Here is a 115,343-nt window from a genome sequence, read left to right as displayed (position 1 = left end):
CTACACCTCCGGCGAGGGCGCCGGCGCGTACTCCCCTGAATCGGATGCCAACCACGGCAAGCCCAACTGGGACGCATGCCGCCGCAGCAACGACGCCTGGGCCCGCAAACTCACCCTCCCCGGCCAGTCCGCCCCCCTCGGCACCCAGGCGGACACCTTCAGCCCCTCCGCGGAACTCGGATTCGTAGCCTGCTCCGGAGCAATGACCGACAACGTCAGGAGCGGAAACTACAAACCGGGAACCCAGAAGTTCGAAGAGGGACAGTTCCGAGAGATCAACCAAGTTGACTCAGGTGTGCTGTCGAGTGATACGACCCTGGTCATGCTGACGCTCGGAGGGAACGACGGCGGCGGGTTCGCGAACGCCATGCTGGACTGCTCGAGCCCGGGGAAGGACTGCAACGACGACCCGAATTTCTTGCCGTATTACAAAGGCATCGCCGACACCATGATCGTGCATCTGGAGGAGACACTGCAGGACATCAGGAGCAAGGCCCCCGGGGCGAAGATCGTACTCATGGGTTACCCCGAATTGCTCAGCAAGACGGTGAAGTGCTCCGGGTCGCTCTACTTCTACCTGCCCGAGGCCCGGGCCATCGCCGAACTGGTCAACTACCTCGACGGCAAGCAGAACGACCTCGTCAACCAGAAAGCCACCACCGGGTGGAACATCGCCTACGCCAACCCGGTACAGGCGTTCACCGGGCACGGCGGCTGCGACGACCCCGAGTGGATCAACAAGATCGTCGTCGGACCCAACGGGGACGGCGACTTCCACCAGAAGGATCCCGTCACCCAGGCTGGCGGCTGCCTCTACGCGGGGATACCCGTCGACGCCTGCATGAGCCGGGAATCGTTCCACCCCAAATCGGCCGGAACCACCGGATACGCGGCCGTCATGGCCAAGCGGCTCCAGGAGATCGGCTATACAGGCTCGTGATGCGCAGGGCAGGCTCGTCTACGTGACTCCCTTAGACGCACCTGGCTCTCGGCGCCCCCCGTCCGCACGCCGCACGGCGATGCGGGCGGGGGGCGCCGTCCTGCTGCTGCTGGCGGTTCTTGCGTTGGCCGTGGTCGGAATCCTGATCTGGTGGCTGGAAGTATCCCTCCCCAATGTCGCTGCCACGCGCATGCAATGGCAACTCGAGACAGATACCAGGTTGACCAGTCAGGCAATCCAACGCGGGGCGCAGGATGGGGCTCTGACGGATGAGGAGCTCAAAGCCATCTCACCGCAGCCATGGAGCATTCGGCGCACTGATCACGAGATCCGCGTCGCCCGGTTGTTCCCGGGCCCAAAGACGAAGTACCAGTGCTGGTCCTTCACCCTCAAGACGCCCTTGGGACCTGGGACGACCGTGACCACCCAGCGAGACGAGACGGCATGCGACGCGCCTTCGGTCTCGACGCCGTCGCCATCCGGGCACTCTGTGCATGAGTAGCGAGACCGCGTAGCCCGTGTTCTGCTCGCTGGCAACGCCTGCTGATTTCAACTGGCTGACAGATCCCGCGACCACCTTGCACGCGCATGGCTGGTAGGGAACGAACAGCGACACAGCCACGTTGCTGCTGATCCCGAGCCTGGCGGCCCAGGACCAGTACGGCAGACTGACACGGGAATGCGCCCGCCACTCGGGGTGGGGGCGATCATCGCGTCACCCGATCAAGAAGGATGTCTTGGGGAGCGTGGGGCGGGCCCCCGTCCTCCTTGCGCTGCCGAACGCTTCACCCGTTAACGTGAGGCGGATCACATGCAACAGGGTGGGATGTGCGGACACTACTCAGTGTGGACCACCAACTGTTCGCAGAGTTCTACGAAACGCACGCCCGGGCGGTGTACGCGCACGCCGTGCGCATGACCGCAGACTTAGCGGGCGCTGAGGACATCGTCTCCCTCACCTTCCTTGAAGCGTGGCGGCTCCGCGACGCGCTCGACGATGTCAACAGCCAGCGGGCATGGCTCTTCGGTGTCGCGACGAACGTCATGCGCAACAGTCGAAGGGCGGCGCGCCGTCACAGCCACGCTATGACCCGCCTTCCGCCGCCCGACCTCGTACCCGACCCAGCGGACGCTGTCGTGTCCCGGATCACCGACACGGCCCAGGCCGCAGCTGCCTTTGCTGCGCTGGAGAAGCTCAGAAGTACGGACCGCGAGATTCTCCTTCTGTGCGTATGGTCCGGCCTCAGCCAGGAGGAGGTGGCGCAGGTGTGCGATCTGCCTGTGGGGACCGTGCGCTCCCGGCTCTCGCGCGCCCGGGCCCGCCTGCGCAAGCTCGCAGCCGCTCCCCTCACGGAGCCTCAGGCCTCAAGACGCACCACCACCGGGTCCCGAACAGCACGGGAGGGGAAGTTGTGAACGCCGCCGATGACCCGCGATTTGACCCAATCGAGTCCATTGACTTGATCCGGCGTCTGCCCGGCATTTCGGATGCGGATCTGCCGTTCCATGGAAAACACCGGATCAAGGAGCACCTGATGCGCGAAACGGCTTGGGAGGCGTACCCCGCCCCAGCGCGGTCCCGCCGTCGATTGATCCTGCTCGCTGCTGTCGGCGCCGCGACCTGTGCGGCGATTCTGGCCGTCACCCTCGGCGTGAGCGGCTCCAACGAGCACCTCGCCGTCGCACAGACTGAACCGGCGGCCGTTCAATTGCTGGATCGCGCAGCGCTGGCGGCGCAGGCGGCCCCCGCTCCGACCGTCCGCGACGGGCAGTTCCTCTACACGAAGACAGCCGGACACTCCACGTCCCTGTCCGAGACCGCGAATGGCGGAATGGCAGCCGCCGCTACAGATGAATCGGCGGAGCGCTGGGTATCCGTCGACGGATCAGACGGCACCGTCACGCGCACCGCCCGGGGAACCTCGACGGACCCGGCAGGAGGCAAGGGCAAGGCAAATATCAACGGTCCCACCTACCGCTTCCTCGAGGGCCTCTCAACCGACCCCGACAGGCTGCTGGAGACGATCTACGCCGACGCCCGACTCAACCACGGCGAGGGCTCCGGATCGACCACCGGCCCCGATCAGGAAGCCTTCGTCGCCATCGGCGACCTGCTGCGGACGGTGGAGGCCCCGCCCGGCGTAAGCGCTGCCCTCTACCGTGCTGCCGCCCGGATTCCCGGCGTTGTACTGGTTCCTCAGGCAACGGACGCGATCGGGCGGCCGGGAGTTGCAGTTGCTCGGGTTCACAACGGTGAGCGGACCGAGTGGATTTTCGACACGGTGAGCATGCGTCTCTTGGGTGAGCGCACCGTGCTGCTCAAGGACAGCGCGTGGGGGAAGGCCGGGGCGCCTGTGACCTCTGTAGCCATCGTCGCCCGGGGCGTCGTGGACAAGGCCGGTCAAGTGCCAGGCCAGTAGCGTCTGGGTTCAGGCCAAAGAAGTCGAATGGGTGTCCGACTCGCCGCAGGGGATGCGATTGAGTGATCTCGGTCACATCCTAACGGTCTTCTCTTGGCTAGCTTTCTGGCGGCGCGCAGCTAGAGGATCAGCTGTCGGCGCCTCCAAGAGGGCTGAGCTGCCACCAGGGCGGTTCACAGGGGAGGGGTCCCATGCGTTCTGTAACACGAATAGGCTTAACCATGGCTGCCATCGTCGGCGCCACGCTTTCCACTGTGCAGGTCGCGGGGGCGGCCGCAGCACCGTCGCCAACGCCTCCTGCCACCGGGACTCTCGGTCCTGCCGCCGAGCAGCGCATGCGCGCAGAGATCGCTGACTCGAAGCCTGTCATCGCGAGCTACAAGGGCAAGCAGATCGACCTCTCGCGCGGCTGGCAGGGAGCGCAAATATGTGCCGAGGTGTCCGCGGAGTCGGTCAAGTGCTTTGACAGTCAGAGTGAAGCCGACTCGGCGCTCGCGGACGTCAACGCAGCGGTTGCCAAGCGGGAGAGCGTGGCCCGAAAGGCGATGGGCCTGGACACGGCACGTCAGGCGCCGACAGGAACGTTCTCCATCGATGACTGCCCCCTCGGTTGGATCTGTGTGTGGCAGGACTCCAACTACACGGGTCGCCGCCTCCAGTGGAACACCAGGGGAACCAAGAACCTCAGCGACTGGGGTTTCAGGGACCAGGCCAGCTCCGGCTGCGTCAATCGCTATCAGTCCGGCGCGAGCCTCGTCGACTTCCGGGACTTCCAGCCGGACCCGGAAATGCTGATGGGTGCCGGGTCCTGCTACGACTTCACCAAGGCGAGTTACGTCTGGGGGGGAACCTGGAACGACAGGGCTGATGCCGTAGTCGTCAACTAAGGCTCTTCAGTCGTTCACACCCTGATTCGGATGGCCACAGCTGCGGATGCGACTGTGGCCATCCTGGTTGTGTGGTCTGGAACCTCAGACTGGGTGCGGGTCCGTGACCGGTGGGCGTGAGCGCCGTCTTGACGATGGCCACCGCTTCGACCCGGCCGACTACCGTGAGCGCCATGCGGTCGAGTGCGGGATCAACCGCCTCAGGAGGAACCGCGCCGTCGCCACCAGATACGACAAGCTCGCGGTGCGATACGAGGCCACCGTCTTGGTAGCAGCCATCAACAAGTGCTTGTGACTTGCCGTTTCGCCTGGGCGGGGTGGGGTTGGCGAGTAGTTCCCGCAGGAGTTTCGCAATGAGATCGGACTGTCCCGCGAACGGGGAGCTGCCTGTCTGCCATTCGCGCACGTCGGTGTAGCGCGAGGCCATCCTCCGCTGGAGGCCGGGGTCCCGGTCCTGTGCACATACGACGTAGGTGGAGGGCGTCTTCTTGCAACTGTGGCGTTGCGGGACTCCTCGTCCGCAGCCTGGGGCTTGCGTACGGGGTAGGCCAACCACTCAGGCGGCGAGGGGTTCGGGACAGTCGCCGGAGAGAGTGTCGATAGCCCGGTCGGGGTGCAGGTTGGTTGAGCCGTCGGGCTCAGGGATGATCGCGTCCTGGAGCTGCGGGGATGTACCGTCCAGACTGGCCGCGCTCTCGCCGGACATGGCCCACCCGCTGCGCCCACGCCCGGAGCAGCTCTACAGGGCCTTCTTTGGATCGAATCGCAGCTCGTGGGCGGCCTGCTCTGCGTGGACTCCGGTCCGTCCTGGGAACTGCCGGTCCAGGATGGTGCGGGCCTTGTTGAGATCCCCGTCTATCCCAACCTCGATCTTTCCGTCCCCGGTGATCCGGGTCGAGCTGACCATGAACCCGTCGCCCTTGGTGTGGTTCACCCAGTACTGCAGCACAAGCTCCTGCGGGGTGTGCACCCCACCGTCATCCGGACTGTAGGCGACCGGCACCGTCTTACCGGGGAAGCGGGAATCCAAGACCGCGTGAGCCTTGGTCACGTCTCCACACACCGTCACGTCGTACAGGCCGGGCTTGCGAGGACCGATCCCGCAGATGGTGAAACCCTCGCCGGTGACGGACATGATCTGTCCTTCGGTGTCACCGGGCGACGGCGTCGGCATCACGAGAGGGGAACCACCGTGGCCGGTGCCGCACCCGCTGACGAGTACCGCGGCCAGAGCGATGGCGGCGGTGCGGGCGGTGGTCCGTATCACGAAGCTCCCCTGTCAGGTCAGGTGTTGAGGTTGAATCCCATCTTGTTCACAATGGCAGACATGCCGATGAAGGCGACACCCTCGTAGCATGTGGTCCCACTGTTTGCGACACTTCCAGCCGGGCACGTTACGGTGCTGCCCCAGCCGGCGCTGATCAGGCCTCGGGCCTGCATGTTGTCGTTGCTGTAGGTGCCGTCCGGGCTGGTGACAACCGGGCCACCGCTGTCACCCCCTGCCACCGCCATGCTGGTGTCGGTCCGTATCGCCTTGACGACGTTCTGCCGGTCGATGCCGCCGATGTTCATTGTTATCCCGGCGTACTGCACCAGGATGTTGCAATGGATGCCGGACATGGAACCCGAGGTGCACACATAGTCGCCGGCCTTGTTGAGACCCCAGCTCGCGACGTGCTTGTGATACCCGGTCGAGTCGTTCCACGCCCCGTCGTAGAACTGCTTCCCAGACTCGCCGATCACGTTCACGAACGTCGTGTCATAGTCGGTGTTGGAGATCCCAGCGTATCCCTCCTTGACACCCTGGGGCGTGGTGAACTCCCCGGATGTCGCGCAGTGTGACGCGGTCAGGATGATCTTGCTGCCCGTGCCCGTATACGTACCGCCGAAGCCGGAGGAGCACCAGGAGCCGTCAGGGTTGGTCAACTGCGCACCGGCCCAGAACGGTGAGACGTCGGAGACCCGAGTGCTGGTGTCCTCCATCTCCGGGGCGGATGCTGCCTGCACCGGAACACCGGCCAGCGTCTGCGCACGGGCGGCAACATCCACCGCAGACGTGCTGGTGATCCGCTGGGCCGAGATCGGATGAGTCGTACTCTTCGCGGACTTCGCGGACTTCGCGGATGGAGCGGGCTGCGACGTCGGCGAGTTGTAGGTGACAGACAGGCCGCTGCCGTCAGGAAGGACCGCGATGGAATTCCACGCTGCGACCGGCTCCGTGGCCGCGTCCTTGCCCTTGACGGCCTTCTTCAAGCTGTCGCGGGCCGCCTCCAACTCCTGTGCAGAGTACGCGGCCGGGGAGACGGTCACCTTCAGACCCTTGGCGGCGGCACTCGCCTGGACATCCTTGACGTTCTGCGGAACATCCCCCTTCCAATACACGGAAAGCTCACCCGTCTTCGGGTGCACCACAACTCCGCCGTAACCACCGACGTGTTCAGCCTCCGTGCCACTGGTGCCAGTGATCTGATCGGCGAGGGCATCCAACTGGGCCTGCCGCTTGAGGGTCGCCTTGTCCACTGTGGCGAGAGTGGAGGAGGTCGGGGACGCGGCAATCACCGGAGTGTTCTTCGGCGATGACGAAGCCCCGGCAAACGGGGCAACGGCGAGAGTGGCGGCGATCATGGCCGCCGTCATGGCGGCTGTGGTCAACTTGCGGGGCAAAACTGCTCCTTCGAGGATGAAGATCAGGTCATGCACCCGTCAATCTGCCATATGTTCGAATCTTCGTCAGGCGACTTTCCCCACGGCTGAGGTGAGGTCTGACCGCCGCACAGAAGGAGTCGAACAGGCTTGTCGGCCACGAACGAGCAGCGAGCGAGCACGGCTTCGCCGCCCTGAAGGACTGGCGGATCCTCACCAAGCTCTGAATGAACGCCCGCCATGCGACGATCCCCCTACGCGCGCTGCTCGTACTGACGAACGCCGAGGTTTCCAGCAGACAGACGATCACCTTCTCGCGATCACGCCCGGGAGCCGCCCGAGGTGTCCACTGCCGTCCCACGCAAGCCCCCGTGACCTGCGACTTCAGGTTGGAGAACCCTCAGTGGGTCCTCGACCGACCGCACTATTACCTCTGCTGCGGACTTCGCTGCCCCACACCATGTCCGCATCTCCTACACGGTCCCGCCAGACCGCCTCGCCGCGTTCGTAGAGCGTCTCGGGAACAGGCCGGCATAGGCCCGACTCATGGCCACGGAGTGTCCTCGACCTCACCTGCGATGCCGTGCATTCTCGACAGGTTCTGATGCGTTCCTCGATAGCCCAGCGACTCAAGAACCAGCAGTGACAGGTAGTGCCTGGCAAGCAGCCACACTTCCGTGACGAGGCCCGGAATCCGGTAGAGCTCCTTCTGATCCTCTTCGGGGTGAACCATGTGGTTGCGGACCTTGGTCACCACGGCGGGGCCATCCCAGGCCTGCCCAGTACGCCGACGCATCTCATCGACGAAGGAAGCCATCGCTGGCAGACGGCCGCGGTCTATGGAGACCTCGACGTTGATCTCCCGGAGGGCCTTCCGCAACTTTTCGTGGGCAGGCCACAAGCGGGTGTTCTTGTACTCCGCGCGAGTGAGGACGCCGCGAAGGCAGAGCCTCTGCCACATAGCGTGCTCCAGTCCGGCAGCCCCGATCATCACCCGCTGCTCCACGAAACCCTGGTCGCGGATGGCCGTGATCGCATAGCTGATCTGCAGTCGCAGTGCTTCTCCGCTCACGGGATCTGCCATCGCGGGTACGAGTCCGTCCAGAAGCCTGCCGAGGGTGTCGAGTTCCCAGAGATCCCACCAGCCGGAAGAGTGCTTCCGGGCCGGATCACAGTGCAGGGTGCCCCACTGCCCCTCCGGACTCAGCGCTTCGAACCATTCGATGCCCTGTGACATCGGGCGCAGCCCTTGGGCGAGTTCGTTGAGTATGACGTCGAGTTCGGTCATGACTGCCTCCGGTTGGAAAAGGCAGCACTCCGCCGCGGTGATCAGGATTCCGAGCAGCGCTGCCAGATCGGCTGGCAGGATGACGGGCCAGGACTTGACTGGGGGCACGCCCGAACGCGATCACGCTCGGGGGTGCACCCAATCACTCGATCAGATGCTGGAGGATCGCCTCGACGAACGCTGTTCGCTTGGCTGGATCGACTACCTCCTTGGACCACACCGAGGCGATGTCTTCCCAGACCCGTCCGACGCGAACTCGCGGGCCAAGCCGTTCTGCCACCTTGCGGGCCCACGCATGGTGATTGACGATCTGGCGTGCGTCGTCGACGGCTTCGAGCAGATCAGCAACTCGTACATCGAGACGGTTAGCAACCTTCTCCCATGCCGTTTCATCAAGGGCGCTAAAGACTTCTTTCTCGGGCGCTTGTGCACCTGGGAGAAGAATGCAGCCTTCACTTTCATCCTGATCTCCATCGAGAATTCCGAGGGACCGATTGGGGAGCTTATCTTTCGATGCTAGCTCCCCGAGGGTTTTCACTGTGGAAGCAGCGCCCACTGGTATCACTGCCACTCGATTCCTGATTTCAGGCATCTCCTGGGAGATCAATGCGTCAACCAGGGTCTGCGCCTGCTCGTCCTCGCAATATAGTGTGAGCTCTGGATGATCAACATCATCCATGAGTGACATGGCGAACTCCGGAGTCACTCCATAGATAATGTTTCGTGGCCCCTTGCGCTGAGCCTGAATGTAGACGCGAGCCTCAGTCGGCAGTTGTTCAAGAATGGTGGCCGAGTGGGTGGAAAGGATGAATTGAATCTTCCTTTCCTTTGAGATGGCGAACAGTTCTGTCATCAGGCGTCGCTGGGCCCTCGGATGGAGAGAGGCCTCTACCTCATCAATGATGACGAGAGACTGCACGGGGGCGGACCGGAGCAATGCCACCAGGTCTGTGGTGGCGTCCTCGCCAGCACCTTGATGAAAATTGGAGTACTCTCCCGCGTCAGTGGTCAGGACTCCGACCTGTTTGTTTTCGTACTTCGCCATGCCGCTCGCAGTGTACGACTTGTTCATGATCCGGGACAGCAGCGCCCGGTCAGACTCACTGAATAGCGTGATATCGCCGGGGAAGTTCAGCTCCTTAGCGATCTTTCCATAGCCGACTAGAGTGTTGATGGGCTGCGTGCGGCTGATGTCGAGAAAGAATACGGGGCGCCGAAATCTGTCGGGCATTCCACGCCATCGCTTGGTAGGCTTCCTCAAGGTCAGATTGCTAACGGAATTTCCGCGCCTGATCTGGTAACCCAAGGCAACGCCTTCGACGATTTCCCATGGCGTATTAGGAAAGAAGTCATCCGGGTAGAAAGTCAATCCGTCCTCTTGGTTTACCACATAGGCGGCAGCTGCGACTTTGAGAATAGTGCTCTTTCCGGCCCCGTTTTCGCCAGCAACCGCAACGACCGGGAATCGGAATTCGACGGTCTCACCGTTCCATCCCCGAAGTCCGTCAACATGCACAGCTTCCAGGAACTGCGGCCACCCTTTCGCTGTGTTCCGCGCCGTGTTCCACTCGTGCGTAAGTGGTGACAGTGTGGGGGGTGTTTTGCGCGGAGTGCTCACTCAGTGTTCTCCCTCTGCCCCGACTCACGCGGCGGCCGGAAAGTTCGATGGTTCCTTCTTTCAGACATCATGTTGCCCCGCCGTGGTTCTCGGCGCGGATCATTTTCCGCAGACTGCCGCGGGCCGCGGCTAGGTCGTCCTGAGCCTCGGTGAGTTGTGCTTCGAGCTCGGCCGTCGCGTGCTTGGCGGCAGCGAGGCCGTCAGAGAGCCGCTGGTTCTGAGTGGTGAGCTCGTTCACGCGGGTCACGAGATCGCCGACGGCGACTTGGTCGAGCTGGCACAGCGGCCTCGGCGCCCCGGTCTGGTGCACGAGCTGACGCAACGCCACCACGATCGTCGGGCCGCTCCTGGGGCTGCAGGACTTCCCCTACCTAGATCTGCCCCGCCCGCAGATCACTACGACCCATCCCGACGGCTATCTCTGGAAGCGCGACCACGTAGACGCGTGGCTCGGCAGAGCACCAGTCGTCTGGATCGACGACGACTCCACCGCCCTCGACTACGCCTGGGCCACCGAACGCACCGCGCGCGGCCACCCCACTCTCCTCGTTCAGCCCGATCCGTACGTGGAATCCGGTCGCAGCACGTCACAGCTGCCACGAGTTGGACGCCATGCAGTGTTGCCGGAGGTGGGTGAATCCGCGAACTCAAGCGTAGTGATGGGGCGATGATGGTGGTCTTATAAATCTGACGCCGCGTCTGCGGTAGCCTCCTTATAAGTTCTTCCGTCGCTCACCGGAGGCTCCATGGCCATGCCCCTCGTCGCCCCCGTTCCCAACGACATCCGAGCCAAGCTGGCGGCTCTCGGAACGAGGTGGGAGTACCTGCACCCGGCGCTGTATGCCGGCGAAGCGGCGCGACGGACGGCCACTCCCAACCACCCGGCGAACACGGCCGGGACCCGGGCCTACCAGGAGCACGTACGTCTCCTTCGGGAGGAGCACATCCGCCACGAGGGCTGGAAGCGGCTCTTGCACGACCACCTCGAAACCGTCTGCAACCCGCAGAAGACCCTCGCGATCGCCACGATGGTCGGGGACTCGGCCACGGGCATACAGGCCCTTCATCCCACCAACCTCCATAAGCGGGGTGCCGCTACCGAGCGGGCGGCCGAGGCGAACTTGCAGCCTGCCCTCTTCCCCACCCCCGTCGGGCCGCATGAGGCAGTCCTCGACGAGGATGAGGCGCGGGCGCTGAAGACCTGGTTCCTTGTCTCCTACCGGGTGGAGATCGAGGATGCGGTGCGGATCCACAGCGAGCTGTCGCTGCCCGTCCAGGTCGAGCGCGGATTCGTGGCGGAGTGGGCCCTGCGGATCCCGCTGCCCGTCATCAAGATGGACGGAATCGAACGACCTGACGAAGATGGACCCGACGAGATCGACATCCCCGTCGAGTTTCGCTGAGGCCCGTCCTGTGGGATGGCCGCGATACTGGCCGCCCCACCCGCACCACCCAGATCCTGAGGCAGTCCCACCATGGTCACCCCGTCCCGTATCACGCTGGCCCGCAAGCGCCGGGGCCTGACACTCGCGGAACTCTCCGAGCTCGCGGGAGTCTCCCTGCAGAGCCTGTCTAACTATGAAACGGGCCGAACTACGCCGCGCCGCACCACCGTGGGACGCCTCGCCGAGGCCCTCGACTTCCCCGAGCTCTTCTTCGAAGGGCCGGAGGTCGACGAACTCCCGATGGAAGGGATCTCGTGGAGGGCCCGGAGCAAGACCTCGGCCCGCACACTGGACGCCGCCCGCGCCGCCGGCACGCTCGCAGCGCTGCTGTACGACTGGATCGACGAGCGCTTCCGGCTGCCGGCGGCCGACATCCCCTCCCTGGGGAAGCCCGATCCGGAGACCGCAGCTGAGATGGTCCGCACCCGCTGGGGCCTGGGCAGCGCGCCGGCGCCCAACATGGTCCATCTTCTGGAAGCACACGGTGTCCGCGTGTTCTCCCTCGCGCCGGAGTACGCCGAAGTCGACGCCTTCGCGCTCTGGCGGGGGCCAACCCCCTTCGTCTTCCTGAACACGATGAAGTCCGTTGAGCGCGGCCGCTTCGACGCGGCGCACGAGCTCGGCCACCTCGTCATGCACGGCAGCGACCGGGAGTGCTCCGGACCCGAGGCGGAGCGGCAGGCGAACGACTTCGCCAGCGCCTTCCTCATGCCCGCAGCCAGCGTGATCGGCCACATGCCGGCCGGAGCCCATGTCGACCAGATCCTCAAGGGAAAGAGGATCTGGAAGGTCTCCGCGATGGCGCTGACCTACCGGATGCACGATCTCGGACTGCTCACCGACTGGCAATACCGTTCCGCTTGCACAGAGCTCAGCAAGCGGGGTTACCGCAGAGACGAGCCCGAGGGCATGAAGAAGCGGGAGACCTCCCAGGTCCTGACCAAGGTCTTCCGCGGGCTGAGGTCCACCGGAGTGAAGCCGGCCGTCGTGGCCGCAGAGCTGGGCCTGACCTCGGAGGAGATGAACAAGATGCTTTTCGGGCTGACCATCACTATGGTCGACGGCGGCGGCCAGCACTCCGCAACTGAGCCCCGGCGGGCCCTGTCGCTGGTTCCCTGATCAGCCATCGGGCCGGGAGAGCAGCCGGAGCCCCGCTCGCGGCCGCTGACCTGCAGTAATGGGCCGACTGTTCCGCCCATGGCCGGCAGGAGTTTCGGGGGCCTGTCACAGTCGCCCGTGACCTGCAGATTCAGGAGTTGCCTCAAGGCTCCTCGCCGTCGCCCCCCCGGGGCCGGAAAGTCCTGACTGCACAGCCAGGGCAGCCTGCCGTCCTAAGCGAGGAGTACCCGGCTGCCGTCCCCGCACCGGGAACAACGGGAACGCGGCCCCACCCATGAAAAGCGTGGGTAGCGCGATGCCCAGCGTGATCCGTGATCGACCCCGGGTTTTGCCAGTGCTCCACCCGTGCGGTTGGAGGAAACGCGTCGAGACTTGCTTGTCCTATGCACGGCCGGCGGCGCAGCTGTTAACCGTCGTGCCGGTCGCTCGTGGGTGACGACTGAACGCTGGGCAATGCGGGGCGGCCAGCCCCGAAGCTGATCTGTCCGTCGACCCACCACGTTCGTCCACGCTGGAACACGGCGCCCGTGACCGCCACCGGCCTACGCTCACGGTGCGCTGCCACAGCCCGGTAATACTCCTCCTCGGTGATCGCGACTCGTACTTCAGCAGGTTCTCCCTGCTCTTCTCGCCCTATGACGAGGTAACCGCTGGCACCGCCGGACACGGATGCCCGGTTGTCCAAGGTCACTGCGAGGACCGGTCCACTGAATTCCTCAAGCGGACGAGATTCGTAGGGCATGGAGCGTGGGACCGGACTGGTCGAGATGGCTGAAGTGGAGGCCCGGGGCGGAGTATCCAGCTGGGTTGACCGCGAAGAACGACCGAATGCCACTTGAGTAGCAGTGCCGTGGGCTGTGCGGATGGTTTCGGGTGTGAAGAGCGTACTGGTGTCCATGTCGAGGCGCGGGCCGGGATGACCTGAGGCCCACTGCAGGGAGAGGTCGACCGACTTCAGGCCCGGAAACTTCGAGAGCGGCAGCAGAGCGTTGGCCAGCATCGCGGCGAGTCTTTGTGCGCCACCGGTGTTGTGGTCCTGCTCGATGTCGAGAGGATCACCACCGAGCAGGCTGAGTCCTGTCGCGAGGTTCTCCATTACGGCGCGCGCGAACGCCTTCGGAGAATCCCCGCGGCCGTCGAGCAGGGAGTAGACGGGGAAGATGAAGCTCCCGTGCTGTGTGTGTCCCAGGGTGACCCGCTCACGCATGTAGGACATGACCGTGTGACTCCGGCGTCCACCGAAGGAGGTGTGCGGGTCGTGGGTGTAGCGCGCGGATACGTCCAAAAGGCGGTAGATCGCCCCGAGAGTGTCCTTTGCTTCGGCGAGGCCGATGGTGTCGGAGTCAGGATCGGCGTGCACAAGGCGAACCGTCAGGCAATCCCAGCTACGCGATGAGATCAGTCGCTGCAGACCTGGGGAGTCGCACGCGTAGTGCTCTGCCAGAACGGACATGAGCTCGGCGAACCGCCGGTCGAAGTCCGCATACTCGCGGTTCAGCGGCAGGAGATACAGGACCCGAGGGTAATGCTCGGGGTCGAAGCCGGGCGGGGCCCAGCGTTCGAAGGCGCCTTCACGGACATCGACGAGTGTCCAGTGCCGTGAGGAGAGGAACCCCGAAACCTGAGAAGGGGAAACAGAAGTGGTCAGAGGATAGAAGTCCGCAATCTCCAGGCTGCTCATCCCACACCCCCGTCGCCGAGCCTCTTCATCTCGCTTCTTACATACTCCTCGGTGAACTCGTCCTCACGCCTGAAAAGGACTGTCCCAGACTTCCGACCCGGCGCGAGTGGATCCCAGCTGCGAGGGTCTGACTGGAGCATGATGCCATCGAGGATGAGCTTGTCCCCTGCACAGATCAGGCGGGGAACCTCCACCCCCGTCGGGAGCAGCAGCAAAACAAGCTTGACCGGAGTGAGACGCGGGCGCCGCAGTTCCCCGTGGCTTCTTGCGTCCAACTGCATCGAGAAGTCGCCGTTGGCGCGCCGCCGGACGCGCAGCTTGCTGCTGCTGGCCTTGAGCTGAACGTCGAAGCGCGGTAGCGCGTACGGATGGGGTTCGGCGGAGACGACAGTTGCGTCCACGCAGTTGTAGTCGATGCGAGGATCACTCAGAAAGCAGCCCGCGGCGTTCACGATCAGTTCCAGTACGGCTCTGCTCGCGACTTCCTTCTGGGAGGACGATGGTGCGCCTGTACGGCGGATCGTCTGCTCACCCATCCCGCAGTCCCCGCCTTCACGCGCACTGTCCGCCGTCTGGGGTACCCGGCTCAGCCCCTGCGGTCGCGCCAGCCTAGCCCGCAACAGGTACTCCGGACGGCGGAATCAGCGCCCCGGGTCGCCTCTTCGAGGGATTTGGTAGGGCTTTGCCGCCGATGCACCGCCGTCGATGGTCACAGGTCACGGACGGTGGGTGACCGAGCTGGAGAGGACGAAAGCAGCTCTTCGGGGCTGGCGGGTAGGGGTTGCCGACGCACCTCTGCTGGGCAAGGAGCGCCCCCCACACTCGCCCTGGCCCAAGCGCTACGAGGGCGATGGGCCCACGGCTCGCTCCCGGTTCTCCTTGAGCGTGCGACCGGCACTGTCCTTCCACGTCACAGGTCCGCTCCGGTCGCTCCCCGACAGCATCGATATCGCGCTCGAAGGGCCGTCGAACATGTGCGATGGACCAGCTCCGCGATCCTGGCCGATGTCCACCGCTGGTCATCGCCCCAGCCGTCGGCGGTAGGTCCTGCCTCTACCTCCTCCAGTTGCGCTACGTGTAACCGGTCTTCCGCCGGTCGACCGGCGGAAGACCGGCAGAAAACACCACCTGATCTACGACTGGCACGGCACCCCGCTCAAGGCCGTCACCACCGCGGCGAATGCGAACGACGTCACCGAGCCCCTTGCCCTTGTCCCCCTCGTCTGCAGCCTCATGTGCTGGCGACGCCTCAACAAACCCGACTCATGACCCTTTCACGAGCTGTGAGGTTCAAAGGCCGGGGTGGCAGCCCTGGGGGTTTCAACCCAACCCGGTTTCGATGACGAAGCTGTCGAGGACGTTCGCGCGGAGCTTCAGGTGCTTCTGATGCTCTGGACCTTCTCCACTGGACCTGCTCCAGGAGCGCCGCGGAGCCGTGGGTGCGTCGAACCAGCGGGTGCGGGTGGCGACGTGGCTGACCTGCGAAGGAGCCTCATGCGTTCCCAAAATGGGGGAGAGGCGTTCCTGAGGCTTTACGGGTCAGGGCCCTGAGCTGCGGTTTTGTAGTTTTCCGCAAGGCCCACGAAGGCGGGGGTCAGGGGTCGCCTGACCGCTGACAGCCTAGCGGATGGTGCTGGGGGTGGGCGCATGGATTGCTGTGGCGCCGGGGGTGGGGCGGGGGGAGGCGTTGGCTGGGCGGAGGCCATTCCCTCGTGGGGGTGGCGCTGCGATAATCGGCCATCGGGGGCCGGATATCGGTGTTCCAGGAGCGATGCGAAGGACTTGCCAGCATGACGATGCCCGTGATCGAGATCAAGCCCTCTTCGACGCCGCGGTCCGCCGCGGAGCGCGAGGCGATCCTGGCCGATCCGGGGTACGGGCGGCACTTCACCGATCACATGGTGCAGATCAGGTGGACCGAGGGGCGCGGCTGGCACGATGCCGAGCTGGTTCCCTATGGGCCGCTGTCGATCGACCCGGCGAACATGACCCTGCACTACGCGCAGACGATCTTCGAGGGGCTCAAGGCGTACGAGCAGCCCGACGGCTCCGTCGCCACCTTCCGCCCGCGCGCCAACGCCGAGCGGTTCCAGGCTTCCGCCCGCCGCATGGCCATGCCCGAGCTGCCCGCCGACCTGTTCGTCGCGGCGTGCGACGCGCTGGTCGAGCAGGACCGCGCCTGGGTGCCGGACTCCGGTGAATCCTCCCTGTACCTGCGGCCGTTCATGTTCGCGACCGAGGTCGGCCTGGGCGTGCGCCCGGCCAGCGAGTTCCTGTTCATGGTGATCGCCTTCCCCGCCGCCGCGTACTTCGCGGGCGGGGTCAAGCCCGTCTCGGTGTGGCTGTCCGAGGAGTACGTGCGGGCCGTCAAGGGCGGTACGGGTTCGGCCAAGACCGGCGGCAACTACGCGGGTTCGCTGGCCGCGCAGGCCGAGGCGGCCGTGCACGGCTGCGACCAGGTGGTCTGGCTCGACGCGATCGAGCGCCGCTGGGTCGAGGAGATGGGCGGCATGAACCTGTACTTCGTGTACCGCGACCACATCGTCACCCCGGAGCTGACCGGATCCCTGCTGCCCGGCATCACCCGCGACTCGCTGCTGACGATCGCCCGCGACCTCGGTTACACGGTGGAGGAGGGGCGGATCTCCACCGAGGACTGGCAGAAGGACGTGGAGAACGGCACCCTGACCGAGGTGTTCGCGTGCGGCACGGCCGCCGTCATCACCCCGGTCGGCTCCGTCAAGTCGGCCCGCGCCGAGTGGGTCCACGGCGACGGACAGCCGGGCGAGGTCACCATGCGGCTGCGCAAGGCCCTCCTCGACCTCCAGACCGGCCGTACCCCCGACACCCACGGCTGGATGCACCGGATCCAGATCGGGTAGGCGGCGGGCGGGGCGGCTTTCCTCAGTCGTGCAGTTCCAGCGTGCAGCACTTCGCGCTGCCGCCCGCCTTCAGCAGCTCGTCCATCCGGATGCCGATCGGCTCGAAGCCCCGCGCGGAGAGCCGCTTGGCGAGCCCCGTCGCGGCCTCGGGCAGGATGACGTGGCGGCCGTCCGACATCGCGTTCAGCCCGAACACGGCGGCGTCCTCGGCGGTCGCCAGGATCGCGTCCGGGAACATCCGGCGCAGGACCGCCTGGCTGCCCTCAGAGAAGGCGGCGGGGTAGTACATGACCTCGTCGTCCGAGAGCACGGCCAGCGCGGTGTCCAGGTGGTAGTACGAGGGATCGACGAGCCGGAGCCCGGTGACCGGCATGCCGAAGAACTCCTGCGCCTCGGCGTGGGACCGGGGGTCGGTCCGGAAGCCCGTGCCGGCGAGCAGGCGGCCGCCGACCGTCAGGTAGTCGCCCTCGCCCTCGTTGACGAACTCCGGCCACAGGACGTCCTCGTACCCCTGGGAGCGGAACCACGCGAGGTACGCCGGACCCTCGGCGGTGCGCTCCGCGTGCCGGAACCGCGCCCCGAGCACCTTGCCGCCGGCCACGGTGGCCCCGTTGGCCGCGAAGACCATGTCGGGGAGGCCGGGAACCGGCGGCACCTCCAGGACCTCGTGCCCCAGGTCCTGGTAGAGGGACCGCAGGCCGTGCCACTGCCGCATGGCCGCGCCGGTGTCCACGGGCTGCGCCGGGTCCATCCACGGGTTGATGGAGTAGGACACGTCGAAGTACGTCGGCGGGCACATGACCAGTCGGCGCCGGGTCGCGGAACGGAGCCGGAGCGGGGCGGGCAGGGACTCGGGCGCGGACTCGGGCTCGGGCATGCGTTCTTGTCCAATCGGCTTGCTTGATCGGCTTGCTGGGGTGGGGTGTTGCGCCAGGCCCTAGGACAGGGCGGCGAGCGCGGTGAGGAGGCGGTCCGTGTCCGAGCGGCTGGTGTAGTGGTAGATGCCGACGCGGACGGCGGATCCCTGGTCACGGATGCCGAGTGCGGCGGTGGCCTCCCAGCAGTATGAGTGGCCGTACCACACGTTGATCTTCCGGGTGGCGAGGTACTCGGCCACCTCCTGCGGCGTGTGACCGTCCACCGTGAAGTACACGGTGGCGGTGGACCGGGCCGGTGCGCCGATCCGCCGGACCGCGGGCAGCGCCGCGAATCCCGCCAGGAGGTGCGCCAGTTCGCCCTGTTCGTAGGCCCGTACCGCCGCCATCGAGACCAGGAGCCGTTCGCGGCGGGTGCCCGTGGCCCGCGGGTCGAGCCCCGCCAGGTAGTCCACGGCGGCGCGCACGCCCGCGAGGTCCGCGAGCGGCAGCGTGCCGGTTTCGAACCGCTCGGGTCCGGTCGCCGGGGAGGGGACGAGCTTGTCCGGCTCCAGTTCCGCCAGCAGCGCCGGGGCGGCCACGATCGCGCCGACGTGCGGGGCGTTCCACTTGTAGGCGCTGATGGCCCAGAAGTCGGCGCCCAGCGCCACCATGTCCACCGGCATGTGCGGGGTGGCGTGCACGCCGTCGACGAACAGGAGGGCGCCCGCCGCGTGGGTGATCTCCGCGATGCGCGGCAGATCGGGCATGGTGCCGAGGATGTTGCTGGCCGCGGTGACCGCGACGAGCCGGGTACGGGGGCCCACCAGCTGCCGGTACTGCTCGGCGGGCAATTCCCCCGAGGGAACCTCCATTTCGGCGTACCGGACGGTCGCGCCGACCGCCTCGGCGGCCTGCGCCCACGGCCGCAGGTTCGCGTCGTGGTCGAGCGTCGAGAGGACGATCTCGTCGCCCGGGCCCCAGGTCTTGGCCAGGGTGGCGGCGAACCGGTAGGTCAGCGTGGTCATGTTCGGGCCGAAGACGACGCCGTCCGGCGCGCCGCCGACCAGGTCGGCGACCGCCTGCCGGGCCTCGGCCACGATCGCGTCGGACCGGGCGCTGGCGGGGAACGCGCCGTGGAGGTTGCCGATCCCCGCCTCGTAGGCGCCCGAGATGGCGTCGATGACGCTCTGCGGCATCTGGGTGCCGGCCGGGGCGTCCAGCCAGACCACGCCGTCGGAGGATGCAGCGTCGGAGAAGGCCGGGTACCGGGTCCGTATGCCCGCGACGTCGAGGTTCATGGTGCTTCCTTCTGTTGTCATGTGGTCAGTTGGGTGGCCCGGTCCAGCGCCTGGGCGGCGTGGGCCTGCCACTCCTGCCCGTCTTCGAGCCGGGCGGCGTTCTCCACGGCCCGCCGGGCCGCGGCCAAGGCCTGCTCTCCCCGGCCCAGGTCGGCCAGCCGCCCGGACAGGCCGACGAGCGTCTTGGTGAGTCCCCGCAGGCCGTTCTGCGTCTTCGCGCGCAGCTCGTACGCGTCCACCAGGCTTTCCGCCAGCAGCACGGGGAACTCGCCGAAGACCGTGACCCCGGCGGGTACGGCGTCCAGCAGGTCGGCCGGGAGGGCGGGGTGCTTCTCGGCGAGGGCGGTCAGCGCCTCGGCGAGCGGGGCCGCGTAGCCGCTGCTGAGCGCCACCTCGATGGCCATGGGGGAGACCCCCGGCAGCAGGGACACCAGCTCGGCCAGGCGGGCCCGGACTCCGGGGCGGGTCTCGGCGGCGCGCGCCAGCACGGTCAGTGCCCTGCGGTCCTGCTCCTCGGTGGTTTCCATCATCGTGCTCATGAGGAACCGGGGGGTGACGAGGACGGCGAGGAGGTCCTCGGTCGGCGTGTCCGGGAGCGCCTCGTTCCAGTAGGACGGCGAGGACTCCGGGGCCGGCGAGGACTCAGCGGACTCAGGGGCCGGCGGGAACTCCGTGCGCAGCCACTGCGCGGTCCGCAGTCGCAGGGCCGGGTCCTCCAGGGCCTGGATGTGCCCGAGCGCCCCCAGGGCCGCCTCCTCGTCCGCCGCCCCGCACAGCGCGGCGGTGGCCACGGCGCTCTCCAGCACCTGGGGGGCCAGGAGAAGTCCGTACGCCTCCGCGGAGCCCCGCAGGCGGTCCATCTCCCGCAGGACCAGCGGCTCTTGCGTGCCCCCGGACCGGCCCCGGGCCGCCTCCGGTCCCGGTGACCCGGCCGCGGAGGCGGCGGCCGCCGCGCGCAGCTGGGCCACGATGCGGGGCAGGGCCTCGCCGAGAGGGTCGCGGATGAGGTCGGTGGCGATGGCGTCGTAGGGGGTCGGGTCCCAGTTGACGATGACCAGGGTCGCCCCGGCGTGGACCGCGGCCGCGCAGAGGGAGCCCGCCGGTTCGACGGTCAGCGTCGTCCCGGTGGCGAGGATCAGGTCGCAGGAGGTGACGGCCTCCTGCGCCCGGGAGAACACCTCGGGCGACATGGTCTGCCCGAACATGGTGCTGGCGGTCTTCTGGATCCCGCCGCACTCCGGGCAGGACGGCGTCGCCTCGCCCGCCGCGATCCTGGTCAGCACGTCCGTGGTGGGCCCGCGGTACCCGCAGGCCACGCACAGGGTGGTGCGCATGGTGCCGTGCAGCTCGACCACCCGGTCGGCCGGGGTGCCGGCGAGCTGGTGCAGGCCGTCCGTGTTCTGGGTGACCACCGTGGTGTCGATGTCCGAGTCCGCCAGCGTGGCCACCGCGCGGTGGCCCGCGTTGGGTTCGGCTTCCCAGACGGTGTGCTCGTAGCGCGTCTTCCAATAGCTCACGCGGAGATCGGGGTCCGTCATGAACGCCTGGTAGGTGTGCTTGGTCTGCTGGCCCGGGCTCAGGGTCCAGACGCCGGAAGGGCCGCGGAAGTCCTGGATGCCGGAGTCGGTGGACAGTCCCGCACCGCTGAACACCACGAGGCGGCGGACGCCGTACGCCCAGTCGGGAAGGGGAGCGTCGGAAGGGTCGGAAAGGGGGGAAAGAGACGTCATCGGGACCTCCAGGAGAAATGGGTGCGGCCGACCGTATGCGATCGACTCGTCATCAGCGCGCGACTTTCGCACCGGTGAAGCGGTGGAGCGCGTGCACGCCCTCGCGCAGGGCGACCACCAGCCGTTCGGCCAGGTCGTCCGTGTTCTCCTTCATCAGCAGGCTCCGGTGATCGCCCGGGGTTTCGAGCACCACCAGCGGACCCGCGACCTTGGCGCCCCAGCCCAGATCGGGCCGGGTGTGCGGGGCTTCCTCGCCCCGGATGACGACGGCGCTGCCGCGGTACGGGACGTGGTCCTGGTCGCGGTAGTCCAGCAGTGCCTTGGCGTGGCGCTGGTAGAGCTGCACCAGACGGCGCAGGTCGTCGACGCTGCCCACGTCGGGGCGGGCCAGGTGTCCCTCGGCGAGCGACAGGGCGTGCTGGAGGCGTCGTTCGGACGGGATCCGCTGGAGTTCGGCCAGCGTGATCGGCAGCTTGTCGGCGAAGGCGCCGAGGATCGCCGCGGCGTCGTCGTCCACCCACGCGGGCGGGACCGGATCGGCGATGCTGGAGTCGATGAGGGCCAGTGCCTCCACCTCGCCGCCTTCCCGCTCCACCTGGCGGGCCATGGCGTAGGCGACGGCGCCGCCCATGCACCAGCCGCCGAACCGGTACGGCCCTTCGGGCTGTACGGCGCGCACCACGCGCATGTAGTGCTCGGCTATGTCCTCGATGGTCGCGGGGCGCGGGCCGTCGGGGCCGAGGTGGTCGTAGGCCTGGATGCCGAAGGTCGGCAGGTCCGCGGGCAGGGAGTCGCTGAGCGACCCGTAGCAGAACACCGTCCCGCCCAGCGGGTGGATGAGGAACAGGGGCCGCTCGTCCGAGGCGGGGGACCCGTTCAGCGGGACCAGGACGGAGGCCTGTTCCTCGGTGCCGCTGTCGATGGCCGCCGCGATGGTGGCGACCGTCGCGCCGGTGAGCAGGCTGGCCAGCGGGACCTCGTGGCCGGTGGCCTCCTTGACCCGCAGGACGACCCGGAGTGCGGCGATGGAGTATCCGCCGAGGTCCCGGAAGGTGTCGTCGGCGCCGATCCGGTCCACGCCGAGTTCCTCCGCCCACAGCTTGGCGACCAGTCGCTGTGTGTCGGTGGAGAGTTCGACGATCTCTCCGGCGGCGGTGGCGCCGCGGTCGGGGTCCGGGAGGGCCGCCCGGTCGATCTTCCCGTTCGGAGTGAGCGGGTAGGCGTCGAGCCACATGTACGCCGACGGCACCATGTAGTCGGGGACGTGGGCGGCCACATGGGCGCGGAGTTCCTGTGGAGTGGCGGCCCCGGTCTCGGCCCCGGTCCCGGCCGCGCCCACGAGGTGGGCGACGAGCTGGTGACCGCCGAGGCCGTCGGGGCGCGGCACGACCACGACCTGGCCGACGGACGGGTGGGTGCGGAGCACCGACTCGATCTCGCCGAGTTCGATCCGGAACCCGCGGATCTTGACCTGGTAGTCGGAGCGGCCGATGAAGTCGATCCGGCCGTCCGGACGGCGGCGCACGGTGTCGCCGGTGCGGAACAGCCGGCCGCCGGTACGGCCGAAGGGGTCGGCCACGAAGCGCGCCGCCGTCAGGTCGGTCCGGTCGCGGTAGCCGCGGGCCACGCCGTCACCGCCGATGTACAGCTCGCCGGGCACACCGATCGGGACCGGGCGCAGGGTCTCGTCCAGGACGTACACCTGGGTGTTGGCCAGCGGCGTGCCGATGGTCACCGCCTCGCCGGGGCGTACGGGCTGCAGGCAGGACCAGATGGTGGTCTCGGTCGGCCCGTAGGCGTTCCACACCGAGCCCATGCGTACGGCGAGCTGTTCCGCGAGGTCGGCGGGCAGGGCCTCGCCTCCGCACACGGCCCGGATCCCGGGCTCCTCACCGAGCCCGGCGTCGACGAGCATCCGCCAGGCCGAGGGGGTGGCCTGGGCGATGGTGGCCCGCCTGACCTCGCTGACGAGCGCGGTCGCGTGCGCGGCGTCGTCCGCGAGCACGCGGAGTTCGGCGCCCACCAGCAGCGGGGCGAAGACCTCCAGACCCGCGATGTCGAAGGACAGGGAGGTGACGGCCAGCCAGCGGTCCGCGTGGGTGAGGCCCGTCTCGCGGATCATGGACCGGAGCAGGTTCACCAGCGCGCGGTGCGGGATCTGCACGCCCTTGGGCCGGCCCGTCGAACCGGAGGTGTAGATCACGTAGGCGAGGTTGTCCGCCCGCAGGCCGGAGGAGAACACGCCGCCCAGGCCGTCCGCCGCGCTGTCCGGGGTGATCGTCAGCACCGTGGCCCCGGAGGCGGGAAGCTCCGATCCGGGGTCGGCGAGCACCAGCGCGGCCTTCGAGTCGGCCAGCATGTACGCCAGCCGGTCGGCCGGGTAGTCCGGGTCCAGCGGCAGGTACGCGCCTCCGGCCCAGAGCACCGCGAGCACGGCGGTGATCAGGTCCACCGACCGCCGCATGGACACGCCCACGACCACGTCCGGGCCGACACCGCGCTCGCGCAGCTGCCAGGCCAGCCGGTTCACCCGCTGGTACAGCCCGGCATAGGTCACTTCCCGGTCCCCGCAGGTCAGGGCGACCTTGTCCGGGTACCGCTCGGCGGCCTCGGCCAGGAGGGACGGCAGGGGACGGTCCAGCGGGAACTCCGCGGCCGTGTCGTTCCACTCCTTGAGCTGCCGGGTGGTCTCGGCCGTGCTCAGCAGCGGCGCAGCGGACACCGGGGCGGCCGGGTCGTCGACCATGGCCTCCAGCGCCGCGGCGTAGTAGCCGCCGATGGCCTCGATCTGCTCCGCCGGGAACTCGGCCTCGTCGTAGTTGATGCCGAGACCGATCTCACCGGTGTTCGGGTCGGCGCCGAAGTTCGCGGTGAACGGGAAGTTGGTCTGCTCGAAGAAGTTCGTGTCCTCGATGGTCAGATGGGTCAGGGACAGGCCGCCGTAGCTGCGCATCGCCCGGTAGTCGACCAGGGTCTCGAACAGTGAGTCCCGGTTCAGGTCGCGCTGCATCTGGCCGAGGGGATAGCGCCGGTGGGCGAGCGCCTCGACCTCCGCGTGGTGCACCTGGCGGGCCAGGTCGCGCCAGCTGGTGCGGCCGGTGTCCAGGACCAGCGGAACGCTGTTGAGGAACAGGCCGATCATCCGGTCCGCGTCGGGGCTCTCCGGGCGGCAGTTGGCCACCCGCCCGGTGATCACGCGCTGCCGGCCCGACATCCGGGAGAGCACTCCGGCGTGCGCCGCGTACAGGGCGGCCTTCGTGGCCACCTTGGCGCCCGCGGCGAAACCCTTGAGCTGTTCGGTGAGTTCCGGACGGAACGCCACGCGGTGCACCCGCGCCGACCGCTCCGCGCCCTCCTCGATCGCAGGGGTGCGCCCGGTGTCGCCCCAGCGGGGCAGCTCCAGTACCTCCGTGTCCGCCAGCAGGTCGCGCCAGTAGTCGCGGGACGTCCCGTCGGCCAGCGCCTCGCGCTCCAGCCGGACGAGGTCGCGGAAGCGGGAGGCGAGCCGCGGCGGCCGGGGCGTGTGCCCGGCGAGCGAGCGGTCGTACTCCGTCAGGAGCCACGAGGTCAGCAGCGACAGGCTCCACCCGTCGAGGATCGCGTGGTGGAAGCTCAGGTTGAGCCAGAACGAGGTGTCGCCCACCAGCTGCGCGTGGACGCGCAGCAGCGGCGGCGTCGCCAGGTCGAACGGCCGGGCCTTCTCCGCGGCGCGCCACGAGGTGATGTGCGCGTCCTGGCCGACAGCGGTCAGACCGGTCAGGTCCTCGACGGTGAGCGGGGGTTCGACGTGGTCGTGCACGAGCTGCATGGGCTCGCTGAACCGGGTCAGCTCCACGCCGCTGCGCAGGATGTCGTGGCCCGCCAGGAGCGCGGCGAGCACGCTCCGGAGCCGGGACGCGTCGAAGGGCCCGGAGATCTTCAGGCTCGACAGGTCGTGATAGGTGGTTCCGGTGGTGTCGAGATGGCTGTGGTACAGCATCCCGGACTGCAGCCGCGTGAGCGGGTAAGCGTCGTTGATCGCCATGGTGTTCAGCTCCCGCCGGTCAGGCTTCGTACAGGCGGGCTCGGTCCTCTTCGGACATGAGGAAGAACTCGCCGAGGGCATCGGGCAATGGGGTGTTGTTCGTTGGGGCAGGGACGTCGGGGCCGTGGTGTACGGCCAGCGCCGCCACGGTGGGGGTACGGAACATCTCCTCGACCGTGAACGAGAAGCCGCTGCGCCGGGCGCGGCCCACGACGGCGATGGCGTGCATGGAGTCACCGCCGAGCTCGAAGAAGTCGGCGTCGGCTCCGATACCGCCGGTGCCGAGCACGTCCTCCCACAGGGCGGCCAGGATCCGCTCGGCCTCCGTCGCGGGTGCGCGCGAGGGCGTCTCCCGCTCGGCGGCCGGCGCGGGGAGGGCCTTGCGGTCCACCTTGCCGCTGGAAGTCACGGGGAACGCGTCGAGCAGCACCACGGACGAGGGCACCATGTACTTCGGCAGGTGCAGGGCCGCCAGTGCCAGCAGCTCGGCGGTCGGCGGCTCCGGTGTCCCGGGCCGCACCACCGCATAGGCCACGAGGCGACGGTCGCCGGGCCGGTCCTCCCGTACGAGCGCCAGCGCCTGCTCGACCGCGTCGTGCCGGGCGAGCACCTGCTCGATCTCGCCGAGTTCGATGCGGAACCCGCGGACCTTGACCTGGTGGTCCAGGCGGCCCAGGAACTCCAGCCGGCCGCCGGGCAGCCAGCGCGCGCGGTCACCCGTCCGGTAGAGCCGGGTGCCGGGCGGGCCGAAGGGGGCGGCGACGAACCGCTCCGCGGTCAGCGCGGGCCGCCCGTGGTAGCCGCGGGCCAGGCCTTCGCCGCCGAGGTACAGCTCACCGGCCACGCCGACGGGAACCGGGGCGAGACCCTCGTCCAGCACGTAGGTCCGGGTGTTGGCGATCGGCGTGCCGATCGGGACGCGTGGTGCCTGCCCGTCGGGCTCGCAGGTCCAGGACGTGACGTCCACGGACGCTTCCGTCGGCCCGTAGAGGTTCTCCAGCCGGGCGTCGAGCGTGCGTCGGCACAACTGCGCGACCTCGGTGGGCAGTTCCTCGCCGCTGCACACGATCAGCCGCAGCGCGTGCAGCCGCGCCGCCTCCGGGGTCTCCAGGAACGCCCGCAGCATCACCGGGACGAAGTGGCAGACGGTGACCCCCGTCGCGGCCATCAGTTCCGCCAGGTACTGCGGCTCGCGGTGCCGCCGCGGGGCGGCCAGGACCAGGCAGGACCCGGTCATCAGGGGCCAGAACAGCTCCCACACCGAGACGTCGAAGCTGATCGGCGTCTTGTGCAGCACGCGGTCACCGGGAGCCAGAGCGTATTCGTCCTGCATCCACAGCAACCGGTTGACGATGCCGCGGTGCGGGATCTGCACCCCCTTGGGAGTGCCCGTCGAACCCGAGGTGTAGATGACGTAGGCCAGGTTCCCGGAGTGCGCCGACAGGGGCGGCGCCGCCTCGTCGGTCTCCTCGCCCACCACGATCTCGGCGCAGCCGTCCGCGGCGAAGGTGCCCACGGACGCGCGGCCCGTGAGGACCACCGGTACCGCGCTGGCGCGGACCATCGTGCGCAGCCGCTCCAGCGGATGGCCGGGCTCCAGGGGGAGATAGGCGCCGCCCGCCTTCAGCACGGCGAGCAGAGCGACCATCAGCTCCACGGACCGGTCCAGGTGGACGCCGACGACGACGTCCGGCCCCACCCCCAGCTCGCGCAGTCGATGGGCCAGCCAGTTGGCGCGGCGGTCCAGCTCCCCGTAGGTGAGTTCCTCGTCCTCGAAGCGGACCGCGGGCGCCAGGGGTGTCCGGCGGGCCTGCTCCACGATGAACTCGGTGAGGGTGCGCTCCAGCGGGTGGGGTACCGCGGTGTCGTTCCAGCGTTCGAGCAGCAGCTCGCGTTCGGCCGGGCCGGTCAGGGTCAGGCGGCGCAGCGGCACACCCGGATCACCGGCCACCTGCGCCAGTACGTGGCCCAGGTGAGCGATCAGCCGGACCATCGTCGCCTCGTCGAAGAGGTCGAGGTCGTAGTCGATGACGCCGACCAGGCCGTGCTCGCCCTGGGTGAAGCGGAGGCTGATGTCGCATTGGGCGCGGGCCTCGGTGCTCAGCAGCGCCTCGACCTCCTGGCCGGGTACGCGCAGGGGCACCGTCGGCACGTTCTGGAGGGCGAACAGCACCTGGTAGAGCGGGTTGCGGCTGAGGTCGTGGTCGGGGGCGAGTTCGGCGACCAGCCGTTCGAAGGGGGCCTGCTGGTGGTCGAAGGCCGCCAGTGACATCTCCTTCACCCGGGCCAGCAGCTCGGTGAAGGTCGGCGCACCGGCGGTGTCCACCTTCATCAGGACGGTGTTGAGGAAGCAGCCGACGGAGTGTTCGAACTCCGATCGGGGGCGGAAGGCCACCGGTGTGCCGACCAGCACCTCGTCCTGGCCCGCGTGCCGGGAGAGGACCAGGCCGAAGGCGGACAGCAGGGTCATGAACATCGTGGTCCCCGCGGCGCGGCCCAGCGTCTCCAGCCCGGAGACCACCTCCGCCGGGACCGTGAACTGGGTCCGTGCTCCGCGGTGCGTCTGCACCGCGGGACGGACCCGGTCCGTCGGCAGCTCCAGCACCGTGGGCGCGCCGGCCAGCGTCTCCTTCCACCAGGCGACCAGCCGGTCCTGCTCGCCGCTGTCGAGGGCGGTGCGTTCCCAGGACACCAGGTCCGTGAACTGGGCCACCGGGGTGTCCGGGGCCGTGCCCTCCAGGGCGAGGGAGAGGTCCTCCAGGAAGACGCCCGCGGACCAGCCGTCGAAGACGATGTGGTGCACGGTGAAGACCACCAGCTGCTCGGCCTCGCCCGTGCGGACCAGGACGCAGCGCATCAGCGGCGCGGCCGACAGGTCGAACGGCCTGCGGGTCTCGGCGGCCGCGTAGGCCTGCCCGAGCTGCCCGGCGTCGGGCCGCTCCCGCAGGTCGACCGTCTTCACCAGGACGCGGGCGTCGGGGAGGACCTCCTGGACGGGGTCGCCGTCGCGGACCGGGAACCGGGTCCGCAGCGCTCCGTGCCGGGCCACCACCACGTCGAGCGCGGACTGCAGGCAGGACGCGTCGAGCGTGCCGCGCACCCGCAGCACCGCCGACATGTTGTACGAGACGTCGCCGGGCTGGACCTGGTCCACGAACCACAGGCGCCGCTGTACGAGCGACAGGCCATGGAGCCCGTCGCCGTCGGCGGTCGACGCGGCCATCGGCGGCTCCGCCACCGCCGGTTCCCGCACCCCGTCCGCGAGCTGCCGCAGGAAGCCGGAGACGGTCGGGTCCTGGAAGACCTCGCGCATGCTGAGGCGGACGCCGAAGCTCTCCGCCACGCGGGACAGCAGCCGGGTGAGGAGCAGCGAGTGCCCGCCGAGTGCGAAGAAGTCGTCCTCGACGCCGATCCCGGTGACCGCGAGCACGTCCTCCCACAGCCGGGCCATCTCCCGCTCGGCATCGGTGGCCGGCGGCCGGGAACCCTCGTCGCACTCCGTTTCGCCGCTCGGCGCGGGCAGCGCCGCCCGGTCCACCTTGCCGTTGTGGTTCAGGGGGAAGCCCGGCAGCACGATGAACGCCGAAGGCACCATCTGCTTGGGCAGCGCGGCACTCGTGCGCTTGCGCAGCGCGGCAGGGCTCGGCGGCTCGGCCCCGGGGACGGCCGTGACGTACGCGACGAGGCGACGGTCGCCGGGCCGGTCCTCCCGGACCAGGACCAGGGCCTGGCCCACGCCCTCGTGGCCGACCAGCACCCCCTCGATGTCGCCCGGCTCGATGCGGTGGCCGCGCAGTTTGATCTGGTGGTCCACCCGGCCGACGAACTCGGCGCAGCCCTCGCCCAGGTACCGGACCCGGTCACCGGTCCGGTAGATCCGGTCCTCCGGGTCTCCGGTCCACGGGCTCGTGGTGAACCCGCCGGCCTCGCCGCGGAGGTAGCTCGCGAGGTAGGGGGTGCGCACGACGAGTTCACCGATCTCGCCCTCGGCGCACAGCTCTCCCGCGGGGTTCACGCACAGGATCTGGATCCCGGTGATGCCGGGTCCGATCGGTGACTTCGAGGAGAAGGGCAGGATGCCGTCGGGGGAGTCCGGGTCGCGCAGCGACAGCGCCGAGATCACCTGCGGGGTCTCGGTCGCCCCGTAGATGTTGATCAGGATCGAGTCGGGCGCCATCGCGGCCCAGGCGACCGCCGTGCTGCGGCGCAGTACGTCGCCGTTGATGCCGACGAGGCGCATGTGCGGCAGCTTGCCGCCCGGGGGCATGGCCGCGGCCAGCTCGTTCGCGTACGGCGGGGTGAGGTGGACGACGCTCGCCGCGGACTCGCCGAGCCACCGGCTGGTGGCGGGGAAGTCCAGCCGGTCGTGCTCGGGGAAGACCGACATGGCGCCGACCCACATGGGCGTCAGGAGGTCGCGCATCAGGACCTCGTAGCCGAGGCCGGCGAGGACGGCGAACCGGTCCTCGGAGCACAGCTGTTGTGAGGTCTCGTACCAGTCGAGGAAGTGCATGACGGCGTCGTGCCTGGTCAGTACGCACTTGGGGGTGCCCGTGGAGCCGGAGGTGAACACCGCGTAGATGGTGTCGGCGGGGCCGAGTCCGGTGGTGATGCTCTCGCCGGGCAGGGACGTCCAGTCGGCCCCGGCGTCCATCCGGATGACCTCGGCCGACACCGCCGCGACCTCGGACACCTCGTCCGCGAGGTCCGTACAACCGCGGGTGATGACCAGGGCCTTCGGCGTGCTCACTTCCAGGCACTGGGCCAGGCGGGCCGCCGGCATGGTCGAATCCATGATGACGAACGGGGCGGCGCACTTCATCGCCGCGAGCATCGCCACCTGGGTGGACGGATCCCGGCTGATCAGGATGCCGACCAGGTCACCGCGCTGCACACCGGCCGCGCGCAGCCTCCGGGCGAGCTGGTTGGCGGCCCGGTCGAGCTGCCGGTAGGTCCAGTCGCCGTCCGCGGCGGACATCGCGATCCGGTCCGGATCCGTGTCCACGACCTTGGCCAGCCGGTCGAGGAGCGAACCGGGCCAGTGCGGGGTCAGGGGCTCGTAGGGATCGGGCAGTTTCGCGCTGCTCTCGCGGGAGAGCAGCGGGTAGCCGCCGACGGGCCGGTGCGGGTTGCGGCTGACCTGGGACAGCAGCTCCCCGGTCTGCTCCAGCAGCCAGCCGATCCGGGTGTCGGTGAAGAGGTCGGCGTCATAGACGAGGTCGAGGAGGAGCCGGCCCTCGGAGGACTTGACGTAGAGGGTGAGGTCGAACTTCGCCGAGACCGTCTCGTTCGGTACGTGCTCGACGGTGCAGCCGGGGAACACCGGCGGCTGCGGCTCCCCGTCGAAGTTGAGCAGGACCTGGACCAGCGGGTTGCGGCTGAGGTCGTGCTCGGGGGAGAGCGCGGCCACCAGCCGTTCGAAGGGGGCCTGCTGGTGGTCGTAGGCCGCCAGCGACATCTCCTTCACCCGGGCCAGCAGCTCCGAGAAGGTCGGCGCACCGGCCGTGTCCACCCGCATCGGCACGGTGTTGAGGAAGCAGCCGACCGAACGCTCGAACTCCGAGCGCGGACGGAATGCCACCGGCGCGCCCACCAGCACCTCGTCCTGGCCCGCGTGCCGGGAGAGGACCAGGCCGAAGGCGGACAGCAGGGTCATGAACATCGTCGCCCCGGCCGAGCGCCCCAGCGACTCCAGCCCGGAGACGACGTCCGCGGGCACCGTGAACCGCCGGGTCGCACCGCGGTGCGCCTGGACGGCGGGCCGCGCCCGGTCCGTCACCAGCTCCAGCACCGTGGGCGCGCCGGCCAGCTGCTCCTTCCACCAGGCGACCGTCTCGTCCTGCTCGCCGCTGTCGAGGGCGGCGCGTTCCCAGGCGACCATCTCCGTGAACTGGGCCACGGGGGTGTCCGGGGCCGTGCCCTCCAGGGCGCGGGAGAGGTCGTCGAAGAAGACGCCCGCGGACCAGCCGTCGAAGACGATGTGGTGCACGGTGAAGACCACCAGCTGCTCGGCCTCGCCCGTGCGGACCAGGGCGCACCGCATCAGCGGCGCGGCCGACAGGTCGAAGGGCCGTTGCGTCTCGCCGGACACATACGCGTGGGCGAGTTCCCCGGCGTCGGGACGGCCGCGCAGGTCGACCACGTCCACCGGGACGCGGGCGTCCGGCAGGACCTCCTGGACGGGGTCGCCGTCGCGGACCAGGAACCGGGTCCGCAGCGAACCGTGCCGCGCCACCACCGCGTCGAGCGCGGACTGCAGGGACGACTCGTCGAGCGTGCCGCGTACCCGCAGTACCACCGGCATGTTGTACGAGACGTCGCCCGGCTGGACCTGATCCACGAACCACATGCGCCGCTGGATCGAGGACAGCTCGACGAATTGGGCAGACACTGACTTCCCCTTACTGGACCTTACGGATGCTCACGGCGGCCGGTTCCCCCCTCGGGTGGGTTCCGGACCGCCGCCTTACTTCGACCGGTTTACTGAGGCCGACGCCTTGCTTGAGGGCGTCTTACTTGAGGGCGTCGAGGACCGACGTCAGGGCGCGCAGGACGGCCTCGCGGGACTCCTCCGTGGCCTCCATGAAGTCGAAGCCGTGGTGGCCGTTGGGTACGTCGATCACCTCGACGCCCACCCCCTGCTCCGCGGCCACCTCGATGAACCGAGCCTCGGTCTCCGCGATCAGCGCGTCCTCCAGGCCGACCGTGGTCAGCACGATGGGCGGCAGGGCGCCGGCCTCGGTCAGTGCCTGCGAGGGCTCGAACTCCGGCAGGAGTTCCTTGCCCGGCCGGGAGCCCAGCACCGGGTAGGTGGCGGCCAGGACGCGCAGCCACTCGGGTGCCTCGCGCAGCCAGGTGGAGATCAGCGGACCGCCTCCGCAGAAGAACCAGATGCCGATCCGGTCGGCGTCGATCCGGGGGTCGGCCCGGAGGGTCTCGACCGCCTGCGCGAGGGCCTCGGAGGCGCGCGGGAAGTCCGCGTACGAGTTCAGCGGGAGCTGCAGGGGCGCGGCGGCCGTGCCGTGCGCGGCCAGCAGGGAGCCGTAGCCGCGGTAGACCGGCCAGTCGCGCGGCCGGTTCCACGGCAGTTCGGCGGGCAGCGGACCGCCGCAGACGAAGATGACCGCCGGGACGGGACCGGTCGCGTCCTCGGGCAGGTAGAGGTCGATGATGCCGTTGCGCTCGGGCGCGACGGGCTCGACCGGGAGGATGAACGGGGCATCCACGAAGTCGGGGGTTTCGGACATGGCGGGGCCTTCTGTCAGCTCGTGGGAAGGAGGGGGAGGGAAGGGGGGATGCGCCGCTCAGGCGTTGTCGGCCTTGGCGTCTGCCTTCGCGTCGGCCTTGGCGACTTCGGCGTCGGCGACTTCGGCGTCGGCGTCGGCGTCGTCATCGCCGTTGTCGACCTTGGGCAGTTCCGTGCCGATCTTCGTCAGGGCCGTGGGCATCAGGAAGTACGGCACCGGGACCAGGCACATCACCAGCGCGATGGCGAACAGGGCGGGGCGCATGCCCACCTGGGTGGCGAGGAGGCCGCCGAAGAGCGAGCCGAAGGGGACCAGGCCCACGCCGAGGAAGCGCAGGGTCGCCATGACCCGGCCCAGGAAGCGGTCGGGGGTGATGGACTGGCGGATGGCCACCAGCGACACGGCGAAGGTCTGGCTGAGGCAGCCGTACATGAAGTTGAGGGAGACCAGCAGGGCGACGGTGAGCACACCGGACCCGTGCAGCATGGAGATCCCGAGCAGGAAGATGTTGCTCACGAAGGCGCAGGTGATGAGCACCCGGCCGTAGCCGAACCGCTTGGGCAACTCGGCGGAGAAGAGCGCGCCGACCAGCAGACCGGGGCCCATGGCGGCGAAGGCCAGGCCGATGGCGAAGCCGGAGAGGTGCAGCTCCTTGGGCAGGAAGACGATGTAGATCGCCGTGAAGGCCGCGTAGCAGAAGTTGAAGGACGCGGTGATGATCGTCACCGAGCGCAGCACCGCGTTGCCGAACACGAAGCGCATGCCGGCCGCGATCTGCGGGAAGGGGTTCCCGGTCCGCTGGCTCGTCTCCGGCGCCGGTTCGGGCTTCTGGATGCGCCAGATGGCCAGGGCCGAGAGCAGGAAGAAGCCGACTGCCGCGACCACGGCGGCCGGGGGCATGATGAGCGAGACCAGCAGACCACCGAGCGCCGGACCGCAGATCAGCGCCGTCGAACGGGCCGTCTCCAGCTCGCTGTTGCCCTTGGCGAGCTGCTCCCTTTCGATCACCCGGGGCAGGAACGCCTGGGCGCCGACGTCGAACAGCACCGTGCACGTGCCGACCAGGAACGCGACGATGTACAGCGTCGAGATCCCCAGCCCGTGGAAGGCGTAGGCCAGCGGGATCAGGGCCAGGGCCAGGGCCCGCCCCAGGTCCGCCGCGATCAGCACGTTGCGGCGGCGCCACCGGTCGACGAGTACGCCGACGAACAGGACCAGCAGCAGGTAGGGCAGCTGTCCGACCATGCGCATCAGGCCCACGTCGAACGCGGACGCGCCCACCGTCGTCACGGCCACCAGGGGCACCGCGACATCGCTGATCTGGTACCCGAAGTGGGAGGCGGTGTTGCCCACCATCAGGCGGCGGAAGTCCAGGTTGCGCCACGGACTGGCGCGCGGCCGCTCGGTCGCGGTCTCCGCCTTCTCCATCGAGTCGTTCGTTGTCACTTGACAGTCCTCACCTTGTTCCGTGTCAGCGATCACGCTGACGACGGCCTGCGCATGTGCGCGAAGTACTCGTACTGACTGGGCAGCGTGGCGACGAGGTCACGTGCCTCGTCGCGGATCTGCCGCATCTCCTTCTCGGCGGCCGTACCGTCCATCGACGCGAGGGCGGCGGAGGAGCGCAGCGGCACGCCCCCGAGGCCCAGCAGCATCGCCTGGTACGAATACGGCTCGAAGCCGTGGTAGGAGGGGTAGATGGACTCGGCGTCCGGCAGCTTGACCCGCCACTGCTCCAGGCGCTCGGCCAGACCCTCCGGCAGCGGCCGGGTCTTGGTGTCCTTCCAGTACTGGTTGTCCTCGCGGGCGGCCGCGTAGTAGTGGAGGACCAGGAACTCCCGTACGCCGTCGAGCATCCGGGCCATGTGGCCGTTGTAGGACGCGCGCGTCCCCTCGTTCCAGGTCTCGTCGGGGAAGTGCTTGACGAGCTGTTCGATGGCGTTCTGGATGAAGAAGATCCCGGTGGACTCCAGCGGCTCCACGAACCCGGCGGACAGGCCGATGCCGACGCAGTTGTTCACCCAGGCGTTGCGGGTGCGGCCGATCCGCATCTTGATGTGGTTGGCCTCCACCCCCTCGGCCTCGGGGCCGACGAAGTCGCGCAGCGTCTGCTCGGCCTCTTCCGGGGTGATGTAGTCGCTGGCGTAGACGTAGCCCGTGCCGATGCGGTCGAAGAGCGGGATCGTCCAGATCCAGCCCGCGTCCTGGGCGGTCGCGGTGGTGCAGGGACGCATGCCGCGCGTGGCGGCGTCCACCGGCACCCGCAGGGCCACGGCCCGGTCGTTGGGCAGGCTGTCCTGGTACGAGATGAAGGGCTCGCCCAGCGCCTGGTTGATGAGCATCCCGCGCCAGCCGGTGCAGTCGATGAACAGGTCGCCGTGCAGCTCGCCGTGCTCGGCCGTGTTCACGTGGCTGATCCAGCCGCGCTCGTCGAGCGCGACGTCGGTGACGTCGTCGAGGACGTGCTTGACCCCGCGCTCGGTGCCGTACTTGGTGAGGAACTTCGCCAGCAGCACCGTGTCGAAGTGGTAGGCGTACGGGAACTGGGTCTGCTGCTCGGTCAGCGTGCTGCGGCCCACGGCCTCCGAGCCGTTGCCGGCCCGGTCCTCGCGCTGCTCGAAGATGTTGCCGTCGAGGTGGCGCGGGGAGGAGAGCTGCTCGCACAGGGCCGGGATCACGAAGCAGTCGTCGTCGAAGCGGTCGGAGGGACGCTGGTTCAGCCACCAGTCGGTGATGGGGAAGCCGTCGACGACCCGGGTGCGCTCGAACGGGTGGTAGAAGTGGTGCCCCTGCTCGCGCCAGTTCTCGAAGCGGATGGCCAGCTTGTAGGTGGCGCTGCACTCCGGCATCCACTCGTGCTCCTGGAGCCCGAGGTACTGGAAGAAGTGCCGCACGGTGCTGAACGTGGCTTCGCCGACCCCGATGCTCGGGATGTTCTTCGACTCCACGACGGTCACCGAGACGTTCGAGCCGAAGGTCGCCTTGAGGTAACAGGCCGACATCCAGCCAGCGGTGCCCCCACCGACGATGACGATGTTCTTGATCATTCGGAGACCTGCCTTGAAAACGTGGGAATGTGTGCGCCGGGTCGTCAGAGCTGTGCTCTGACCGCCCACAGTTCGGGGAAGAATCGCTGTTCGGCCACGCGTCGCAGCCAGTTGGCGCCGGAGCTGCCGGCGGTGCCCGTCTTCGAGCCGAGGAGCCGCTCGACGGAGAGCAGATGGGTGGTGCGCCACCGGCACAGGTCGAAGGCCACGTCCACCAGGGCTTCCGCCAGCAGGTAGAGGTCCGCGTACTTGCCCTGGTCGGTGTAGACGGTTCGCCAGACCTCGACGATCTCCTCCCGGAGCGGGGGGACGGCCTCGCTCCAGTCCCGCTCGACACTGCTCTGCGGTACGGGCAGCCCGCGCCGCCACAGCAGCCGCAGGACCGCGTCGTAGAGGCTCATCTCGCCGAGCGAGCGGAGCAGTTCGCGGTAGGTGGGCTCATGGCCGCGGTGGCCCTCGGCCATCATCGCGACCTTGTGGCCCAGCAGGAATTCCATGTGACGGTACATGTACGACTGGAACCCGGAACCCTCGCCGAGCGCCTCGCGGAACTCGCCGTATTCGGTGGGCCCCAGTGAACAGAGCACGTCCCAGGAGCCGTTCAGCGCGGTGTAGACGTTGCGCAGCCGGCGCAGGGTGCGCAGGGCCCCCGCGACGTCGTCGTCCTCCAGCTGGTTCCTCGCCCGCACCGCTTCGGTGTGGGCGAGCTTGAACAGGAGCTCGTTCACCTGGGTGGTGATCAGGAACGAGGGCTCGGTTTCCGAGTCCGTCCGCAGGTTCTGCAGGGACAGCAGTACGTCGCTGCCCACATAGCGTGTGAACGGGTTGCCCCCGTCTCCGCTCTCCATCGTCAAGTCACTGGGATGTTCCATAACTAGCTCAAAAGTCCCGTTCAATCGGAAACCGGCGTTGTCCGGCGCGGCGCATTCCGATGGAAGCAGTGAGTGCGGGCAGCGTCAAGAACTTGGGTCTCCCATTGATGGGATGAATGGTTGGGGTAATTCATTGGGTGAGTGAATGTCGTGACGCGCGTCTCCGTGGGGGTGCGAAATCACCGAAGAAGAGCCTTCAGGGTCATGTTTGCGCAGGTCAGATGGGTGCTGCTGATGGCGTCAGCCGAGGCCGGGCCGTATGTGGGGGCTGGCCATATTGCAGTTCCTGTGATGTGATCCGTCGGGTGTTGAAGACTGGCAAAGAACATCTTGAGAGCCTGCGCGATGGCCGCCGCGTCTACGTCGGTCGGACGCTTGTCGAAGACGTAACCACGCATCCTGCATTCGCTCGTGCGGCGCAGACAATTTCACATCTCTACGATGTGAAAGCCGACCCGGCGAATCATGACGTGATGAGTTATCTGGAGGACGGGGAAAGGCACAGCTCGTATTTCATGCGGGCCCGGACCCGGGACGACCTCGCACAGCGGTCCGAGACCCACCGGCGGATCGCGGACCTGAGCCACGGCCTGCTGGGCCGGTCTCCGGACTACGTCGCGAGCTTCGTCACCGGCATGGCCGTTTCCCCCGAGGTCTTCGGAGACAGGTCCGACCACGTCACCGCGTACTGGCGCCACCTGCGGGACAACGACCTGTACGCCGCGCACGCGATCGTCGCCCCGCAAGCCGCGCGCGACCCCGCCTTCTACGAACGGGCCAACCTGCCGATCCCCACCCTGCGGGTGGTCGGCGAGGACGACAACGGCGTCATCGTGCACGGCATGAAGATGCTCGCCACCGGAGCCGTTCTGGCGAACGAGATCTGGATCGGGAACATCCTGCCGCTGGCCCCGGAGAACGAGGCCGAGTCGATCACGATGGCCGTTGCCTGCAATGCGCCCGGCGTCTCCCTCTGGTCCCGCAAACCCCTCGCCACCACCGCGGCCTCGGAGTTCGACGGCCCGCTGAGCTGGCGGTACGACGAGACCGACGCCATGGTCCTGTTCGACCGTGTCCACGTCCCGTGGGAACGCGTCTTCGTCCACAACGACGTGCCGCTCTCCCGGGAGCTGTACTTCCGCACCCCCGCACACGCCTACGGCAACCACCAGTCCAACGTGCGGTTCCAGTCCAAGCTGCAGCTCCTGGTGGGGGTCGCGAGCCGGATCGCCCAGTCGACCGGCGCCGAGAAGGTGCCCGCCGTACGCGAGAAGCTGGGCCGCCTCGCCTCGCAGGAGGCCCTGCTGGGCGGTCTCATCGACGGCCAGCTCTGGGGTGCGGAGCCGTGGGGCGACGGTCACGTCACCTACAACCGGCGCTCCATGTACGCGGCGATGAACTGGTGCGTGGAGCAGTACTCCGAGATCGTGGACGTCCTGCGCGAGCTGTGCGGGGGCGGCTCCCTGCAGTTCCCGGCCGACTGGTCCGTCCTCGCGGACGAGGAACTGAGCGGAATCTTCCGGAAGTTCTGGCACACGCCCCAGCTCGACGCCGTCGAGCGCATGAAGCTGCACCGCCTCGCGTGGGACCTCGTCGGAAGCGAGTTCGCGGGCCGGCACCAGCAGTACGAGAAGTTCTATGCCGGCGCCGGATTCATCGTGCGCGGCCACAACTTCCGCGAAGCCCCCTGGGAGAAGTTCCACGGCATCGTGGACGACCTGCTGGGCTCGTACACCCACCCCGCCGACCCCACCGGAGCGGCATCATGAGCCCCGCGACGACACGGGAAGTGGCACCGGCCGATTTCCGGGCCGGGATGAAGCAGCTGGCGAGCGCGGTGAGCGTCATCGCCACCGGCTCCGAGGCGGACCCGGCCGCCTGGCGGGGCATGACGGCCACCGCCGTCTGCTCCCTGTGCGCGGAGCCCCCGAGCCTCGTCGTCTGCCTCAACCAGCAGACGGGCACCTACCGGCAGCTGCGGGAGAACGGCCTCTTCTCCGTCAACGTGCTCGCCGACCGGGACGTGCATCTGGCACAGACCTTCGCCGGACAGCACGGCCTCGCCGGGGCCGACCGGTTCACCACCGGTGACTGGGCTCCCGGGCGACTGGGGGTCCCCGTCCTCGGCAGCGCCCTGGCCGCCTTCGAATGCCGGGTCGTACAGACCGTCGAGTACGGCACGCACTGCCTGCTCATCGGAAACATCGAGACCATCCACCAGCCGACCATCCACCAACTGACCGTCAACCCACCGGACGAGGACGGCCGCACCGAGCAGCCGCTCGTCTACCACAGCCAGGGATTCCACGGCCTCGGCAGCGAGATCGTGACCACGGGAGGGCCCCGCAGATGACGCAGCAGACTGACACGCGAGACGGCGAGCGGACCGGGATCGTCCCGGTCGACCAGCTCCGCGCGGCGGGTGCCGCGGCGTTCCCGGGCGCACTGGCGGCCAAGGCCCTCTACCCCGACTCGCAGTTCGAGGTCATCCTCGTGCGCGGCCCGAACAGCCGCAACGACTTCCACGTCAACCCGTACGACGAACTCTTCATCCAGCTCGAAGGCACCATCCGCGTCGACACCCGGGAACCCGGTGCGGGACCGCGCCGCAACCTGGTCCACGAGGGCGAGCTGTTCGTGGTCCCCGCGGGCGTGCCCCACTCCCCGCTGCGGCCGGCCGGCACCTGGGGCCTCGTGGTCGAGATCCGCCGCCAGCCGGGCGACACCGAGGACGTCGAGTGGTACTGCGACCACTGCGACGCGCTGATCGAGCGGGTCACCATGGAGTCCTCGGAGATGATCGGCTCCCTGATGCCGCTGCTCAGCGCCTTCCAGGCCAGCGTGGAGCGCCGCACCTGCGGTTCCTGCGGTGAAGTCCTCGCGCAGCCCGGCCCGTTCGTGCTGGACGGGACCGAGTGACACAGGGCACCGGCGCGGGGCTGGTCGACTGCCACACGCACACCCTGCCCCGGAACTGGCTCGACCTGGCCGAGCGCTACGGCGACGACCGCTGGCCGGTCCGCGGGCCGGTCGACCGGTGCAGCGCCGACCTGTTCGTCGGCGGCAAGCACTTCCGTACGGTGCCCCACACCTGCTGGGACCCGGCCGCCCGGATCGAGCAGATGGACGCCGACGGGGTCGCACAGCAGTGGCTGTCCGCCACCCCCGTGCTGTTCAGCTACTGGGCACCGCCGCGCCAGTGCGCCGAAATGGCACGGCACGTCAACGACGGCATCGCCGAGATGGTCCGGCACGCTCCGGACCGGTTCGTCGGCCTGGCCACCCTGCCGATGGGGGACACGGACCTCGCACTCGCCGAGCTGGAGCGCGCCACCGGCGAACTCGGCCTGCGCGGCGTCGAGATCGGTACGAACATCGCGGGCCGCGAACTCGACGACCCGTCCTTCCTGCCGGTTTTCCAGGAGATGGCCGACCGGGGCGTGCCCCTGCTGGTCCACCCCTGGGACATCCGCTCCGCCGACCGGCTCGCACGCTACAACGCGATGTACACCGTGGGCATGCCCACCGAGACCGCCTACGCGGCCCTCGCCCTGCTGCACGGCGGTGTCCTCGGCGCGGTTCCGGGGCTGCGGGTGCTCCTCGCCCACGGCGCGGGCGCGCTCGCATGGCTGCTGCCGCGCATCGACCGGGGCTGGGCGACCTGGCCGGACCGCCGCGGCGGCGCCGAGCAGCCGCCCGGCGTACTCGCCCGCCGCCTGTGGGCGGATTCGCTCGCGGGGGACGAGGCGAACATCCGGCTGGCCGGACACCGGCTGGGCTGGGACCGCATCGTGCTGGGCACCGATTACCCCTTCCCCTTCGGCGAGCAGAGCCCGGGCGACGTCGTCCTCGCGTCCTCGCTGGACCCCGGCACCAAGACGGCGATCCTCTCGGGGAACTCCGCCGCCCTGCTGACCGGACTCCCGACAGATCACACACACGGCCAACACGGCCAACACGGCCAACACAGCCAACACAGCCAAGAACAGAGGTAGAACACATGGGTACCGACACCACCACGGCCGTCTCCTCGGCGGAGGCCCGTTTCCAGGAGCTGGGACTGTCCTTCCCGGCCTCCCCGAAGCGGATGGGCAACTTCGTCAGCGCGGTCCGCGTCGGCGACCTGCTGTTCCTGTCCGGCCAGGGCAGCCACGACCACCTGGGCAAGGTGGGCGTGGACCTCGACATCGACACGGCGTACGAGGCCGCTCGCGAATGCGCGCTGCGGCTGCTCGGCCTGGTCAAGGACGAGCTGGGTTCCCTCGACCGGGTCAAGCGCGTCGTGAAGCTGCTCGGCTTCGTCAACTGCGAGGCCGGATTCGACCGCAGTCCCCTGATCATCAACGGGGCCTCCGACCTGCTCGTCGAGGTCTTCGGTGACTCAGGCCGGCACGCCCGCTCCGCCTTCGGCGCCATCGCGCTGCCGCACAACTTCGCGGTGGAGATCGAGATGATCGTGCAGATCGAGTCGTGACGTCCGACACCATCACGCCCGGCACCGTCACGCACTTCATCAACGGTGCGGCGACCGCCTCCGCCGACGGCGCGACGATGCCGAGCATCGACCCGGCCACCCGGACGGCGTGGACGCAGGTGTCGCGGGGATCCGCGCAGGACGTGGACCACGCGGTCGCGGCCGCCCGCGCCGCCTTCGACACCGGCCCCTGGCCGAGGATGACCCCGGCACAGCGGTCGGCGGTCCTGCACCGCCTCGCCGACCTCGTCCTGGCGCACGCCGACGAGCTGGCCCTCCTCGACACCCTGGACATGGGCCGTCCGCTGTCCCTGACGCGGGCCAACGATGTCGTACGCAGTGCGGCGAACCTGCGGTTCTTCGCCGATGACGCCGTCTCGGCGGCGGACGAGGCGCTCCCCGGGCATCCGGACCACCACATCTACACCCGGCACGAACCGGCCGGTGTGGTCGCCGCGATCTCCCCGTGGAACTTCCCGCTCATGCAGGCCACATGGAAGATCGCGCCCGCGCTCGCCCACGGCAACACCGTCGTGCTCAAGCCCGCGGAGCAGAGCCCCGCCTCGGCCACCCGGCTCGCCGAACTCGCCGTGCTGGCCGGCCTGCCGGCGGGCGTCCTCAACGTCGTCCAGGGCGTGGGCCCCGATGGCGCGGGCGCCGCTCTGGTCGCGCATCCGGGCGTCGACCTGATCACCTTCACCGGGGAGACCCGGACCGGCGAGTCGATCATGCGCGCCGCCGCCACCGGGGTCCGGGCCGTCAGCTTCGAGCTGGGCGGCAAGGGCGCGTCGGTGATCTTCGCGGACGCGGACATCGACCGCGCCGTGGCCGTGGCCGCCGACGCCGCCTTCTCCAACTCCGGTCAGATCTGCCTCGCCGGATCCCGGGTCTTCGTCCAACGGCCCGTCTACGAGCGGGTGGTCGAGGCGCTGGCCAAGACAGCGGCCGGGCTGCGGCTGGGGGATCCCCGCGATCCCGCCACCCAGGTGGGCCCGCTCTCCTCCGCGGAACACCACGCGAAGGTCACCGGCCACCTGCGCCGGGCCGCCGAGGAAGGTGCGACCCTCCTCGGCGGCGGGGCCCGCGACGGCTGGTGGGTGGCCCCGACCGTCGTCGTGGACGCCGCCCCGGACGCCGCCATCTGCCGGGACGAGGTCTTCGGACCGGTGCTCACCGTGCACCCCTTCGACACCGAAGAGGAAGCCGTCCAGGCCGCCAACGCGACGCCCTACGGCCTCTCCGCCATGGTGTTCACGAACCACCTGGCCCGCGCCCACCGGGTCGCCGGCCGGCTGCGCGCCGGGAACGTCTGGGTCAACTGCTTCTGGGTGAGGGACCTCAGGTCCCCCTTCGGCGGCTTCGGCCGGTCCGGCATCGGCCGCGAAGGCGGCCGGCACTCCCGGGAGTTCTTCACCGAGGCGAAGACCGTCGTCATCGACGTGGCCTGAGCCTTCACATCCTTGGCCTTCACATCCTTGGCCTTCACATCCCTTTTCACCATCTATGCAGGAGGTGTCCGTTCAATGGACCTGGGTATCCGTGGGCGCACGGCTGTCGTGTGCGCGTCGACGTCCGGTCTCGGTGAGGCGACCGCGCGTGCGCTCGCCGCCGAAGGCGTCCGGGTGGTCGTCTGCGGGCGCCGCGGGGACGTCGCCCGGGCGATCGCCGCCGAACTGCCCGAGGCGATCGGGCTGGAGATCGACCTCAACGAGCCGGACGCCCCCACGCGGCTGATCACCCAGGCGGAACGGGCCTTCGGCCCCATCGACATCCTGGTGCTGAACAGCCCGGGGCCGCCCCCGGGCGGTTCCGCGGACATCACCGTCTCCGACACGGTGTCCGCCATCGAGTCGCTCGTGCTGCCGGCCCAGCGGCTGGTCTCCCAGGTCCTGCCCGGCATGCGGGCCCGGGGCTGGGGCCGCATCGTCGCCCTGGCCTCGATCGGCGTCGAAACGCCGATTCCCAGCCTGGCGCTGTCGAACATCGGCCGGGCGGCGCTCGGCGGCTACCTCAAGACCCTGGCCACAGAGGTCGCGGGCGACGGGGTCACCGTCAACCTTCTGCTGCCGGGCCGCATCTCCACGGCCCGCACGATCGAGATGAACACCTACCGGGCCGCCCGCGAGGGAGTGAGCGTCGAGGAGTTCGCCGCCCGGGCCCAGGCGGCCATCCCCGCGGGCCGGTACGGCACCCCGGCCGAGCTGGGCGCCGCCGCGGCCTTCCTGTGCAGCGAGGCCGCTTCGTACGTCACCGGCACCGCGCTGCGGTGCGACGGCGGAGCGGTGCCCACCCTCTGATCCGCGCCGCCCCACCGTGAACCGGCCCGCAGCGCTGCTCCAAGACGCTGCGGGCCGGTCCCGTTCCTCACAGAAGGAGAAGAGAGAGACATGACCCAAGCCGACATAGTGCTGTTGTTCGCCGACCTCGCGCTGATCATCCTGGTCGCCCAGCTGGCGGGCCGCGCCGCCCGGGCGCTGGGCCAGCCGGCCGTACTCGGCGAGATCGTCGCCGGGATCCTGATGGGTCCCACGCTCTTCCACGGAGCGGTCGCGGCCACGCTGTTCCCGACCGGAGTCCGGCCGTATCTGACCACCCTGGCCGATGTCGGCCTGGTGCTCTTCATGTTCGTGATCGGCCTGGAATTCAACTACGAACGGCTGCGCGGCTTCGGCCGGGTGACCGGCACCACCGCCCTGAGCGCCGCCCTGCTGCCGTTCGCCCTGGGCTGCACGCTCGCCCTGTACCTCCTCGGCCACCACACGACCGGCAACCGGCTCGGCTTCGTGCTCTTCTTCGGCGTGGCCATGTCGATCACGGCCTTCCCGGTCCTGGCACGGATCCTCGTCGACCACCGGATGAACAAGACCCTGGTCGGTGCGATCGCGCTCTCCGCGGCCGCGGTGTGCGACCTCGCCGGGTGGTCGATGCTCGCGCTGGTCCAGGCCCTGGTGGGCGGCGGGAACAGCCGACACTGGCTGGTCCTCCTGATCGTTCCCTTCGGCGCCGTACTGGCCTTCGTCGTCCGGCCGCTGCTGAAGCGGCTGCTCACCGGCCCGGGAGCCGGCCGCGCGCTGACCGCGAGCCGGTTCTCCGTCGTGCTGGCCTGCCTGTTCGGCTCGGCCGCCGTGACCGAACTGCTCGGTCTGCACTTCGTCTTCGGAGCCTTCCTCTTCGGCCTGGTCATGCCCCGGAAGGCGACCGAGCGGGCCCGCACGGAGCTGCTGGAGCGCTCCAAGACGGCCACCGGCTTCCTGCTTCCGGTCTACTTCATCGTGGCCGGTCTGAACGTCGACCTCGGCGCCATGGGCTTCACCGGGCTGCTCGAACTGGGGCTGATCCTGGTCACGGCCGTCGTCGGAAAGATGGCGGGCACGTTCGTCACCGCCCGCGCCGAGGGAATGTCCACCCGCCGGTCGACGGTGCTGGCCACCCTGATGAACACGCGCGGGCTGACCGAACTCATCGTGCTGGGCATCGGACTGCGCATCGGGATGCTCGACCGCAGCCTGTACGCGCAGATGGTGGTCATGGCGGTCGTGACGACGGCCATGACCGGCATCCTGCTGCGCTGGCTGGTCGGCCGGGAGGACCGCAACCCGCCGGAGACGGCCGCGACCGCACTCCGCGAGGAGGAACCGGCCGGAGCGTTGAGCTGACGCCCGGTACGCGCCCGGTACGCCAAAGAGCCGGTGTCCCTGAGGATCCTCAGGGACACCGGCTCCTTCGCGTACGGGACGGGCGTCGACTATCCCGCCGTGCGACGGACGATGGGCGGCGCCGCAGGCCGGGCGGCGGCGACCGTCCCGTCCAGCGCCGAGACCGTCATGGCCTGGAAGACCGCCCGCGGGCGCAGCTCGACCGCCAGCTCACGCCGGATGCGGGAGACGATCTGGGTGGCGTGCAGGGAGTGCCCGCCCAGTTCGAAGAAGTTGTCGTCCAGGCCGACCCGCGCGACCCCGAGCACCGAGGCGACGATCCCGCACAGCACCTCCTGCCGGGGCGTCGCGGGCGCCCGGTAGGGGGTCCCGGTGTCGAAGAGGGGAGCGGGCAGGGCCCTGCGGTCCAGCTTGCCGTTGACCGTCAGCGGGAGCCCGTCCAGCGTCACGACGGCCGACGGCACCAGGTGGTCCGGAAGCCGCTCGGCGAGCCAGGCCCGTACGGACGTCCCGTCGACCCCGGCCGCACCCGGCCGCGGCACCACGTACCCCACCAGGCGCTTGTCCTCGGATTCCGCCCCGTGCACGGTCACCGCGCACTGCCCCACCGACGGGTGCGCGGCCAGCGCGGCCTCGACCTCGCCGAGTTCGACGCGGAAGCCCCGTACCTTCACCTGGCCGTCGGAACGCCCCAGGAACTCCAGCACGCCCCCGGCGGTCCACCGCACGGTGTCCCCGGTGCGGTACATCCGTGCGCCGGGACCCTCGGAACCGCTGAAGGGGTGGGCGACGAAACGCTCCGCGGTCAGCCCGGGCCGCCGGAAGTAGCCCCGGGCGAGGCCCGCCCCCGAGACGTACAGCTCACCCGCCGTACCCGGCGGGACCGGACGCAGAGCCGCGTCCAGGACGTACACCCGGGTATCGGCGACCGGGGTCCCGACCGGCACTCCGCCCGGGCCGGTGAGATCGTCGGCCAGGACGGTGCGCGTGGTCGTGAAGGTGGTGTTCTCGGTCGGGCCGTAGCCGTTGACGAGCCGGAGTCCCGGCAGCGCCTCCAGTACGGCCGCGCACCGCGGGACCGACAGGACGTCACCCCCGGCCAGCAGCTGACGCACCCCGCGCAGGGCCGTCACATCGGTGTCCACCACCTGGTGGAACAGACCGGCCGTCAGCCACATCACGCTCACCCCGTGGCGGGCCGTGAACTCGCCCAGTTCCGCGGTGGACAGGGCACCCGGTGCGGCGACCGCCAGCAGCGCGCCGTTGAGCAGTGCGCCCCACACCTCGAAGATCGCGGCGTCGAAGGAGACCGAGGACAGCTGGGCGACCACGTCGTGCGGCCCGATGCCGATGGAAGCGGTCCGGCACACCAGCCGGTCGATCGACCCGTGCGCGATGAGCACGCCCTTGGGGCGGCCGGTGGAGCCGGACGTGTAGATGGCGTAGGCGGGGTGGGCCGGGAGGAGCGCGCCGCGCTCCGCGGCGCCGAGGTCCGTGTCCGCTCTGCGTTCCAGGTCGGCGGTGGTGTCCGGGCTGTCCAGCAGGATGACCGGCACGCCGTCGCCGGTCCGTGCGTGCAGTGCGCCGGTGGTGATCAGGGCGGCGGGCCGGGCGTCGTCGAGGAGCTGGGCGATGCGTTCGGCGGGGTAGGACGGGTCGACGGGCAGGCAGGTGCCGCCCGCCTTCACGACGGCGAGCAGGGCCACCACCGTGTCGGCCGAACGCTCGACCGCGACGGCGGCGAGCCGCTCGGGACCCACGCCCCGGTCGGCCAGCAGCCGGGCCAGCCGGTTCGCGCGCGCGTTCAGCTCGCGGTACGAGAGACGGACCCGGTCGTCGGTGACGGCCAGGGCGTCCGGGGTACGGGCGACCTGGGCCTCGAAGATTTCCGGCAGCGTCGCGGCCGGCACGCCGCGGGCGGTGTCGTTCCACTCCACGAGCAGCCGTCGGCGTTCGGCCCCGTCGGTCGTCTCGACCTCACGGAGCGCGGTCCCGGGCCGGTCCACGAGCTGCTGGAGGACGTGGGTGAAGCGGCGGTCCATCGTCTCGACGGTGGCCCGCTCGAACAGGCCGGCGGGGAAGGTGAGCGCACCGACGAGATCCGCCGGTGCGTCACCGTCCTGCCGCGGCTCTGCCGGATCCGCCTGCTCCCAGCACAGCGCGAAGGGGGGACCGTCCGGCAGCGGGGCCTGCTCCTCAAGGGCGTCCCGCACGGCCGGACCGACCCGGCGCAGCACCTCGGTGAAGGGGGGATCGCCCGAAAGGTCGGCCCGTACGACGAGGGTCTTCCCCCGTGCGGCCACGGCGAACGGCAGGCTGCCGCCCGCTCCCAGCCGGTACAGCAGCGTGGCCACGGCGGCCTGGAGGACCGTGTGCTGCGTCACGCCCTCGACGGCCGCCAGCCGGGCCACCCCGGCGTGGAGTCCGGCCCCGACCCGCAGCTCGACGCGGCCGGTCCGGGAGTCGGCCGGGAGCGGCCGACGGTGATCGTGGGGCAGGGGGAGTCCTGACGCCGCCCCGGCCGGGGTCCGGTGCCCGTGGGCCAGCTGCGTGCTCACTCAGCCCGCCTTGCCCGCGTCCATGGCCAGGACCAGGCTGCGCGGCCGCATGTCGGTCCAGGTCTCTTCGATGCGGTCCAGGCACGCCTGGCGGCGGTCCGGACCGTGCACCACGGTCCAGCCGGCCGGGACGTCGGCGAAATCGGGCCAGAGCGAGAGCTGGTCCTCGTCGTTGCGCAGGACGAGGAAGGTCCCGTCCTCGTTGTCGAAGGGGTTGGTGGGGGTGCTCATGCTGTTCCTCCTGGAACGTGTGGAACGTGTCGGGTGATGTGTTCGGCGAGCGCGGCGGGAGCCGGGGTCAGGAAGAGCGTCCCGAGGGGGATCTCCACACCGAGCCGCGCGTGGATGAGGTTGATCAGCCGCAGCGCGAGGAGGGAGTGCCCGCCCAGGTCGAAGAACCCGTCGTCGGGGCTCACGGAATCGAGCCGCAGCACTTCGGCGAAGAGCGCGCACAGCGCTTCCTCGGCGGGCCCCGAGGGGGCGCGGCCGCGGCCGCGGGCCGTGGCCCGCGGTGCGGGCAGCGCCTGGGTGTCCACCTTGCCGTTCGGCGAGAGCGGCAGCCGGTCCAGTACGAGGAAACCGGACGGCACCATGTACTCCGGCAGCCGGGCCCGCCCGTACGCGCGCAGTTCCTCCGCCAGGAGAGAGGCGCGCGCGGCGCGCAGCGGATCGCTCGCCAGGGCGGCGGTCTGCCGCAGCGGGAGATCCGGCGTCAGATCCGGCGTCCGGTCCCCGGAGTCCGGCGCGGGGCCCGCCGTGATGACCACGTCGAGACGGCCGTCGCGGCGGATGAGTTCGGTCCCGGCGCACCGGGGCAGCCGGTCCGCCAGGGCGGTGAAGTAGTCCGGGCTGGCGGCCAGTTCGGCTGCCCCGCCCGTCCCGTCCGTCCCGCCCGCCCCGGGGTCCCGCGGGTGCTCCGGAACGTCGGTGACGACCAGGACGCCGCCGTCGCCGACGGCCCGCAGGGCCTGCGTGACGATCCGGTCCGCATGGGACAGCGAAGGACAGTGCCGGATCACGGAGTCGATCACGACCGCCCCGAACGAGCCGTCCCGGAAGCCGCGGAAGTCCGTCGCCTCGCGGTTGAGCAGGGTGATCCCCGCCCGGCCGGCCAGGTCCGGCGCGCTGCGCAGCATGTCCACGGCCGACGCGGAGAAGTCCGTGGCGACGTACTGGCCGCACACCGGCGCCAGGGCGCGTACGAGCGCACCGCCGCCGCAGCCGATCTCCAGGACCCGGTCCGGACGCAGCGCTCCCACGCGCTCCAGCGCGGTCGGGTTCGCGGGAGGGACGGACGTGCCGGAGCGGTGCGCCTCGTCGAAGAAGCGCTGCCGCTCCCGGAGGTGCTCCTCTCCCAGAGCGCCCGCATCGTCTCCGGCGCCGTCCTGCGCCCGCCCGGCGGGCACCACGTAGGCGTACATGCGGGGGTCGCCGTCCGGGTCCTCGCGGACCGCGACCGCGGCCTGCGCCACCCCGGGATGTCCGGCGAGGGCCGCCTCGACCTCCCCCAGCTCGACCCGGAAGCCGCGCAGCTTCACCTGGTCGTCCAGGCGGCCGAGGAACTCGATGTTCCCGTCGGCCAGGAAGCGGGCGAGGTCGCCCGTCCGGTACAGCCGCGCACCGGCCCCGCCGAACGGGTCGGCCACGAACCGGGCCGCGGTGAGCCCCGCCCGGCCGAGGTAGCCGCGGGCCACACCGATGCCGCCGATGTACACCTCTCCGGGGACACCGACCGGCAGCGGACGCAGCCACTGGTCCAGGACGTACAGCCGGGTGTTGTCCACCGGCCGGCCGATCGGCAGCGCGGAGGAGACCTCACCGGCGCAGCGGAAGAAGGAAGCGTTGACCGTGGCCTCGGTGGGGCCGAAGACATTGATCAGCTCCCGCCCGCGCGACCAGCGGTTCACCACCGCGGGCGCACCGGCCTCACCACCGATGAGGACGGTCTCCAGATGCGGCAGTCCGGCGTCCGGAAGGGTCGCGAGCACGGAGGGCACCAGCGCGACCTGCGTGATCGCGCGCTCGGCCAGCAGGGCGGACAGCTCGCCGCCGAGCAGGTGCGGGGGCGCGATCACCAGCTCGCCGCCGGTGATCCAGGTGATCCAGATCTCCGACACCGAGGCGTCGAAGCAGATCGACGCCACCTGGAGCACCCGGGAGTGCGGCCCGAGGCCGAACTCCCGGCTCTGGAAGGCGATCATGCTGGTCAGGCCGTGGTGCGGGACCTCGACGCCCTTGGGCAGGCCCGTGGAGCCCGAGGTGTAGATGACGTACGCGAGGCCGTCGGGCGCGGTGTCCACGCCCAGGTCGTGCGCGGGCCAGGCCGCGTCGGCGGCGCCGTCGAGGCGGATCACCTCGGCGTCCCCGGAGGCCATCGCGTCGAGACCGTCCTGGACGATGACGAACGGGCAGCGGGCGTCGCCCAGCATGTACGCGATCCGCTCGGCCGGATAGGCCGGGTCGAGGGGCAGGTAGGCGCCCCCCGCCTTGAGCACGGCCAGCATGGCGACCATGGTGTCGAGGCCGCGTCCGGCGCACAGGCCGACGACCACCTCGCTGCCGACCCCGAGCGAGCGCAGGCGGCGGGCGAAACGGTTCGCCCGCCGGTTCAGCTCCCGGTAGGTGAGCGCGTCGCCCCCGTACGAGAGCGCCACCGCGTCAGGGGTGCGGGCCGCCTGCGCCTCGAAGAGCCGGACCACGGTCCCGGCCGGGAACTCCCGGTCCGTGCCGTTCCATTCGACGAGCTGGCGGTGTGCCTCCTCGTCGGTGAGCAGCGACAGCCGCGACAGCCGGGTGTCCTGGCCCAGCCCGCTCACCTGGTCCAGGAGGTGGACGAAGTGCCGGGCGAACCGCTCCATGGTCGCCGCGTCGAACAGGTCGGCCGCGAAGACCAGCCGTCCGGAGAGCCCCTCGGGCGTCTCGTGACAGCACAGCTCGACATCCAGATGGATGGTGTCGCCGTGTCCTTCGAACGGGGTGACCACGAGGCCGGGCAGGTCGAGCGTCCGCCCGGTGTGCTCTTCCCGGAGCAGCTGGAAGCCGACCTGGGTGAGCGGGTTGCGGCTCGGGTCGCGCGCCGGGTGCAGCTCCTCCACCAGGCGCTCGAAGGGCAGGTCCTGGTGGTCGAAGGCGTCGAAGGCGGTGTCCCGTACGCGGTCCACCAGCTCCCCGAAGGTCGGATCGCCGGAGCAGTCCACCCGCATGACCAGGTTGTTGACGAAGAAGCCGATGAGGCCTTCGAGTTCGGCCCGGTCCCGGCCCGCGACCGGAACCCCGACCACGATGTCCGTACCGCCCGTGTAGCCGGCCAGCAGCGCGTCGAAGGCGGCCAGCAGCACCATGAACAGCGTCGAGTGGCGCTCGGTACCGATGGCCCGCAGCCGCCGCACCACGTCCATGGGCACCTCGAAGGGCACCACCCCCGCCGTATAGCTGGGCAACGGGGGACGGGGACGGTCGGCCGGGAGCTCCAGCGCCACCGGCATGCCGCGCAGCCGCTCACGCCAGTGGCCGAGCTGCTCGGTCAGCACCTCGTCGGAGAGGTACGACCGCTGCCACGCGGCGAAGTCCGCGTACTGGATCTCCAGCGGAGGCAGCTCAGCGGTCCCGCCCGCCGAGAAGGCGCGGTAGAGGCTGCTCAGCTCGTCCTGGAACACACCCAGCGACCAGCCGTCGCCCGCGATGTGGTGCAGGGTCACCAGCAGCACATGATCCGTGTCGCCGAGGCGCACCAGGCGGGCGCGGAGCAGCGGCCCCTTCGAGAGGTCGAAGGGAACCAGCGCCTCCGCGCCCGCGAGGCGGTGTGCCTCGGCGACCGGGTCGGCCGCCTGCGAGACGTCCGTCACCGGCAGGTCCATGAAGCCCGGCGGATCGATCACCTGCCGCGGTTCACCACCGACCGTGGTGAACCGCGTCCGCAGGGCCTCGTGCCGGGAGGTGATCCCGGTGAGCGCCGAGCGCAGGGCGGACAGATCGAGGGGTCCCGACAGCCTGTGCGCGAACGCCAGGTTGTAGAACGGGTTGCCCGGCATCATCTGGTCGAAGAACCACAGCCGTTGCTGTGCGAAGGACAGCTCGAAGGACAGTTCTGTCGCGCAGGAAGGATCACTCATCGGTCCGGCTCACTCCGCCGAGGTGTCCGGCGAGTACTGCGGCAGCGGGAACACCGGGCGGTGGACCTGCGGCACACCGGCCCAGCGCAGCAGCCCGAGCCGCCGCATGTCGAGCGCGAGGTCCACCAGCTCCTCGGTGTCGCCGCCGAGTTCGGCCGCGATCTCGCGCACCGACCGGGTGCCGTCCGCCAGGCCGAGCAGACCCTGCCACTCCGGCAGCACCGTGACGGCGGCGCGCTGCTCGCCCGTGGCCGGCAGACCGACCGATCCACGGGAGCCCACGGCCCCGATGGCCTCGGGCCGCAGCGCGGCCAGGTCGGGCGCGACGACCTCCAGGTCGCCGATGAACAGCCGGTCCAGCCGCGAGCCGTACAGGCAGTCCATCGCCTCGTCCGGACGCTCCACGATCGGCATGCCGCGCAGGTTGAACGAGGTGTTGAGCACCATCGGCAGGCCGGTCCGGTCCTCGAACTCCTCGATCAGGGCGCGGAAGGGGCCCGGAGTGTCCTCGGCCACGGTCTGCACCCGGCAGGTGCCGTCGATGTGCACGACCTCGCTGACGAGTTCCTGCTGCGCCTCCCACACCGGGGTCACCATCAGCATGAAGGGGCTCTCGGGCGCGGGCATGTCGAACCACTTGTCCGCGCGCTCGGCCAGCACCGATCCGGCGAACGGACGGAAGGCCTCACGGAACTTCACCCGGGCGTTCAGCCGGTCCTTCATGCCCGGGATGCCCGGGTGGCACAGGATCGAGCGGGCGCCGAGCGAACGCGGTCCGAACTCGCACCGGTCCTGGAACCAGCCGATGATGTCGCCCCCGGCCATCGCACCGGCCGCCGCGGCCGCCAGTTCCCTGGATCCGTCGTGCTTGCGGGTCTCCAGGCCCCAGCGGTCGGCGATGCCCTGGACGTCCACGCCGGAGACCCGGGGCGGGCCGAGGTAGACGTGCCGCATGGCGGGGCCGACCTCGGAGCGCGGTCCGAGCAGGTTGTGGTAGGCGTACAGGGCCGCGCCCGCCGCGTTCCCGTCGTCGGTCGCCGCGGGGAAGATGAACAGGCGGTCGAGGTCGGTCTCCCGCTGGATGCGCGTGTTCAGGGTCGAGTTCAGGAAGGAACCGCCGCAGGCCACCAGGGACCGGCTGCCGCTGACGGCGAGCACGTGACGGGTCACGTGCAGGACGGCTTCCTCGAACTCCGCCTGCAGCTGCGCCGCGAGGTCGAAGTGGAACTGCTCGTACGGTGCGCGCGAAGGGCGCGGGACCAGCCTGAGTTCGTCCCCCTCGCGCACGGCCACCCCGAGCTCGACCAGGGAGTCGGCGGCCCGGTCGAAGCGCAGCTCGCCGTTCGGCGCGAGCTCGTAGAAGAGGTTGTCGGAGGTGAGGCGCTTGCCGTAGGAGGCGAGGCCCATGGTCTTGCCGGCGTCGTCGTACGCGGTGCCGGACTCCCGGAACCCGAGCGCGAGGGTGACCACCCGGTAGATCTCGCCGACGCCGGACAGCGTCGCGGGGGTCCACAGCTCGCCGCCGCGGCGGTAGCCCGCGATGCGGTCGGTGTCCCGCACGACGCGCATCAGCGGCTCGGGGGTCGCACCGGTACGGAAGGTGAAGGCGGTCTCCCGCTCGCGCCCGCCGTCGACACGGGACCCGTAGGAGTCCATGACGAGGGCCACGGCCTCGTCGAAGCCGGACGAGTAGAAGGCGGCGCTCGCGTGGGCGAGGTGGTGGCCCGGGTGCGGCAGTGCGAGGCAGCGCTCGGCCGGGGCGACCAGGCCCAGCACGCTGAGGAGCTTGGCCTCGTCCGCCTGGTCCCGGGATTCGGTCGAGGTCGCGATCCAGCCGTCGATATCGGAGGAGCGGAGCCCCGCCGCGGAAAGGGTTTCATTCGTCAGATCGGCCATGGCGGCCGCGTAGGTGTGCATGGGGACGGTGCCCCGCTTCACCCGGGTGGTCCGCTCAAGGGCGAGCGCGGAGCGAATGACGCCGTCCTCGACAAGACACACGCTGCTGTCGTGGCTCAAGTTGAAGCCAATAACTCGAGTAGAAATAGCTACCCCCAAGGGAACCAGTGCAAGAACGCTGTGCCGGTTGTTTATAAAACCTGCAAGGTCCACTGTCAATCAAACTCTGTGATTCATGGATTCAGAGGATGATTCACTCAAAATGAATTCTTGACACTTTCCGGCCCGGTGTGCAGGATCGGGTCAGCGGATCTCGCCTTGAGGTGCATGACCAGTGATGGAGCCCTCCAGGATCCGGCGGCCGCACGGCCCCACTCAAGCTAAATGCCTTTCTCGTATCGCCGCAGACGGCATGGACGGGTAATTCGATGACACTCAACAAATGGCACTTCCAGCTGCTCACGCTGCCGGAACTGCCCGCAGAGATCTTGGAGGAGTTCCCCACCCTCCCGGTCGACCGGTACAACGACGGAAAGTTCAGGCACCGGCGCTTCTCGCAGTACAAGATCCGCCACACGGACGGCGGCTGGCAGCCGGAGCTGCTGCCGCACCGGGCGTTCGCCCAGGCCACCGAGTTCAACGGGGTGACCGGCGGCCTGCTGCGGGAGTTCGAGCCGCTCCAGATCGACCCGGCGCTCGTGATCCGCGCGGGCGCGGACGAGATCCCGCTCGACCACGACACCGAGTGGCAGGTGGACGTGCACCAGTGGCGCGTCATCTCCAACGACGACACCCGCGGTGTCTCGGTCCCCGAAGGGCCGCACCAGGACGGGCACACCTACAGCCTGATCGCGGTGGTCGACCGCCACAACATCGGCGGCGGCGAGACGCAGCTGATGCCGATGGACAGCGACGAGCCCTTCCTGGGCGTGAAGCTGCAGCCCGGCCAGGCCGTCGTGATCGACGACCGCAAGATGCGGCACTACGCCACGGACATCGTCGCCCCGCGCGGCGAGGAAGGGCACCGCGACCTGTTCCTGCTCGCCTACAACGCCTGGCCGGAGCGGCGGTACGGCGAGGAGTACGAGACGTCCGTGCTGGCCGGCGCGTGAGGGCTCACCGACATGGCTGATCGCCCGAACGACATCACCGACTACGCGCACCTGCCGGCCTTCGACCCGGGCGATCCGGTCGAGAACGCGGTCATCACCCGGCTCGCGGGCAACTGGGCCCGGCGGGCGTCCGTCAAACGGGGCGAGCCGGACCTCGACGACCTGTTCGAGCTGGACCGCCCCGACTACCCGGAACACCTGCTGCCGTTCCGGGACCACCCGGCCTACCAGGCCCTGGACGAGGAGAAGCGGCGCAAGCTGCTCAGCTGGGCGTGGGTGGCGTTCAACAAGAACGTGATGGACAACGAACAGCGGGTGGTGAACCCCGGGTTCGAGCTCATCTTCCGCAACACCTTCGACACGGGGATGGGCGAGTCCTCGATCATGGCCGCCGCCCAGGCCATGGTGGACGAGCAGTACCACACCCTGATGCACCTCAACGCCAGCTCCGTCACCCGCAGGCGGCGCGGATGGCGGATGCACGAGAACGATCTGCCGGTGGCGAAGAAGGCCCGGAGGCACGAGGCCCGCCGGGCCGAGGCCGAGCACCAGTGGCAACGCGAGCTGACCACGCTGGCGTTCACCACGGTGTCCGAGATGTCGATCAACGCCTACCTCAACCTGATAGCCGACGACCCGGACGTCCAGCCGGTCAACCGGGTGACGGCCGATCTGCACAACCGCGACGAATACTGTCACTCCTCCATTTCCAAGGAGGTGGCCAAGGCCGTGTACGCGCGCCTGGACGCCCCGCGGAAGGAGTACTTCCTCGATGCCATGTCCGACGGACTGCGCGCGTTCGGTGCGAACGACTTCACCACGTGGCGCAGGGTGATCGAACTGGTCGGTGTCGAGGGCGGTGAGCAGATGATGCGCGACGTCGAGCACGACGCCGAGCGCAGCATGCTCGTCCAGGACTACAGCGGCCTGTACGGCTTGTGTGCGGAGATAGGGGCCATCGAGGACATCCGCTTCGACTGGTCCAGCGTCACGGTGCGCTGACGCGGGGGGTGTTCAACTGCGACCGGTCGCGGTTGAACACCCTCTTCAGTCCGTCGTGGAGGGCAGGTGGCCGAGCTGAACGGCGCGGACGCCGGCCTGGAAGCGGCTGCGCGCGTCCAGCTCGGAGAGCAGACCGGTGGCCGTCCGGCGGACCGTGCGGGAGGAGACTCCCAGGCCGTGGGCGATGGCCTCGTCGGTACGGCCTTCGGCCATCATGCGCAGCACCGCGAGCTGCTGCTTGGTCAGGCTTCCCGACTCGGAGCGCGCCGCGGCGCCCAGCGGTTCGGCCGAGCGCCAGACGTGCTCGAAGAGCGAGCACAGGAGCGTGATCATGCCGGGGCTCGTGACGAGCGCGGCGCCCGCCCCCGTGTTGCCCGTGTCCGCGGCGATCAGTGCGGTCCGGCGGTCGAACACGATGACGCGGTTGGGCAGCGTGGGCACGGTCCGGACCTGGGCGCCCAGGCTCTCCAGCCATTCGGCGTGCTCGACCGTCGGCTGATCGCGGCGGATGCTGTCCAGATAGATGGTGCGCATCTTGATGCCGCGCCCCAGCAGTGCCTCATTGAGCGGCCTCGACGCCTTCATGTTTTCCGGCAACTGCGGTCCGCCGGGGGCGAAGGCCAGGAACTCCTCGCGGACCTCGCCGCTGAGCAGTTCGATCTGATCGCGGATCTCGTCGATTCCGTTCAGGTACCGCAGCCCCGCTTGGGAATTGGGGGCGGTAGTGTCGGCGTACGTCGCGATGAGTTCGGCGGCGGCCGCACGGGTGGTCTCTATCCGCTGCTGCTGCGCGGTCAGCTCGGCTTGCTGGCGCGCGAGCAGAATCTCCATGCCCAGCCGGGGATCGACCGCCCGGACCTGGGACGGATCGTCGCCGGAGACGCGTACGAGCGCCAGCTCACTCAGCCGGGCCAGCGCGTCGCGCATGCTCCGCGCGTCCATCTCCAGACGTGCCGCGAGCTCGGCCACACCGTCGTGCGGATGGGCCAGCATGCCGCGGTACACGGCCTCCGTGACCGCGTCCAGTCCCAGTCTCGTAAACATGGACCGTTTCTCTCTCTGAACTCCATGCCAGGGGTGGACGGCACGTTGCCCGAAAGGCTAACCGAGGCCGCCCGGAGGAGCGAAAACCAGCCACCGAAGAGGCGATGATTCCTCTGTGGAAAGGCGCGGAGACACTGAATGCTGGCTTTCGTCCCCTACCTGTGCGTTACTTCGATAACTAGGGTTTCCATGTATCTCGTCCATGTTCACCTGCGGTCGCCCGAGTGTGGGCGCCTCCTGCCTCCCGAAGCGGAGGAGCTGGTGACCGCCTCGGCCGCGGACACGGACGGCTTCGAACTGGCCGTCGTGCATCCGCGGGAACAGCCGCACCCGGTGGTGGGCGTGTACATGCAGGCATCCAGCCTGGCGGCGGCCGAGGAGGGTGCGGCGGCGATATGGCTCGCCGCCGCCGCGGCGCATCCGCAGCTGCGTCCCTGGGAGCTGGTGAGAGCCGAGATTCCGCTTCTTCCGCTCGACGTCGGCTGGTGAACCCCAGGTCAGAGCCTGTGTGTCCCTTTCTGGACATGGCCGGATTGCTCGCCCCCTTCCCCCTTCAGTCCCGGTCCGGTCCTCCGCAACACTGAGGTCGCAAGGAGTTGTTGACGCACTGGGGGTAACCGTGAAGAACCACACCAAACTTGCCCATCTCATCGTCGCGCTGGCCGCGGTCGTCGCCGTCGGCACCGCGCTTTCCGTGGACGAGCACACGACGGCCCCGGCCTCCCAGGTGCTCGCCGGTGACGCCGGCTGGCAGAGCCCGGCCCCCGTGATCGGCATGGCCTCCGCCTCCGACGCGGGCTGGCAGTAGGAAACGTCGTGACGCAGAACACCGATTCCGACTATCTACTGAAGCTCAGGGACGAACTGCTCCACGCACCTGTGGAAAACATCGCCCTCACGGAAATCCGCATTGAGGACTCCCCCCGTATCCAGGGGGAAGACCCGGACCACATCCGGACTCTGGCGGAAGCGGAATCGGAACTCCCGCCCATCCTCGTCCACGGTCCCACGATGCGGGTCATCGACGGAGCGCACCGCCTGCGGGCGGCCGCCCTGCGCGGACACACCCACATCCGGGCCCGGCTGTTCGACGGATCCGAAGCGGACGGCCGACTGCTGGCCGTGGCCACCAACGTGACCCACGGCCTCCCGCTCTCGCTCGAAGACCGCTGCGCGGCCGCCGAGCGGATCCTCCTCGCCCACGGCAACTGGTCCGACCGGGCGGTCGCCGCGGTCGCGGGCGTCTCGGGCAAGAAGGTCGCCGACATCCGGCGCCGCGCCCGTCCCGACGGGGAGGCGAACGGGAGAACCGGGCGCGACGGCCGCGCCCGGCCCGTCGACGGCGACCGCAGACGGGTCCTGGCCGCCGAGATGCTGCGCCGGAACCCCGAGGCCTCGCTGCGCCAGATCGCCCGGCAATCCGGGATCTCACCGGCCACCGTGGCCAACGTCCGCGACCGCCTGGCCCGCGGAGCACGGCCCGTACCGGGCCGCCGCCCCCTGGCCGCGGCGAGCGGTACGACGGCCGGCGTTCCCCCACAGGCGCAGGGGAAATCGGCGGCCGAGCTGGAGGCCCTCGTCACCGCCATGCGCCGTGACCCCTCCATCCGGCAGAGCGAACGCGGCCGTGCCGTGCTCCGCATGCTCGACACCTGGGCCGCCTTCGCCCGGGACCGGGACGCCATCGCCGCCAGCCTTCCGCCCCACTGCCGCGGAGCCATGGCCGAACTCTTCCAGGCCTACACCCACACCTGGCAGGTCTTCGCGGACGAGCTGCAGCACGCCGCCGCCCCGGCCCGCGCCGCCACCGCCGCGCGCTGAGCGCCGTACGCCGGTCGCCGGCCGCCGGTCGCCGACCGCCGGTCCCCCCTGGGCACCGCACCCCGAAAGGAACCAGACCGTATGTCCCTGACCATGCCACGACGTTCCGCACTAGTCGACCAGGTGATCGCCCAGCTCAGGAACCAGATCACCTCGGGCGAGTGGCCGGTCGGGTCCCGCATCCCCACCGAGCCGGAGCTCGTGGAACTGCTCGGCGTCGCCCGCAACACGGTCCGTGAAGCCGTCCGGGCCCTCGCGCACAACGGTCTGCTCAACATCCGCCAGGGCTCCGGCACTTACGTCATCGCCACCAGCGAACTGGCCAGCGTGATGCACCGCCGGTTCGCGGGATCAGACCCGCGCCACGTCGCCGAGCTGCGCTCGACCCTGGAGTCCTCCGCGGCCCGGCTGGCCGCGGAGCGCCGTACCGACCGGGACCTGGTCCAGCTGGACACGCTGCTGGTGCGCCGGGAGCAGAGCTGGGCGAGCGGGGACGCGGGCCGGTTCGTGGCCGCCGACATCAGCCTGCACATGGCGATCGTCGCGGCCTCGCACAACGACGTGCTCATCGCCCTGTACGCCGACCTCGGCGACCTGGTGGCGGACTGGGTACGGGCCGAGCTGGGCACCGGCCCGCGCGCGGCCATCTACATGGACCACGCACGGCTGACCGACGCGATCCGCCGCGGCGACGGCCAGACGGCCGCCGCCGAGGCGGCCGGCCACTCCTTCGCGTGCCTCGGCGCCCACCACGTGGCGGCGAAGGACGGCAGGTGAGCACGCGCGGGCGGCTGACGACCGGCGCGGTCCTCGCCCTGCTCCTGAGCGCCTGCGCCCTCACCGGCCTCGACGGCCGCGACCTCCGCTCCGCCCTGCACCACGTCACCACCACACTGGAACGCATCGGGCAGGCCGTATCGGCCTCATCCCCCGGAACCCGCCCGGTGGGCCTGGGCCCTGCTCCGGCGGGACCGCTGGTCGCGCTGCCACAGCTTGTAGGCGATCACCGTCAGCGCGCTTGATATCAGGACCCACGTCATCTGGTACCAGTAGAAGAACGGGATCCCGCCGAGCATCGGCTCGGTCTTCGCGTACGAGCCCACCCAGAACATCGCCGCGAAGGGTGCGAACAGGCACAAGCCGATGATCACGCGGACCGGCGTCACTGCCGGTGGCTTCGTCTCAGGTGACCCTGGGTGTGCTGCCATGGGGTTGCCCCGTCCCACACGTGATCCTGGCGATCAGCTGTCTGTGTGGGGGGAGCTTAATACCCCGCGCGTCACGCACCGGCTCCGGGGGGACGGGCATCGGTCCGCTCGCGCACGCGGGGGACCGTGACCGCCAGCAGCGCGGCCAGCACGCTCCCGGCCGCCAGCACCCACCACAGCGTCAGCGGGAAGGCGGCCAGCAAGGTGGCCACGAGCAGTGGGGCGAGGGCGGTGGCGCCGCCCGCGAACAGCTGGTTGAACGCCAGGTGGGCGCCCTGCTCCCGCTGCGGCGGCAGGCTCGTCAGCAGCACCATGGCGGCCTGTGAGACGGCCAGTTCCCCGAGCGTGTACAGGGCCATGCCGGTGACCAGCAGGGCGACCTGTGCCCCGCGCGGCACGCCCCCGGCCAGCAGCGCGGACGCGTACAGCGCGACGTACGCCATCCCGCCGACCGCGAGGACGAGGCCCGGACGGAACCGTTCCAGCACCCGGCTCAGGGGCAGCTGGAGCACTGTGAGCAGCATCGTGTTGACCGCGAACAGCACGCCCACGGTCCACGACGGCATCCGCAGCTCGCGCAGGACGAAGACGGGCAGGGCGCTCTCGACCGCCAGCGCGGCCGTCAGGAGCAGGGCGTTCGCGCCCGCCGCCCGCAGGAACGGCAGATTGCGCCAGGGCGTGGCCGCGGTTCCGCCCAGCCCACGGCGGGGCGCGGGTTCGGTCGGCCGCCCCGGCGGTACGCGCAGGTACAGCAGGGCCGTGAGGGCGAATCCGGCCGCGTTGACGATGCCCAGCACCATGAAGCCCGACGCCGTGTCCACGATGAACAGGCTGGCCAGCAGGGCTCCGGCGCCGATCCCCGCGTTGAAGGCGACCCGGGTCAGCGCGAGCCACTGACCGCTCTGACCCTGCGGCGCCAGCCGGATCGCGAGCAGGGGGCTCGCGGCCTGCTCGGCCCGGTTGCCGAGGGCCAGCAGCAGGGTGCACACGACCAGCGGGACGAGGCCCCGGAAGGAGGCGATGCCCGCGAAGCAGGCGACGCGGAGCAGCGCCGCCGCGATGAGCACCGGTTTCGGCCCGATCCGGTCCACGAGCCGGCCGACCGCGAAGAGCCCCGGCAGCACCGCGAGGGCCGTGACGGTCAGGACCAGGCCGACGGAGCGCAGCGACTCTCCCGACAGCTCGGTGAAGAAGAGCAGGGAGAAAGGGTAGAAGAAGCCGGTGCCCAGGGCCTTGACGAGTTCCGTCAGGCCGAACCAGACGACACCCGGCCCGCGCGGGAGCACCGGAGCGGGCCCGCTCACGTCCTTCACAGCGGTGGATGTCATGTCACGGGGTCCTTCGGTGCCAGCGGGAGCAGGTGGCAGCGCTGTTCGGTGGCCGTGCAGCCGCGGGAGCGCTTGGCCTGCTCGCTGCCGAGGCCGTAGTGCAAGGTGGTGACCCCGGCCGCGGCGGCCTCTTCGAGGAGGCGGTAGTAGAGGAGCTCGAAGTACAGCGGCAGCCCGGAGCGTTCCTGGTAGGCGTAGTCGTAGCCGGTCTGGCGCGCGTACCAGTGGTCGCCGTGACGCAGGATCAGTCCGAAGCCGCGGACCTCGCCCTCGGCGTGCGCCACGACGGCGAACGCGTCGTCCCCGAAGCAGTCGCGGACCTGGCGGATCTGCGCGAGGACCTGGTCGGGGCGGATGTCGATGCCGTACTTGGCGAGCAGCGAGGACTCCAGTTCCGCGCAGCGCGCCAGGTCCGCCGTGTCCAGGGACTCGATGCCCACCCGCGCCTGCGACTCCCGCATCCGGCGGCGCTCGGCCGCGACGGAACCCCGGCGCTTGCGGGGCAGGGAGGCGAGGTAGCCGTCGAATCCGTCCCGCGGTACCCGCAGGGTGCTGTACCGGCCGGTCGTGCAGGAGAGGTAGCCCCGCCGGTCCAGGGTGCCCGCGAGGTCCGCGTCCCCCTCGTCGAGGTAGAGGAAGCACACCGAGGCGAGCCCGGCCTCGCGCGCCAGGGCCTCGGCGGCCGCGACCAGTGCCTCGACGTCCTCGGTGGTGGCATCGGGGGAGCGCAGGACGCGCGTACTGCCGACGTGGCGGCCGCCCGCCACCAGCGCGGGCATCAGCGCCCGCGACGGATCGTCCCCGAGAGCGGCCAGCAGCTCGGCCGCGCCGGGCAGTGCGGCCTCCGCGCTGTTGGGCAGGACGACATCGGGCCGGCCCAGCGCCCAGGGCACGGAGGTGGTGGCGGTCGCGGTGGCCAGGCCCGCGACGAGCCGGCCCGCGCGTTCGGTCCACAGATAGGTCATGGGGACCCCGGCGGTCGCCTCGACGACATCGAGCCAGCGGCGGGTGAGGAAGATGTCGTACGGTCCCGCCAGCGCGTCCCAGCCCTCCCCGGGCAGGTCGGCGGCCCGCTCGACGGCGCGGACCCCGCCCGGCAGCAGCCGTACGGTCGTCGTGGTGGTGAGCACGGGGCGCCCTCCTGGGGTCGCTGGATCAGGGTGGTCCGGGTGGTGGTCCGGGTGGTGGCCGGGGCGGCGCAGCCGACGGCCGCGGGGCCGGGGCGGAGGTGCCCCGGCCACAGGCCCCGGCGCGCGTCAGTGCATGACGTCGTACTTGGCGGCCTCGACGAACTGCGGCGCGAACTTGCGCTTCTGCCACAGGCAGTAGCGGTTGAGCAGACCGGCGAGCGGGCCCATGGGGCGGCGGAAGTCGACGATCACGATCACGCGCGGCTCGCTGCTGTCGTTCACGACCTCGTGCTCCAGGGAGACGTCGAGGACGACGCCCTCGCCCTCCTTCCACTGGTGGTACTCGTCCGCGAGACGGATGCGCGGCGGGTTGTCCGTGGGGATCCGGATGCCGAGGTGGTAGCGCAGGATGCCCGCGTACGGGTCCTTGTGCGAGGGCAGCGTGACACCGGGCTCCAGGATGGAGACGAAGGCGTTGACCACGTTCGGGGTGGACCGGGCGAAGGACAGCAGGGTCGGCAGGTCCTTCTTGGCCAGCTCGTTGGTGTTCCCGAACATGTACGCGTAGTAGAGCTTCCACTCCTCGGACACCTGCGCCGCGCGCTCCGGGTCGAAGGTGCCGTACGTCGGGATGCTGCGGCCGGCGAGCAGCGCGTCCACCTCGGCCTGGAGGGCCGGGAACTTCCGTTCCAGTTCCCAGACTTCGGGGAAGACGGCGTGCGAGGGAATGATGCGGCGGCGGTTCGGGCCGCCCGCCTTGCGCAGGAAGATCCAGTTGCTGAGCGCCTGTGCGCGCGGGTTGCTGAGGTAGGGGGAGCCCTTCAAGGCGTACTCCTGGTCGTGTCGTGTCGTGTCGTGTCGAGCGGTGCGGTGTCCGGGCCGGACCGGGCCGGGTGAGCGGTGCGGTGGGCGGCGGCTAGCCGATGCGCTCCATCGCGCCGCGGCGCGCCTGCCACACGCTCGTGCGGCCGTCGGACTCCGTGAAGGTCAGCCGCAGATGGGCCAGGCCGCGGTCGATCGTCTCCAGCATCGCGGCGTGGTCGGGGGCGCTGCCGAGCAGGATGTCCATGAAGAACGAGGTCGCGGCGGGCGGAAGCTGCCCGCCGACGGCAAGGCGCTGCCAGTGCCCGACGATGCCGGGCTCCTTGAGCATCACCTCGGCGCCCTCCACCCGGCTCAGCTCGCCGCCGCCGGGCAGCGGGGACAGGCCGAAGTACTGGAACTCCACCGAGCCCACGGCGGACCCGGGCAGCTCCACGGGGAGGCCGCAGGCGGCCCGGATGCCCAGTTCGTGCAGGTCGACGCCCATGGCGCGGAGGTACATGTCGGCCAGGAACCCGCCGAGCCTGCCGTTGACCTCGATGATCCGCGGGCCCTCGGGGGTCAGCTTGATCTCGGTGTGGACCAGGCCCTGGCGGATGCCGAGGGCGAGCGCGGCGTCGTTGGCGAGCCGGGCGACGCCCTCGTGCTCCGCGGGCGGCAGGTGGGAGGGCACGAACCCGCCGTGCTCGCGGAACGGCGGCATCAGCGGGAACTTGCCGGTGACGCCGAGGGTGTGGGCGACGCCGTCCACGACGAGGGACTCGACGGAGACGTAGTCCCCGAAGTCGCCCTCGTCCCGGCCGCGCAGGAACTCCTCGACCACGAAGGGGCGTTCGGGGGTCGGGGTCAGGTCCGCCGGGAAGTCGGCCGCGCCCGTCACCAGGTGGGTGTCGATGCTGCTCTGGCCGCGCACCGGCTTGACCACGACGGGGCCGGGCCAGGCCCCGAGGAGGTCGAGGGCTTCGGCGCGGCTGGTCACCAGGGCCGACCGGACGGCGTCCACGCCCCGCTCGGCGAGGCGCCGGCGCTGGGCGTACTTGTCGGTGAGCCGGGCCACGGTCTCCCGGTCGTGGTACGGGAGTCCCAGCGCGTGGGCGAGCCGGGCGGTGAAGGGCACCAGGCCCTCGCTGAAGGTCGTCACACCGGACGGGGTGTGGGCCCTCAACGCCGCCGCGGCGGCGGCCGGTTCGTGCTCGTCGGACTCGACGACCGGGCCGAGCGCCGTGTACTCGGCGTGCTCCCGCGCGTCCAGGGCGCCGGTCAGCGCCACGAAGACGGGGGAGAGCCCGCACGCGCGGGCCGCTCCGGCGATGTCCGCCGGACGCACGCCCGAGTGGGGGAAGACCGCGACGACGACCGTACTCACTTGGCACCCGCACTTGTCTCACGGAACCGGTAGATCCGGTCCTTGATCTCATCGATCCGCCGGCAGTCGCGGTCGATCTCGGCCATCGAGGCCCCGGACATGAAGATCCGCAGCGTGCTCGAATACAGGTCGACGGTCGGGCGGACGGTGCCGCCCGGCCCGATCTTCAGGTCGAAGCGGTCCACGGTCTCCAGAGCGGAGAGCTCGGCGACCGCGCCCTCGTCGATGCTCTCGACGGTCCCGGACTGCGTGGTCGAGGTGGTGTGGCAGACGGCCTCGCGGAGTTTGCCGTAGCGCCGCCCCGCGTGGTCTGCGAGGAACCGCGCGGGATCCAGGTAGGCGAGCGCGGTGAGCGCGGCCTGATTGCCGCCCGCGACCGCGCTGTGGAACGCGGGGTGCATGTTGCCCGCGATACGGGTGCCGACCTCGACCAGGGCCGGGCCCTGCGGGGTGAGGATGACCTCGGCGTGGGTCGGCCCGAAGCGGACGCCCAGGGCGTCCAGGGCTTCCTCCACGTAGGCGATCAGCTCCGGCGCCGGACCCTCGTCGGCGGCGAGCAGCCGGTCGCGGTCGTAGATGTTGCGGCCCGAGGGCAGCAGCCGCTTTTCGTACTCCCAGACACCGCAGACGTGGCGGCGCCCTTCGTAGGACACCATGTCGACCACGTACTCGGTGCCCTGGAGGTAGGACTGGACGAGCACCTCGGTGTTCGTGTCGCCGTAGATCGTCTCCGTGTCCAGGATCCCGTCCGCGGCGGTGCGCACCTCCTCGGCGTCGGCGCAGATGAACACGCCGTCGCCCGCCGCCGAGTTGAGCGGCTTGACGACCGCCGGGAAGCGGCCGGTCCGCTCGGCCCACCGGACGAGCGTGTCCGTGTCACGGCTCTTGAGCTGGTCGGCGCAGTGCAGACCGGCCACCCGCAGCGCCTCGCCCATGAGGTACTTGTCCCGCCGGGCCTCGGACAGCGCCGGGCCGTTCGCGGGCAGGCCGAGCCCCTCGGCGAGCTGGTCGGCGAGGAGCACGCCCGGCTCCTGCCCGGCGAGCACGCACACCGGCGCGTACTCCTTCAGCCGGAGCAGGGTCCCCTCCAGGTCCTCGTGCACCAGCGCGGCGCGGTAGACGCTCAGGTCGGGGGCGGGCATCGACGGCATGAACTCGGGGGTGCTCTGGACGTGCACCAGATCCGCGCCCAGGGCGGTGAACTCCGGGGGCAGGTACTTACCCGACGTGTACGCGTCGACCAGCACGACGACCGGTCGGTTCTGGGACAACGGGACTCCTCATCTGATGGTGGGTGGGGGCAGGGCTCAGGTGGACGAGAAGCCGCCGTCGACGAAGAGGGTCTGGCCCGTCACGTACGCCGACGCGTCCCCGGCCAGGAAGACGGCGATGCCGGTGAAGTCCGCCAGCACCCCGTTGCGGCCGGTCATCGTGCGGCGCGCCATCGCCCCGGTGCGCTCCGGATCGCGGAACACCGCCTCGTTGAGCGGGGTGTGCACGAACCCCGGTGCGATGGCGTTGACGCACACGCCGTGCGCGGACCAGGCCTCCGCCTGGGACCGGGTCAGCGCGGACAGGGCCGCCTTGGAGACCCCGTAGGCGCCGCTGTTGCCGAAGGCGCGGACCGCTTGCTGGGAGGCGATGTGGACGATGCGGCCCCAGCCGTTCGCCGCCATTTTGGGGCCCAGCCGCTGCCCGAGCAGGAACGGGGCGTCGAGGTTGGTGCGCAGCGTACGGTCCCAGTCGTCCTCGGTCAGCTCGTCCAGCGGCGGGCGGATGTTCACCCCGGCCGCATTGACCAGGATGTCCGTCGTGCCGTGCTGCTCCTCCAGCTGGTCGGCCAGCCGGTGCACCGCGGCGCGGTCACCCAGGTCGGCACTGAGCCAGGAGGCGGCGCCGCCCCCCGTGGGCATCCGCTCGACCGTCTCGCGCAGGGCCTCGGGCCGCCGGGCGACGACCACCACGTCGGCGCCCGCGCGGCACAGCGCTTCGGCGATCGACCGGCCGATGCCCGAACTGCCCCCGGTGACCACCGCCTTGCGGCCGCGCAGGGTGAACAGGGAGGTGAGGAACTCGTCGGCGTGGTCCATGAGCGTCTTCCTCAGGCCTTCTGGCGGGTGGGGCGCAGCCGGATGTCGTCGAGGTGCACATGGGTCGGCCGGCCGACCACGAACTCGACGACGGACGCGACGTCCTCGGGCACGAGCAGCGGCCCGCTCTGCTCGGCCACGGACTCGAACCACTCGGTGTCGTAGCCCGCGGCCTCCTGGAAGCCCGAGCGGACGAACCCGGGCTCGATCAGGGTCACCCGGATGTTGTGCGCGCACACCTCCTGGCGCAGTGCCTCGACCAGCGAATGCACGGCGAACTTCGTGGAGCCGTACACCGGATTGGCGGCCGACACCTGGCGTCCGACGGTGGAGCCGATGACGACGATGTCCCGCACCCGGCGCCCGCCGTCCGCCTCCGCCTGCTTCACGAACTCGGCTGCCGCCGCGCGCAGTTGGCGAAGGATCGCGAGGTAGTTCGCCTCGATCAGCTCCTCCCACTGGCTCGCGTCCGAACCCAGTACGGTGCCGGGCAGGCCCCGTCCGGCGGAGGCCACGAAGATGTCGGCGGGGGCGAACTCCCGCTCGGCCGCGGCCAGCAGTTCCTCGGTGTGTGCGGGCCGGGTCATGTCCCCGGCGACCGGGAGGACGGAGCCGGGCAGGCCCGCCGACTCGTCCCGGACGGCGGCCAGCCGCTCGGCCTTGCGCCCGGCGGCCACCACGTGGATGCCGGCGCGGGCGAAGGCGGCGGCGACGGCCCGGCCGATCCCCGAGGAGGCCCCGGTCACGACGGCGACGCGCTGCCCGGTCTGTGCCTTGGTCATGTCGAAGGTCATGTCGAACCCCTACTTCTTCTCGTGCGAGTCGTGCTGGGCTGCGGTGAGGGACAGCTCCCCCTGCTGGACGAGGCCGCCGAAGTACGCGCGCAGCCAGGCCCGGTCCAGGGGCGCGAACTCCACGCCCAGGTGGGCGAGGAGGCGCCGGGTGCGCGTGTGGTCGTAGCGCACGTTGCGGTCCGGGCGGCTCGCCCAGAAGTGGGCCAGCGAGATCTGCTCGTCGCTGCCGTCGGCGTAGCGGCCGAAGAGCGCCGCGAAGCCGGGCGCCGGGTCCTCCTCGACGGCGCAGCCCAGCTCCCGCAGGGCCGCGAAGACCTCGTCGTACGACACCTCGTGGTGGGTGTCGACATGGAAGGTGCCGCCGCGCACCCGGGTGCTGCGGGAAACCTCCAGAATGCCCTCGGCGACCGTGTCCACGGGGCTCAGCGCCAGGGTCTCGGCGCCGATGCGGGGCACCCGGCCCAGGCGGGCGCAGGCGCGCAGCAACTGGATGAGCCGGTTGTCGCTGCCGTTGCGCTGGAAGCGCCCGGTGACCGAATGGCCCGTGACGTTGCCGGACCGGTAGATGAATCCGGCGCCGCCGCCCGCCGCGAACTCGTGGACGAGGCGTTCCGCGTCGTACTTGCTGCGCTCGTACTCGTTGAGGAAACGCTGGCCGACATTGAGGCTGTCCTCGGAGAAGACCGCCCGCTCGCCCTCCGCGCCGCTGCCGCACACCGCGAGGGTGGAGACGTAGTGCAGGTCCTTGGGGCGGCCGGTGCCCGCCAGGCGGATCATGGCGCGCACGGGTGCGGTGTTGTGCCGGTCGAAGGAATCCCGGTCGCCGACCAGCCGCGTGTCGCTGGCCAGGTGGTACACCGCCTCGACCTCGCGGGTCAGCGTCGCGTACGCCTCGCCGGTGAGCCCGAAGCCGGGCTCGGTCAGGTCCGAGGCGTGGACGGTGACGCGGTCGGCCCAGCGGGCGAGGTCGTCGTCCGGCTGGTACCAGGCGTACGCCTGCGCCAGCCGCTCGAAGGCCGAGCGGTCCGGGTGCTCGCGCACCAGGCAGTGGACGTGCCCGGTGGTCCGGGTCAGCAGCAGGTGCAGCAGGTGCGCGCCGATGAACCCGGTGGCACCGGTGAGCAGGACGGCGCCGTACGCGCGGGTGGATCCGGCGGGCGGTTCGCAGTGCAGGGCGCGCGGCACCTGGGCGAGCAGGCCGGTGCTCGACCCGTGCTGGACGACGAACTGTCCCTCGCCGGCGGGCAGCCGGGCCGCCGTGAGGAGGTGCGTCCGGGTGGCGCGGGCCACCTGGAGCATCCGCTCCGGGGCGTGCCGCCCCGGCGTGTAGGAGAGGTCGGCGACGAGCTGCCCGTCGTGCAGGCGGGCGGTGAGCTTGAGGCCGTACCCGCGGTGGTTGTCGGCGCCGCGCACCGGGCCCACCGCGTACCGCGAGAGCGAGGGGCGCAGGTCGTCGCCGTAGGGCAGGGCGAAGGAGCCCAGGTAGTTGAAGCACACGTCCGCGCGCTGCGGCTGGTCGTGGAGGCCGTACGCGATGCCCAGGTGGGGCACCTCGTGCAGGGCCTTCGCCGCCGATTTGCCGGTGGCGGCCACATCGCCGTCGACGATCTCGACGCGGACGGGGAAGGTGGAGGTGAACCAGCCCACGGCGCGGGAGACGTCGTACGCCTCGTCGAACGCTTCGCGCCCGTGGCTCTCCACGTCGACCAGCAGCTCGTCCAGGCCGTCGGCTTCGCCGAGCGCCTGGGCGAAGGCGGCGAGGAGGGCGGCGTGGGGCGGTGTGCCGGTGCTCGCCGCGTCGGCGCGGGCGAGCGCCTCGGTCTCGGCGCGGCTGACCCGGAACCACACGGCCTGCGCGTCGCCCTCGCGGTCGTCGCCGTCCCGGGGCACGGCGGGGAGGTGGCCCAGCTCGTCCCAGTGGGAGAGGTCCGCGCGCAGGGCGGGGGCCTGGTCCCTGAGGTGGGTGGCCCACTCGCCGAAGCCGGTGGTGCCGGGGGCGGTCCTGGGCGCGTTGCCCTTCAGCCGCTCGGTGTAGCAGCGGCTGAGGTCGTTGACGACGAGCCGCCAGGACACGGCGTCGACCGCGAGGTGGTGGCAGATCAGCAGCAGGTGGGCCTGGTCCGCGCCGTGGAAGAGGTGCGCCTTGAAGACGGTGCCGTCGGCGACGGACACCTCGGCCTGCCGGGCGGCCGCCACCTCCTTGATGTGCGCGGCGACGGCCTCTTCGCCGGAGGGCAGCGCGGAGGCGGTGAAGGCGCGGCCCGCGTCCACGACATGGCGCCGGAGGTCGCCGCGCTCGCCGCCCGCGCGTCGGAAGGCGGTCCGCAGCAGCGGGTGCAGCGCGACCGTGTCGGCGACGGCCGCTTCCAGGGCATCGGCCCGCACGGCGGCGTCGATGTCCAGGAGCAGGGCCTGGTTCCACTGGTCGGGCTGTGCGAACTCCTGCTGGAAGAACCAGCGCTGGGCCGGAGAGAGCGCCGCGTCGTCCGCGGCGGCCGCGGCCGCCCCGGTGTGCGGGGGCCGCCCGGTGCCCGCGCCCGCCGTGATGCGGGCCGCGAGAGCCGCGGGGGTGGGCTGCGCGAAGAACGCGGCGGCCGAGATCTGGTGGCCCTTGGCCTGGAGCGAGGCGATGATCTGGATGGCGTCGATGGAACTTCCCCCCGCCAGGGTGAAGTCGTCGTGCACGCCGAAGTCGCCGTGGCCCAGATGGCGGCGCCAGGCCTCCATCACCTCGGCGAGGACCGGGTCGTCGAGGTCGTCGGCGTCGCCGAGGCCGTGGTGCGTGCGCTCGGCGCGCTCGCTCAGACGGCCCTCGACGAGCCGGCGCAGCGCCGCCTGGTCGGTCTTCCCGTTGTCGTTGCGCGGGAAGCCGTCGAGGACCTCGATGCGGTCCGGGACCATGTACGGGGGCAGGACCGCGCGCAGCTGCTCGCGGAGCGCGGCGGGCCCGGCGTCCGGAGCCGTCCCCGTGACCATCACGGCCGCGACGAGCGTGGGCCGGTCGGCCGTCAGGTGCAGGGCCACGGCGTCGGAGACGGCGGGCAGGCGGCGCAGGCCCGCCTCCACGTGCCCCAGCTCCACGCGGTAGCCGCCCACCTTGACCTGGCGGTCGCCGCGGCCGAGGAACTCCAGCACGCCCCGCCCGTCGGCCCGCACCGTGTCACCGGTGCGGTACGCGGTGCCCAACCCCGGCTGGAGCGCGTCGAGTTCGGCGGTGAACGCCTGCGCCGTGCTCTGCGCGTCATCGCGGTAGCCCCGGCTGACCGAGGGCCCGGTGACGTACAGCTCGCCGACCGCGTCCCGCTGGTGGAAGCGGCCGTCCCCGGTGCGCACGAACAGGCGGGTCTCGCCGAAGGCGGTGCCGATGGGGACGGACGCGGCGTCGCCGATCGCCTCCAGGTCCGCTTCGCCGCGCAGCACCTGCGCCGCGATGCCCACGGTGGTCTCGGTGGGCCCGTAGTGGTTGACCAGCGTGCGGGTGACGCCCGAGGCGAGGATGCGGCGGGCCAGCGACACCGGCATCAGCTCGCCGCCGAGCAGCAGGACCCGCAGCTCGGGCCGGGTCGTCGCGTCGTGACCGAAGGCCCGGAAGAGGACGCCCCAGTGCGAGGGGGTCGTCTTGAGCACGTCGACCCGCTCGGCGTGCAGATGGCGCATCAGGCCCATGGGGTCGCGGCGCGTGGCGTCGTCGACGAGGTGCAGGGTGCCGCCGGTCCACAGGGCCAGGAACAGGCAGGTGTTGCCGAGGTCCGCCGCGAGCGTCGTGACGTGGGCGTACGAGAGCGGCTCGGTGATGCCGAGCCGGGTCAGCAGCGAGGTGGTGTAGTGCCGGAGGTTGGCGTGGGTGACCATGACCCCCTTGGGGACGCCGGTCGAACCCGAGGTGTAGAGGACGTACGCGAGGTCCTCGGCCTGTGGTTCGGCGAGCGGGGCCGGTGCGGCGAGCGGCGCCGGGCCGTCCGCCGCGGTCCCGGCCACGGCCGCCGCCCCGCGGACCTCCAGGACGTCGAGCCCCGAGCGGGAGAGCTCGTCGTGGTACCGCGGGGAGGTGAGGACGAGGCCGGGGGCGACGCCGGCCAGCCGGCCCGCCCCCTGCGCCACCGGGCCGGTGGGTTCGACGACCGTGTACGCCGCTCCCGCGCCGAGCACGGCGAGGAGCGCCACCACCACGTCCGGGGAGCGGTCGAGGTGGATGCCCACGAGAGAGCCACGGCCGATGCCCCGGCCGCGCAGCTGGTGGATCAGCCGGGACACCTGGTCGTCGAGCTGCGCGTAGGTCAGGCGTTCCTGACCCACGGCGACAGCCGTTCGGTTCGGGTGGGTCGTCGCGTGCGTGCGAACCAGCGCCGGGAGCATGCCGTAGTCCTCTGCGTGTGGGCTGTGGGCGGTCGGTCGGTGGGGGTGCCGGTGAGCCGGGATCAGCTCCAGAAGGCGAGCGGCTCCTGGGGGCCCTTGGTGGCGATGAACGCGGCCGCGCCGACGCGGTGCTTGCCGTGCCCGGCGGTCACGGCGTGCAGCATGCGGGGGCTGAAGATGATGAGGTCGCCGGCCTCGGGGTGGATGGTGTGCACGGGCTCCTCGACGGTCTCCGGCTCCAGCCCCTCGACGTCGAGGATGGTCCTGGTCTCGTCCTCGGTGGGCTCGCGCAGCCAGAGCTGCAGGTTGCCGCCCTCGTCCGGGACCTGGAGGTAGATGTTGGCGACGAGCTGGTTGAGTACGCCCTCGATCTCGGGGGCGTCGCTCTCCTGGTCGATCGCGTCGTTGTGCGGGTAGAACTCGGAGGTCGAGGGCTGGAAGACGCGGAAGGCGCCGACGAAGCAGGCGCGTTCGCGCAGGCGCATCAGGTTGGCGCCCGCCGGCCACAGCTCCTGCAGCTCCAGGCGGACCCGGTCCACCGGGGAGAGGTACGGGTGGAACATCGAGCGGACGTCCTGGATGGCCGGGATGGCCTGCTCGTGGTAGCGGTCCGTCAGTTCCGCGTCCCACTTGGTGTCGATGTGCGGCATGTAGACGCGGCCGACGCTGCTGGTGTGCTGCTTGTGGTAGTTGCCGAGCGCCTGGTGGTTGATCGCCTTCTGCGCGACGTCCTGGGCGATGTCGACGGGGTAGTAGCCCCGGACGTGGATCGCGCCGATCTCGCGGTTGGCCAGCTGGAGCAGCGTCTCGGTGGTGAGCTCGGTGGCGATCTCGTTCGTCAGGGACCGGACGACATGCGTGGTAACGCTCACGAAAGGGCTCCTCGGGAAACTGTGAGAGCGGAATCCGATTTCCGCCAGGGGGAAAGCTAAATGACTCGTCCGTCGGGGTCAAGGGAGTAATTAAAGGGTGGAACATGACCCCGGAAAAGGGAATGGCGGAGCGGCCCTGCCGCGTGGCGAGAGGGCTGAAATGGTGCGTGCTGGTGGGCCTGACCTGCGATTACATCGAGTCAGGGAATTCTGGTGCGGAAAGCGATTCAATAAAAGAAGCTTCGGTGAATGGCGGTGAACACGTTCCCTGTATTGCCGGGTCCCGCATTCTCCGCTCTTTCGTCCGCAGGGCTTCCGCCGTCCGCACGAGACCTCCCCCGGATCGTGCCCGCGGGGCGCCGGTCGGCGCCCCTCCATTCACACAGTTGCCTGGCGGGCCCGTTTGGATTACGCCCGCTGCCGGAAACTTGCTGTGACCTGGGTCACCGCGCCGCCGCGCGGTGACCCCGTCGTCGGCAGCGGTGACCCACCAGCCGTGCCCCGTCAGCAGCAGCGGTTCGTCTCGCGCGCCGTGCGCAGCGCGTGGGCGCGCCACAGGCTCCGGCGCTCCTTCGCCGTCAGCCCGCGGCCGACGGGTCCGGCGGCCTCGTGCGCCCGGCACACCCGCCGGAACTCGGCCTGCCCGGACACCTCGTCGAGGTAGCGGACCGCCTCGCCCCACAGGCGCAGCGCACCGCCCCACAGGCGCGGCGCACCGGTCAGGGCGCTCAACTCGGCTGCCCCACCGGGACCCGCGGCTCCTCGGCGGCCACGGCGCGGACCTCGTGAGCGGTCTCCGCGGTGGGCAGTGGCCCGGGGGAGCGCAGGGCCTTGACCCACACCCGTACGACATCGGCCATGACGACGAGGACGAGGAGGACGAAGACCGTGGCGAGCGTGCCGTCCACGGTGGAGTTGGTGACGATCTGGCGCATGTCCTCGGCGGAGTGCGCGGGCGCCAGCACCTTCCCCTGTCCGAGCGCGTCGGCGTACCGCTCGCGCTGGGCGAAGAAGCCGATGCGGGGGTCCGAGGAGAAGATCTTCTGCCAGCCGGCGGTCAGCGTCACCGCGATGTCCCAGAGCAGGGGGACGCCGGTGACCCAGGCCCAGCGCCACCGCCCCTGCTTGATCAGCACGGTGGTGCACAGCGCCAGTGCGAGGGCGGCGAGCAGCTGGTTGGCGATGCCGAAGAGCGGGAAGAGCTGGTTGACGCCGCCGAGCGGATCGCGCACGCCCGCCAGCAGGAACCAGCCCCAGCCGGCCACCATGAGGGCGCTGCACAGCCAGATGCCCGGCTTCCAGCTGACGTCGCGCATCGGCTTCCAGACGTTGCCGAGGGCGTCCTGGAGCATGAACCGGCCCACACGGGTGCCCGCGTCGACGGTCGTGAGGATGAACAGGGCCTCGAACATGATCGCGAAGTGGTACCAGAAGGCGCGCATCGCCCGGCCGCCGACGGCCTCGGACAGCACCTGGGACAGGCCGAGGGCGAAGGTGGGCGCGCCGCCCGTGCGGGACTGTACGGACTCCTCGCCGACGGCGGCCGCGACCTGGTGCAGGGTGTCCGGCGTGAGCGTGAAGCCCAGCTCGCGCACGGCCCGTGCGGCGGATTCCGCGGTCGGACCGAGCAGCCCGGCGGGCGAGTTGACGGCGTAGTAGAGGCCGGGCTCCAGGACGCAGGCGGCGATGAGGGCCATGACGGCGACGAAGGATTCCGTCAGCATGCCGCCGTAGCCGATGAGCCGGATGTGTGACTCGCGCTGGATCAGCTTCGGGGTGGTCCCCGAAGAGATCAGGGCGTGGAAGCCGGAGAGGGCGCCGCAGGCGATCGTGATGAACAGGAAGGGGAACAGGTGCCCGGAGAAGACCGGCCCGGCGCCCCCGCCCGCGAACCGCGTGACCGCGTCCGCCTTCATGACCGGGAGGGTGACGACGAGGGAGACGGCCATCAGCGAGATCACGCCCACCTTCATGAAGGTGGACAGGTAGTCGCGCGGGGCCAGCAGCAGCCACACCGGCAGGACGCTCGCGAGGAACCCGTAGCCGATCAGCATCCAGCCCAGCGCGACCGGGCTGAAGGTGAACGCGGCGGCCCACGCGGGCGAGTCGGCCACCCAGCTGCCGCCCACCACCGCGAGCAGCAGCAGGGCCGCGCCGATCACGCTGGTCTCGATGACCCGGCCGGGGCGCGCCACGCGCAGCCACAGGCCCATGAAGAGGGCGATGGGAACGGTCATCGCGATGGAGAAGGTGCCCCACGGCGAGCCCGCCAGGGCGTTGACGACCACGAGCGCGAGCACGGCGAGCAGGATGACCATGATGGCGAGGACCGCGAGGATGGCGGCCACCCCGCCGACCGGCCCGATCTCGTCCCGGGCCATCTGGCCCAGGCTGCGTCCGTCGCGGCGGGTGGACAGGAACAGGGTCACCATGTCCTGCACGGCGCCCGCGAAGACCGCGCCGACGACGATCCACAGCACGCCGGGCAGGTAGCCCATCTGGGCGGCGAGCACGGGCCCGACGAGGGGCCCGGCGCCCGCGATGGCCGCGAAGTGGTGCCCGAACAGCACGCCCTTGCTCGTCGGCACGTAGTCGACGCCGTCCTGGAGGCGTTCGGCGGGTGTGGTGCGGGAGTCGTCGGTGCGCAGCACGCGGCGGGCGATCCAGCGCGCGTAGAAGCGGTAGGCGACGGCGTACGAACACAGCGCCGCGACCAGCAGCCAGACGGCGCTGATCTGCTCCCCGCGGGCCAGCGCGAGGACCGCCCACGCGGCGGTCGCCGCGAGGGTCACGGCGGCCCACCCGGTGATGCGCAGCGCGCGGCCCGGCGCCGGGCGCCCGGGGGCGGGCGGCGGGGGGTTCGCCGGGTCCGGCTTCGTGGATTCCATGGAGAACTACCTTTCGGTGGCGAGCGGTTCGAAGGGGGCGAGGGGGCCGGGGGGACCGGCCGGCTCGCCGGACGCCCTGGACAGGCGCTGCAGCAGGGCGGTCACCGCCGCGCTGAGCAGGCAGACGGTGAAGTGCAGGACGTAGAAGAGGGGGACGCCGAACAGCCGCGGCCGGTCGGGCGGGAGTGCGAGCGTCGCCGCGGTGGCGGCCACCGGCAGGAGCAGCAGGGCGCCCCGGGCGGTGCGCCGGGGCGGTCCGGGCCCGTCCCCGGCGGGCTCGTCCTCCGCAGCCTCCACTGCCACCACCGCACCCCTCCGTGTCGTTGACGTGTCCGGCGCCGGCGGCCCGAGGCGGTCGGGACGCGGCCGGTGAAGAAGGCGGGAGTGCGCGAAGAGGCGGTCCGGCACGGCGCGACGCGAAGGCGGACTCCCGCGGAGCGCGGTGGCGGAGCGATTCCTGACGCTCCGGCCGCCGGCTACGGGTGTTGGTTGCGCGCCCCCGGCGGAGGGTTTACGCGGACGTCACTTTCGTCGAGTGGCGTGGATCACATTCACGTCGCCGAAGCGGATATTTCACGAGGTAGGGCGCATGGCCGAGCAAGGGTGATCTTTCGGTGCGGCCCTCCGGCCGATCCTTGACCCCCTCCTGACGGGAGACCTAAAGTACCGCTGAGCAGAATTTAGTTTCCGCATTGCGGAATGAAATGGGCGAGGGGCACCTCACGCCGAGCACCATCGGGCACTTCGGGCTCCGGGCACACGGCCTACCGGCCGCCACCGGCCCCCGCGGATCCCTCGCCCCGAACCGAGGGGGCACCATCAGCCACGCGATCGCCGCGGGATTCGTCCTCGTCATCTGCTGTGCCGCGCTGGCCGGGGCCCGCCGCCCGTCGTCCGACGAACTGCCGCACCCTGCCGGCTGGGCACTGGGCGGCCGGAGTCTGGGCACCGCCGCCACCTGTCTGATGCTGGGCGGCACCATCTACACGTCGTACACCTACATCGCCGTGCCGGGCCTCATGTTCGGCACCGGCGGACTGGCGCTGTACGCCCTCGTCTACACCATGCTGCTCTCGCCGCTGATCATGATCCTGCTGCCCCGGCTGCGCGACATCGGCGCCCGGCACGGCCTGATCACCGCCGCCGACTACGTCCGCGTCCGGCACGGCTCCCACCCGCTGGCCCTCGCGACGGCCCTCACCGGAATCCTGGCGACCATGCCCTACCTGGTGCTCCAGGTCGTGGGCACGGCCGCCGTGCTGCGCTCCCTCGGCCTGGCCCCCGACGGAGTGGCGGGCTGCGCCGTCCTCGGCCTGCTGTTCCTGACCTTCGCCCTGGTGACCCGGCCCGGCGGCCTGCGCGCCTGCGCGCGGATCTCGCTGGTCAAAGCCGTGCTCATCGGCGCCGCCGTCGTGGTCCTGCTCGCCTTGACCCTCACCCGCATCGGCACACCGGGGCACATCTTCGAACTGGCGGGCGGGCGCGGCGCCGCGATGGGGCAGTCTTTCGGCATACCGCCCCGGAACTTCAGCGCCTACGCCACGCTCGCCTTCGGCTCCGCGCTCGCCCAGCTCATGTACCCGCAGGTCCTCCTCGTCGCCATGGCCAGCAAGTCCAAGGACACGCTGCGCGCCGCCACCACCTTCCTGCCCGCATGGAGCATGACCCTCGGCATCTGGGCCTTCTTCGGGATCGCCGCGCTCGCCGCCGGAGTGCGGACCTCGGCCGGACACGGCGAACTGGCCGTGCCCGCCCTCGTCCGCGAACTCGCCCCGGACTGGCTGGCCGGACTGCTCTTCGGCGCGCTCGCCGTGGCCGGACTCCTGCCCGCCGTCGTCATGGCCATGAGCATGAGCATGCTGTTCGTGCGCAACATCTACGTCGAGTACCTCAACCCCACCGCCACCCCCAAGCACGAGGTGCGCGTCGCCCGCGGCCCCGCCCTCGCGATCATGGCGGGAGCCATCGTCTTCGCGATGCTCATGAAGCCGCAGGACGCCATCAACCTCCACCTGCTCGGCGGCGTCTGGATCCTCCAGGTCCTGCCCGCCGTCGCGGTGTCCCTGTTCACCCGCTGGTTCCACCGGCGCGCGCTCTTCCTCGGCTGGGCGCTGGGGATGGTCTCCGGCACCGGCCTGCTGGGCCTGCGCGGCTTCTCCACCGTGGTCGACATCGGCGTCGGCGCGGTGCACGCACCCGTGTACGTCGCGGTGATCGCCCTCGCGCTCAACCTCGCCGTGGCCGCACTGCTCACGCCGCTCCTCGACGCACTCGGCGTGCCCCGGGGCACGGACGGTACGGCCGGCGGAGCCGTGAGCGGACGCCGCGGCTCCAAATACGCCTTCGTCGTCGAATGAGTTGAGGAACCCACCAGTGAAACCGCTCCTGCCACGACATAGCACCCCGCTCCGGTCCCACGAAGCGGCGCCCGCGGCGCCGCCCCGGGACGGCGCGCCCGCGCCCCTCGCCCCGCTCCCGGCGCTCGACGAGGGCGCCACCCTCGACCTGCGCGACGCCGACCGGGACGCGGCGATCGCCCACCTCTTCGACCAGCACTACGCCCGGCTGCTGCGCCTCGCCGTGCTGCTCGGCGCCGAACAGGACGCAGAGGACCTCGTCTCGGAGGCGTTCTACCAACTGCACTGCCGGTGGGCGAAGCTGCAGACGCCCGAGGCCGCGGCGAGCTACCTCCGCTCCATCGTCTGCAACCTGACCCGGATGCGCATCCGCCGCATCAGGGTCGTCCGGCGGCACACCCACCAGGTGCCGGAAGACCTGGTCCGCTCCGCCGAGCAGCAGGTGCTCCTCCACCAGGACCAGCGCGAACTCGTCGCTGCGCTGCGTACGCTGTCCTCCCGGCAGCGGCAGGCCCTGGTGCTGAAATACTGGCTGGACCTCAAGGAAACCGAGATCGCCGAGACGATGAAGATCTCCGTCGGAGCCGTGAAGTCACACACGGCCAGGGGCATGGCGAAGCTGACGAGCGTGATGAAGGGAGCGGCCTTGTGAGCACGGAAACGGACACGGCGGACACGGAAGACCTGCTGCGCAGCGTACTGAGCGACCTCGCCGCAGCGGTGCCGGACGGCTCGACGACCTCGTACCGCAAGGAACAGGCCCGCTGGCGCCGCCGGGAGTACCGCCGCCGCTGCGTCGTCGCGGCCCTGGTGCTCCTCGTCGTCGGCATCGTCTGCGCGATCGGCCTGATGACCCTCTCCAACGCCTCGCCGGACACGCACGTCATCTTCACCAACGGCACCCCCGCGAACCCGGCCCCGGAGGTCGGCGCCGGACGGTGAACGGCCGTACCTCCCTACGCCGCCAGCAGCCGGGCGCGCAGGGCGGTGATGGTGGCCGCGGTGATGCCGACGCGGTCGGTGAGGTAGGCGTGCACCGAGCCGTGGCGGGCGGTCAGGTCGGCGAAGACCAGCGCCATGATCTCGGCGGGCGCGCGGCCGTAGGAGGGCCACTTCAGGGTGCGGCCGGGGTGGGCGGCGCGCCAGTCCTCGACGAGCCGGTCGGTGGCCAGCTCGGTGAGGGCGAAGTCGGCGAGGATCTGCTCCTCGGGGACGCCGAGCAGGGTGAGGACGAGGGCCGCGATCAGGCCCGTACGGTCCTTGCCCGAGGCGCAGTGGAAGACGGCCGGGCCCGGGCCGTCGGCGATCAGCTCGATGGCCCGGCGGATCTCGACGACGCCGTCCTCCGTGACCTCGGCGAAGCGGTCGGCGAGATGGCGCCAGGGGTCGGTGTCCGGGTCGATCTCGGCCTGGTCGTAAGGGCGGTGCTCGATGCTGAGGTTGGCGTAGGTGAAGCGCTCCGCCTCGGGCACGCGGCCCTTGGCGGCGATCTCCCACGGGTAGCGCAGGTCGATGACGGTGCTGATGCCGAGGCCGAGGAACCGCTTCCAGTCGTCCCCGGCGAGCTTGCCGAGCGAGTCGGCGCGGTAGAGCCGCCCCCAGGCCAGGGTGCGCCCGTCGGCGGTGCGGTAGCCGCCCAGATCGCGGAAGTTGTGCAGCCGCTCGAAGTGGATGTGCCGTTCCTGTGCCTGGTCCATGCGCGTCTCCCCGTGGCCTTGTGGATCAAGTCTTTGTGGATCAAGTGCGCAGGCTACTCGGGGCACTGGTCCTAGGGTGGGGGCATGGATGACGCGGGTGGCGGCGTGCGCAACTCTGTGGGGGACGCGTACGGGGTGGTCGTGCAGGCCGGTGTGATCAACGGGGGGATCACCTTTCAGGTGCCCCCCGTGGTGAGCGGCGGGCCCGGGGTGGTGCCCGACGAGGTGCCCGCCCTGCGGCACCGGTTCGTGAACCGGCGCGCGGAGCTGGAGCGGCTCGGGCCCGGCGGCGGCGACGGGGTGCGGGTGTGGCTCGTGCACGGGCTCGGGGGGATCGGGAAGAGCGCGCTGGTCTCGTACTCCGCCGAGCTGGGGCGCGCGGGGGCGCGGTATCCCGGCGGTCAGATCTACGTCGACTTCGACGCGCTGCGCGGGGTGCGGGGCGGGGCCGATGTGTCCGAGGCGGTGCGCCAGTGCCTCGCGTCGCTCGGGGTGGCCGACGCCGTGATGCCGAAGACGCTGGCCGAGCGGGTCAAGTGGTTCCGGAGCATGTCGGCCTCGCGGCGGCTGCTGGTGGTCTGCGAGAACGTGACGGATGCCGCGCACGTGCGGTCCCTCGTGCCGCGCGGGGAGGGCAGCGGGCTGCTCGCCACCAGTGCGCGGTTGATTCCCGAACTGGGCATGGACCGGGTCGAGTTCGTCGGGATGTCCGGCCTGTCCGTCGAGGCCGGGGTGGAACTGCTCGCGGAGTGGTGCGGGGCCGACGCCGTGGCAGGGGAGCGGGCGGCGGCCGAGCGGCTCGTCGAATGGTGCGGTGGGCTGCCGAAGGCGCTGGAGGTGCTCGCGGCCCGCTTCCACGGGTCGCGGCGCGTGACCCTGGCCAGGCTGGCCGGTGAACTCGCCGACGAACGGGGAAGGCTGGGGGTCATCACCGACGGCCGCCAGGGGGACTCCGTGAGTGCTGTGTTCGATCTCGCCTACGAGGAGCTGCCCGCCGGGGCCGCCCGTGTCTACCGGCTGGCCGGCTGGCTGCCCGGGCCGAGTTTCGACGCGGGGGTCGTCGCCGCCGTCGCCGGGGTGGACGCCGATACGGCCGCGGAACTGCTCGACGTGCTCGACGGGGCCCGGCTGCTCGAAGGGACCGGCGACGGGCGCCACCGGTTCCACGGGCTCGTACGCCTGCACGCCCGCGCCCGCGCCGAGGCCGAGGAGCCCGCCGGGCGGCGCGCCGAGGTGGTCCGGGCCGCCACCGTGCACTACCTCGTGCTCACCGCCCTCGCCGACCGGGCCGTACGGGCCGACCGGCTGCGGATCGCCGACCTCCGGGAGGTGCTGTCCGCCGCACCGGACCCCTTCGGCGAGATCGTCCCCCTCGACTGGCTCGAAGCCGAGCGCCGGAACATCCTCGACGTGCTGCGGGCGGCGAGCGCCGAAGAGGGGCTGGCGCCGCTCGTGTGGCCGCTGGCGGAGGCCTTCACCGTGCTGTTCCTGCACCACCGCCACCTCGGCGCCTGGCGCGAGTCGCTGGAGCTGGGAGCGGCCGCGGCCGCGCGGTGCGTCGAGCCCGCCGCCGAGGCGCGGCTGCGGAGCCTGCTGTCGCGGCCGCTGATGGACCTGGGGGAGTACGGGGCCGCGCGCGCCGCACTGGAGACGGCCGCCGCGTGCGCCCAGGTGGCGGGGAACGTCGTACTCGCCGCGTCCGTACAGGAGTTCACCGGGCGGTACTGGGACCTGCACGACCCCGCGCGGGCCGAGAGCGCCTACCGGGAGTCCATCCGGCTCAACGAGGCGGGCGGGGAGCCTCGGGGCGTGGCCATCGCGCGGTACTTCCTCGGGTGCGCGCAGGACGCCCGGGGCGCGCACGCCGAGGCGCTCGCCACGCTGCGGGAGGCGCGCGGGGAACTGCTCGCCCGCGATGACGCGCGGATGGCCGCCCGGGCCCGGCTCGCACTCGGCCTCGCGCACTGGCATCTCGGTGAAGTCGCCGATGCCGAACGCGAGTTGACCGAGGCCGCCGGGGAGCTGCGGGCGCGGGAGGCGCTGCACTACGAGGCGGCGGCGCGGATCGCGCTCGCCGATCTGGGGGAGGAGGTGGGGACGGACAAGACGGTCGTACGGTCCCACCTGGAGCGGGCTCTGGAGATCCACCGGGACGCGGGCAGCCCGGAGGTGGCCGTGGTCGAGCGGAGGCTACGAGAGCAGGCGTAGGGCCAGGTCCTCCGAGCCTGCCGAGCCCGCTGGGCCGGCGAAACGGACGGTGAGGAGCGTGTCCCGCTCCGGCGGCGTACCGGCCTCCAGCAGGGCGTGCACCACGGCGGCCGCGATGCCCGCGTCCGGCAGCCGCCCCGTCGGGGCCGCCTCGAAGACGCGGCCGTCCCGCACCGCCACCAGGAAGCCCCCGCCGACCCGCGGCGCGGCGGCGAGCAGACTGCCGGGATGGCGGTCGAGGGTGTCCCGCAGGGTGCGCGTGACGCGGACCGGGAGCCGGTGCAGGTGCACGGAGGCACTGTCGGTGAGGTAAGGGTCGGGTTCGTCGTCCCGGCAGGCCAGATGCGCACCCGGGGCGCGGTCCACGAGGTCCGCGACCGCCGCCGGAATACGGACCACGTGCACCTCGCCCCCGTCGGAGAGCGCGGCGGAGAGCGAGGCGGAGACCCGCCACGAGGTGACCGGCGCGGCCGGAGGCCCGGGTTCGGGCCGGGGCGCGCGGGCCACGGGCGCGGCGGTGGGCGGCTCGGGCAGGTCCAGCAGCCGGTACACGGCGGTGCGCAGCCGGGCCAGGGACGCGCCCGGGCTGTCGAAGGCCAGGTCCGCCAGGTCGGCGTAGGGGCCGGATCCGGGGTCGGCGGCGGGGCCCGGTCCGGGGGCGTGTCCGGACGCCCCGGCCAGCGCGGCCCGCACCTGGGCCAGGAGGTCCCCCGCCGGATCCAGGCGGGGCGCGCGGGCGCCGAGGGCGGCGGCCGCCGTGCCGGGGACGGACTCCGCGCCGAACGCCCCGAGGAGGACGGGTCTGCCGAGGGCGGCTCCGTACAAGGTCACCGAGCCGTGGTCCCCGATCACCAGGTCCGCCACCGGGAGCACCGAGCGCCAGGCGTGCACCGGCGGCACCAGCAGCAGGCCCGCCTCCCGCGCGGCCGCGAGCCTGCGGCGGATCTCCGAACCGCCGTGCCCGGCCCAGATGTTGGGGTGCGTGATCGCGGCCACGCGGAACTCGTCGTACGGGAGGGAGGCGAGCAGTCGGGCCGGCAGGCCGGGATCCCGGCCGAGCAGGGAGTTCTGGGACCAGGTGGAGCTGAGGACCACCAGACGGGCGGTGCCGGGGAGGTCGAGGGCCCGGCGGTAGGCGGCCGCGTGGGGGAGGGCCGCGCGCAGCTCGTCGTAGCAGGGATCGCCCACGAGGAGGGTGTGACCGGCGGTCTTGGGGCGGTGGGCGTGCAGTTGCTCCGCCTGGTCCGGGTGCGAGACGGCCAGCCAGGCGCGGCCGGCCTCAAGGAGCCGGTCGGGCACGAGGCCGGAGAGCCGGTCGTCGGCGGAACGGGAATCGGGGACGTACTTCTGGAAGCCGATGCCGTGCGGGAGGACCAGGACGGGGCAGGTGCCCTCGGGTACATCGATGTTCTCGCTGGCGCTCAGGATCAGGTCCGGGGGCGGAGTGAGCGTGCCGAGCTGCTCCCAGGGCATGACGCGGGCGCCGGTGTCGTGGAGGAGGTCGAGGACGCCGTCGCCGAAGGCCGAGGTGGGGTCGTGGGCGTAGACGACGTCGATGCGGGGGTCGTCGCGGAGCAGGGCGGGCAGGGACTCCAGGACGCGGACGGTGGAGGTGACCGTGCGGGCGGCGACGACCAGGGTCTTGCCGCCGGGGAAGGTGCGCCAGCGGGTGGTGTCGGCCGGGCCGTGCGAGCCCACGGGGACGCGGAGGGGGTGGGCCGGGCTGGTGGGCCCCGGCCCGGGGTTCGGCCCCGGCCCCGGTCCTGATCCCGGTCCTGATCCCGGCCACGAGCCCGGCTTCGGGTGGCTAGCGTGCATGGGCACCCCGAAAAGTTACGTGGGGTGGGGTCCGTTCGCGGGTACCGGCGCGCGGGGGCGGGGGCGGGGGCGGGAGTGGGGGTGCGGGGGTGCGTGTCCGGGTGCGCGTCGCGCTGCCCTCCGGGGGCGCCTCAAACGCCGGCGGGGCTTTTATGGCTGCGCGGGTCGCGGGTCGCGGGTCGCGGGTCGCGGGTCGCGGGTCGCGGGTCGCGGGTCGCCTGATCGTCGGTGGAAGGGGCGGATGTCAAGGGGTGGGGCGAACCTTCCGGGAGGGGATCAGGTGATCTGACAGTCGGTCAACCCTCCCTACGTTACCGGCCAAACTGGCTCGGAAGGCCTCCCTCCGGGCCCGGTCCCTGCCACACTCCGCCCTGTGGATTCGGTGGAAACGGTCAACAACACCAGCGCGGGCGCGGTCCACGGCACGTTGATCCAGGGTGTCAACGTGACCGTGACGCAGCATGTGAACGTGCCCGAGGCTGCCGCTCCCCTCATGCTGCCCTTCGCCCCCGACACGTTCGTCGACCGGGAGGCCCTGCGGGCCCGGCTCGACGAGCTGTCCGCGACCAGGGGCGGCCGCCGCGCGCCGCTGGTCGTGCACGTCGGCGGCGGGCCCGGGACCGGCAAGAGCGCCGTCAGCGTGTACTGGGCCCGGGGTCCGGAGCGGACCGCCGAGTTCCCCGGCGGGGTGTTCTACGCCGACATGAATCCCGGGGGCGGGCTCGGGCCGGCCGATCCCGCCGCCGTACTGGAGGCGTTCCTCAGCGCGCTCGGCACCCTGCGCGGGGAGATGCCCGCCACGCTCCCCGCGCTGGCCGCGCGGTTCCGGAGCCGGACCGCCGACCAGCCGTGTCTCGTCGTGCTCGACGGGGTCGTGACCCCGGGGCAGGTGCTGCCCCACCTGCTGCCCGGGCATCCCGCGAGCATGCTGCTCGTGACCAGCCGGAACCTGCTGCGCAGGCTCGGATCGCCCGAGGTGGCGCCGGTGGCCCGGCTGACCGTCGCCGAGCTGGACGAGGGGGCGTGCCGCGAGCTGTTCGCCGCCGCCGCGGGGGCCGACGTACCGCCCGACGAGGCCTCCGACGAGGCCTTTCACGCGGTGATCGCGGCCGCGGCCGGGCTGCCGTACGTGCTCCACCTCGCGGCGGCCCAGGCCGCCGACCCGTATCTCGACGGGGTCGCCGGGCTCGCGCGGCGGCTGGCCGAGCGGGATTCGATCCTGGAGGCGTTCGACGTGCCGGATCTGCCCGAGGACGGCGAGGCCGCCCGCCGGTTCATCGACGTGTCGTACGAGGCGCTCGACGAGGCGGGCCGGGCCGGCCTGCGCCGGCTCGGGGCGCATCCGACCGCCGAGTTCGCGGACGGGCTGGTCGATGCGCTGGCCGGGCCGGGGGTGCGGGCGCGGCTGCACGACGCCGGGCTGCTGGAGCGGTCCGCGCCCGGGCGGTCCCGGATGAACGGCGTCCTGCACGCCTACGCCCGTGAGCGCGGCCGGGCGGAGCGCGCGGACGGCGTCCGGGTGCTCACCGACTGGTACCTGCGCCGGGCCGCCGCCGCGGAGCTGCTCGTGTCCGGGCGCTGGCGGTACGGGCCCCTCTTCGCCGAACCGGCCGCGCTGGGCGGGGTGTTCACGGGCGGGCAGAAGGAGGCGCTCGACGCGCTCGAAGCCGACCGGACCAATCTCGTCGCCCTCGCCGAGCTGTGCCGGGACCGGCCCGAGACCGTCTGCCAGCTGGCCGAGGCGCTGCACGGGTTCTTCTTCCGGCGCGGCCACCAGAGCCTGTGGCTGCGCGTGAACCGGATCGCGCTGGCGGCCGCCGACCGGCTCGGCGGCCTGCCGCTGGCCCGCATGCACTTCGAGCTGGCCTTCGCCCTCCTCGACCGGGGCTCGGCCGGGGACCTGGAGGAGGCGCGCGAACAGTACGACAAGGCCCGCGAGAGCGCCCGGCGGATCGGGCACGCGCGCACCGAGTCCTCGGCGCTCGAAGGGCTCGGCCAGGTCGCCGAACGGCAGGGCGATCCGGCGCGGGCGCTGGCCCGCTACGCCGAGGCGCTGACCGCCCTCGGCGACCTCGCGCACCCGCGCGGCCGGGCGCTGCTGGAGTACCACCAGGGGCGCGCGGCGAGCCTGGCCGGGCTGCATGAGCGGGCGGCTGAGCAACTGCTGGCCGCCCTGCGCGGATTCGGTGAGCTGGACCCGCCCGATCCGCACAACATGGCCAAGGCGAGGGTCCGTTACGCCGCCGCCCGGCTGGCCGCGGGCGCGCCGGAGCAGGCGCTGGAACCACTGGCCGAGGCCCTCGCGTACCTCGCGGAGGGGGCGAGCGCCGGGGGCCTGGACCATGCCGACGCGCTGCTCGTACGGGGCGACGTACACGCGGAGTCGAGCGGTGGCCCGGAGGCCGCGCGCGCCGACTGGCGGGCCGCCCTGGAGCTGTACGGCGCGCTGGGCAGCGTACGGGCGGAGGAGGCCCGGATCCGGCTGGCCGGACTAGCCGAGGCGTAGGGAAAGCGGTGCGTCGGCGCCGCCGGTGCGGAGGGTGAACTCGCCCTCGGGGTCCCGGTCTTCGGCGAGCAGGGCCAGGACGGCGGAGGCGGCCGCCTCCGGGTCCGGGCCCCGCACGGCGTACCGGCGCCCGTCGCGCAGGGACAGCACGCCGTCGTCCGTGACGACCACCGCGCAGGCCGGGTGGCGGGCGAACAGGTCGTCGGGCGCGGAGCCGCGGGCCAGCAGCACCTCGGCGATGTGCCGCCAGCGCGGATCGGTCTCTGCCTCGTCCGCCACCACGTGCGCGTCCTCGCCCAGGTGCGACTGGATGCGCCCCTGCACCTCGGCGGGGTAGCGGCGTACGGTCACCACCGCGCCCGGTCCGGTGTCCGTGAGCCGGGCGTCCACGAACCGGGCCGGGGCCAGCGGGGAGCGCGGCGCGGCGGGCGGCGCGGGCAGCGGCACCGGACGGGGCGGACAGGGCGCGGCCGGTTCGGCGAGCTTCAGGTGCTCGTAGCAGAGGCCGCGCAGCAGGCCCAGGGACTCGCCGGGGCGCGAGGTGATCCGCCCGGCGGCGTCGGGGAGGCGTACGGCGCGGGCGAGTTGGGGCTCCAGCGGCCGGTCCCCGGCGACCCGGGGGAGGCGTCGGCCCAGCCAGTCCATGGGAGAGTCGGTGGCGACGGCGCCCTCGTCGAAGGCGGCCAGCAGACCGGGCAGGCCGAGGGCGGCCGCGTAGAGGGAGAGGCTCCCGTGATCGCCGATGTAGGCGTCGGCGGCGCAGAGCGCGGCCTTCCAGGTGGGCCCGGCGGGGTGCGGCAGGATCAGCCCGGCGCGCAGGGACGCGCCGAGCCACTCGTGGATCTGGTGGCCGCCGTGCTCGTACCAGGCATTGGGGTGGACGGCGGCGATCACCCGGAATTCGTCCTGCGGCAATTCGGCGAGCGCGCGTCCGATGAGTTCGAAGGACGCCCCGAGGACGGAATTCTCGCCCCAGGTGGAGGTGATCAGGAGGAGTTTCTGTTCCGGCCGTATGCCGAGCGCGGTCCGGTATTCCCGGCGGAAGGCCGCCGAGACGCGGAGTTCGTCCATGACCGGGTCACCGATGACGCGGGCGCGGGGGAAGGCTTCGGGGCAGCCGTCGCGCAGGCGGTCCAGCTGTTCGTCATGGGAGAGCGCGATGGCGGAGGGGATGGGGAGACCGTCGTGCAGGAGCCATTCGGCCGACAGGCCGAAGGCCGCGGAGCCGGGCCCGGCCTCGGCCGCGGAGTCGGCACCGGCCTCCGCCCCGGCTCCGGATTCCGGATTCCGGATTCCGGATTCCGGATTCCGGATTCCGGATTCTTGCTGAGCTTTTTATTGTAGCCAGCGCCGTGGGCGCAGCCAATGAGCGGGGCGATTATTTCTTCCAGCGGTCCGCCCCGGCTGGTGCTCAGCGCCAGCTGGAATTCATCGCCCCGGTCCCGCGCCTGTTCCCACGGCAGGAAATTCAGTTCGTGATCGGCGATGAACTCCGCGATCCCGTTCCCGAAGGCCGAGGACCCGGTGCAGGTGAACACCACCGCCACGCGCGGGTCCCCCTCGAACACCGCGAGGAGGTCCAGCAGCCGGGTCGCGGACGTGACGTTGTGGATGACGCCCAGGACCGTGCGCTCGACGGGCACCGTCCCCCACGACCGCCAGGACCGCGCGGACGGCTGCTGATCCACGCGCACCCGCACCCGCATCCCACCCGCTTTCGTGATCCACCGTTGCCGCGCTCAGCTTACGGTTGACTCTCTCTCCCCCATGAACGGGGGAGATTCCCACCGGGCCGCCGCTGTTGAGCGGTGGTCGTAGGTGGTTCCTGTTTCATCGCCCGTTGCCCGGCGTGCCGGGTCTTGCACAGGCTCCGCAGGCGTTTTACGTGTCCGGGAGTCCCTCGGCCACGATGCGTCGTCCTTCACGCCGGAGATTGGTCTCAGCGTTTTCGTCCCGGTCGTGCACGGCTCCGCAGTCGCATGTCCAGCGGCGGATCTTGAGCCCTTCGAGCCCTCTGGGGCCGGTGAGGGCACCGCATCCGGGAGCGGAGCACAGTTGGGTGCTGGGGAACCAGCGGGACACCTTCACGAACGTCCGCCCATAGCGGGCGCACTTGGCTTCCAAGGTGCGGGTGAACTGCCCCAGGGCTTGATCGTGTACGGACTTGGCTCGCTTGCCCTTGCGATGGCCCATGGCCTTCACGTTCAGGTCTTCCACGTACACGGCTTGGCTCTCGCGCGTGATGCGGGTGGTTTCCTGCTCGATGAAATCGCGTCGCTGGTCAGCGACGCGTGCATGGATCTTCGCTACGGCCAGCTTGGCCTTTCGCCGGTTGCCGGAACCCTTCTCACAACGAGAAAGCTTGCGCTGGGCACGCCGGAGCTTCTTCTCCTGACGGCGGAAGAACTTCGGCGTGTTGATCTTTCGGCCCCGCAGGACCGCATACGTGGACAGACCCAGATCGATGCCGGTATCCGTGTCCTCCACGTCCAGCTCGGGGAGCGGCTTCTCCTCGGCTTCGACGACGAACGATACGAAGAACCGTCCGGCCGAATCCTTGATCACCGTCACGGACGACGGATCGGAGGGAAGCCGCCTCGACCAGCGGACTTCCACATCACCGATCTTGGGGAGACGGAGTCTGCCCTCGCCGGTGATGGAGAAGCGGGCGGCTTTGGTGAACCTCACGGACTGACGGCTGGTCTTCTTCTTGAAGCGCGGCGGCCCCATCTTCGGGCCCTTACGGGTGCCCTTCTTCGACGCGAAGAAGTTGCTGTAAGCCGTCTGGAGATCCCGCAGGGAGGACTGGAGTACGACCGCCGACACGTCGGCCAGCCATGCCCTCTCCTCCGTTTTCCTGGCCTCGGTGATGAGCTGCTTGGCCAAGCCCACGATCGAGGGAGACGAACCATCCTTCTTGTAGGCGTCCTGACGGATGCGCAACGCGTCATTCCACACGACGCGGGCGCATCCGAACGCCCTCGCAAGCTCGATCCTCTGCGGGACGCTCGGGTACGCACGGAACTGGTACCTGAGCTTCATGCCGATCACCATACATATGTGGTTTATCGATGACTATGCGAACATCCGTACTGGTAGGCACTGCGCATTTCTCCTGGACACCCACTTGCAGCTCACGCAGACTCCGTCAGGAGTATCCAGAAGTGGTCCGCCACTACTGGCGGACGCAAAGGCTCTGGTCCGGCTCCTACTTCGCCGGATCAGTCGGCGGAGCTCCGCTCTCAATCGTCCGTCAGTACATCGAGCAGCAGAACCGGCCCGCATGAACTGACCTTCACGGCAGAAGCGAAGCGATCTCCGGCGCTTCGCACCTCCGGGCCAAGGATGTGCTTCACCTCCGCCCTGAAGGGCGGAGTACTGCGCAAGAACTCGGATAGCTTGGTGGGATGGAACCGGAGCTGACGGCCCTGGCAGTGTCGGGCGCGACCACATTGGTGAACCTGATGGCCTCGGAGGCCTGGACCCAGGTGAGCGGGCGGCTCGCCCGCTTCTTCGGGCGCGGCGGCCGGGACCCCGAGGCGGCCGGGGCCGAACTGGAGGCCTCCCGCGAGGAGTTGCGTACCGCCCTCGACGGGCAGGACGAGGACTTCGCCGCCGATATCGAGACGGAGTGGCGCAACCGGCTCCGCCGGGTACTGGCCGCCGACCCGGCCGCGGCGGCCGAACTGCGCGCGCTGATGGACGAGATCGCCCCGCAGGCGCCTGCCGGGACCACGGTGAACGTGAAGAACACCGTGCGCGGCGGAGTCCATGGCGGGACGGTGGTGCAGGGTCACACCATCGACGGCCTGACCATCACCCAGGGCGGGCCCCCGCCCCCCGGTCGCCGCCCGTAACCCGGATCACGGGTTGGCCGGAAGTGGCGAAGTCGTGGGCGATGGCGGTCAATTCCTCGCGGAAGTGCCGGAGCTGTTGGAAGGTGAAGGGCCTGGCCCCGCACCCAGACAACCGCCGACCGCCGACGGCAGACCGGAGACCGAGCATGCTGGACATCGCCGACGAGTTGCACCGGTGGGTCGGGCAAGGGCGTGATTTCGCCGTCGCCACGGTGGTGGCCGTGGGCGGCAGCGCGCCCCGGCAGCCGGGCGCGGCGCTCGCCGTGGACCGCGGCGGCGAGGCCGTCGGGTCGGTCTCCGGAGGGTGTGTCGAAGGCGCCGTCTACGAGCTGTGCCGCCAGGCGATCGAAGACGGCGAGGCCTTCCGCGAACGCTTCGGGTACAGCGACGACGACGCCTTCGCGGTCGGCCTGACCTGCGGTGGAGTCATCGACATCCTGGTCACTCCGGTGCTCGTGGGCAGCGCCTCGCGCGCGGTGTTCGCCGCCGCGCTCGCGGCGGCCGCCCGGGGCGAGGCGGCGGCCGTCGCGCGGATCACCGAGGGGCCGGACGGGCTGCTGGGGTGCCCGTTGCTGGTGCGTGCGGACGGTTCGTACGAGGGCACGCTCGGCGGGCATCCCGGGCTGGACGCGACCGCGCTGGCCGAGGCCCGGGCGATGCTCGACGGGGGCCGGACGGGGGTCCTGGAGATCGGCGCCGACGGGGCCCGCTGCGGGCGGCCGGTGCGGCTGCTGGTGGAGTCGAGCGTGCCGCCGCCGCGGATGATCGTGTTCGGCGCCATCGACTTCGCCTCCGCCCTGGTGCGGGTGGGCAAGTTCCTCGGCTACGAGGTGACGGTGTGCGACGCGCGGCCGGTGTTCGCCACGAAGAATCGTTTCCCTGAGGCCGATGAGATCGTGGTGGACTGGCCGCACCGCTACCTCGCCGACACCCCGGTGGATGCCCGTACGGTCCTGTGCGTGCTGACGCACGATGCCAAGTTCGACGTACCGCTCCTCGAACTGGCCCTGAAGCTTCCGGTCGCCTATGTCGGCGCGATGGGATCGCGGCGCACGCACGAGGACCGCAACGCGCGGCTGCGCGAGGTCGGCGTCACCGAGATGGAACTCGCCCGGCTGCGCTCGCCCATCGGCCTGGACCTCGGCGCCCGCTCCCCGGAGGAGACGGCCCTGTCCATCGCCGCCGAGATCGTCGCCAGCCGCCGCGGCGGCAGCGGGCGTTCGCTCACCGGAGCCCACACCCCGATCCACCACGACACGGCTCCGGTCCCGGTGGCCCGGATCGCCTGACGGCGGGGGCAGGGGGAGGGGCCCTCAGCCGCTCTTGGGCGCGGACGGCAGGTGGCCGGGGTACACGTGGTCGGGGGTCGCGATGCGGGTCACGGCCTCGCCGAAGAACGCGCTCGGCTCCTTGCCGTCGTGCAGGACATCGGTGTTGAGGAGGACGACCAGGGTCGCGCGCGCCTGCGGGAGGTAGACGGTCAGGCTCTCGTACCCCGGGATGGAGCCGTTGTGGCCGATCCAGCCCTGGACGTCGAAGATGCCCAGCCCGTAGCCCGCGCCGGGAATGCCGGTCGGGGTGGTCTTCAGCCGCTCGGCCTGGGTGGCGGGGGTCAGCAGCGTGCCGGTGGCGAGGGTGCGGGCCCAGCCGCGCAGGTCCTGGAGGTCGGAGACCATCGCGCCCGCGGCCCAGCTCCAGGACGGGTTCCAGCCGGTCGCGTCCACGATCTTGCCCGAGGCCGTCTGGGCGGTGTAGCCGTGCGCGTGCGGCTCGGGGAACTCGGCGCCGGTCGGGAAGAGGGTGTGGTGCAGCCCGGCCGGTTCCAGGACGTCCCTGGCGATCACCTCGTGCAGCGGACGCCCGGTGATCTTCTCCACAACCAGCCCGAGCAGGATCAGATTGGTGTTGGAGTACTCGAACCGCGCACCCGGCGGGAAGTTCACGGGGTGCGTGAAGGCGTAGCCGAGCAACTGGCGCGGCGTGAAGGGGTCGCGGGGCCCGGTGTCGAGCGCCTTGTTGAAGTCCGCGTCCTCGCTGTAGTTGAACAGCCCGCTGCGCATGCCGGCCAGTTCGCGCAGGGTGATGCGGTCGCCGTTCGGCACGCCGTCGATGTACCTGCCGATGGGGTCGTCCAGGCGGGCCTTGCCCTGGTCGACCAGGCGCAGCAGGGCGGTGACCGTGAAGGTCTTGGTCTCGCTGCCGATGCGCATGAGGAGGCCGGGGGTCATGGGTGCGCGGGTCGCCGTGTCGGCGACGCCGAAGGCGCGTACGTAGCTGCTCTTGCCCGGGACCCACAGGCCCACGATCACACCGGGGGTCCCGGTCTCCCGCATGGTCTGTCGCACGGCCGCGTCCAGCCGGGCGGCGACGTCCGTACCGGGGTCCGGCGGGGGAGTGGCGGTGGCCGCGGGGGCGGCGTACGCGGGTCCCGTCACCGCCACCGGGACGATGAGCAGCCCCGCGGCGGCGGCGCTCACGCAGGCCAGTCGCAGTCGCGGTCGGGCAACCATGCGGGCCTCCCGATGGCCGACGGCCAAATCAACACCCTCACCGTAGCCCCGCCCCCGGAGGCCCGCGCGGCAGCGCCTTCCACCACCGCCACTGGGCGGCATCTCAGCCTCGCCGGCGTTTGAGGCGCCCCCGGAGGGCAGGAGAGCCGCACCCGGCCCCCAAGCCCCAGCCCGTGGGTCCGCCGGTCCAGTGGGGGCCTGCGGCTCGGTGGACCCTCCGGGGGCGCCTCAAACGCCGGCGAGGCTGGGTTTGGCTGCGCCAGGGCGGCCCGGGAGGGGCTGGGTTTGGCTGCGCCAGGGCGGCCCGGGAGGGGCTGGGTTTGGCTGCGCCAGGGCGGCCCGGGAGGGGCTGGGTTTGGCTGCGCCAGGGCGGCCCGGGAGGGGCTGGGTTTGGCTGCGCCAGGGCGGCCCGGGAGGGGCTGGGTTTGGCTGCGCCAGGGCGGCCCGGGAGGGGCTGGGATTGGCTGCGCCCAGGGAGGCCCAGGGACGAGCCAGGCCGAGAGGCCAGGCCGAGAGGCCAGGCCGGTACCTCCTCCCGGGGCCCCTCCCGCGGGGTCGGCACCGCTACGGCCGGGTGATGCGGACCTGGTAGTTGCCGGTGCGGAGTTCGCCGACCACCGAGATGCTGATGCCCGCCGCCTTGTCGGTGAAGGTCTCGCCCGGCTTGTAGGGCGCGTCGGAGAGTTCGCCGTGCACATTGGACCGCCGGGTACAGCCGCCGCTGCCCGCCGTGCTGTCGGCGACCGTGACCGGGCCGCGGCCGGTGTCCACCTGGGAGTCCACCTTGTAGATGAGGACCCCGGGTTTGCAGACGGCCTCGTCGTTCCCGGCCTTCGTCCGCACCTCCACGGCATACCCGGCACTGTCCGAGGTCGGCACGAAGGCCAGCTTCGTACCGCCCTCGACGGCGAGCGGCGACAGGATGTGGTCGCTGGTTCCGGACTTCGCGGCGCAGCTGATCTGGCTCGTGTCCAGCCAGCCGAGCTTCCACTTGTGCCAGCCCAGCAGGTCGTTGTTGGAGCCCCAGTCCTCGCTCATGATGTCCCAGTGGCCGACGGAGCCCCCGCCGTCCTGGGTGTAGAGGTCGGGGAGCCCGAAGACGTGGCCGTTCTCGTGCGGGAGCACCCGGTAGCCGGTCTCGCGGTACGAGCCGGAGCCGTCGTCCTGGCGGCTGTAGACGAAGGACGTGTTCGCGAGCGGCACGCCGTCGGCCATCGGCGCCTCGCCGTTGCCGGAGAAGGTCACCGAGAGCACCGTGTCGAGGGCGGACGGCCCGGCGTTCGGCGTGACCAGGATGTTGATCAGGTCGTACCGGCTGAAGTCCACCTGGGCGTCGGCGGCCCGGGCTATGTGCTCGACGAGCTGGCGGTAGCCGGGCTCGTAGGCGGATCCGCGCTCGATGCCGTACGCCGAGAACGGCATCGGCATCCGCAGCCAGGTGCGTATCGGGGCCTCGGGCTTGTAGGTGAGCCGCCTGTACGAGCTGGTGCGGAACCAGTCGGAGGTCTGCGGGAAGAACTCGGACAGCCGGTCCAGGGCCGGGCCCTCGCCCTTGGCGTCCGGGAAGTCGATCATCAGGTTGAGCGCGCGGACCTCGCCGGTCGAGCGCGAGTACCCGGGTGCGGTCGGCAGCCCCTCGGACATCTGCACGCCCATGGCGCCGGAGATCCGGCAGGGCGCGAGGACCGATTCGTTGGACGCGGCCACGGGGCCGGCCGCGGTGTGCGTCCGGCTGGATATGCCGACCCCGGCGGTCGCCGTGATGCCGATGGCGAGCACGGTGAGGCCGATGTAGGCGCTGGCGCGGCGGGGTGTGCGTATCCGGTGGCGGATCTGCGGCATGGAGAGCGCCTTCGGGTCCGCGGCAGCCGGCCGGGTCCGGTCTGCGCTCTGTGCGATCACCCTCCGACGGGTGCGGCGCGCCCGCGCGCCGGGAGCGGCCATCCGGGCACCGGGACCCCGCATTGATGTGACCCAGGTCACACGGGAGGGTGAAATAACCGGGGACCGAATCCCCGTTTGCATGTGAGTCGACGTAAGCGGGGACTGCCTCCCCGGTTATGGCGGCCAGGCAAGCGAAGCAATCGGCGTAGTCGCCGCAGTTGCCGCAGTGGCAGGCGGTACGGACATCAGGGAGGCCAGGAGTGAAGCGTTCGTCGAGCACCCCGCCCGCGGAGCTCGTGGCCCCGGCCGCCCCGCTGGACCTGTCGGAGGCCGCCGGGGAGCGGGTGCCGCGCCCGCGCGCGGACGCCGTGCGCAACCGCGAGCGGATCCTGCTGGCGGCCCGCGAGATGTTCGTCGAGTTCGGGGCGCACGCCCCGCTGGACGAGATCGCGCGCCGCGCGGGCATCGGCAACGCCACCCTCTACCGGCACTTCCCCGAGCGGGCGGACCTCGTCCACCGGGTGGTGCTCTTCGTCATGGACCGGGTCGCCGCCCACGCCGAGGACGCCCTCGCCGCCGCGACGGCGGACGGAGACGGCGTCATCGACGCCTTCGATGCCTTCGACGCCCTCTGCCACTTCACGCACGCCGCCGCCGACGAGCGGATCGGCGCCCTGTGTCCCATGCTCGCGGGGGACTTCGACCGCGAGAACCCCGAACTCCTCGCCGCGCGCGACGCGTTGGGTGAGGCCGTGGAGAAACTGCTGGCCGCCGGGCAGCGCGCCGGACTGGTGCGCACCGACATCGCCGCAGGCGATCTGATGATCGCGCTCTCCCAGCTCAGCCGCCCGCTGCCGGGCATCGTCTGCCTCGACGCGGACAGCTTCGCCCACCGCCATCTCCAGCTGTTCCTGGACGGGTTGCGGGCTCCGGGCCGCTCCGGGCTGCCGGGTTCCCCGGCCACGCTCGAAGACCTGAGGCAGAAAACCATGTGACGCCGCACGAGCAGTCATCAAAAATAGTCATTCACCTGATTCGCCTGATTCGCGCGATTCACCTCATTCCGCTCATTTAAGTCATTTCGCACCGTGAAGTGGGTACCCCCATGTCAAAAACAGCCGCGAGCCTGCCGCAGGCTGACCCCAGTCGCTGGCGGGCGCTGGTCTTCATAGCCCTGGCGCAGCTGATGGTCGTCCTCGACGCGACCATCGTGAACATCGCCCTGCCGTCCGCCCAGCTGGACCTCGGGATCTCCGACGGCAACCGCCAGTGGGTCATCACCGCCTACGCCCTCGCCTTCGGCGGACTCCTCCTCTTCGGCGGCCGGATCGCCGACCTGTGGGGCCGCAAGAACGCCTTCATCGTCGGTCTGATCGGCTTCGCCCTGGCCTCCGCGCTGGGCGGCGCCGCGAACGGCGAGGCGATGATGCTGGGCGCTCGTGCCCTGCAGGGTGCCTTCGGCGCGCTGCTCGCGCCCGCCGCGCTCTCCCTCCTCGCGGTGATGTTCACCGACGCCAAGGAGCGGGCCAAGGCCTTCGGCATCTACGGTGCGATCGCGGGCGGCGGCGGCGCCGTCGGCCTGATCCTCGGCGGCTTCCTCACCGAGTACCTGAACTGGCGCTGGACCTTCTTCGTCAACATCCCGTTCGCGGTCGTCGCGGCCGTCGGCGCCTGGCTGGTCATCCGCGAGCCCGCCGGCACCCGCAACCGCTCCGCGCTCGACATCCCGGGCGTGGTCCTGTCCACCCTCGGTCTCGTCGCCCTCGTGTACGGCTTCACCCGCCCGGAGGCGCACGGCTGGACCGACCCGCTGACCCTGGGCCTGTTCGTCGGCTCGGCCGTGCTGCTGGGCGCCTTCGTCCTCGTCGAGTCGAAGGTGAAGTCCCCGCTGCTGCCGCTGCGCGTCGTGATGGACCGCAACCGCGGCGGTGTGTACCTCTCGCTGGGTCTGGCCGTCATCGCGATGTTCGGCCTGTTCCTCTTCCTGACGTACTACCTCCAGGCCGTGAAGCACTTCTCGCCCGTCGAGACCGGCTTCGCCTTCCTGCCGATGATCGTCGGCATGATCACGGGCTCCACCCAGATCGGCGCCCGCCTGATGACCCGGGTTCCGCCGCGCCTGCTGATGGGCCCCGGCTTCCTGGTCGCCGCCTCCGGCATGCTCCTGCTGACCCAGCTGAAGGTGGACTCCTCCTACCCCGCGCTGATCCTCCCGGCGCAGCTGCTGCTGGGTCTGGGCATGGGCTCGGCGTTCATGCCGGCGATGTCGCTGGCGACGTACCGGGTGAACCCGGCCGACGCCGGTGTGGCCTCCGCGATGGTCAACACCTCGCAGCAGGTCGGCGGCGCCATCGGCACCGCGCTGCTGAACACGATCGCCGCCTCCGCCACCACGGCCTACCTGACCGCGCACGCCGCCGAGGCGGCCGGTGGCGGCGCCGCTGCGAAGCTGGTGCAGGCCCGCGCGATGGTCGATGGCTACTCCTCGGCGATCTGGTGGGCGGTCGGCATCCTGGTCGCCAGCTCGCTCATCGCGCTGACCCTGATCAACACGGGCCGTCCCGACACCGGGGCCACGGCCAGCGGTGCGGGCGCGGATGCGGACGCCGAGAACCGGATCCCGGTCATCGCGCACTGACCCGGGGCCCGACCGCGGGATGGCGGAATGACGGAGTGACGGAATGACGGAAGACCCCCGTCGCGTTCGAGTGCGAACGCGACGGGGGTCTTCGCGCTTACGGGGTCTTCACGTTTCCGGCAATACGGTCATCCGCGCAGGCAACCAGAACCCCTCGCGAGCCGTCTTGAGGGGAGGAGAGCAGTCGTGAGCGGCACCGCCCCGCGGGGCCTGACCTGCGCCTCCGCGGGATCTGACGGCCTCGTGCGCCGCCTCGTGGCGGGGCAGGATACTGCAAGATCTCGAAAAAAGGATGCGGCGTGGGAATTCTGTCCCGATTCCAGTCGTTGTTTCCTTCGGATGCGGGCACTCGGGAGAGTGTCCCACCCAGCAGTAGCCGCACCGCGACCGAACTCATCGCAAGGGAGCACGCATGGCAACCCGCGCCGTCGCCCGTCGTCAGTCCTCCAGTGCCGGCAGCGCGCGCGCTGTGGGCCGGGAGATCGCCGATCGCGACCTGGTCGGCATGTACCTGGACGAGATCGCGCGCACTCCGCTGCTCGACGCGGCGAAGGAAGTCGAGCTGTCCCAGATCATCGAGGCGGGCGTGTACGCCCAGCAGATCCTCGACGGCCGGATAGAGCGAGAGGGTGACGCGCTCCCCACGACGGAGGAGCTGGAACTGCTCGCCGCCGAGGGCGAGCGGGCCAAGGAAGTCTTCATCCGCTCGAACCTGCGCCTCGTCGTCGCCGTGGCCCGGCGCTATCCGCGCAGCGGGCTGCCCCTGCTCGACCTGATCCAGGAGGGCAATGCGGGCCTGGTGCGCGCGGTCGAGAAGTTCGACTACGCGAAGGGCTTCAAGTTCTCCACGTACGCCACGTGGTGGATCCGCCAGGCCGTCACCCGCTCCATCGCCGACCAGTCCCGCACCATCCGCCTCCCCGTCCACCTGGTCGAGGAGCTCGGCCGGATCCGCCGGGTGCAGCGCGAGTTCAACCGCGAGAACGGCCGCGACCCGGAGCACGCGGAGATCGCCGCCGAACTCGACTCCACCGAGAAGCGCGTCGGTGACGTCCTGGACTGGGCGCGCGACCCGGTCAGCCTGAACATGGCGGTCGACGACGAGGGCGACACGCAGTTCGGTGACCTGCTGGAGGACACGTCCGCCGTCTCGCCGGAGCAGTCGGTCATGTCGCTCCTGCGGAGCGAGGAGCTGGAGGACCTGATCGCCAAGCTCGACCAGCGCACCGCGTCGATCATCAAGATGCGGTACGGGATCGACGACGGCCGGGAGCGGACCCTGACCGAGGTCGGCAAGCAGCACGGGCTGACGCGCGAGCGGATCCGCCAGATCGAGAAGCACGCGCTCCTGGAGCTGAAGCGAATGGCCCGCGACACGGGCTTCGACGCGGTCGCCTAACCCCCCCCGAACGAGCCCCGGCACCCACCCCCCCCGGGTGCCGGGGCTCCCCCACACCCCCACCACCGGGCAGACCGAATCGTCCGCCGCGGGCCGCACGCCCCTGCGCAGCCTCCGGCGGGCCCTCAATCGCCGGGCAGGCTGGATTTCCCACCCCGAGCCGTGCCCGCCACAGCAGCCTCCGGCGGGCCTTCAAACGCCGGGCGGGCTGGATTTCCCACCGCCGGAGGCTGCCGTGCCCGCCACAGCAGCCTCCGGCGGGCCCTCAATCGCCGGGCAGGCTGAAATACCCCTCGGGGCCCCGGAACCTTCCCCGGCAGCCCGCACCGGTCGCACCGGCGGAGCCAAACCCAGCCCGCACCGGTTGTACGGGCCCGGCCAATTCCAGCCCGCACCGGTTGTACGGGCCCGGCCAAATCCCGCCCGCACCGGTCGGACAGGCCGGGCCAAGTCCAGCCTGCCCGGCGTTTGAGGGCCCGCCGGAGGCAACGGGAGCCGGGTACGGCGCGCACGGTCGTACCGGCCCAGCCACATTCGCTCCCGGCAGCCCGCACCGGCCCCACAGGCCCGGCCAAATCCCGCCCGCACCGGGCGCACAGGCTCAGCCAATTCCAGCCTGCCCGGCGTTTGAGGGCCCGCCGGAGGCAACGGGGGCCGGGTACGGCGTCCAGTGGTCGCACCGCGCCCGGCCCGGCCCGGCCCGGCCCGGCCAGGGGCCACGGTTACGCGGGCGCGGACGCCGACGGGGCCGCGGACGCGGACAGCCGGGTGCCCAGCGCCAGCGCGGTCGCGGCCAGGGACGCCGGCGCCAGGACGGTGAACGGCAGCCCCGTCAGGGCGAGCCGCGCCGCCAGCCACTCCGGCGCGTCGCCGCAGGCGAACCGCACCCGGCACCCCCCGGCAGGATCGGCCTCCGCCGCCCCCAGCCAGCCCGGCACCTCCTCCGCCGCCACCGCGAAGTGCAGCTCGACCTCGTACGTCCCCCGCCCCCCGCCCCCGCCCCGCCGCAGCCCCCGCTCCACGAACGCCACCGCGTCCATCGGCAGCTCCCGCGCCGCGAACCTGGCCCCGGTCGCGAACGGCTCGCTCACCCGGTCCACCCGGAAGGTCCGCCAGTCGTCCCGGTCGAGGTCGTAGGCGACCAGGTACCACCGCCGCCCGGTGCTGACCAGCCGGTTCGGTTCCACCAGCCGCCGCGTCCCGGTCCCGTCCGCCGCCCGGTAGGCGAACCGCAGCCGTTCCTGCCCGGCCGTCGCGGACGCGATCGTCGTGAGCGTCCGCGGGTCGATGCTGGCCCCGTCCCCGCGGGTCAGGGCGACCGTCGCCGACTGCAGGGAGCTGACCCGGTGCCGCAGCCGCGAGGGCAGTACCTGTTCCAGCTTGGCCAGCGCCCGTACGGACGCCTCCTCGACCCCCTCGATCGCGTGCCCGGCCCCGGCCCGCAGCCCGACCGCGATGGCCACGGCCTCCTCGTCGTCCAGTACCAGCGGCGGCATCGCGGCCCCCGCCACCAGCCTGTACCCGCCCTCCGCGCCCAGCGTGGCCTCGACCGGGTACCCCAGGTCCCGCAGCCGGTCGATGTCGCGCCGGATGGTCCGCGAGCTGACGCCGAGCCGGTCCGCCAGCTCGCTCCCGGGCCATTCGCGGGGGGTCTGGAGCAGGGACAGCAGGGTCAGCAGCCGTGCGGGGGTGTCGGTCATGTCTTCCAGATTGCCAGGGAAATAGGACACCAACTGACCTACATGCCGTCTAGGTTTCTCCTCATGAGCACGGAGACATCGAAGACATCGCCCGAGAACGAGACCGGGCCCGAACCAGCAGAGCGGACGTCCGCAGTACCCAAGCCCGCGCCGAAGTCCGACGGGTGGGGCGAGAGCACCCCGCTGGACGCCAAGGCCGACCGCCGCCGCTGGCTGGCGCTCGCCATCGTGATGACCGCGGCCTTCATGGACCTGGTCGACGTCACCATCGTCAACATCGCGATACCCAGCATGCGGGGCGACCTGCACGCCTCGACCAGCGCCATCCAGTGGATCACCGCGGGCTACGCGCTCGCCTTCGCCGCCGGCCTGATCACCGGTGGCCGCCTCGGTGACATCTACGGCCGCAAGCGCCTCTTCCTGATCGGCATCGCCGGCTTCACCGCCGCCTCGCTGCTCTGCGGCATCGCCGCCAACCCGGCCATGCTCGTCACGTCCCGCCTGCTCCAGGGCTCGATGGCGGCGATGATGGTCCCGCAGGTGCTGGCCATCATCCACGTCACCTTCCCGCCGCACGAGCGCGGCAAGGTCTTCGGCATGTTCGGCGCGATCGTCGGTCTCGGCGCCGTCTCCGGCCCCATGCTCGGCGCGCTGCTCACCGAGTGGAACATCTTCGGCCTCGAATGGCGCCCGATCTTCCTGATCAACCTGCCGGTCGGCATCGCGGGCGTGATCCTGGGCCGCAAGTTCATCACCGAGTCCAAGGCGCCCAACGCGCTGCGCCTCGACCTCGTCGGCGTCCTCATCGCCACCGCGGGCATGGTCATGCTGATCTACCCCCTCACCCAGGGCCGCGAGAACGACTGGCCGCTGTGGGGCTTCCTGTGCATGGGCGCGGTCCCGTTCCTGATCGCCGGGTTCATCGCGTACGAGAAGTACAAGATCCGCAAGGACGGTTCGCCGCTCGTCGAGCTGTCCCTGTTCAAGGTCAAGAGCTTCGCGGCCGGCATCGCGGTCCAGCTCACCTTCGGTGTCGCGACCGGCATCTTCTTCCTGGTCTGGACGCTGTACATGCAGATGGGCCTCGGCTGGACCGCGCTGCGCGCGGGCACCACCGGCATCCCCTTCTCCATCGCCGTCTCGGCCGCCGCGGGCCTGTCCGTGCAGAAGCTGGTGCCGCGCTTCGGCCGCAAGGTGCTCCAGGCGGGCGCCCTGACCATGGCCGCGGGTCTGCTCCTCTACATCTGGGAGTCGCAGCACTACGGCATGGCCATCGCCTCCTGGCAGATGGCGGCCCCGCTGGTGGTCATGGGCATCGGCATGGGCCTGATCGTGGCCCCGCTGACCGACACGGTCCTCTCGGAGGTGCCGCGCGAGCACGCCGGTTCCGCCTCCGGCCTGATCAACACCACCGGCCAGATGGGCAACGCGCTCGGTCTCGGCCTCACCTCGGTCGTCTACTTCGGCGTGATCGACAAGGACGTGGCCTTCGGGCCGCAGTACGTCGACGCCTTCCACAGTGCGCTGTGGTGGGTCGTCGCGGTCCTCGTCGTGATCTTCGCGGTGATGTTCGCACTGCCGCGCAAGCAGGCCGCCGTCCCCCACGAGGGCGGGGCGGACGCCGACGGCAGTGGTGACGGCCGCGACGAGATCAGCCTGGAGAAGGTCCCGGTCTCCTAGGCCCTCCGGCTCCAGTTCACGGGCATGTCCGCCTTTATTGGCGGGCATGCCCGTTTTTCTTTGTTTTGCTGCCGCCTCGGGCGTACTGTACGAGAGAACCCACCGAGTCGGGCATCGAACGGACGTAAACCCACATGTACGCACCGGAGCGCCAGCAGGAGATCCTCCGCCTCGCCCGCGAGGCAGGGCGGGTCGACGTACTCTCGCTCGCCGAGCAGTTCCAGGTCACCGCCGAGACCGTACGCCGCGACCTCACCGCCCTGGACCGGGCCGGGCTCGTCCGCCGCGTCCACGGCGGGGCCATCCCCGCCGGGCGCCTCGACTTCGAGCCCGACCTCACCGAGCGCGAGTCCACCGCCGCCGACGAGAAGGACCGCATCGCGGCCGCCGCGCTCGCCGAACTCCCCGAAGGCGGCAGCGTCATCCTCGACGCGGGCAGCACCATCGCCCGCCTCGCGGCGGCCATCCCGGTCGAGACCGTGCTCACCGTGGTCACCCACGCGCTGCCCGTCGCCGCCCGGCTCGCCGACCACACCGGCATCGACCTGCACCTCGTCGGGGGCAGGGTCCGGCACCGCACGCGCGCCGCCGTCGACGCCTGGGCGCTGCGCGCGTACGCGGAGATCCGCGCCGACGTCCTCTTCCTCGCGACGAACGGCTTCACCGCGCAGGGCGGGCTCACCACCCCCGACCTGGCCGAAGCCGCCGTCAAGCGCGCCGCGATCGCGGCCGCCCGGCGGGTCGTCGTCCTGGCCGACTCCTCGAAGTCGGGGCAGGAGCAGTTCGCCCGCTTCGGCACCTTCGCCGAGGTGGACCTCCTCATCACGGACCGGGGCCTGGCCCCCGCACACAAGGCGGCGATCGAAGCCGCCGGTACGGAAGTCGTGCTCGTATGATCCTCACCGTCACCCCCAATCCCTCCCTGGACCGGACGTACGAGGTCCCCGCGCTGGACCGGGGCGAAGTGCTCCGCGCCACCGCCGAGCGGGTCGACCCCGGCGGCAAGGGCGTCAACGTCTCCCGGGCCGTCGCCGCCGCGGGGGTCCGTACGACGGCGGTCCTCCCGCTGGGCGGCGCCCCCGGCACCCTCATCGCCGAACTCCTCGGCGCCCAGGGTGTGGACGTCACCGCGGTCACGATCACCGGCCAGACCCGCTCCAACATCTCCGTCGCCGAACCCGACGGCACCCTGACGAAGATCAACGCGGCCGGTCCCGAACTCAGCGAAGCCGAATCCGGCCTCCTCCTGGAGACCGTCCGCGGCTGCTCCGGCGGCGCCGACTGGATCGCCTGCTGCGGCAGCCTCCCGCGGGGCCTCGCCCCCGCGTGGTACGCCGAACTGGTCACCCGCGCCCACGCGGCGGGCGCCAGGATCGCCCTCGACACCTCCGGCCCGGCCCTGACCGCCGCGCTGGCGGCCCGCCCCGACGTCATCAAGCCCAACGCGGAGGAACTCGCCGCCGCCGTCGGGCGTCCGCTGGCCACCCTGGGCGACGTGGTCGAGGCCGCCGAGGAGCTGCGCGCGCTGGGCGCCGGGGCGGTACTGGCCTCCCTCGGCGCCGACGGCCAGCTCCTGGTCAGCGCCGAGGGCACCTACTACGGCACGGCGGCCGTCACGGCGGTACGCAGCAACGTGGGCGCCGGTGACGCGTCCCTGGCCGGTTTCCTGATCGCGGGCGGCACCGGCCCCGAGGCCCTCGCCTCGGCCCTGGCCCACGGCGCGGCCGCGGTCCAGCTCCCCGGCAGCGCCATGCCGACCCCGTCGGACCTGCGCCCCGACAAGGTCCGCATCACCCAGAACCTCCCCCTGGACCTCCCCCTGTCCGAACGGAGCGACAAGCGATGAGCAAGCCGATGATCATTGCGGAGCTGGTCGACCTCGACCTCACCGCCGACTCCAAGGAAGCGGCCGTCCGGTCCCTGGCCCGGCGCATGCTCGCGCTCGGCCGGGTCACCGACCTGGAGGGCTTCCTCGCGGACGTGGCGGCGAGGGAGGCGCAGATGCCGACCGGGCTGGAGGGCGGGATCGGCATCCCGCACTGCCGCAGTGCGCACGTGTCCGCCCCCACCCTCGCCTTCGGCCGGGCCCCGTCCGGGGTCGACTTCGGCGCCCCGGACGGGCCGGCGGACCTGATCTTCCTGATCGCCGCCCCCGCGGGGGCCGACGACGCGCACCTGACGATCCTGTCCTCCCTGGCCCGCCGCCTGATGCGCCCCGACTTCGTAGCAGCCCTCCGCACCACCCTCACCCCACCCCAAGCCGCCACTCTCATCGCCGACCCGCAGCCAGATTCAGCCCGCCCGGCGTTTGAGGGCCCGCCGGAGGCGGTACCGGGCTCTGCCCGGACCCGCGCCTCAATCGCCGGCGAGGCTGAGGGTGCCCCCGGGGCTCGGGGTGTCCCTGGCGGGGCGGGGGTTGCCGGTTCCGAGGCCGGGGTGGCGCAGCCAATTTCAGCCCGCCCGGCGTTTGAGGGCCCGCCGGAGGCGCAACCGGGCTCCGCCCGGACCCGCGCCTCAATCGCCGGCGAGGCTGAGGGTGCCCGTACCGAGGCCGGGGTGGCGCAGCCAATTTCAGCCCGCCCGGCGTTTGAGGGCCCGCCGGAGGCGGTACCGGGCTGTGCCCGGACCCGCGCCTCAAACGCCGGCGAGGCTGAAAATGCCCTCCCCGGGGCCGGGGATGTCCCCGGCGAGGCTGAGGGTGGCCGCAGCGAGGCTGAGGGTGTCCCCGGCGGGGCGGGGGGTGCCCCCAGCGGGGCCGGGGCGGCGCAGCCAACTTCAGCCCGCACCGGGGGAGGGGGATTTCGGGTCGTGGCCGTCACCTCGTGTCCGACCGGGATCGCGCACACCTACATGGCCGCCGAATCCCTCCAGCGCACCGCCGCGGCGGAGGGGATCGAGCTCGCCGTCGAGACGCAGGGCTCCGCGGGGTTCACCCGGCTCGACCCCGCCGTCATCGCCGCCGCCGACGCGGTCGTCTTCGCCCACGACGTCCCCGTCCGCGACCGCGCCCGCTTCGCGGGCAAGCCCACTGTCGACGTCGGCGTGAAGGCCGGGATCAACCGCCCCGCCGAACTCTTCGCGGAGGCCCGCGAGAAGGCCGCCCGCGGCGAGACCGGCGGCGGCGAGACCGGCGGCGCCACGCCGACCCCCGCCCCGCAGGAGGGCGAGAGCCAGGGCGAGAGCCACGCCGCGAAGCTCCGCACCTGGCTCATGTCCGGCGTCAGCTACATGGTCCCCTTCGTCGCCGCGGGCGGCCTCATGATCGCCCTGGCCTTCGCCATCGGCGGCTACGGCATCAACAAGGCCCCCTCCGTCGCCGAGCACTTCGTCTGGACGGAGTCCGCCAGCTGGGCGGCCCTCCTCTTCCAGACCGGCGGTCTCGCCTTCGGCTTCCTCGTCCCGGTGCTCGCCGGTTACATCGCCTACGGCATGGCCGACCGCCCCGGCCTGGTCCCCGGCTTCGTCGGCGGCGCCGTCGCGCTCACCGTCAACGCCGGTTTCCTCGGCGGTCTGATCGCCGGCCTGATAGCCGGTGGCACGGTCCTGACCCTCCAGCGGGTCCGGGTCCCGGCCGCGCTGCGCGGGATCATGCCGGTGGTGGTGCTGCCGCTCATCGGCTCGGCCGTGACGGCCTTCCTGATGTTCCTCGTCGTCGGCAAGCCGGTCGCCTCGCTCCAGCAGGCCCTGACCGACTGGCTGTCGGGCCTCTCCGGCGCCAACGCGGTCATCCTCGGGGTCGTCCTCGGCCTGATGATGACCTTCGACCTCGGCGGTCCGCTCAACAAGGTCGCCTACGCCTTCGCCATCGGCGGCCTCGCCACCCCCAACGAGGGCAGCCTGAAGGTCATGGCCGCCGTGATGGCCGCGGGCATGGTGCCGCCGCTGGCCATGGCACTGGCCACCACCGTGCGCGGCCGCCTCTTCTCGAAGACGGAACGCGACAACGGCAAGGCCGCCTGGTTCCTGGGCGCTTCGTTCATCAGCGAGGGGGCCATCCCCTTCGCCGCCGCCGACCCCCTGCGGGTGATCCCGGCCTCCATGGTGGGCGGCGCGGTCACCGGAGCCCTCTCGATGGCCTTCGAGTGCACCCTGCGGGCCCCGCACGGCGGCATCTTCGTCATCCCGCTGATCGGCAACCCGCTGCTCTACCTGATCGCGATCGCCGCCGGTACGGGCGTCACCGCGGGCCTGGTCATCCTCCTCAAGGGGATGCGCCGCCAGGCCCCGGCCCCGGCGGAGACCGGTACGGCGGCGGAGACCGAGGCGAAGATCCCGGTCGCCGCCTGACCGTCCCCGAACCGGCTCACCTCACCTCACCCGCGCGCGGAGCTCCATCGCTCCGCGCGCGGCCGTTTCGCTCTCATAGACCTCGCACATGTGCCGCCCGTCCGGGGTGGCCGTGTGCTCGACCTCCCACAGGCTCAGTTCGCTCCCGTCCAGCAGGACGAAGGCGTGTTCGTAGAGGCTGAAACCGGCGCCCCGGCCGTCCGCGAGGCACTGCCGGGTGCCGAACGCCTGGGTGATCCGGTGCGCGTACGCCGAGGTCAGCAGCCGCGCCACCGCCTCACCCGGCCGGTCGGTGTTCTCCGCCCGGCGCAGCACCCGGCGGGCGTGGTCGGCGGACTGCTCCACCGCGTACTCCCGGTGCGCCCCGGCGGGTGCGGAGGCGGCGAACAGGGCGCTGAGCACGTCGTGGTCGGCGAGCTCGCCCTCGGCCTCCTCCATCAGCGTGAAGTCCCGCACGGCGGCGGGGTCCTCGCCGAAGAGGCGCACCGCGGCCAGGGCGGCCTCCGCCTTGCTGATGAAGATCTCGTGCCGGGTCGCCCGGTCGTGCTCCAGCCGGTACGCCAGCTCCCACAGCGTCGCGGAGCCGCCGTCGGCGAGCAGGTAGGTGTGCCGGTGGGTCTCCCGCCAGCGGCCCGCCGCCGGACCGTGGTGCGTGCTGTGGAGCGAGGAGCTGTGGGCGAGCGCCGTGCCGAGGCGCTCGACCAACCGGTCCGGCAGGTCGAAGGAGTTGAGGGCGCGGCCCAGGAGTCGCTCGAGGTGCGCCTCGGTTGTCTCGTACGGATCGCTCAAGGTGGGTCTCCAGGCCGTCGCAGCTTGTCACGTCACGGAAGCTCAACGTAGCCCCTGGCTCTGACATCACGTCCGGGGTTCGGTAAAACGTCCGGGAAGTGCCAGGGGTTCCCGGCACTCCATCCGGTCAACTTGCGTACGTATGGCCCCGGTTCGCCACGATCGGTGCCGGAGTGCGGGACTATGGGCCGTATGGCAACGAATACAGTGGGCGTCCCCAGCCAGCAGGGGCAGACCCGCGGTCGACCCGAAGGCGAGCCGGACGAGCCGGTCGCGACCCCTCGCGCACTCGCCTGGCTGCTGGTCCTCACGGGAGCGGCCGGGCTGCTCGCCTCGTGGGTGATCACCCTCGACAAGTTCCTCCTGCTGGAGGACCCGGACTTCAAGCCCGCCTGCAGCCTCAATCCGGTGGTCTCCTGCGGCAGCGTCATGCAGAGCGAGCAGGCGGCGGCCTTCGGCTTCCCCAACCCCATGCTGGGACTGGCCTGTTACGCCGTCGTGGTGTGCGTCGGGATGTCCCTGATCGCGGGCGCCCGCCACCGTGGCTGGTTCTGGCTGGGGCTGAACGCGGGCACGTTGTTCGGCGTCGGCTTCTGCACCTGGCTGATGGTGCAGTCGCTGTACGAGATCAACGCGCTGTGCCTGTGGTGCACCCTGGCCTGGGTGGCGACGCTGCTGATGTTCTGGGCGGTCACCGCGCAGAACGTCCGTACCGGCGTGCTGCCCGCGCCGCGGCCGGTCAGGAGCTTCTTCACCGAATTCGGCTGGGCCCCGCCCGCCCTGCACACCGGCGTGATCGGGATGCTGATCCTCACCCGCTGGTGGGAGTTCTGGACCAGCTGACCAGCTGACCAGCTGACAACTGACCTGCGAACCCACAGGCGAGGGCCCCGGCGGCTGGAAGCTGCCGGGGCCCTGTCACTTCGCTCCACGGGCGCGGGGGCCCGGACCGGAATCGAAAGCGGTGGTCAGCTGCCCGCGGACAGGTTGCCCGAGAGGACCGGGATGTTGTCCAGGATGTGCGACAGGGACTCGTCGCCCTTCGCCTGGGTGGAGTTCTCGGTGCACTGCTGGTTCATCGGGTTGGACAGGACGTTGATGTCCTGGACGCCGACGTTGAGCAGGGCCACCAGCGACTGGGCGTTGACCTTGACCGGCAGGCCGACACAGGGCTTGTTCGCGGAGCCCTGGACCAGGCTGAGCTGCGGGCTCATGTCGCCCGTGGTCTTCTGGTTGCCGTACACCTGCGAGGAGCCGTTGCCGTTCACGGTGTTGATGCCGTTGTCGTTGCCGATGGCCAGGGCCGGGGCGGCCGTGGCGACACCCGCGGTGAGCACGGAGGCGCCGATCAGGGTGGCCTGGACGAGCTTGTTCATCATGTTCCTTTTGTCGCACGAGTGCCCGCTAGTGGAGCGCCCTGATCAACTGCCCGGTCATGGGGTTGGTTCCGCTGCTTCACTCAAACGGCCCGTTCCGGGCCGGGTTTTCCCCACCCCGGGTGAGAGCGCCCCGGACGCCTGCGCGAAGCCCGTACGCAGCCCGCAGCGGTTCATGATCCGGTTGCGGTCCGTAGAGCCTATAAGCACGGTGGGTGAGAGAAGCGGACTTTCCTGGTCCGATTTGGCCCGCTCACCCGAAGGAACCGCCATGTCCCGCACCAAGGCGTCCCGCATCCGCATCCTCGTCCCCTCGGCCCTGACCGCGGTCATACTGCTCGGCGCCGCGGCTCCGGCGAGCGCCCTCGACGGTGAGAAGGGTGCCGCGCTCACCGAACGGGTGGCCACGGTCCAGCAGCAGATCGACGAGCGCGTGGCGGCGGCCGGGCCCATCGACGACCTGCTGGGCGGGCTCACCAAGACGCTGCAGGACCTGCTGAAGTCCCTGACGGACCTCATCAAGCTGCCGGCGATCCCGGGGATCCCGGAGATCAAGCTGCCCGACATCAAGCTGCCGGAGATCCCGGGGGTCAAGCTCCCGGAGATCAAGCTGCCCGAGATCCCCAAGGCCCCGGCGATCCCGGCCGTCCCGCCCGCGGCGGACGACAAGCTGGTGCCGGACCTTCCGGATCTTCCGGACATCCCCATCCGCTAGGGGGGACCGGTGGCCGTGTCGCGGTTACGACTATTGCTCTGAACAGGTCTGATTCCGTTCGGAGCCGTGTCGTCTGGGGAGCTGGGCCGTTTCGTTTGTTGTGAGCCCCGGTTCGGGGCAGGACATCGAACAGAAGGTGCAATTCCCATGAACTCTGCCAAGAAGGCCGCTCTCGTCGTGGCCGCCGCTGGTCTCGCTGCGGCCGGTGCCGCCGGTTCCGCCGCCGCCGACGCATCGGCCGAGGGCGCGGCCGTGGGTTCCCCCGGTGTCCTGTCGGGCAACCTGCTCCAGGTCCCGGTCCACGTGCCGGTCAACGTCTGCGGTAACTCCGTGAACGTCATCGGTCTGCTGAACCCGGCCTTCGGCTCGGTCTGCGTCAACGACTGACGTCAGCCACCGCATGTGACTGTGGGCGCCACCGGCATCGCCGGTGGCGCCCACAGTCGTTTCGCGCGGGATGCGAGGGATCAGTTGTGGCCGTTGTTGAGCTTCACGCCGCCCAGCATCGGGGTCAGCTGGGTGACCGCGTTGGCGGCGCCCAGTGCCTCGGTCGGCCCAGCGTTGCGCAGCTGGTTCACCTTCTGCGCGGTGCCCACCACCTTGCCCACCGTGTCGCCCTGCTCGGCCAGCCCGTTGCTCACGGTCTGCGGGAGCGAGGCGGAGACGGGCGCGGCCGCGTTGAGGACCTCGGTCACCCCGCCCGTCAGGCTCATGGGCGGCAGCGCTCCGGGCTCGGCCGCGAAGGCGGGGGTCACGGCGCCGAGGGCGGCGACGGAGCCGGCGAGCACAGCGGCGACCTTCGTGTACTTCATTATCGAAATCCTTTTCCAGTGACGACCGTCGCGTCACTTTCGCCCTGGCTAACGATTCCTTGGGGCTGCGGAAACTCTGTCGCCGAACGGAATCGGCCGGAGAATCCGACATGGATTCTCCGGCCGATCCCGCTTGCGAATCTTTTCCGATTACCGACCGTATTACGGACCCGGCCGGCCCGGTCCGGGTCAGGAGACGCGGGACCTCCGGTACAGGATCGAACCGCCGAGCAGCAGGGCCGCGGCGAGGGCCGCGGCGGCCGCGGGCTGCCCCGCGGATCCCGTCTCGGCCAGCATCGGCCGTCCGGCCATCGGGGCGCGGGCCGGGGTCTGCGGCGCCGGGGCCGGGAGCGTGACCGGGGGCGCCTCGCGGACCGGCGCGGGGGCCGGTGCCGGGGGCAGGTGGATCGGGGTGTCGCCCGCCGGAGCGGCCGGGGGCTGGTCGGCCGCGGGCGCCGCCGGACGTACGGCCTCCGGTACGGGCGCGGGTACGGGCGCCGGCAGCGGGGCCGGAGCCGCGGCGGGCGCCGGGGCGGGCGCGGTCACGGGCGCCGGAGCGGGCATCGGGGCGGGTGCCGGAGCCGGGGCGGGCGCGGCGGGGGCGGCCTGCGGTGCGGGCGCGGGAGCGGCCTGCGGAGCAGGGGCCGGTGCCGGGGCGGGAGCCGCCGGGTGCTCGACGAACTCGCTGCCGTGGTGCTGCGGCCGGGGCTCGGGGGCTTCGGCGGGCGCCGGAGCGGGCTTCGGCTTCGGCGCGGGGGCCGCGTGGTGGGCCGGGGGCGCCGCGTGGTGCGCGGGGGCGGGCTTCGGCTTGGCGTGCGCGGGCTTCGGCGCGGGGGGCGCGTGGTGGGCCGCCGGGGCCGGGGTGGCCCGCGGGTGCTCGTCGCAGTCCTCGTCGCCGCCGCCGTTGCCGCCCTGGTGGGCGCCCTCGTGGCGGTCCTGCCCGGCTTCCTGGCCGTGCTCCTGACCGCGTTCCTGCCCGTGGCCGCGGTCGCGCTGCTCGGGCATCCGGTGCCTGCCGCTGCCCGCGCGCTCGTCGTGCCGCTCGGGCGCGCGCTCGGGTTCCCGCTCGCCCTGGCGCTGGTCGTGCTCGTCGCGCTGGTCGTCGAGGTAGCGCTGGAACGCCTCGGCGTTCTCCCGGCTCAGGTAGCGCTCGTAGTCGGCGTGGTCGCCGTACGCGCCCCCACCGCCGTCGGTGGTCACGCAGGTGCCGCCCATGGCCGGGTTGAGACCGGCCCCGGCGTCCACGCTGTTGCCGCAGACGTTCGGCGAGAACGTGATCGGTACCGAGACGCTGTTCCCGGCGAGCACGCCCGGTGAGTGCGCGGCCTCGGCGCTCGCTCCGGTGTGCGCGTAGGCCGCACCGGTCGCGATCGACAGCAGGCTCGACGCCGCCGCGGCCGTGAGCACTCCCTTGCCCAGTACCTTCCGGCTCAGTACCTGTCGCATGGGTCCTTCCCTGTCTACCGGCGGGGCCGCCGGTGCTGAATCGGAGGTGGCCTCGGAGTGCACCGCCGTGCACTCCGAGGCCACCCCGAGGAGGTCTGCCCTTGCGGGCTCAAGCGCTTCGTCAGTTGTTGATGCAGACGGTGCCGAACGCCGGGTTGAGCAGGGCGATCACGTTGACCGTGTTGCCGCAGACGTTGACCGGGATGTGCACCGGCACCTGGAGGAGGTTGCCGGACAGGACGCCGGGGGAGCCGACGGCCGCACCGTGGGCGTCGGCGTCAGCCATGGCGGGGGCGGCGGCACCAACGGCCATCAGAACGCCGGCGGCCAGCACAACTGCCTTCTTGTACGTCATGAGAATTTCGATCCTTTCCCGCAGAGGCGTATCCACTGCATGAATAACAACGAGTGGTCCGGGGAAAAGAAACCGCACGGACCGCGAAAGTCGGAGCGTCTCGTGCGGCCTGGATCGAATTCACTCCGATGCCCCGGCCGCGGGAATGCGGTGGGATATACCCGGGCATTCCCGCCGCGCGGAGCGGACACAAGGCGGGGCCGCCGCGACCCGAAGGTGCGGCGGCCCCGCCTGTGTGTCCCGCGATCAGCTGCCGCTGGAGGCGTTGCCCGAGAGGACCGGGATGTTGTCCAGGATGTGCGACAGCGGCTCGTCGCCCTTGGCCTGGGTGGAGTTCTCGGTGCACTGCTGGTTCATCGGGTTGGACAGGACGGGGATGTCCTGGACGCCGACGTTGATCAGCGCCAGCACCGACTGCACATTGGCCTTGGCCGGCAGGGCGATGCAGGGCTTGTTCAGGGAGCCCTGGACCAGCGCCATCTGCGGGCTCATGTTCCCGTAGGTGGCCTGGTTGCCGTAGATCTGCGCGGCGTTGTTGCCGTTGGCGGTGTTGACGCCGTTGTCGTTCCCGATAGCCATCGCCTGCGGGGCCATGGCCGCGCCCATGCCCACGACGGAGGCGGCAACAGCCGCGGTGGCCATCATCTTCTTGATCACAATCGTCCCTTTTCTGCAGGATTGCCCGGTACAGGAGCACCCGGAACAACGGCCCCGCCCCGGTGGGGGTTGCGTGGCTTCACTCGGATGCCGACGTTTCGGGCGGCACGGTTGACGGTCAGGCGTTCACACACTTGCTGCCGAACGCCGGGTTGAGCAGGGCGATCACGTTGACGGTGTTGCCACACACGTTCACCGGAACGTCGACCGGGACCTGGAGCAGGTTGCCGCTGAGGACACCGGGGGAGTCCTTGGTCACGCCCTGCGCGGAGGCGCCGTCGCCACCGTGCGCGGAGGCGAGGCCCGCGCCGCCCATCAGCATCGCAGCGCCCGCGACGGCCAGCGTGGTGCCGCGCATCAGCCTCTTCTTCATCTCCGTTATCCCTTTCGGTTCGAACAATGGTGCACCTCCATAACGACGTGCCATCCGCAAGGGTGCGTGGTATCGCCCAAAAGGCCGTACGCGCGAGTCCGGCGTGATTTCCAGCTTGATTTCTGACAAAGTTCACTCCTGTTTTGTCCCCTTGATCGAAAATGGAGACAGGGTCATGGGTTCCTCCCGCAGAATCCTCGGTTCGCTCGCCCTGCTGTCCTGCCTCGCACTTTCGGTGAACGTTTCTGCGGCGGACGCCGCGGGTCCGCCCCCGAAGGCTCCGGCGGCCCGCGAAAAGGCCCGTATCCCCTTCACCCAGCGTTATCAGGCCGAGCTGCACGGTGGGCTCGTACGGGCGTCCAACGCGGGCATCAGCTGCCGCAAGGAGGAGTCCCCGCAGGCCGAGCCGTGCGAGGACGTCAAGCGCGGCGCCGCCGGGGTGAACAACGACTTCGACATGTTCTACAGCGACGTCGACAAGGACCCCGACACCTACAACTCCACCCGCGCCGAGCTGAAGATCCCGAAGGGCGCGAAGGTCGCCTACGCCCGCCTGTACTGGGGCGGGAACCTGCGCGTCGGGGAGCAGAAGCCGCCGGAGGACAGCGGCCGGGTGCTCGTCGCCGAACCGGGCGGCGCGTACAAGGAAGTGCTGGCCGACACCGTGATCGGGCACCGTTCCGACGCGGGCAGCGATGCCTATCAGGCGTCCGCCGACGTCACCCCGATGGTCCGCAAGGGGGGCACCGGGATGTGGACGGTGGCCCAGATCAACATCGCCATGGGGAACTCGCCGGTGGGCGCGTGGGGCGGCTGGACGCTGGTGGCGGCCTACGAACAGCCGCAGGAGCCGGTGCGCCGGGTCGCGGTGTGGGACGGCTTCGAGGAACTGCGGGCCGGGGCCGGTCAGCTGGCCGCCGAGACGGTGGAGGTGTCCGGTCTGGACGCGCCCGCCGAGGCGACGGGCCGGGTAGGGCTCGTCGGTTACGACGGGGACCGCGGGGTCCTCGGGGACTCGCTCACCGTGACCGCCGACAGCGGTCGGCGGTTGAATCTGAGCGACGGCGAAAACCCGTTCAATGACGTGATGAATTCGACCATCACGGATTTCGGGCATTCCGCTTCGGTACGACAGCCTGAAAATATGAATAATCTCGGATATGACGCGGACGTGTTCGACCTGAGTCCCGCCCTGTCCGGTGGTGCCCGCAACCTGACGTTCAGGCTCACGGGCGAAAACCAGGGTCATTTCCTCGGCGTGCTCTTCGTTCAGACAGACGCGCGCCGCTGATCGCAGGAGACCGCTCCACGTGCCGTCAGAACCAGTGCCGGAGCATGTGTCAGAACATGTGACCGTCTTCCATCTCGTCCAGCCAGTGGAGGGCGGTGTCGCCCGGGTCGTCATCGATCTCGTCCGTGCCCAGAGCGCCGCGGGCCTGCGCGTCGTCGTCGGCTGCCCGCGCGGCGGACAGCTCGCCGACGGCGCCCGGGACGCCGGGGCCCAGGTGTTCACCTGGCGGGCCGGCCGGGCCCCCGGGCCCGGGCTCGCCGCCGAGGTGAGCGGCGCGGCCCGGCTCGTCCGCCGCGTCCGCCCAGACCTGCTGCACGCGCACAGCGCCAAGGCGGGCCTGGCCGGGCGGCTCGCCGTGCGCGGGGCGCTGCCCACCGTCTTCCAGCCGCACGCCTGGTCCTTCGACGCGGCCGCCGGAGCCACCGGCGCGCTCGCCCTGCGCTGGGAGCGCTTCGGTGCCCGCTGGGCCGACCGGGTGCTCTGCGTCAGCGAGGCCGAACGGCGCGCGGGCGAGTCGGCGGGCATCACCGCCGCCTGGTCGGTGATCCGCAACGGGGTCGACCTCGGCCACTTCCGCCCCGGCGGCCGCGGCGGCGCAGACGAGGCCTCCCAGGTCGACGACAAGGCGGCCGCCCGGGCCGCACTGCCGCTGCCCGCCGGGTTCGCGGACGGCGGGCCGCTCGCCGTCTGCGTCGGCAGGATCTGCCAGCAGAAGGGCCAGGACGTGCTGCTGCGCGCCTGGCCGGAGCTGCTCGGCAACGTCCCGGACGCCCGGCTGGTCCTGGTCGGCGACGGCCCCGACACCGAACGGCTGCGCCGGACGGCGCCGCCCCGGGTGCACTTCGCCGGAGCCGCCGCGGACATCCGACCGTGGCTTCGGGCCGCCGATCTCGTTGTACTTCCGTCGCGGTGGGAAGGGATGGCGCTCGCCCCGCTCGAAGCCATGGCCTGTGGCCGCCCGGTCCTGGTCTCCGACGTGAGCGGCGCCCGGGAGAGCCTGCCGCCAGGCCAGGGCGCCGTGTGCCTGGTGCCGCCGGAGGACCCGACGGCCTTGGCCAAAGCGCTCGGCCGGCTGCTGGCCGAACCGCGGCTGCTCGCCGAGCTGGGCGAGCGGGCGCAGCAGCACGCGCGGACCGAGTTCGACGTGCGGCGGACCACGGACGCGGTCACCGGTCTGTACCACGAACTGCTGGGCAGGCCCCGGCCCTTGAACCAGGAGCGCATCAGCCGATGACGATGGACAGCGCACACGCCCGGCCCACCGGGCAGAGCGGTACGGGGCCCGCGGGCACCACCGCCGTCCGGCGCTCCGCGGCCGCCATCCACCCGCCGCGCGGCCCCAAGGCCGAACAGGCCCGGCCCGTCCTGCGCCCGCAGCGGGTCCGCCGCCGCGACGGGATCGGCCCGCTGCTGACCGTCGACGCGCTGGCCGCCGTACTCACCACGACCACCCTGCCCGGACTGGACCTGCCCGGGCAGGCGGCCGCGCCGATCGCCCTGCTCGCGGCCGCGCTGCACGCCCAGGCCGGGCTCTACCGGCCGCGCCTCGCGCCCTCCGCGCTGCTCGAACTGCCCACGCTCGCGGGCCGGGCGGCGGTGCTGTGGTGCGGGGTCGCCGCCGTCGTGGCCGCCGCCGCCCCGCAGCGCGCCCTCGGCTGGGGAGTCCTGCTCACCTGCGTCTGCCTGCAGTTCCTGCTGGCCTGCGCCGGACGCGGGCTCGTCAACCAGCTCCGCAGGCGTACGGCCGTACGCGCCCCCCGCTCCGCGCTGGTCGTCGGCCCCGGCGCCGGGGCGGGCGCGGTGGCCGCAGCCCTGCACGGGCGCCCCGAATACGGGCTGCGCCCGGTCGGCCTCGCCGACACCGCCGGGGGCGCCGACGACGTCACCGGGACCGGGCTGCCCCTCCTCGCCACCCACGAGGACATCCGGCGCGCGGTCATCCAGAACTCCGTGCGCCACGCGGTCTTCACCCGCCCGCCGGAGGCCGACGAGCGCACCGCCTCGCTGGTGCGGCTCTTCCACGACCACGGCTGCCGCCTCTGGCTCGCCGACCCCGCCGGAACCGCGAAGGTCACCGGCATGCGGGTGGCGCAGCCCGCCGACCACCTGTGGGGGTACTCCGTACAGCCGCTGCTGCCGCGCCCGGCCCGCGCGCTGGAGCGGTACGGGAAGCGGATCATCGACTCCACCCTCGCCGCCCTCGCGCTCTGCGCCGCCGCGCCCGTCATGGGCCTGTGCGCGCTCGCCGTACGGCTCAGCGACGGACCGGGGGTGATCTTCCGTCAGGAGCGCGTGGGCCTGTACGGGCGCCCCTTCACCCTGCTCAAGTTCCGCACTCTGCGCCCGGCCGACGAACACGAGTCCGCGACCCGCTGGACCGTCGCCAACGACAACCGGATGGGCCCCGTCGGCTCCTTCCTGCGCAAGTCCTCGCTCGACGAACTGCCCCAGCTGTGGAACG

The 115,343-nt window shown here is 71.0% G+C and carries 90 protein-coding genes and 4 pseudogenes (2 of these 94 only partly in view); 45 read left to right on the top strand and 49 right to left on the bottom strand.

Features of this window, described 5'->3' with window-relative positions; genetic code table 11:
- The 5 genes and pseudogenes from OHS33_RS15625 to OHS33_RS15605 form a co-directional block, all read left to right on the top strand.
- Window positions 1–940, top strand: the 3' end of a protein-coding gene (locus OHS33_RS15625) for a golvesin C-terminal-like domain-containing protein (protein WP_330331011.1). It extends 2,849 nt beyond the left edge of the window; 940 of the gene's 3,789 nt are visible here — the last part of the coding sequence; its start codon lies beyond the left edge, outside the window; the stop codon is at window positions 938–940.
- Between the two features lie 846 nt (window positions 941–1,786).
- The gene (locus OHS33_RS15620; protein WP_330331010.1) at window positions 1,787–2,356 is read left to right on the top strand and encodes an RNA polymerase sigma factor; all 570 of its coding nucleotides are present in this window, start codon (window positions 1,787–1,789) and stop codon (window positions 2,354–2,356) included.
- Window positions 2,353–3,360 carry a CU044_5270 family protein gene (locus tag OHS33_RS15615; protein WP_330331009.1) on the top strand — a complete coding sequence of 336 codons (1,008 nt, stop codon included), beginning with the start codon at window positions 2,353–2,355 and terminating at the stop codon, window positions 3,358–3,360. The genes OHS33_RS15620 and OHS33_RS15615 overlap by 4 nt, the downstream gene beginning before the upstream one ends.
- Window positions 3,361–3,581: 221 nt before the next feature.
- Entirely contained in the window at window positions 3,582–4,247 is a 666-nt protein-coding gene (locus tag OHS33_RS15610) for a peptidase inhibitor family I36 protein (protein ID WP_330331008.1), read from the top strand.
- A gap of 142 nt (window positions 4,248–4,389) precedes the next feature.
- Window positions 4,390–4,542: pseudogene (locus OHS33_RS15605) on the top strand (IS5 family transposase); the annotation flags it as partial.
- Window positions 4,543–4,575: 33 nt separating this feature from the next.
- Here OHS33_RS15605 and OHS33_RS15600 read toward each other — a convergent pair.
- The 6 genes and pseudogenes from OHS33_RS15600 to OHS33_RS15575 all read right to left on the bottom strand — a co-directional run.
- Window positions 4,576–4,950: pseudogene (locus tag OHS33_RS15600) on the bottom strand (alpha/beta hydrolase); the annotation flags it as partial.
- Window positions 4,951–4,986: 36 nt separating this feature from the next.
- On the bottom strand, window positions 4,987–5,514 hold the full coding sequence (locus OHS33_RS15595; RefSeq protein WP_330331007.1) for a hypothetical protein: 528 nt from the start codon (window positions 5,512–5,514) through the stop codon (window positions 4,987–4,989).
- Window positions 5,515–5,531: 17 nt separating this feature from the next.
- Complete coding sequence (locus OHS33_RS15590; RefSeq protein WP_330331006.1) at window positions 5,532–6,947, bottom strand: hypothetical protein; 1,416 nt, start codon at window positions 6,945–6,947, stop codon at window positions 5,532–5,534.
- 487 nt (window positions 6,948–7,434) lie between these two features.
- Window positions 7,435–8,178, bottom strand: a complete 744-nt coding sequence (locus OHS33_RS15585) for a DUF5958 family protein (RefSeq protein ID WP_330331005.1) — start codon at window positions 8,176–8,178, stop codon at window positions 7,435–7,437.
- Between the two features lie 142 nt (window positions 8,179–8,320).
- Window positions 8,321–9,796 (bottom strand): ATP-dependent nuclease, encoded by a 1,476-nt coding sequence (locus OHS33_RS15580; protein ID WP_330331004.1) that lies wholly within the window; start codon window positions 9,794–9,796, stop codon window positions 8,321–8,323.
- Between the two features lie 67 nt (window positions 9,797–9,863).
- Window positions 9,864–10,118: a hypothetical protein gene (locus OHS33_RS15575; RefSeq protein ID WP_330335350.1), complete on the bottom strand. Its 255-nt coding sequence runs from the start codon at window positions 10,116–10,118 to the stop codon at window positions 9,864–9,866.
- Between OHS33_RS15575 and OHS33_RS15570 the strand changes: the two are divergent.
- From OHS33_RS15570 to OHS33_RS15560, 3 genes and pseudogenes are all read left to right on the top strand, one after another.
- Window positions 10,078–10,433 (top strand): annotated as a pseudogene (locus OHS33_RS15570) (hypothetical protein); the annotation flags it as partial. The gene OHS33_RS15575 and the pseudogene OHS33_RS15570 sit on opposite strands and share 41 nt — an antisense overlap.
- Before the next feature lie 109 nt (window positions 10,434–10,542).
- On the top strand, window positions 10,543–11,199 hold the full coding sequence (locus OHS33_RS15565; RefSeq protein WP_330331003.1) for a hypothetical protein: 657 nt from the start codon (window positions 10,543–10,545) through the stop codon (window positions 11,197–11,199).
- A gap of 72 nt (window positions 11,200–11,271) precedes the next feature.
- Window positions 11,272–12,360: a helix-turn-helix domain-containing protein gene (locus OHS33_RS15560; RefSeq protein WP_330331002.1), complete on the top strand. Its 1,089-nt coding sequence runs from the start codon at window positions 11,272–11,274 to the stop codon at window positions 12,358–12,360.
- A 406-nt stretch (window positions 12,361–12,766) separates the two neighbouring features.
- Here the strand turns inward: OHS33_RS15560 and OHS33_RS15555 are convergent, their stop codons facing one another.
- Together OHS33_RS15555 and OHS33_RS15550 are read right to left on the bottom strand one after the other, a co-directional pair.
- Window positions 12,767–14,041, bottom strand: coding sequence for a hypothetical protein (locus tag OHS33_RS15555; RefSeq protein ID WP_330331001.1), 1,275 nt, complete (start codon window positions 14,039–14,041; stop codon window positions 12,767–12,769).
- Entirely contained in the window at window positions 14,038–14,577 is a 540-nt protein-coding gene (locus OHS33_RS15550; protein ID WP_330331000.1) for a DUF4365 domain-containing protein, read from the bottom strand. Before OHS33_RS15550 ends, OHS33_RS15555 begins: the two co-directional genes overlap by 4 nt.
- A 1,254-nt stretch (window positions 14,578–15,831) precedes the next feature.
- Between OHS33_RS15550 and OHS33_RS15540 the strand changes: the two genes are divergently transcribed.
- Window positions 15,832–16,923: a branched-chain amino acid aminotransferase gene (locus OHS33_RS15540; protein WP_330330999.1), complete on the top strand. Its 1,092-nt coding sequence runs from the start codon at window positions 15,832–15,834 to the stop codon at window positions 16,921–16,923.
- A gap of 22 nt (window positions 16,924–16,945) precedes the next feature.
- On the opposite strand, the gene ddaH is transcribed toward OHS33_RS15540, so the two are convergent.
- From ddaH to OHS33_RS15495, 9 genes are all read right to left on the bottom strand, one after another.
- Window positions 16,946–17,800 carry a dimethylargininase gene (ddaH, locus tag OHS33_RS15535; protein WP_330330998.1) on the bottom strand — a complete coding sequence of 285 codons (855 nt, stop codon included), beginning with the start codon at window positions 17,798–17,800 and terminating at the stop codon, window positions 16,946–16,948.
- 60 nt (window positions 17,801–17,860) lie between these two features.
- The gene (locus tag OHS33_RS15530; RefSeq protein WP_330330997.1) at window positions 17,861–19,078 is read right to left on the bottom strand and encodes a cysteine desulfurase-like protein; all 1,218 of its coding nucleotides are present in this window, start codon (window positions 19,076–19,078) and stop codon (window positions 17,861–17,863) included.
- Between the two features lie 17 nt (window positions 19,079–19,095).
- On the bottom strand, window positions 19,096–20,808 hold the full coding sequence (locus OHS33_RS15525; protein WP_330330996.1) for an SIR2 family NAD-dependent protein deacylase: 1,713 nt from the start codon (window positions 20,806–20,808) through the stop codon (window positions 19,096–19,098).
- Between the two features lie 52 nt (window positions 20,809–20,860).
- Window positions 20,861–24,832, bottom strand: coding sequence for a non-ribosomal peptide synthetase (locus OHS33_RS15520; RefSeq protein ID WP_330330995.1), 3,972 nt, complete (start codon window positions 24,830–24,832; stop codon window positions 20,861–20,863).
- Window positions 24,833–24,851: 19 nt separating this feature from the next.
- On the bottom strand, window positions 24,852–31,223 hold the full coding sequence (locus OHS33_RS15515; protein ID WP_330330994.1) for an amino acid adenylation domain-containing protein: 6,372 nt from the start codon (window positions 31,221–31,223) through the stop codon (window positions 24,852–24,854).
- 121 nt (window positions 31,224–31,344) lie between these two features.
- A complete protein-coding gene (locus OHS33_RS15510) occupies window positions 31,345–32,079 on the bottom strand; it encodes an alpha/beta hydrolase (RefSeq protein WP_330330993.1) in 735 nt (244 codons plus the stop codon).
- Between the two features lie 57 nt (window positions 32,080–32,136).
- Window positions 32,137–33,525, bottom strand: a complete 1,389-nt coding sequence (locus OHS33_RS15505) for an MFS transporter (protein WP_330330992.1) — start codon at window positions 33,523–33,525, stop codon at window positions 32,137–32,139.
- A 32-nt stretch (window positions 33,526–33,557) separates the two neighbouring features.
- On the bottom strand, window positions 33,558–35,126 hold the full coding sequence (locus tag OHS33_RS15500) for a tryptophan halogenase family protein (protein WP_330330991.1): 1,569 nt from the start codon (window positions 35,124–35,126) through the stop codon (window positions 33,558–33,560).
- A gap of 44 nt (window positions 35,127–35,170) precedes the next feature.
- Window positions 35,171–35,998 carry a tryptophan 2,3-dioxygenase gene (locus tag OHS33_RS15495; RefSeq protein WP_330330990.1) on the bottom strand — a complete coding sequence of 276 codons (828 nt, stop codon included), beginning with the start codon at window positions 35,996–35,998 and terminating at the stop codon, window positions 35,171–35,173.
- A gap of 116 nt (window positions 35,999–36,114) precedes the next feature.
- Here OHS33_RS15495 and OHS33_RS15490 point away from each other — a divergent pair, with 116 nt between their 5' ends.
- The 8 genes from OHS33_RS15490 (at window position 36,115) to OHS33_RS15455 (ending at window position 44,128) form a co-directional block, all read left to right on the top strand.
- Window positions 36,115–37,767 carry a 4-hydroxyphenylacetate 3-hydroxylase family protein gene (locus OHS33_RS15490; RefSeq protein WP_330330989.1) on the top strand — a complete coding sequence of 551 codons (1,653 nt, stop codon included), beginning with the start codon at window positions 36,115–36,117 and terminating at the stop codon, window positions 37,765–37,767.
- Window positions 37,764–38,351: a flavin reductase family protein gene (locus OHS33_RS15485; RefSeq protein WP_330330988.1), complete on the top strand. Its 588-nt coding sequence runs from the start codon at window positions 37,764–37,766 to the stop codon at window positions 38,349–38,351. Before OHS33_RS15490 ends, OHS33_RS15485 begins: the two co-directional genes overlap by 4 nt.
- Entirely contained in the window at window positions 38,348–38,917 is a 570-nt protein-coding gene (locus OHS33_RS15480) for a 3-hydroxyanthranilate 3,4-dioxygenase (RefSeq protein WP_330330987.1), read from the top strand. Before OHS33_RS15485 ends, OHS33_RS15480 begins: the two co-directional genes overlap by 4 nt.
- A complete protein-coding gene (locus OHS33_RS15475; RefSeq protein WP_330330986.1) occupies window positions 38,914–39,993 on the top strand; it encodes an amidohydrolase family protein in 1,080 nt (359 codons plus the stop codon). Before OHS33_RS15480 ends, OHS33_RS15475 begins: the two co-directional genes overlap by 4 nt.
- 5 nt (window positions 39,994–39,998) lie before the next feature.
- A complete protein-coding gene (locus OHS33_RS15470; protein WP_330330985.1) occupies window positions 39,999–40,472 on the top strand; it encodes a RidA family protein in 474 nt (157 codons plus the stop codon).
- A complete protein-coding gene (locus OHS33_RS15465) occupies window positions 40,469–41,920 on the top strand; it encodes an aldehyde dehydrogenase (protein WP_330330984.1) in 1,452 nt (483 codons plus the stop codon). Before OHS33_RS15470 ends, OHS33_RS15465 begins: the two co-directional genes overlap by 4 nt.
- A gap of 75 nt (window positions 41,921–41,995) precedes the next feature.
- A complete protein-coding gene (locus tag OHS33_RS15460; protein ID WP_330330983.1) occupies window positions 41,996–42,769 on the top strand; it encodes an SDR family oxidoreductase in 774 nt (257 codons plus the stop codon).
- A 90-nt stretch (window positions 42,770–42,859) separates the two neighbouring features.
- Window positions 42,860–44,128: a cation:proton antiporter gene (locus OHS33_RS15455; protein WP_330330982.1), complete on the top strand. Its 1,269-nt coding sequence runs from the start codon at window positions 42,860–42,862 to the stop codon at window positions 44,126–44,128.
- An 89-nt stretch (window positions 44,129–44,217) separates the two neighbouring features.
- On the opposite strand, the gene OHS33_RS15450 is transcribed toward OHS33_RS15455, so the two are convergent.
- The 4 genes from OHS33_RS15450 to OHS33_RS15435 are packed head-to-tail and all read right to left on the bottom strand — an operon-like array spanning window position 44,218 to window position 52,814.
- Complete coding sequence (locus OHS33_RS15450; RefSeq protein WP_330330981.1) at window positions 44,218–46,686, bottom strand: non-ribosomal peptide synthetase; 2,469 nt, start codon at window positions 46,684–46,686, stop codon at window positions 44,218–44,220.
- The gene (locus OHS33_RS15445; RefSeq protein ID WP_330330980.1) at window positions 46,687–46,917 is read right to left on the bottom strand and encodes an MbtH family protein; all 231 of its coding nucleotides are present in this window, start codon (window positions 46,915–46,917) and stop codon (window positions 46,687–46,689) included.
- A complete protein-coding gene (locus tag OHS33_RS15440; RefSeq protein ID WP_330330979.1) occupies window positions 46,914–50,798 on the bottom strand; it encodes a non-ribosomal peptide synthetase in 3,885 nt (1,294 codons plus the stop codon). Before OHS33_RS15440 ends, OHS33_RS15445 begins: the two co-directional genes overlap by 4 nt.
- A 9-nt stretch (window positions 50,799–50,807) precedes the next feature.
- A complete protein-coding gene (locus OHS33_RS15435) occupies window positions 50,808–52,814 on the bottom strand; it encodes a carbamoyltransferase C-terminal domain-containing protein (RefSeq protein WP_330330978.1) in 2,007 nt (668 codons plus the stop codon).
- Window positions 52,815–53,122: 308 nt separating this feature from the next.
- Here OHS33_RS15435 and OHS33_RS15430 point away from each other — a divergent pair, with 308 nt between their 5' ends.
- Together OHS33_RS15430 and OHS33_RS15425 are read left to right on the top strand one after the other, a co-directional pair.
- Entirely contained in the window at window positions 53,123–53,806 is a 684-nt protein-coding gene (locus OHS33_RS15430; RefSeq protein ID WP_330330977.1) for a 2OG-Fe dioxygenase family protein, read from the top strand.
- Between the two features lie 12 nt (window positions 53,807–53,818).
- Complete coding sequence (locus OHS33_RS15425; RefSeq protein ID WP_330330976.1) at window positions 53,819–54,808, top strand: AurF N-oxygenase family protein; 990 nt, start codon at window positions 53,819–53,821, stop codon at window positions 54,806–54,808.
- Between the two features lie 45 nt (window positions 54,809–54,853).
- Here OHS33_RS15425 and OHS33_RS15420 read toward each other — a convergent pair whose 3' ends face one another.
- A complete protein-coding gene (locus OHS33_RS15420) occupies window positions 54,854–55,852 on the bottom strand; it encodes a helix-turn-helix transcriptional regulator (protein WP_330330975.1) in 999 nt (332 codons plus the stop codon).
- 138 nt (window positions 55,853–55,990) lie between these two features.
- Between OHS33_RS15420 and OHS33_RS15415 the strand changes: the two genes are divergently transcribed.
- From OHS33_RS15415 to OHS33_RS15400, 4 genes are all read left to right on the top strand, one after another.
- Window positions 55,991–56,341 carry a hypothetical protein gene (locus OHS33_RS15415; RefSeq protein ID WP_330330974.1) on the top strand — a complete coding sequence of 117 codons (351 nt, stop codon included), beginning with the start codon at window positions 55,991–55,993 and terminating at the stop codon, window positions 56,339–56,341.
- A gap of 130 nt (window positions 56,342–56,471) precedes the next feature.
- Window positions 56,472–56,660 (top strand): hypothetical protein, encoded by a 189-nt coding sequence (locus OHS33_RS15410; RefSeq protein ID WP_330330973.1) that lies wholly within the window; start codon window positions 56,472–56,474, stop codon window positions 56,658–56,660.
- Window positions 56,661–56,668: 8 nt separating this feature from the next.
- On the top strand, window positions 56,669–57,673 hold the full coding sequence (locus OHS33_RS15405) for a ParB N-terminal domain-containing protein (protein ID WP_330330972.1): 1,005 nt from the start codon (window positions 56,669–56,671) through the stop codon (window positions 57,671–57,673).
- Window positions 57,674–57,754: 81 nt separating this feature from the next.
- Window positions 57,755–58,450 carry a FadR/GntR family transcriptional regulator gene (locus OHS33_RS15400; RefSeq protein ID WP_330330971.1) on the top strand — a complete coding sequence of 232 codons (696 nt, stop codon included), beginning with the start codon at window positions 57,755–57,757 and terminating at the stop codon, window positions 58,448–58,450.
- Window positions 58,451–58,596: 146 nt separating this feature from the next.
- On the opposite strand, the gene OHS33_RS15395 is transcribed toward OHS33_RS15400, so the two are convergent.
- The 13 genes from OHS33_RS15395 to OHS33_RS15335 all read right to left on the bottom strand — a co-directional run bounded on the left by OHS33_RS15395 (window position 58,597) and on the right by OHS33_RS15335 (window position 74,833).
- Complete coding sequence (locus tag OHS33_RS15395) at window positions 58,597–58,881, bottom strand: DUF3311 domain-containing protein (protein WP_330330970.1); 285 nt, start codon at window positions 58,879–58,881, stop codon at window positions 58,597–58,599.
- A 71-nt stretch (window positions 58,882–58,952) separates the two neighbouring features.
- On the bottom strand, window positions 58,953–60,209 hold the full coding sequence (locus tag OHS33_RS15390; protein WP_330330969.1) for an MFS transporter: 1,257 nt from the start codon (window positions 60,207–60,209) through the stop codon (window positions 58,953–58,955).
- On the bottom strand, window positions 60,206–61,339 hold the full coding sequence (locus tag OHS33_RS15385) for a GNAT family N-acetyltransferase (protein WP_330330968.1): 1,134 nt from the start codon (window positions 61,337–61,339) through the stop codon (window positions 60,206–60,208). Before OHS33_RS15385 ends, OHS33_RS15390 begins: the two co-directional genes overlap by 4 nt.
- 126 nt (window positions 61,340–61,465) lie before the next feature.
- Window positions 61,466–62,164: an aspartyl/asparaginyl beta-hydroxylase domain-containing protein gene (locus tag OHS33_RS15380; protein ID WP_330330967.1), complete on the bottom strand. Its 699-nt coding sequence runs from the start codon at window positions 62,162–62,164 to the stop codon at window positions 61,466–61,468.
- A 91-nt stretch (window positions 62,165–62,255) separates the two neighbouring features.
- Window positions 62,256–63,527: an ATP-grasp domain-containing protein gene (locus tag OHS33_RS15375; RefSeq protein WP_330330966.1), complete on the bottom strand. Its 1,272-nt coding sequence runs from the start codon at window positions 63,525–63,527 to the stop codon at window positions 62,256–62,258.
- On the bottom strand, window positions 63,524–64,798 hold the full coding sequence (locus OHS33_RS15370; protein ID WP_330330965.1) for an ATP-grasp domain-containing protein: 1,275 nt from the start codon (window positions 64,796–64,798) through the stop codon (window positions 63,524–63,526). The genes OHS33_RS15375 and OHS33_RS15370 overlap by 4 nt, the downstream gene beginning before the upstream one ends.
- A gap of 36 nt (window positions 64,799–64,834) precedes the next feature.
- Window positions 64,835–65,617, bottom strand: a complete 783-nt coding sequence (locus tag OHS33_RS15365) for an SDR family NAD(P)-dependent oxidoreductase (RefSeq protein ID WP_330330964.1) — start codon at window positions 65,615–65,617, stop codon at window positions 64,835–64,837.
- Between the two features lie 11 nt (window positions 65,618–65,628).
- Window positions 65,629–66,411 (bottom strand): SDR family oxidoreductase, encoded by a 783-nt coding sequence (locus OHS33_RS15360; RefSeq protein ID WP_330330963.1) that lies wholly within the window; start codon window positions 66,409–66,411, stop codon window positions 65,629–65,631.
- 9 nt (window positions 66,412–66,420) lie between these two features.
- Window positions 66,421–70,767 (bottom strand): amino acid adenylation domain-containing protein, encoded by a 4,347-nt coding sequence (locus OHS33_RS15355; protein ID WP_330330962.1) that lies wholly within the window; start codon window positions 70,765–70,767, stop codon window positions 66,421–66,423.
- 62 nt (window positions 70,768–70,829) lie between these two features.
- A complete protein-coding gene (locus OHS33_RS15350; RefSeq protein ID WP_330330961.1) occupies window positions 70,830–71,639 on the bottom strand; it encodes a 2OG-Fe(II) oxygenase in 810 nt (269 codons plus the stop codon).
- Window positions 71,640–72,143: 504 nt separating this feature from the next.
- A complete protein-coding gene (locus tag OHS33_RS15345; RefSeq protein ID WP_330330960.1) occupies window positions 72,144–72,371 on the bottom strand; it encodes a hypothetical protein in 228 nt (75 codons plus the stop codon).
- Window positions 72,368–74,527, bottom strand: a complete 2,160-nt coding sequence (locus OHS33_RS15340; RefSeq protein ID WP_330330959.1) for a carbon starvation CstA family protein — start codon at window positions 74,525–74,527, stop codon at window positions 72,368–72,370. The genes OHS33_RS15345 and OHS33_RS15340 overlap by 4 nt, the downstream gene beginning before the upstream one ends.
- Window positions 74,528–74,533: 6 nt before the next feature.
- A complete protein-coding gene (locus OHS33_RS15335; RefSeq protein ID WP_330330958.1) occupies window positions 74,534–74,833 on the bottom strand; it encodes a hypothetical protein in 300 nt (99 codons plus the stop codon).
- A 386-nt stretch (window positions 74,834–75,219) separates the two neighbouring features.
- Here OHS33_RS15335 and OHS33_RS15330 point away from each other — a divergent pair, with 386 nt between their 5' ends.
- Genes OHS33_RS15330 through OHS33_RS15320 form a run of 3 tightly spaced genes read left to right on the top strand, consistent with a single transcriptional unit; the run spans window position 75,220 to window position 77,826 of the window.
- Window positions 75,220–76,884, top strand: a complete 1,665-nt coding sequence (locus OHS33_RS15330) for a sodium:solute symporter family protein (protein WP_330330957.1) — start codon at window positions 75,220–75,222, stop codon at window positions 76,882–76,884.
- A gap of 16 nt (window positions 76,885–76,900) precedes the next feature.
- Entirely contained in the window at window positions 76,901–77,536 is a 636-nt protein-coding gene (locus tag OHS33_RS15325) for a sigma-70 family RNA polymerase sigma factor (protein ID WP_330330956.1), read from the top strand.
- Window positions 77,533–77,826 carry a hypothetical protein gene (locus OHS33_RS15320; RefSeq protein ID WP_330330955.1) on the top strand — a complete coding sequence of 98 codons (294 nt, stop codon included), beginning with the start codon at window positions 77,533–77,535 and terminating at the stop codon, window positions 77,824–77,826. Before OHS33_RS15325 ends, OHS33_RS15320 begins: the two co-directional genes overlap by 4 nt.
- Window positions 77,827–77,840: 14 nt before the next feature.
- Here OHS33_RS15320 and OHS33_RS15315 read toward each other — a convergent pair whose 3' ends face one another.
- A complete protein-coding gene (locus OHS33_RS15315) occupies window positions 77,841–78,581 on the bottom strand; it encodes a tyrosine-protein phosphatase (RefSeq protein ID WP_330330954.1) in 741 nt (246 codons plus the stop codon).
- A gap of 84 nt (window positions 78,582–78,665) precedes the next feature.
- Here OHS33_RS15315 and OHS33_RS15310 point away from each other — a divergent pair, with 84 nt between their 5' ends.
- Window positions 78,666–80,789, top strand: a complete 2,124-nt coding sequence (locus OHS33_RS15310) for a hypothetical protein (protein ID WP_330330953.1) — start codon at window positions 78,666–78,668, stop codon at window positions 80,787–80,789.
- Here OHS33_RS15310 and OHS33_RS15305 read toward each other — a convergent pair.
- Window positions 80,772–82,487, bottom strand: a complete 1,716-nt coding sequence (locus tag OHS33_RS15305) for a hypothetical protein (protein WP_330330952.1) — start codon at window positions 82,485–82,487, stop codon at window positions 80,772–80,774. The genes OHS33_RS15310 and OHS33_RS15305 overlap by 18 nt on opposite strands.
- Before the next feature lie 493 nt (window positions 82,488–82,980).
- Here OHS33_RS15305 and OHS33_RS15300 point away from each other — a divergent pair, with 493 nt between their 5' ends.
- A complete protein-coding gene (locus tag OHS33_RS15300) occupies window positions 82,981–85,113 on the top strand; it encodes a tetratricopeptide repeat protein (RefSeq protein ID WP_330330951.1) in 2,133 nt (710 codons plus the stop codon).
- Here OHS33_RS15300 and OHS33_RS15295 read toward each other — a convergent pair.
- Entirely contained in the window at window positions 85,099–86,184 is a 1,086-nt protein-coding gene (locus OHS33_RS15295) for a hypothetical protein (protein ID WP_330330950.1), read from the bottom strand. The genes OHS33_RS15300 and OHS33_RS15295 overlap by 15 nt on opposite strands.
- 414 nt (window positions 86,185–86,598) lie before the next feature.
- On the opposite strand from OHS33_RS15295, the gene OHS33_RS15290 reads away from it, so the two are divergent.
- On the top strand, window positions 86,599–86,796 hold the full coding sequence (locus OHS33_RS15290) for a hypothetical protein (RefSeq protein WP_330330949.1): 198 nt from the start codon (window positions 86,599–86,601) through the stop codon (window positions 86,794–86,796).
- 198 nt (window positions 86,797–86,994) lie between these two features.
- Here the strand turns inward: OHS33_RS15290 and OHS33_RS15285 are convergent, their stop codons facing one another.
- A complete protein-coding gene (locus OHS33_RS15285; RefSeq protein WP_330330948.1) occupies window positions 86,995–88,167 on the bottom strand; it encodes an RNA-guided endonuclease InsQ/TnpB family protein in 1,173 nt (390 codons plus the stop codon).
- A gap of 77 nt (window positions 88,168–88,244) precedes the next feature.
- Between OHS33_RS15285 and OHS33_RS15280 the strand changes: the two are divergent.
- The 3 genes and pseudogenes from OHS33_RS15280 to OHS33_RS15270 form a co-directional block, all read left to right on the top strand.
- Window positions 88,245–88,400 (top strand): annotated as a pseudogene (locus tag OHS33_RS15280) (IS200/IS605 family transposase); the annotation flags it as partial.
- A 120-nt stretch (window positions 88,401–88,520) separates the two neighbouring features.
- Window positions 88,521–88,970 carry a hypothetical protein gene (locus OHS33_RS15275; protein WP_330330947.1) on the top strand — a complete coding sequence of 150 codons (450 nt, stop codon included), beginning with the start codon at window positions 88,521–88,523 and terminating at the stop codon, window positions 88,968–88,970.
- 146 nt (window positions 88,971–89,116) lie between these two features.
- Window positions 89,117–90,259: an XdhC family protein gene (locus OHS33_RS15270; RefSeq protein ID WP_330330946.1), complete on the top strand. Its 1,143-nt coding sequence runs from the start codon at window positions 89,117–89,119 to the stop codon at window positions 90,257–90,259.
- A gap of 24 nt (window positions 90,260–90,283) precedes the next feature.
- On the opposite strand, the gene OHS33_RS15265 is transcribed toward OHS33_RS15270, so the two are convergent.
- Together OHS33_RS15265 and OHS33_RS15260 are read right to left on the bottom strand one after the other, a co-directional pair.
- A complete protein-coding gene (locus OHS33_RS15265) occupies window positions 90,284–91,480 on the bottom strand; it encodes a serine hydrolase domain-containing protein (RefSeq protein WP_330330945.1) in 1,197 nt (398 codons plus the stop codon).
- Between the two features lie 564 nt (window positions 91,481–92,044).
- Window positions 92,045–93,322: a M6 family metalloprotease domain-containing protein gene (locus tag OHS33_RS15260; RefSeq protein ID WP_330330944.1), complete on the bottom strand. Its 1,278-nt coding sequence runs from the start codon at window positions 93,320–93,322 to the stop codon at window positions 92,045–92,047.
- A gap of 356 nt (window positions 93,323–93,678) precedes the next feature.
- On the opposite strand from OHS33_RS15260, the gene OHS33_RS15255 reads away from it, so the two are divergent.
- The 3 genes from OHS33_RS15255 (at window position 93,679) to OHS33_RS15245 (ending at window position 97,401) form a co-directional block, all read left to right on the top strand.
- Window positions 93,679–94,359, top strand: coding sequence for a TetR/AcrR family transcriptional regulator (locus OHS33_RS15255; RefSeq protein WP_330335066.1), 681 nt, complete (start codon window positions 93,679–93,681; stop codon window positions 94,357–94,359).
- A 110-nt stretch (window positions 94,360–94,469) separates the two neighbouring features.
- A complete protein-coding gene (locus OHS33_RS15250) occupies window positions 94,470–96,002 on the top strand; it encodes an MFS transporter (protein WP_330330943.1) in 1,533 nt (510 codons plus the stop codon).
- Window positions 96,003–96,414: 412 nt separating this feature from the next.
- The gene (locus OHS33_RS15245; protein WP_330330942.1) at window positions 96,415–97,401 is read left to right on the top strand and encodes a sigma-70 family RNA polymerase sigma factor; all 987 of its coding nucleotides are present in this window, start codon (window positions 96,415–96,417) and stop codon (window positions 97,399–97,401) included.
- Window positions 97,402–98,123: 722 nt separating this feature from the next.
- On the opposite strand, the gene OHS33_RS15240 is transcribed toward OHS33_RS15245, so the two are convergent.
- Window positions 98,124–99,101 carry a helix-turn-helix transcriptional regulator gene (locus OHS33_RS15240; protein WP_330330941.1) on the bottom strand — a complete coding sequence of 326 codons (978 nt, stop codon included), beginning with the start codon at window positions 99,099–99,101 and terminating at the stop codon, window positions 98,124–98,126.
- 63 nt (window positions 99,102–99,164) lie between these two features.
- Here OHS33_RS15240 and OHS33_RS15235 point away from each other — a divergent pair, with 63 nt between their 5' ends.
- The 4 genes from OHS33_RS15235 (at window position 99,165) to OHS33_RS15220 (ending at window position 105,068) form a co-directional block, all read left to right on the top strand.
- Window positions 99,165–100,781 (top strand): MFS transporter, encoded by a 1,617-nt coding sequence (locus tag OHS33_RS15235; protein WP_330330940.1) that lies wholly within the window; start codon window positions 99,165–99,167, stop codon window positions 100,779–100,781.
- A gap of 134 nt (window positions 100,782–100,915) precedes the next feature.
- A complete protein-coding gene (locus tag OHS33_RS15230) occupies window positions 100,916–101,677 on the top strand; it encodes a DeoR/GlpR family DNA-binding transcription regulator (RefSeq protein ID WP_330330939.1) in 762 nt (253 codons plus the stop codon).
- Entirely contained in the window at window positions 101,674–102,627 is a 954-nt protein-coding gene (pfkB, locus tag OHS33_RS15225) for a 1-phosphofructokinase (RefSeq protein ID WP_330330938.1), read from the top strand. Before OHS33_RS15230 ends, pfkB begins: the two co-directional genes overlap by 4 nt.
- Window positions 102,624–105,068: a PTS fructose transporter subunit IIABC gene (locus OHS33_RS15220; protein WP_330330937.1), complete on the top strand. Its 2,445-nt coding sequence runs from the start codon at window positions 102,624–102,626 to the stop codon at window positions 105,066–105,068. The genes pfkB and OHS33_RS15220 overlap by 4 nt, the downstream gene beginning before the upstream one ends.
- 21 nt (window positions 105,069–105,089) lie before the next feature.
- On the opposite strand, the gene OHS33_RS15215 is transcribed toward OHS33_RS15220, so the two are convergent.
- The gene (locus OHS33_RS15215) at window positions 105,090–105,857 is read right to left on the bottom strand and encodes a DUF6227 family protein (RefSeq protein WP_330330936.1); all 768 of its coding nucleotides are present in this window, start codon (window positions 105,855–105,857) and stop codon (window positions 105,090–105,092) included.
- 192 nt (window positions 105,858–106,049) lie between these two features.
- Here OHS33_RS15215 and OHS33_RS15210 point away from each other — a divergent pair, with 192 nt between their 5' ends.
- Window positions 106,050–106,700 (top strand): vitamin K epoxide reductase family protein, encoded by a 651-nt coding sequence (locus OHS33_RS15210; protein WP_330330935.1) that lies wholly within the window; start codon window positions 106,050–106,052, stop codon window positions 106,698–106,700.
- A 125-nt stretch (window positions 106,701–106,825) separates the two neighbouring features.
- Here OHS33_RS15210 and OHS33_RS15205 read toward each other — a convergent pair whose 3' ends face one another.
- The gene (locus tag OHS33_RS15205) at window positions 106,826–107,233 is read right to left on the bottom strand and encodes a rodlin (RefSeq protein ID WP_443065448.1); all 408 of its coding nucleotides are present in this window, start codon (window positions 107,231–107,233) and stop codon (window positions 106,826–106,828) included.
- A gap of 271 nt (window positions 107,234–107,504) precedes the next feature.
- On the opposite strand from OHS33_RS15205, the gene OHS33_RS15200 reads away from it, so the two are divergent.
- Together OHS33_RS15200 and OHS33_RS15195 are read left to right on the top strand one after the other, a co-directional pair.
- Entirely contained in the window at window positions 107,505–107,948 is a 444-nt protein-coding gene (locus OHS33_RS15200; RefSeq protein WP_330330933.1) for a hypothetical protein, read from the top strand.
- Between the two features lie 147 nt (window positions 107,949–108,095).
- Window positions 108,096–108,335, top strand: coding sequence for a chaplin (locus OHS33_RS15195; RefSeq protein WP_330330932.1), 240 nt, complete (start codon window positions 108,096–108,098; stop codon window positions 108,333–108,335).
- An 80-nt stretch (window positions 108,336–108,415) separates the two neighbouring features.
- Here the strand turns inward: OHS33_RS15195 and OHS33_RS15190 are convergent, their stop codons facing one another.
- The 5 genes from OHS33_RS15190 to OHS33_RS15170 form a co-directional block, all read right to left on the bottom strand.
- Window positions 108,416–108,760 carry a hypothetical protein gene (locus tag OHS33_RS15190; protein ID WP_330330931.1) on the bottom strand — a complete coding sequence of 115 codons (345 nt, stop codon included), beginning with the start codon at window positions 108,758–108,760 and terminating at the stop codon, window positions 108,416–108,418.
- A 189-nt stretch (window positions 108,761–108,949) separates the two neighbouring features.
- Window positions 108,950–110,206, bottom strand: a complete 1,257-nt coding sequence (locus OHS33_RS15185; protein ID WP_330330930.1) for a chaplin — start codon at window positions 110,204–110,206, stop codon at window positions 108,950–108,952.
- 121 nt (window positions 110,207–110,327) lie between these two features.
- Window positions 110,328–110,561 (bottom strand): chaplin, encoded by a 234-nt coding sequence (locus OHS33_RS15180; RefSeq protein ID WP_330330929.1) that lies wholly within the window; start codon window positions 110,559–110,561, stop codon window positions 110,328–110,330.
- A gap of 246 nt (window positions 110,562–110,807) precedes the next feature.
- Window positions 110,808–111,218 carry a rodlin gene (locus tag OHS33_RS15175; RefSeq protein WP_330330928.1) on the bottom strand — a complete coding sequence of 137 codons (411 nt, stop codon included), beginning with the start codon at window positions 111,216–111,218 and terminating at the stop codon, window positions 110,808–110,810.
- Window positions 111,219–111,336: 118 nt separating this feature from the next.
- Window positions 111,337–111,591 carry a chaplin gene (locus tag OHS33_RS15170; RefSeq protein WP_330330927.1) on the bottom strand — a complete coding sequence of 85 codons (255 nt, stop codon included), beginning with the start codon at window positions 111,589–111,591 and terminating at the stop codon, window positions 111,337–111,339.
- Window positions 111,592–111,766: 175 nt separating this feature from the next.
- Here OHS33_RS15170 and OHS33_RS15165 point away from each other — a divergent pair, with 175 nt between their 5' ends.
- The 3 genes in view from OHS33_RS15165 to OHS33_RS15155 are tightly spaced (at most 46 nt apart) and all read left to right on the top strand, a layout consistent with a single transcriptional unit that may run on beyond the window.
- The gene (locus tag OHS33_RS15165) at window positions 111,767–112,882 is read left to right on the top strand and encodes a DUF3344 domain-containing protein (protein WP_330330926.1); all 1,116 of its coding nucleotides are present in this window, start codon (window positions 111,767–111,769) and stop codon (window positions 112,880–112,882) included.
- Between the two features lie 46 nt (window positions 112,883–112,928).
- Window positions 112,929–114,116: a glycosyltransferase family 4 protein gene (locus OHS33_RS15160; RefSeq protein ID WP_330330925.1), complete on the top strand. Its 1,188-nt coding sequence runs from the start codon at window positions 112,929–112,931 to the stop codon at window positions 114,114–114,116.
- Window positions 114,113–115,343, top strand: partial view of an exopolysaccharide biosynthesis polyprenyl glycosylphosphotransferase gene (locus OHS33_RS15155; RefSeq protein ID WP_443065305.1) — the 5' portion only. It continues 278 nt past the right edge of the window; 1,231 of the gene's 1,509 nt are visible here — the first part of the coding sequence; the start codon lies at window positions 114,113–114,115; its stop codon lies beyond the right edge, outside the window. The genes OHS33_RS15160 and OHS33_RS15155 overlap by 4 nt, the downstream gene beginning before the upstream one ends.

It is taken from the genome of Streptomyces sp. NBC_00536 (genome assembly GCF_036346295.1).
In the GTDB taxonomy this organism is placed as follows: domain Bacteria; phylum Actinomycetota; class Actinomycetes; order Streptomycetales; family Streptomycetaceae; genus Streptomyces.
This window is presented reverse-complemented; position numbering and strand designations above follow the sequence as displayed.

What these genes read in the sequence shown, in the direction of transcription:
- OHS33_RS15610 (WP_330331008.1), top strand. Translation starts at nt 3,582, where the DNA reads ATGGCTGCCATCGTCGGCGCCACGCTTTCCACTGTGCAGGTCGCGGGG.
- OHS33_RS15585 (WP_330331005.1), bottom strand. Translation starts at nt 8,178, where the DNA reads ATGACCGAACTCGACGTCATACTCAACGAACTCGCCCAAGGGCTGCGC.
- OHS33_RS15565 (WP_330331003.1), top strand. Translation starts at nt 10,543, where the DNA reads ATGGCCATGCCCCTCGTCGCCCCCGTTCCCAACGACATCCGAGCCAAG.
- OHS33_RS15560 (WP_330331002.1), top strand. Translation starts at nt 11,272, where the DNA reads ATGGTCACCCCGTCCCGTATCACGCTGGCCCGCAAGCGCCGGGGCCTG.
- OHS33_RS15555 (WP_330331001.1), bottom strand. Translation starts at nt 14,041, where the DNA reads ATGAGCAGCCTGGAGATTGCGGACTTCTATCCTCTGACCACTTCTGTT.
- OHS33_RS15550 (WP_330331000.1), bottom strand. Translation starts at nt 14,577, where the DNA reads ATGGGTGAGCAGACGATCCGCCGTACAGGCGCACCATCGTCCTCCCAG.
- OHS33_RS15540 (WP_330330999.1), top strand. Translation starts at nt 15,832, where the DNA reads ATGACGATGCCCGTGATCGAGATCAAGCCCTCTTCGACGCCGCGGTCC.
- ddaH (WP_330330998.1), bottom strand. Translation starts at nt 17,800, where the DNA reads ATGCCCGAGCCCGAGTCCGCGCCCGAGTCCCTGCCCGCCCCGCTCCGG.
- OHS33_RS15530 (WP_330330997.1), bottom strand. Translation starts at nt 19,078, where the DNA reads ATGAACCTCGACGTCGCGGGCATACGGACCCGGTACCCGGCCTTCTCC.
- OHS33_RS15525 (WP_330330996.1), bottom strand. Translation starts at nt 20,808, where the DNA reads ATGACGTCTCTTTCCCCCCTTTCCGACCCTTCCGACGCTCCCCTTCCC.
- OHS33_RS15520 (WP_330330995.1), bottom strand. Translation starts at nt 24,832, where the DNA reads ATGGCGATCAACGACGCTTACCCGCTCACGCGGCTGCAGTCCGGGATG.
- OHS33_RS15510 (WP_330330993.1), bottom strand. Translation starts at nt 32,079, where the DNA reads ATGTCCGAAACCCCCGACTTCGTGGATGCCCCGTTCATCCTCCCGGTC.
- OHS33_RS15500 (WP_330330991.1), bottom strand. Translation starts at nt 35,126, where the DNA reads ATGATCAAGAACATCGTCATCGTCGGTGGGGGCACCGCTGGCTGGATG.
- OHS33_RS15495 (WP_330330990.1), bottom strand. Translation starts at nt 35,998, where the DNA reads ATGGAACATCCCAGTGACTTGACGATGGAGAGCGGAGACGGGGGCAAC.
- OHS33_RS15490 (WP_330330989.1), top strand. Translation starts at nt 36,115, where the DNA reads ATGGTTGGGGTAATTCATTGGGTGAGTGAATGTCGTGACGCGCGTCTC.
- OHS33_RS15485 (WP_330330988.1), top strand. Translation starts at nt 37,764, where the DNA reads ATGAGCCCCGCGACGACACGGGAAGTGGCACCGGCCGATTTCCGGGCC.
- OHS33_RS15480 (WP_330330987.1), top strand. Translation starts at nt 38,348, where the DNA reads ATGACGCAGCAGACTGACACGCGAGACGGCGAGCGGACCGGGATCGTC.
- OHS33_RS15470 (WP_330330985.1), top strand. Translation starts at nt 39,999, where the DNA reads ATGGGTACCGACACCACCACGGCCGTCTCCTCGGCGGAGGCCCGTTTC.
- OHS33_RS15460 (WP_330330983.1), top strand. Translation starts at nt 41,996, where the DNA reads ATGGACCTGGGTATCCGTGGGCGCACGGCTGTCGTGTGCGCGTCGACG.
- OHS33_RS15455 (WP_330330982.1), top strand. Translation starts at nt 42,860, where the DNA reads ATGACCCAAGCCGACATAGTGCTGTTGTTCGCCGACCTCGCGCTGATC.
- OHS33_RS15445 (WP_330330980.1), bottom strand. Translation starts at nt 46,917, where the DNA reads ATGAGCACCCCCACCAACCCCTTCGACAACGAGGACGGGACCTTCCTC.
- OHS33_RS15440 (WP_330330979.1), bottom strand. Translation starts at nt 50,798, where the DNA reads ATGAGTGATCCTTCCTGCGCGACAGAACTGTCCTTCGAGCTGTCCTTC.
- OHS33_RS15430 (WP_330330977.1), top strand. Translation starts at nt 53,123, where the DNA reads ATGACACTCAACAAATGGCACTTCCAGCTGCTCACGCTGCCGGAACTG.
- OHS33_RS15425 (WP_330330976.1), top strand. Translation starts at nt 53,819, where the DNA reads ATGGCTGATCGCCCGAACGACATCACCGACTACGCGCACCTGCCGGCC.
- OHS33_RS15420 (WP_330330975.1), bottom strand. Translation starts at nt 55,852, where the DNA reads ATGTTTACGAGACTGGGACTGGACGCGGTCACGGAGGCCGTGTACCGC.
- OHS33_RS15415 (WP_330330974.1), top strand. Translation starts at nt 55,991, where the DNA reads ATGCTGGCTTTCGTCCCCTACCTGTGCGTTACTTCGATAACTAGGGTT.
- OHS33_RS15400 (WP_330330971.1), top strand. Translation starts at nt 57,755, where the DNA reads ATGTCCCTGACCATGCCACGACGTTCCGCACTAGTCGACCAGGTGATC.
- OHS33_RS15395 (WP_330330970.1), bottom strand. Translation starts at nt 58,881, where the DNA reads ATGGCAGCACACCCAGGGTCACCTGAGACGAAGCCACCGGCAGTGACG.
- OHS33_RS15390 (WP_330330969.1), bottom strand. Translation starts at nt 60,209, where the DNA reads ATGACATCCACCGCTGTGAAGGACGTGAGCGGGCCCGCTCCGGTGCTC.
- OHS33_RS15365 (WP_330330964.1), bottom strand. Translation starts at nt 65,617, where the DNA reads ATGGACCACGCCGACGAGTTCCTCACCTCCCTGTTCACCCTGCGCGGC.
- OHS33_RS15360 (WP_330330963.1), bottom strand. Translation starts at nt 66,411, where the DNA reads ATGACCTTCGACATGACCAAGGCACAGACCGGGCAGCGCGTCGCCGTC.
- OHS33_RS15355 (WP_330330962.1), bottom strand. Translation starts at nt 70,767, where the DNA reads ATGCTCCCGGCGCTGGTTCGCACGCACGCGACGACCCACCCGAACCGA.
- OHS33_RS15340 (WP_330330959.1), bottom strand. Translation starts at nt 74,527, where the DNA reads ATGGAATCCACGAAGCCGGACCCGGCGAACCCCCCGCCGCCCGCCCCC.
- OHS33_RS15315 (WP_330330954.1), bottom strand. Translation starts at nt 78,581, where the DNA reads ATGGACCAGGCACAGGAACGGCACATCCACTTCGAGCGGCTGCACAAC.
- OHS33_RS15310 (WP_330330953.1), top strand. Translation starts at nt 78,666, where the DNA reads ATGGATGACGCGGGTGGCGGCGTGCGCAACTCTGTGGGGGACGCGTAC.
- OHS33_RS15295 (WP_330330950.1), bottom strand. Translation starts at nt 86,184, where the DNA reads ATGGACGAACTCCGCGTCTCGGCGGCCTTCCGCCGGGAATACCGGACC.
- OHS33_RS15290 (WP_330330949.1), top strand. Translation starts at nt 86,599, where the DNA reads ATGAACTCCGCGATCCCGTTCCCGAAGGCCGAGGACCCGGTGCAGGTG.
- OHS33_RS15285 (WP_330330948.1), bottom strand. Translation starts at nt 88,167, where the DNA reads ATGGTGATCGGCATGAAGCTCAGGTACCAGTTCCGTGCGTACCCGAGC.
- OHS33_RS15275 (WP_330330947.1), top strand. Translation starts at nt 88,521, where the DNA reads ATGGAACCGGAGCTGACGGCCCTGGCAGTGTCGGGCGCGACCACATTG.
- OHS33_RS15270 (WP_330330946.1), top strand. Translation starts at nt 89,117, where the DNA reads ATGCTGGACATCGCCGACGAGTTGCACCGGTGGGTCGGGCAAGGGCGT.
- OHS33_RS15265 (WP_330330945.1), bottom strand. Translation starts at nt 91,480, where the DNA reads ATGGTTGCCCGACCGCGACTGCGACTGGCCTGCGTGAGCGCCGCCGCC.
- OHS33_RS15260 (WP_330330944.1), bottom strand. Translation starts at nt 93,322, where the DNA reads ATGCCGCAGATCCGCCACCGGATACGCACACCCCGCCGCGCCAGCGCC.
- OHS33_RS15250 (WP_330330943.1), top strand. Translation starts at nt 94,470, where the DNA reads ATGTCAAAAACAGCCGCGAGCCTGCCGCAGGCTGACCCCAGTCGCTGG.
- OHS33_RS15245 (WP_330330942.1), top strand. Translation starts at nt 96,415, where the DNA reads ATGGCAACCCGCGCCGTCGCCCGTCGTCAGTCCTCCAGTGCCGGCAGC.
- OHS33_RS15240 (WP_330330941.1), bottom strand. Translation starts at nt 99,101, where the DNA reads ATGACCGACACCCCCGCACGGCTGCTGACCCTGCTGTCCCTGCTCCAG.
- OHS33_RS15235 (WP_330330940.1), top strand. Translation starts at nt 99,165, where the DNA reads ATGAGCACGGAGACATCGAAGACATCGCCCGAGAACGAGACCGGGCCC.
- OHS33_RS15230 (WP_330330939.1), top strand. Translation starts at nt 100,916, where the DNA reads ATGTACGCACCGGAGCGCCAGCAGGAGATCCTCCGCCTCGCCCGCGAG.
- pfkB (WP_330330938.1), top strand. Translation starts at nt 101,674, where the DNA reads ATGATCCTCACCGTCACCCCCAATCCCTCCCTGGACCGGACGTACGAG.
- OHS33_RS15220 (WP_330330937.1), top strand. Translation starts at nt 102,624, where the DNA reads ATGAGCAAGCCGATGATCATTGCGGAGCTGGTCGACCTCGACCTCACC.
- OHS33_RS15210 (WP_330330935.1), top strand. Translation starts at nt 106,050, where the DNA reads ATGGCAACGAATACAGTGGGCGTCCCCAGCCAGCAGGGGCAGACCCGC.
- OHS33_RS15205 (WP_443065448.1), bottom strand. Translation starts at nt 107,233, where the DNA reads ATGAACAAGCTCGTCCAGGCCACCCTGATCGGCGCCTCCGTGCTCACC.
- OHS33_RS15200 (WP_330330933.1), top strand. Translation starts at nt 107,505, where the DNA reads ATGTCCCGCACCAAGGCGTCCCGCATCCGCATCCTCGTCCCCTCGGCC.
- OHS33_RS15195 (WP_330330932.1), top strand. Translation starts at nt 108,096, where the DNA reads ATGAACTCTGCCAAGAAGGCCGCTCTCGTCGTGGCCGCCGCTGGTCTC.
- OHS33_RS15190 (WP_330330931.1), bottom strand. Translation starts at nt 108,760, where the DNA reads ATGAAGTACACGAAGGTCGCCGCTGTGCTCGCCGGCTCCGTCGCCGCC.
- OHS33_RS15185 (WP_330330930.1), bottom strand. Translation starts at nt 110,206, where the DNA reads ATGCGACAGGTACTGAGCCGGAAGGTACTGGGCAAGGGAGTGCTCACG.
- OHS33_RS15180 (WP_330330929.1), bottom strand. Translation starts at nt 110,561, where the DNA reads ATGACGTACAAGAAGGCAGTTGTGCTGGCCGCCGGCGTTCTGATGGCC.
- OHS33_RS15170 (WP_330330927.1), bottom strand. Translation starts at nt 111,591, where the DNA reads ATGAAGAAGAGGCTGATGCGCGGCACCACGCTGGCCGTCGCGGGCGCT.
- OHS33_RS15165 (WP_330330926.1), top strand. Translation starts at nt 111,767, where the DNA reads ATGGGTTCCTCCCGCAGAATCCTCGGTTCGCTCGCCCTGCTGTCCTGC.